Genomic DNA, 109,252 nt, shown 5'->3' with positions numbered 1-109,252 from the left:
GTCGATTTCGAGCGGCGCCTGGCCCTTCATGCCAAGCGAGGTCGTGTTCACCAGGAGGCCCGTGCGCGGCAGGAGATAGCCGATCGCATCCCACGCGCCAGGCACGACGCGCGCGCCGAACTCATCCGCCAGCGCCTGCGCGCGCACCGTGGTGCGGTTGGCGAGATGGATGCGCTTGATGCCACGCTCGAGCAGGCCGAACAGCACGGCGCGCGAGGAGCCGCCGGCGCCAAGCACCAGCGCTTCGTCGCATCTGCTCCAACCATCGGCGCAGGCATCGAGATTGTTGATGAAGCCTTCGACGTCAGTATTGGTCGAGCAGAGTTCGCCGTCGGCAAACCACAGCGTATTGGCCGCGCCGACTGCGCGCGCCCGCGCATCCGGTTTCGACAGCGCCAGCGCCTGCTCTTTGTGCGGAATGGTGACGTTGGCGCCGACGAAGCCGCGCAGCGATAGGCGGAAGATGAAATCCTTGAACTCGTCCGGCGGCACCGCCTCGATGACATAGCCGCCCTCGATGCCGAGCGTGCGCAGCCAGTAGCGATGGATCAACGGCGATCGCGAATGCGCAGCCGGCCATCCAATCAGGCAGGCGGCAGGGGGTTTAGACACAGCGGTTCTCTGCGGCGTGGGACACGAGGCTTTCCAAAATTCTTGGAAGGCGATCCATTTCGTGTCCCGCCCGGCATGTCAAGCGCACGGGTGGCGCTTCCCCTCTCCCCGTCCTTCACGGGGAGAGGGAGCCCGCAACGTCACGCCGCGACGCGATGCGCGGCGATGATCTGGTCGGCGGCGCGGCCGGTGACCTCGGCCATGCGGTCGAAGGTGCGCGTAAAACTGCCGGCGCCGGCGGTGGCCGAGCGCAGTTCCACGATCAGGTCGCCGATCTCCGCCTCCGGCATGGTGGCGCGGACGCAGTCCCAGCCGGTCCAACCCTCGCGGGTGTCGAAGCCGAGGATCTGGCCGCGGCGCGCCGACAGGATGGCGTTGATCTTCGCGGTCGCCTCGGTCGGACAGACGATCTCCACCACATGGATCGGCTCCAGCAGCACCGGCTGGCACTGCGGCAGCCCTTCGCTCATGCCGATCCGCGCCGCGGTGCGGAACGCGAGATCGGAGGAATCGACGCTGTGATAGGAGCCGTCGGTCAGGGTGACGTGAACGTCGATGACGGGGAAGCCGAGCGGGCCTTTCGCAAGGCCGTCGACCACACCCTCCTCCACCGCGCCGATATAGTTGCGCGGCACCGCGCCGCCGACGACCTTTTCGTGGAATTCGAAGCCGGTGCCGCGCGGCACTGGCTTGATCTCCAGCACGACGTCGCCGAACTGGCCGTGGCCGCCGGACTGCTTCTTGTGGCGGCCGCGCTGGGTGATCGATTTGCGGATGGTCTCCTGATAACCGATCGCGGGCGGCTGCGACTTGACATTGACCCCGAACCGGTCGCGCAGGCGTTCGAGCGCGACGCGCAGATGCATCTCGCCCTGCCCCCACAGCACGATGTCGTGGGTGCGCGGATTCTGGATCATGGTCAGCGACGGGTCTTCCTCGTTCAACCGCAGCAGCGCCTGGCCGAGCTTGACGTCGTCCTTGCGGTCATTCGCCGAGAGCGACATCGCGAGCACCGGCGGCACTGGTGCGATCTGCACGAGCGCCGCTGGCGCGGTCTTCCCGCTGGACAGCGTGTCGCCGGTCTTGACCGCGTCAAGCTTGCCGAGCGCGACGGTGTCGCCGGCTTCCGCCGACGGCCGCTTGGTGTCGTGCGCGCCGCTGACGGCGAGAATGCCGGACACGCGTCCGGCCTCACCGGAAGACGATTGCAGCGTCGCGCCGTCATCGAGGTGTCCGGCGAGCAGCCGCACCAGCGACAGCTTGCCGCCGTGCTGCAGATGCAGCGTCTTGAACACGTAGGCGAGTGCATCCTTTTGCGGCGATGCGCCGAGGCGCTTTGCCGTCTCGGCGATCCCGGGCGCTTCATGGCGCAGCGCTTTCATCAGCCGCAGCACGCCATTCTCACGCGCCGCCGCGCCTAATAGCACCGGGCAGATCACGCCTTCGCGCAGTTCACGGGCGAGATCGTCGAACACCGCGTCGCGCGGCGGCGGGATGTCTTCCAGCAGCTGCTCCATCAACGCATCGTCATGGTCGGCAAGCTTCTCCAGCATCGAGAAGCGCGCCTCCTTCTCGCGGTCGAGATTGCCGCCCTCCAATGCGACCACTTCGGACGGCTTGTGCTCGCGGTAGACGAAGGCGCGTTCGAGCGCGAGATCGACAAAACCTTCGATCAACTCGCCGTTCCAGATCGGAATCTGCCGCAGCACCAGCGGCACGCGCGAGGCCGGCTGCAGCATCGCCAGCGTCTCGCGGATGCGCTGGTTGGCGCGATCGATCTTGTTCAAAAACAGAAAACGCGGAATGCCGAGATCCTCCAGCTCGCGCAGGATGATCTGCAGTTGCGGCAGCTTCTTCTCGTCCGCCTCGCAGACCACGACCGCGGCATCGACGGCGGGCAACGCGGCGCGCATGTCGTGCGCGAACTCGACCGAGCCGGGACAATCGATAAAGGTGTAACTGTCGCCCATGAAGGTGGTGGAGGCGGCGGAAAGGCCGACCCCCATCTTGTGGTGGCGCGCCTCGGGGGTGGCATCGCCGACGGAAGTTCCGGCATCGACGCTGCCGGCATTTTTAATGGCGCCCGTTCGCGCCAGTATGGCTTCCAGAAGTGTGGTTTTACCGCTTTGGAAAGGGCCCACCAGCGCGATGCACCGTGGACCACGGGGACTTCTGACGTCTTGTCCCATTGCCGCCTCCTTATCTTTGGAGCTCGGCCCGTGATTGGGTCGGCGACTTCCAATGCTCCGCCCGTCCGGACGATTTGGCAAGCGGGAAAAATTCGCTGCGGTGCATCCAGTCGATATTGGCGTTCACCTCCGGCCAGCCGGCTCCCGGGTCCGCTCACCCTCCCCCAAAATCTGGAACTTGAAGCTAATTCTCATCTAACCGGTAACCGCACCCGATCCTTCCGAAGCCGGATCAAGCATGATCCGCAGTGCGACGGCGAAGCGCTCGATATCGACGTGCTCGTCCCAGGCAATCTGCAGCGAGATACCTTGCAGGACCGCGACCATGACGCGGGCGGCCGATGCCGGATCGAGATGCTTTGGCCAGCGCCCGCCGCGTTGCGCCTGCGCGATCATCGGCGCCAATACGTCGACGGCCTGTGAAACGCCCGCCAGTGCTTCGCGCTTCAGTCGTGGATTGGAAAGGCTCTCCGCCCAAAGCTGCACGGCCAAATGGCGCCATCGCCTTTCCTTAGGGCTGCGCAATTCGAGCACGAACCCTTCGACAAGGCGCCGCAGACTGGTGTCGATGTCAGGCGCGGCCAGCGCGGATTCCATGCGTCGGCGTTCCATCGCGTGGCGTTCGGATGCGATCGCCATCGCGATCTCGGTCTTGCCCTTGAAATAGCCGTAGATCGCGCCGGGACTAAGCCCGGATTCCTCGACGATGTCCTGCACGGTCGCGGCATGAAAGCCTTCGCGCGCAAAGCATGTCAGCGCGGCATCGAGGATGCGCCCGCGCTGCTCGTTGGCGCGCGCCGCCGAAATCCTAGGCATCGCCGACTTCCGCAAGCACCGTGTGATAGAAGCTGTAGCCGTGCATGTGGCAGCCAGCCTGCCCGATCACCCGCTCGCGGTACTGATCGGCGCCGAGATCGCTCACCAGCCTTAGCCCGCGCTCGCGCAGGAACGCGGGCAATTCGCTCGGCAGCAAGCCGAACCGCCAAGGTTCGCCTGATACGCCGACCTTGGCGATGACCTTGTCGGCGCCATCGAACGCGACACTGCCGTCGATCGCGCCCTCATGAACATAGGTGAAGATGAACCGGCTGCCTGGCGCGAGCCGGCCGGCCCAGCGCATCACGCCGCAGACCGCCTCACCGGTCAGATACTGGCTGACGCCTTCCCACACCACGATCGAGCGCCGCGCCGGATCGAAGCCGGCATCGCGCAGACGCTGCTCGAAATCATCGATCTCGAAGTCAACGGCGACGAAGGTCACCCGGTCCAGATCGGCTCCGGCGGCCTGCAATCGCTGCCGTTTCACCTTTGCCGTCGCGGGGTGATCCACTTCAAAGACCTTGACGGTGGCGAGCGCGCCGAGCCGCCAGGCCCGCGTGTCGAAGCCCGCGCCGAGCAACACGATCTGTTCGGCCGGTCCGATCGATTCCGCGATCCAGTCGTCGATCAGGCGCGTGCGGGCGATGCCGGAGGTTCGCGCGCCCGGCCATTGCCGGTCGATGTAGCGCGCAAGCATGCCGCCGACCGGGCGTATCGCGAGCAGCCTGGCCGATAGCCGCAAGTTTCCCGGCAACAAGGCGATGGCCAGCGGGTCGGCAAACACGCGTTGCCCGGCACCCTTCGCATGCTCTGACGCCCGGAACATGGCCATGTATTCGGCAGTCCGGCTCGGCTGATGCTGCAGCACTTTTGCGCCTCCCTCAAAAAGAACGTTTATTCTTTTTAAGACCAAACGAATGGCCGGTCAAGATGGCCCTTGAAGTAAATGAGGTGCGGCTAATTAACGCCCCGGGCGCAATTCCAAGGCTTCCAATCCGGCAGCAATGCTGACGCCAACCTGGCCCTGCAGGCTGAGGGGCTGCAGCGCGATCGAATTGGCGGAGCCGCCGACCAGCACGTTGCCGCCGACACCGACGCCGAGCGTGGCGCTGCCCTGCGCGCCGACATAGTCGCCGGAGAGGCCGCCGGGGCCGAGCTGCGCGACCGGCGCGAACACCGCCCAGGCCAGCGCCGATTCCTGGGTGAGGCCGAGATCGAGCCCGACCTTGCGGATGGTGGCGATGTAGCGGTCCTCCGGCATCCCGTCGGCGCGCAGCACGCAGCCGAGATTGGTAACGGAGCCGACGATGAACCCGACGCTGGCGCCGCCCCGGCACTCCAGCACGCCGACCTGCACGCGCTGCATCTGCTGCGCGCTGACGCTGCCGATGGAGGAAGTCAGCGCGGCGAGCGCAGCAGCAGCAAGAATAAGGGAACGACGCATGAAGTAATCTCCGAAGGAAAGGTGATGCGAGCAGAGAATAAGAACAAGGCCTTGCCCGCGGCGCTCGCGGTTCTATGCCATAACATTGTGGGTCGTACCACAATCGCTGCGACCGTCATTCCGGGGCGCGCAAAAGCGCGAACTATGGTGCGCAATTGCGCATCTGAGAATCTCGATCGAGTAAAATGACCTCTGGTCCTTCGGACCATCCCGGAATGACGGTTGCGACCAACAAAAAGGCCCGCTTGCGCGGGCCTTTTCGGTGAGCGTGTGATCCTCAGCCGCGGCGGTGATGGCGGCGATGGTCGTGGCGGCGCGGGCCGCCATTGCCGTAGAAGGGCTGCAGCTCGAGGCCGGCGATCCCCGCGGTGACGTTGAGACCGGTTTGGCCCTGCAGGCTGATCGGCTGCAGCGCATAGGCATTGGCCGGGCCGCCGACCAGGAAGTTGCCGCCGCCGCCGATGCCGATCGAGGCGTTGGCGCCGACGCCGCCGTAAGAGCCGGCGAGCTCGCCGCGGCCGAGCCGCGTGGTCGGCGCGTTCACCGCCCACTGCAACTGCGTCTGTTCGGTGATGCCGAGATCGAGGCCGATGCGCTGCACCCTGGCGATGTAGGGCTCGGGACGGCGGCCTTCGCTGCGGAACACGCATTCGAGGTTCGCAACCGAGCCGACCACGAAGCCAACATTCTGACCGCCCTGGCATTGCAGGATGCCGGCACGAACCGGCGGCGCCGCATCAGCGCCGGCGATCGGCGCGAGCATCGCAAGCGTGGCGAGTGTCAATGTCAGGAAGCGCATAAGTCCCAGTCTCCGCATGATGATGAACAAATCTGGCGGAGCGGACAGGATGGAAGCGCCGTGTCGAAAACATGGCGCGCCGGCAAAAAAGATGACGCTTTGCAAAGAAGCGATCAAAACATCGCGACGTGCGATGTGATTTGACGCGCCTTCTTCTTTCTGAAGCGTTTTCTTCGCGTAAACAAAAGCCGTCCTGCACAATATGCAGGACGGCCTGGATCGCAAAACGCGGTCTATCGCAAATTGCCGCAGAAGCGCTGGATGCGTTTGCAGGCGTCCTCGAGGTCCGAGGTCTTGGTCGCATAGGAAATCCGGAACGCCGGTCCGAGGCCGAACGCGGAACCCTGCACGACGGCGACACCTTCAGCCTCAAGCAGCTCGGTGACGAAGTCCTCGTCGTTTTCGATCACCTTGCCTGATGGCGCGGTCTTGCCGATGGTGCCGGCGCAGGACGGATAGACGTAGAACGCACCCTCGGGGCGCGGACATTCGATGCCTTTGGCCTGGTTGAGCATGGAGACTACGAGGTCGCGCCGCTCCTTGAAGGTCTTGTTGTGGACGGGGATGAAATCTTGCGGCCCGTTCAGCGCCTCCACCGACGCCCACTGCGCGATCGACGACGGGTTCGAGGTCGACTGCGACTGGATCGTCGCCATCGCCTTGATCAGCTCGGCAGGGCCGCCGGCGTAGCCGATGCGCCAGCCGGTCATGCAATAGGCCTTCGACACGCCGTTCACCGTCAGCGTGCGGTCGTAGAGTTTCGGCTCGACCTGCGCGGGCGTTGCGAACTGGAAGTCATCATAGACGAGGTGCTCGTACATGTCGTCGGTCATCACCCAGACATGCGGATGCTTCACCAGCACATCGGTGATCGCCTTCAGCTCGGCGCGCGTATAGGCGGCGCCGGTCGGGTTCGAGGGCGAGCACAGGATGATCCATTTGGTCTTCGGCGTGATCGCCTTTTCAAGATCGTCGGGGCGCAGCTTGAAGCCGCTGGAGGCCGGGCACACCACTGCGACCGGCTCGCCGCCGGCGAGCGCCACCATCTCCGGATAGCTGACCCAGTACGGCGCGGGAATGATCACCTCGTCGCCCGGATTGAGCGTCGCCATCAGCGCGTTGTACAGCACCTGCTTGCCGCCGGTGCCGACGATGATCTGGTTCGGCTTGTAGGTCAGGCCGTTCTCGCGCTGGAACTTGGCGATGATCGCTTCCTTCAGTTCGGGAATGCCGCCGACATCGGTATACTTGGTCTTGCCGGCCTCGATGGCGCGGATCGCCGCCAGCTTGATGTTGGCGGGCGTGTCGAAATCCGGCTCGCCGGCGCCCAGCCCGATGACGTTGCGGCCCGCCGCTTTCAGCGCGCGCGCTTTATCCGTGACCGCGATCGTCGCGGACGGCTTCACACGGGCGAGCGAGGCAGACAGGAAGGGCATCATCATCTCCTGGCAAACGTCGTGAGCTCTGAAATTCACGACTCTTTTTGATGGGAACGGGGCACCCTACGGCGCTGGGCGCTGCATCGCAAGAAGCTTGGCCAAATATGGGCGAACTTTAGGGAACATTTAAAGCTGGCTCGGTACGGTCAGAGCAATATCGGCGCAATATTCATAAAATTCCGCGGTGAAATGACTCATATCCAGCAAAGCCAGCTTGTCCAGCGATTGGCTCACGGCCACAGACAGGCGCACATGGCCGTGTCGGTCCGCAGGCCCGCGGCATGCCGAGATGACAGTCTGGACGGTTATCGGCCTGTCGGCAGCCGTCATCGCCGACTGCGGTAGCCGCGGAACTGGCGGCCGGCGCGTGGTTCTATCGCTCCGTCCGTGGCGAACAGCGGCTCGGGGCCATTCTTGCGAGCACCGCGCAGATCATCGGCTTCGCCGCGGTCGGGGCCCCCTTGTCCTACATCGCGGCCACAGCCGGCTTTCCGCTACAGGGCGCAACGTTCGATGCGTGGGATCGCTATCTGCATTTCGACTGGGTGCAGATGATGACCTGGGTCTCCTTGCATCCCCGGATGCAATGGATCCTGGAGCTCGCCTATTTCAGTTTCGCCGTGCAAACGGTTACCACCGTGCTCGCACTCGGCATTGCCGGGCAGCTCGACCGATTCAGTACTTTCGTCCTCGCATTCGTTTGCACGACATTGGTCACCATCGCGATATCGGCCATCTGTCCCGCGGCGGGGCCGTGGCTCTTTCTCGATCTCCAGCCATCGATGGCAAACGGTTTCCTGCCTGCCTCGTCGACCAGTTGGCCGGTCTTCCTCGGACTGCGCGATGGCACGCTGCACACCGTCTACGGGTTGAACTCGGAACGCATCATCACGTTTCCGAGCCTGCACGCGGCGCTCGGCATCCTGTTCGCCGTTGCGCTATGGCGGGTCAGCGTGGTGCGATGGATCGCACTCGTCCTGAACGGACTGATGGTGATTGCCACTCCCGCCTATGGGAGCCACGACGTAGTGGACGTGATTGCGGGGATATTGATTGCGGCAGTGTGCTGGGTCACCGCTGTACGCCTCTTCGCCACTGGCCCGGACTCGACGCCGGAGTATCTCGCCACGATTGAAGATCCGCCCCGATCGTACCCGAGGCCGTATCCGAAGCGGCATCGGCTGCGAGTCGCGCAAGCTTGAATCGGTCTGACAGCCTGCTCTCGACCATGTGATCAGTGCCATGGCATGGTATGCTGCGCGTGTGCAGTGCAGTAGAGGATTTCGACTTTTTCCATTCTGCGGGACTTGCGACGCAGTCGCATCGGCATCATTGTCTAGCCGCGTTGCGGTGCGATCCGCCGATAACGCGGGCGCGCAACTGCGGCGTGCGTGCTTCCCAAGGTCCGGGTGAAATCCAGAACGATGTACAAGCTCTATTCGATGCAGCGCTCCGGCAACAGCTACAAGGTCCGCCTTGCGCTGGCGCTGCTCAACGCGCCTTATGAGGCGATCGAGGTCGACATTCTCCGCGGTGAAAGCCGCACGCCGGAGTTTCTGGAAAAGAATCCGTCGGGACAGGTGCCGCTGCTGGAAGTCGCGGAGGGACGCTACCTCGCCGAGTCCAACGCCATCCTCTGGTATGTCTGCGGCGGCACGTCGCTGGCGCCGGAGTCGCGGGTCGAACGCGCCGAAGCGCTGCAATGGATGTTCTTCGAGCAACATGCACTCGAGCCCAATATCGGCGCCGCCTATTTCTGGCTGTCGCTGGTCAAGGGCGGCCGCGACCTGCAGACACATGCGCTGGAGGACTGGATGGAGCGCGGCTATGCGGCGCTGCAGGTGATGGAGAACCATCTGAAGACCCGCGCCTATTTCGCCGCGGGGCAGCTCACGGTCGCCGACATCGCGCTGTACGGCTACACCCATGTCGCCGACCGCTGCGACTACGATCTCGCCACCTTCCCGGCCATCCGCGCCTGGCTGCGGCGCGTGGAGCAGATCCCCGGCTTCGTGACCATGGACTGGCGGCCGGAGATCGTGCCCGACGACGAAGCTGGCATCGCCGCCGGCGCGTAACGCGGCCGCGTCCAGCGGCCGCACCACTCACTTTCCCGCGAGCACGGCGTCGAAAGTTAACATTAGCGGGCATAACATTAACCTTTGCCGTGATTTGGCCATTTTCGACGTCCGACCGCCGCAATATTGCCGGTCGGGATTGCAAAATCTCCTGAGGTTGCGGGTGATTCGACTCGCGCAACAAGGATCTGGACCAATGATACGGTCACCCTGTGCGGCCGGCTTCGAAGGTAGCCGTGCGCCCGTTGCATCTTCGAGATTGCTTGGCGCCATCGCAACTTCGCTTGCGATCGGCACGTTATCGCTTTGCCTGATGGTCACCCTGACGGTGCTGTCGATCCAGGCCACCGTCGCGATGCCCATCCCGTGATATCAACGGCCTTTTGTTTGCATCATTAGCGAACACGCGATGAGAGCATCGCGATGTGGACCAGGATGAAGACACCTGTCGGCCTTGTCACCGTCGCGCTGACGGTAGCGATCCTGCTTGCCCTGTCGTTCCTGATTGCTACCGGCACCCGCGGCGAGCAGCCCGGATTCGACTCCTCGGCCGGCGAGCTCGAGGTGCGCACCATCGCGCGGGGCCTCGTCCATCCCTGGGCGCTCGCTTTCTTGCCTGATGGAACGATGCTGGTGACTGAGCGTCCCGGCCGCATGCGCGTGGTTTCAGTGGAAGGACAGCTCTCGCCGCCCCTCAAGGGCGTGCCCGAGGTCTGGGCGTCAGGCCAGGGCGGCCTGCTCGACGTCGTCACCGACAAATCCTTTGCGCAGAACAGGACCATCTATTTCTGCTACGCCGAGCGGGCCGAGGGCGGCGGACGTACTGCAGTTACGCGGGCCAAACTCAATGACGACAAGGGCCGGCTCGACGAGGTCAAGGTCATCTTCCGCCAGCAGGGGCCGCTGTCGTCGGGCAATCATTACGGCTGCCGCATCGCGCAGGCTGACGACGGCAATCTGTTCGTCACGCTGGGCGAACACTTCGCCTATCGCGATCAGGCGCAAAGCCTCGGCGATCATCTCGGCAAGGTGATCCGGATCGCACCCGACGGTTCGGTGCCATCGGGCAATCCGTTCGCTGGTCGCGCCGACGCCAAGGGCGAGATCTGGAGCTACGGCCATCGCAATCCGCAGTCGCTCGCGATCCATCCCGCCACCGGCGAGCTCTGGGAGATCGAGCACGGCCCGCGCGGCGGCGACGAGGTCAACCTGATCGGCAAGGGCAAGAATTACGGCTGGCCGGTGATCGGCTACGGCATCGACTATTCCGGCGCGAAAATCCACGACGCGACCGCCAAGGACGGCATGGAGCAGCCGCTCAAGTACTGGGTGCCGTCGATCGCACCGTCGGGCATGGCGTTCTATACCGGAAAGCTGTTTCCGAAGTGGAACGGCAGCCTGTTCGTCGGCGCGCTGCGCGGCGCGATGCTGGTGCGGCTGACGCTGAATGGCAATGCGGTGACCGCGGAGGAACGCCTGCTGCAGAATCTGCACGAGCGCATCCGCGACGTCCGGCAGGGACCGGACGGCGCGCTGTGGCTGCTCACGGACAGCTCGAACGGGCGCGTATTACGCGTGGCGCCGGCCGCGAAGTGAAGACGATCTGCAGAAAGACGCACTCACCATCTGTGGAAGATCAGGAAGGCGCCGATCGCGATGAAGAGGAAGCCGAGGGCGTGGTTCCAGCCCAGCGGCTCCTTGAGATAGAGCACCGAGAATCCGGCGAACACCACCAGCGTGATCACCTCCTGCATGGTCTTGAGCTGCGCCGCCGAATACACCGCGCTGCCCCAGCGGTTGGCCGGCACCGCCAGCCAGTATTCGACGAAGGCGATGCCCCAGCTCGCCAGCACAACGGTCGGCAGCGCGCTTTCCTTGAATTTCAGATGGCCGTACCAGGCAAAGGTCATGAAGACGTTGGAGGCAAACAGCATCAGGACTGGCAGCAGCGTAGGCGAAACAGTAGGCATCGATGTCCTCTTTCCAAATTAGTCGCGCGGCCCAATCGGTGGCCGCGGCGAGGCGTTCCGCCACTTCGATATCATTTGATTTCAATTTTGCGAAAGCCCGCTTTATCGGTGCAACGCTCCCTTAAGACTGGCGGCAGAAACGCGTGCACGATTGCAACAATCAGGCATGCTTGGGCCTTACTCTCGGCAAGCGGCGAGAACCGGCATGCAGTTCAACTGGCACGCAATCTCCGGTCCGATCCTCACAGCAGCGACGGCGCTCCTCGCCTTCCTGATCGACCGGCATTTCGTTCCCGTCCCCAATCCTGCGCCGCTGTTCGTCTGCATCGTTGCGCTTTCTGCTGCGAGCAGCGGCATCGCCTCGGGCATGGCGAGCGCCGTCATTGCGGTGGCATCATCCGCGCTGTTCTTCCTCAACCACCGCGCCACGCCCGGCTACGACATGTCGGACCTGTCGCGCATGCTGCTGCTGGCGGCGACCGCCGGCGGCACCGCGCTGATCACTGGCCTGCTGCGGCAGAAATGGATCGATACGCTGGCGTGGCAAGACAAGCATCACGCTACCGCCGATCGGCTGTCGGCCGCGCTCGACCAGGTCGATATCGGCATTGTGCTGCTCGATGCCGACACCCGCGCCGAATTCATCAACCGCGCCTTCCGCGATTATTTCAAGCTGTCCGACGCGCAGGCCGACAGCAAGCCGCCCTTCATCGCACTGATGTATCACAGCCGCGACACCGGCGCCTGGCAAATGCCCGAGGACGAGCTCAGCGCCTTCATCGCCAAGCGCACCGAGATGATCCGGACCGGCGATTCAACGCCGATCAACATCAACCTCGCCGATGGCCAGGTGCTGCGCTTCACCTGCACGGCGCTGCCCGACGGCGGACGCATGCTGAGCTACATGCCGGTCACCGACCTCGTCCGCCACTCCGATGATCCCGGCAGCGCCGACTATTATCGCGCGCTGCGCGGCAGCCGTCGTAGCCTTGCCCACCATCTCGGCGCCGCGGAATAGCGGCCCGGCGTAGACAGAGAGCAGCGGCTCTCTTTTAACCTCTCCCCGCCTGCGGGGAGAGGTCGGGTCGCATCGACAGATGCGATCCGGGTGAGGGGTACAGGTCTCACGAAGTGCACAGCTCGCGGAGAGAGCCCCTCACCCCGCCCCTCTCCCCGTGAAGAACGGGGAGAGGGAGAAGACACTGCCCTATCCGCAAAGTTGATCCGCTGCTGCCGCCTCTGTATCAATAGCCATACACTCCTCTGCCGCGTCTCCGACGCGCTTCCGGACCACAACGGAAAATCGCAATGCCCGCCGACCTCACCATCCGCTTTGTCACGCGTGAAGACTATGCGCAATGGTTGCCGCTATGGGATGGCTACAACGCCTTCTACGGCCGCTCGGGTCCGACCGCGCTGGCTCCCGACATCACCGCGATGACCTGGGCGCGCTTCTTCGACGCCTATGAGCCGGTGCATGCGCTGGTCGCCGAACACGGCGGCGAGCTGCTCGGGCTGACGCATTATCTGTTCCACCGCTCGACCACCATGATCGAGCCGAACTGCTATCTGCAGGACCTCTTTACCAACACAGCGGCGCGCGGCAAGGGCGTCGGCCGGGCGCTGATCAATGGCGTGTACGACCAGGCCAAGCTTGCGGGATGTTCGCGCGTCTACTGGCAAACCCACGAGACCAACCACACCGCGATGCAGCTCTACGATAAGGTAGCGGAGCGCTCGGGCTTCGTCGTCTATCGCAAGATGCTGTAAAGCGCTTGCACCTGCGGCCTCAGACGCCCTGTGGATAAATCCCGCTGTCACGCCGGCGTGACAAAGCGCGGATAGGTTGCAGCTGCGTCTGATCAGGCCCCCCGTCTCAGATCACGCGCCCCAAGCGGTCCCCGTCAGTCGCCGCGTCTGACCGGGGCCGCCTCTTTTTGTGCCGCATGGCTGACAAGCGCGAATGCCGGAACTCCCGCTGCTTGCGGGCCGGCGCCACGCGGGCCAAGATGCCGCCCTCTCCCGCCCTTTCCACAGGATCGATCCAATGCAAATTCGCAACCTCGGCGGCTCCGGCCTGCGTGTTTCCGCCGTCGGCCTCGGCTGCAACAACTTTGGCCAGCGCACCGACCTGGAGACCTCGCGCAAGGTCATCCATAAGGCGATCGACCTCGGCATCACCCTGTTCGACACCGCCGACATCTATGCCGGGATGGGCGGCTCCGAGACCGTGCTCGGGACCGTCCTCGGCGACCGCCGCAAGGACATCGTGCTGGCGACGAAATATGCCAAGCCGATGAGCAATGACGGCACCAAGCAGGGCGCCTCGCGCCGCTACATCATGGAAGCGGTGGAAGCGAGCCTGAAGCGGCTGAAGACCGATTACATCGATCTTTACCAGCAGCATGACTACGATCCCTTGACGCCGATGGAAGAGACGCTGCGCGCGCTCGACGATCTCGTCCGCCAGGGCAAGGTCCGCTACATCGGCAATTCGAACTTTCCGGCCTGGCGCATCACGGAAGCCGAAATGCTGGCGCGGCAGATGAACGTGAACCGCTTCATCTCCTGCCAGGACGAATACAGCCTCGTGGTGCGCGGCATCGAGAAGGAGCTTTTGCCGGCCGCATCGGAATTCAAGCTCGGCCTGTTGCCGTTCTTCCCGCTCGCAAGCGGCCTGCTCACCGGCAAGTACAAGCGCGGCACAGATGCGCCCGCCGACACCCGCTTCGCCAAGGCCCCCGCGCTGAAGGACCGCTACGTCACGGTGCGCAACGAGGACATCGTCGAAAAGCTGCAGGCCTTTGCGCAGGCGCGCGGCCACACCTTGCTCGAACTCGCCTTCTCCTGGCTGGCCCAGCGCCCGCAAGTCGCCAGCGTCATCGCCGGCGCCACCCGCGTCGAACAGGTCGAGCAGAACGTGAAGGCGATCAACTGGACGCTAAGCGCAGAGGAGATGGCGGAAGTGGATCGTATCACGAAGTGACAGGGCACTGCTCGCTCCCTCCCTCTCCCCGTTCTTCACGGGGAGAGGGTCGGGGTGAGGGGCTCTCTCCGCGCGCCGTGAACGCCGTGAGACCTGTACCCCCTCACCCGGATTGCTTCGCAATCCGACCTCTCCCCGCAAGCGGGGCGAGGTTAAGAGCGAGCTCGATCTGAAAGTTCAGCCTGAAGTACGGTGAGGACGCCCTCGATGTTGCCAAGCACATCATTGTTCCAAAAGCGAAGCACCTTGTAATCTTGTTCAACCAAACATCGGTCGCGCAGGGCATCTGCAGTTGATTCGCCATGCTGCCCACCATCAACTTCGACGATGAGCTTCAGCTCACGGCAAACGAAGTCGCAGATGTAACCCGTAATCGGCACTTGCCGCGCAAATTTGTGTCCGTCGATCTGCCGGTTGCGGATGCAATTCCAGAGGACGGTTTCAGCATCCGTTTGATTGACGCGTAGGCGTCTTGCGATTCGGATGGTCTTTTCATTGCGGCCACGCATTGCCTTGCCCCTCACCCGCCGCGCAAGCGCGCGGCGACCTCTCCCCGCAAAAGCGCGGGGAGAGGTTAAGCCACCAATCCCTGCATCGGCTTCACCGCGCCACTGTCCGGGAACACGTTCTCCGCCAGCACCTTGTCGGCCAGCCCGAACTGGTCCTTCAGCACACCCTTCATCACCGCGCGCAAATCGGTGGTCGGGGCGAGGTCGCGGCCCTGGTAGAGACTGGCGGGCTTCAGGCCGGGCCAGTCGGCGACGACGCGGCCGCCCTTCACCGCGCCGCCGGCGAGCAGCGCGATCGTGCCGGTGCCGTGATCGGTGCCCTGCGTGCCGTTGATGCGCGCGGTGCGGCCGAATTCGGTGGCGACCACGATCGCCGTGTCGCGCCAGCGCGGACCCAATCCAGTTTCGAATTCGGCGAGCGCGCCGTCGAGCCCACCGAGCAATTGCGCCAGCCGGCCGACCGGGCCGCCTTCATTGGCGTGCGTGTCCCAGCCGTCGAAGGCGAGCGCGCCGATGCGCGGGCCATCGTCCGCCGCCATCAGCTTGGCCGCGCCACGCGCCACCAGCCGCATCGCGCCGCCGCCACCTGTACCCGGCTTCGGCTTCATGTCGTCGCCTTGCGCAGCCTTGTCGAGCGCGATGCCCTGCTTCAACGCGCGCGCCAACGCAGGATCGCGGTGCTGATAAAGCTCGACCAGCCGCATCGCGGTATCCTCGGCGGCTTGCGGCACCGCGACCGGTGCCCAGCCGACGGTGGGCGCCGCGCCGCGCAGCACCAGCGGCGTGGTCGGGCCGACCGCCAGCGCGCTCGTCACCCGCTCGCCTTTCGGGAGGCCTTCCAGTGCACGGTTGAGCCAGCCGGACTGCACCCGGCCCGGTCCGGCAAAGCCGCTTTCGAGCACATCCTGCCCGTCGAAATGCGAGCGGTCGCGATAGGGCGTCGCCACCGCGTGGATCACCGCGGCCTTCTTCTCGCGGTACATCCGCGCGAATTCCGGCATCGCCGGATGCAGCGCGAAGAACGAATCCAGCGGCAGGGCCGCGTTCGGGCCGCCCGACGTGAGCGCGATCGCGCCGTGCAGTCCGGCATAATCGGGATCGCCGATCGGTGCGATGGTCGCAAGCCCGTCGAGTGCGCCGCGCAGGATGACGACCACCAGCCGAGGATCGCGGCCATCGGCGGCGCGAGCGAATTTCGGCAAGTGAGCCCATGCCGCAACGGAGGCGCCGCCGAGCAGCACGCCACGCCGCGAGATCGCTGACGATCTGATGCCTTCGCAGCAATCCGTTGTGGTTTCCATTGACGTCATCTCCTCTGGAATTCCGGCGACATCAGCAGCAGCGCCAGCGCCTGCTGACGCTGCTCCGCGCGCTCGATGGTCCGCCGCGTCTCGACCGATGCCGCGTCCGCGGCTACGAGTTCGAGCAAGTCGCGCGGATCGACGCCGTCGGCAAGCCGCGAGGCGATCTGCGCGGATATGTCGAGCCGCAGCTTGATGCCCTCCGGCGCCGCCCATGCGGCATTGGTATCGGGAAAACCGTTCGGCCCGGCGGGCGACCATAATGGCTGGCCCAGCGTGTTGAGACCGCCGAGATAGCGGGCCGGATCGTTCGGGATCTGTGCCAATAGCCGGCCGGCCGCGACCAGGAATTCATAGGGCGAGCGCATCTTGGAGAGCGGCGCCGTCCACACCTCATCGGAATCCACGAGCGCCATTGCCAGTGCCTTCAGATCGCCGCCCGTTTTGGTGAAGACATCGGCCAGCCGCTTCACCAATGAAGGCGGCGGATCATCGGCGACGAAGTGTCGAACGAATTTTCCGGCGATGAACTTCGCGGTGGACGGATGACGCGCGATGTCTGAAAGCACCGCCTCGCCCTGCGCCACGCCCGGGGCGTCGTAGATCTTGCCCAACACCCGCTGGGCGCCCGGCTGATGCGCATTGGCATTGAACACGAAGCTGCCGGGCGGCCCCAACTGGCCGAGCCTTCCGGCATAGGTCCAGCCGGTGATGACGTTCGCCAGCGCCGTCACGTCTTCCTGCGAATAGCCGCCGCCGACGCCGAGCGTATGTAATTCGAGGATCTCGCGCGCCAGATTCTCGTTCAGTCCGCGATTGCGGTTTCTTCCGGCGCGGGAGTCCGGCCCGAGCGATTGCTGGTTGTCGAGAAAGAACAGCATCGCGGGGTGCTGCTCGACCGCCTTCAGCATGTCAGCGAAGCGGCCGAGCACATAGGGCCGGATCGCCTCGCGCTCGAACGAACCCGCCCACATCCGCGCCGGCCCGCCCTTGTTCGCAGAAATGCAGAAATGATTCGACCAGAACACCACGAGGCGTTCGACAAATCCGCAATCGGCCATGATGGCGCGCTGCAGCCGGGCGAGCGCCTCGGCGCGAAATGTTTTCTGGATGATGTTGAGCGGTGCCGGCGCTGGCTTCGCTGCATTCGGCCGCATCGGCTCGGCCGGCGCCATGGTCGCATTGGGATTTTCCGGCGGTTTCGCCGGCTGCTCCTTCGACGGTTCTTTTGGTGGTTCTCTTGACGGCTCTCTTGGCGCCATGTCCATGGCGATGCTGTTGAGCGAAAGGTTCCGCCGCTGCGCTTTCGCATCCGGTGGCGATTGACCTTCGGTCACAGGCGCCGCCGACCTGGCCGCCGCGTCTCGCGCCTGCTGAATCTCGAACTGATAGTCGAACACCGCCTTGCCGAGCGCCGGCGTCGACTGCAATCCCGGCACTTCGAGCAGCGCGCCGTTTAAACGAGCGAGATCAGCCTTGACGAAGCCGCGCGGATCGGACGCGGCATTGAGAAAATCGCCGGAGGCCCCGCCGCGTGCGCCGAAGCCGAAGCGATTGAGCGCAACAAGGGCTCCTTGCGAATCGCGAGCCATCGGATTTCCCTTGAAGTATCCACCAGCGTATAGTGCCGCGAGAATATAGCGCGGTTCAACGTGCACCGGGATTAATTCCGCGTCAGGAAATGACCACATCGATGACAAGCCGTCCGGAACATCAGCCCCCGCGCCGCCTCGCCTGCGCCTCTTGCGGCGCCGAGTTCGGCTGCAACCTGTCCGGCCCGTGCTGGTGCAGTGACGAAGCGTTCCGCATGCCGGTGCCGGTGGATGGCGGCGACTGCCTCTGCCCGGACTGCCTGCGCAAACTCGCCAAGCGGCGTGCGGACGCGGGTGCGGCGTGACGGGAAAATGGAACATTCGCGCCGTCCTGCTCGACATGGACGGCACGCTGCTCGATACCGAAAAGATCTATTTCGACAGTCTCGTCGCGGCGCTCGACGCTGCCGGCTATGTCGATGATTCCGTCGCGCTCTGCCACGCCATGGTCGGCCTTCCCGGACCGGCCTGCGAAGCGATGCTGCTCGAGCGCTACGGCAAAGGCTTTCCGCTCGCCGACATCAACCGCGCCTTTCTCCTCAACCGTGACCGCTTGATGGAGGCTGGCCTGCCGCTCAAGTCAGGCACCATCGAACTGCTCGACGCCCTCGCCACCGCCAATTGCCCGACGGCGATCGTGACGTCCTCCTCCCGCCGCAACGCCGAGCGCCATTTGTCGCTCGCCGGAATCCGCGCACGCTTTGGCACTATCCTGACGCTCGACGACGTCACGCACGGCAAGCCGAGCCCCGATCTCTATCTGCTCGCCGCTTCGCGCCTCGGCTTCGCGCCGAAGCTCTGCGTCGCGGTGGAAGATTCCAACCACGGCGTCGCCGCCTCCCACGCCGCCGGCGCGATCACCATCATGGTGCCGGACATGGCGCTACCGACGGAGGAGACTCGGGCGAAATGCGCGGCGGTGCTGCCGGACCTGAATGCGGTAGTGACGATGCTTTATGAGCGCGGGGCGCTGTAGCTACGAAACTAATCATCGTTGCGAGCCAGCGGGGCGCAATGGCCAAAGGGCTACCGCACTCGCCGCGCTGACCGCTTGATCCGCGCGACAACCGCCGCCTCAATCAACGTGTGCGCCGCCTCGCCCGCCGTTTCCATGTAGGAGGGATCGCGGTGCAGCAGCACGACGGCGAAGGAGCCGTCCAGCAGCAGCAGGATTTGCCGCGCGAGCTGCAGCGACTCGGCGATGCCCTCCGCCGCGAAGGTCGCGCGCAGCCATTCCTCGAACTTCTTCTTGTGGGCGGCGCCGATCTTGATCGCGGGATGACCGGGCAGGTTGGCGAGTTCGGCGGAGGTGCGCAGGAAGCCGCAGCCCTTCCACTTCGGATGCCGCGCCGAACGGGCGAGGTTTCGGAAAATGGCTTCGACCCTCAAAGGCAAGCCGCCCTCGGCCTCGGAAAACCATTTGCGGAACAGCGCAAGATTCGGCTGATCGCGGCCGGCGAGATAGGCTGCGACGAGATCGTCCTTGCTCCTGAAGTGATAATATAGCGTCCGCTTGGTGACGCCCGCCTTCTCGGCCACCGCATCGACGCTGACGCCGCGGATGCCGTGATTGTAGAACAGCGTGTTGGCCGCCGAGATGATGCGTTCGCGCGTCGGAATGCCGGATCGAGCCATCGTGCCTATGTATACTAACCAGTGAATATACACAACGCAGCCGAACTTCTAGGCTACTTCGCAATCAAGCCCTTTGCGGAGCGTTCAAATGTCCGACCCCATCCTGCTCGATACAAGCGACGGCATTGCGCTGGTCACGCTGAACCGCCCCGACAAGCTCAATGCGCTGAATTACGCGCTGATCGACCGCCTGATGGCGGTGCTAGACATGATCGAAACCGACGCCGCGGTGCGCGCCGCGATCCTGACCGGGGCGGGCGAGCGCGCCTTTTCCGCCGGCGCTGACATCGACGAATTCTCCGGCAGCGTCCGCCAGGGCCGCGACACGGCGATCCGCGACTTCGTGCGGCGCGGACAGGCGATGACCGCGCGACTCGAAGCGTTTCGGAAGCCGGTGATTGCCGCCGTGAACGGCCTCGCCTTCGGCGGCGGCTGCGAGATCACCGAGGCGGTTCATCTTGCCATTGCCAGCGACCGCGCACGATTTGCCAAACCGGAAATCAATCTCGGTATGCCGCCGACCTTTGGTGGAACGCAGCGGCTGCCGCGGCTCGCCGGCCGCAAGCGCGCGCTCGAATTGCTATTGACCGGCGATCCCTTCTCGCCGGAACGGGCGCTGGAGATCGGGCTGGTCAACCGCGTGGTGCCACATGATGCGCTGTTGTCCGCCGCGCGCGAGCTGGCGCAGCGGATCATCAGGCATTCAGCGCTCGCGGTGGGCGGCATCCTTACCGCAGTGACCCGCGGGCTGAACATGGCGATTGCCGAAGGGCTGCAGGTCGAGAGCGAACAATTCGCGGCGCTGGTGCCGGCCGACGACCTCGCCGAAGGTATCAACGCCTGGATCGAGCGCCGGACGCCGCGCTATCGCGGCTGCTGACACCGGACGCAACGCTGGCGGCAATCACCGCCCGCATGTCGCCGGCCAGTTCCCGGTAATGCAGGCCGAGGCGGAGATACAATTCCCGCTTCGCCGCATCGTCAGTCAATTTGCTGATCAGATCGCACTCGGCGGCGAGAGTCTCAAATCGCTCCAGCTTGGTTTCAAACTCGGTCATGACCCGCCTCCCCTGAACGGCCATTGGAGAGACAGCTTACGCCTTCATTTTACGTCAAAGCTAACATCGTTATCGGATAGAACTAATTTACAGCCTTGACGATTGCGTGCAGAGGCGCGCAATCGTGAACTGCTCGTCCTGGCTGGCAAGGCTCATCATTCCTGCCTACCGCACTACCGCCGCGGTTTGCCCGAACAGAATCTTGCGCTCCTCTTCGGTGCGGTTGACCGGCTGGCCGAAATTCGGATTGACCTCTTTCGCCTTGGCGTAGGCGCGCTCGGTCGCGGGGCGGGCGCGGATAGTCTCCAGCCAGCGCTTGAGGTGCGGGAAGTCGTCGATGTTCTGGCTCTGGTTCTTCCACGGCACGACCCAAGGATAGGAGGCCATGTCGGCGATCGAATAATCGCCGGCGATGAACTCGCGATCGGCGAGGCGCTTGTTGAGCACGCCATAGAGGCGGTTGGTCTCGTTCACATAGCGGTCGATCGCGTATTTGATCTTTTCCTGGGCATAGACATTGAAGTGATGGTTCTGACCCGCCATCGGGCCGAGCCCGCCCATCTGCCAGAACGTCCACTGGATCGCGTCGTAGCGGCCATAGAGATCGGCCGGGAGGAATTTTCCGGTCTTCTCGGCGAGATAAAGCAGCATCGCGCCGGATTCGAAGATCGAGACCGGTTTTCCCCCGCCCTTCGGTTCGTGATCGACCATCGCAGGGATGCGGTTGTTCGGCGCGATCGCCAGAAACTCCGCCTTGAACTGCTCGCCCTTGCCGATGTTGACCGGAATGATCTTGTAGGGCAGCCCGGTCTCCTCCAGGAACATCGTGATCTTGTGGCCGTTCGGCGTGGTCCAGTAGTGAAGGTCGATCATGGGGCGATTCCGCTTTGCGCTGTTGCTTGCTTTCGCAAGAAAGATGCGATTGCATGAATTTGGACGAAGCGCTGACGGAAAGTCAATCGGCGCGCGGCGCGCACGCGCAAATGTGATGGAGCGGGATCAGGCGCGGCGGCCGTGCTCGCGCAGGAATCGGGTGCCGCTTTCCGTTATCGCGACGCGCATGCTGCCCGCCTCCGGCTGTCGCATGACATAGCCACGATCAACGGCATCCTCCCAGATGGTGAGGCGCGGGCATGAGGTGCGCCAGGTCTCGATCACTTCCGAATAAAGCCGCGGCTCGCGGCCGACCCATTCGACGAGGTCGAGCACCAGAGGATCTGTCGCTTCAGTCATCGAACGCCTCCCGTCAAGATCGGACGTCAGAATGCCAGCGCGCTGTTGCGCGTGAAAAATAGCCAGCTTCCATAGAGGATATAGTAGCCCGCGACTGTCGTGATCAGCCGGTTCGCCCAGGTGCGGAACTGCGCATCGCTCATCGCCTCCAGAAGCCGCCGCGCCAGCGTGGTGCCGAGCATCGAAGCGGCGATGGCAACCGCGGCCAGCACTGGGTCGAGCGTCGCGGCCTGGTCGATGATGCCGCCGAAATAGACCAGCTTGGTCAGATGGCTCGCCACCTGGCAGGTCGCCTTCGTCGCCACCACCTCGCGGCGGCCGAAATTGCCGCCGAGGAAGAACGTGTCCATCAAGGGGCCGGAGACGCCGGTCATCAGCATCAGCCCCATGCAGATGAAGCCGTAGAACGAGCCCTGCCAGATACTGTCGGGGTTGGGCTTGAGGTTCTTCGGCATCAGCCGCGCCATGAACGGCGTCACGCCGAGCAGCAACAGGGCGACCGGCTTGTCCGGCACGTAGCGGGTCAGCGACCACAGGCCGAGCGCCAGCGCGCAGCCGATCAGATAGATGAACACCGGCCGCCAGCGAATATGCGCCCGCCACAGAAAAGCACGCCAGCCATTGGAGGCCATCTGCGTGATCGCGTGCAGCACCATCGCTGTTGGAAGCGGCATCAGCACCAGCAGCACGCCGATCAGGATCATGCCGCCGGCCATGCCGAACAGGCCCGACAGAAACGCCGTCGCGACCATCAGGGCGCCGAGCGCTGCGATCATCAGGGGTGTCACGAAAATTCTCCTGTGTAAGCGCTCGTGGGGACGCTCTTCTCCCTCTCTCCGTCGTTTACGGGGAGGGGGTCGGGGTGAGGGGCTGTCTCCGCGAATTCACTAATAGTCGGACTCGTGGAGAAAGCCCCTCACCCGGCGCTTCGCGCCGACCTCTCCCCGCGAAATGGGGGGCGAGGTTGAAGAAGCGCACACCGATTCAAAGGATATCACAGCTATTGTTGTGCCCGGCTTGGACGACGCCTGCAAACTGAGTTATCTTGCTCTGGCATCAGTTTTCCTGAGGGTTACGTGCGGCGGCTGCTCTTTCTCAACGGCATCAAGGCATTCGAAGCGGCGGCGCGGACCGGCAGCTTCGCCGCCGCAGGCGCCGAGCTCAACGTCTCCGCCGCCGCGGTCAGCCGGATGGTGCACCTGTTGGAGGAACGGCTCGGGGTGGCGCTGTTCGAGCGCAAGGCCAACCGCCTCGTCACCACGGTGGCGGGGCGCGCCTATCAAAGCGGGCTGACCCCGATCTTCGATGCGCTGGCGAGCCTGACCGCGCAGGTCACCGCACCATCGAGCGTCCGCGTGCTGACCATCGGCGTCGGGCCAACCTTTGCCATGAAATGGCTGATCCCGCGGCTGGCCGATTTCCGCAAGCAGGAACCAGACATCGACGTCCGCATCACCACCGGCGGCGCAGCGGTGCCGTTCGGCGAGGACTGGAGCTGCGGCATCAAGCTCGGGAGCGGCGAATGGCCCGGCCTGATCGCCGAGCCGCTGTTCGCGGCCGATCTGCTGCCGGTCTGCGCGCCGCGCCTTGCCAACCAGCTCAAGCGCGCCGCCGACCTGAAGGGGCCGACGCTGCTGCGGGTGGCGCACTCGCCGGACGACTGGCCGTCATGGCTGGAGGCCGCCGGCGCGGGGCGCATCACCGCGCGCGGCCTCCAGTTCGACCATTACGGCCAGGCGCTGCAGGCCGCGGTCGATGGGCTTGGCATCGCCATGGGAATCCGCCCTTATATCGACGACGACCTCGCCGCCGGGCGACTGGTCGCACCGTTCGTGTTAAGCGTTCCGAAGGGCATGCGCTGGTACCTGGTCTATCGCGGCTTCAGCACCGCCCAACGCGATTTTACTGCCTTCCGGCGCTGGATTATCCGTGCCGCGGCGGAGCCCGCCCAACGCCGCAAGAGCCAACGCCAAGTCGGATAAGAAATGCCGGATGAAGAGATCGAAACGCTCGTGATCGGCGGCGGCCAGGCCGGCCTCACGATGAGCCACCAGCTCAAGCAGCGCGGCCTGCCGCATCTGGTGCTGGAGCGCCATCGCATCGCCGAACGCTGGCGCAGCGAGCGCTGGGACGGGCTGAAATTCCAGTTTCCGAACTGGTCGGTGCGGCTGCCGGACTTTCCGTTTCCGCACGATGATCCCGACGCGTTTTCCGACACCGGCACCATTATCAGATACATCGAGGCCTATGCCGCATTCGTCGCGCCGCCGATCCGCTGCGGCGTTGCAGTCACAAGGCTCGCACAGCGCGGCGGCGTTTTCATCGCCGAAACCACCGACGGCACGATCGCAGCCAAAAACGTCGTCGTCGCGACCGGACCCTATCAGCGCAGCATCATCCCGGATGTCCTGCGCGATCACCCCATATTCCAGGTCCACGCCAGCGACTACAAAAATCCCGCGCAGGTTCCGCCGGGCGCCGTTCTGGTCGCTGGCGCCGGCGCCTCGGGCGCACAGATCGCCGAGGAATTGCAGCACGCCGGCCGGCGCGTCTATCTCTCCATCGCACGCCATCGCCGCCTGCCGCGCCGTTACCGCGGCCGCGACCTGATCTGGTGGCTGGCCGAAATGCGGCTCGACCAGATGACGCCGGAAGAGCGCGGCTCGGCGCGGTTGGGCCCGGTGATTTCCGGGGCCTATGGCGGCCGCAATATCGACTTCCGCAACTTCGCCGCCGACGGCATGGTTCTCGTCGGACGCATCGAGGCGGCGCAGGACGGCGTCATCGAGATCGCGCCCGGCCTTGCCGAAAGCATGGTCGACGGCGACCTCGTCTACTCCACCTTTCTCGACACCGTGGATGCCTACGTGAAACGGCGCGGCCTCGACCTGCCCGACGACCCCGCCGCCCGCACGATCGTCGCCGACCCGCCCTGCGTCACCGCGCCGCTGACGCGCCTCGACCTCGCCGCGGAGGGCATCTCCTCGGTGATCTGGGCCACCGGTTATGGCGTCGATTTCGGCTGGATCGACGTGCCCGTGCTGGACGAACGCGGCGAGGCGATTCACCACAACGGCATCTCGGAACTGCCGGGCCTGTATTTCCTCGGCCTGCAATGGCTGTCGAAGATGAACTCCTCGTTCCTCTCGGGCGTCGGCGACGACGCTGCCGTTCTCGCGGATCATATTTCAGCGCGGCGCTGAGTCGCGGCCGAGGGCGGAACCCGCAAAAAATCCGCCACATGTGAACCCGTTCACATTTGCCTCGGCTGCGCCGTGCTGATGTCGCTGTACGGGCAATTCCGGGGAATGCGCCATGATTTATGGTGGCTTTGAAATTCAGTCGTTCGAAGCAGGGAGAGGGTTGTGGCACGCGAGGATTCAACGGACCGACCAGGCGCCGGTGGTGATCGATGGCATGGCGTTCCCGACCCTCGAAGTCGGTTTCGCGTGGTCGGATCCGGAAGCGGCGATCGCGGATGCGAAAGCCCATATCGACCGCTTGAGCCCGCGCTTCACCACCCCGTAAGCGCCGCCGTTACCCTGCCCAGCCGCTTCCCGCTGCCGCATCCCGAACAGATCCTGCAGGCGACGCCGGTGCTGGAAAACTGCCCGGACTGCAGCGCCGCGCTCGCGGTGCTGCGCGTCATCCCCGGCCGCGGCGGCGCCGAATACTGGACCATGCGCTGCACGCGCTGCGGCGGGATTCATCTGGACATCGTCAATCCCTGCACGGCCCCGGTGACGGCGTAGCCCCGCCCCCACCAACAAAACATCGAAAACAACCCCATGCACCGTAGCCGTCAAGGCCGCAGCCGCCAGCCGATCGACTGAACCAGGTCTCATCGGGCTGGCGGGCGACGCCATTGCTGCCTGCGCATCGCCGAGAGTCGCCATCGTCATGTCAGTGGTTGGCAGCAGCGCGGATGCCTCCGCGTGACCTTCGGATCGTCGGCAGGCGTTGGCGATTTCGGCCTTTTCAGTCGCCCACTGCAGTCCCATATTGCGGTCATGGCGAAGACCCCCGAAGTTCCCAAAAAGCCAAAGACCCCCAAATCCAAGGCGCACCGCCCCGACGTTCAGCCGATCGGGCCTGCGCTCGCGGAACTGCTCAATCCTGCGCTCAACCGCGGCGATGCCGGCATGGGCTCGGGCACCGGCCTGCAGCCGCCGCCGGACAATTCCTGGGACCGCCGCGCCGGCGGCGAGGCGGCCGCGCATCGCGCGCGCGCTTCGACCAAGGGGATGGGCGACGATGTCGCCAAACGCGACGCCGGACAGGGGCTCGAAGAAGCCCCGCAGGCCAATTACGGCACCTCGGCCACCATCCCGACCCTCGACCCTGAACTGGCGCGCCAGCTCGGCCTGCCGACGGCGGAGGACGACGAGGAGGCCCTCGCCCGCCCGCCGCGCAGCAAGATGGAATCGCTCGGCGTCAAGGCGACCGCGGAGGCCTTGGAAAACCTGATCCGCGACGGCCGTCCCGAATTCCGCAAGGACGACGGCTCGATGAAGGTGTGGACACCGCACCGGCCGCCGCGCCCGGAAAAATCCGAAGGCGGCGTGCGCTTCGAGATCAAATCCGAATACCAGCCGAAGGGCGACCAGCCGCAGGCGATCGCCGAGCTCGTCGAGGGCATCAACCGCAACGACCGCACCCAGGTGCTGCTCGGCGTCACCGGCTCGGGCAAGACCTACACCATGGCCAAGGTGATCGAGGCGACGCAGCGCCCGGCCCTGATTCTGGCGCCGAACAAGACGCTGGCCGCTCAGCTCTATGGCGAGTTCAAGAATTTCTTTCCCGACAACGCGGTGGAGTATTTCGTCTCCTACTACGACTACTATCAGCCGGAAGCCTACGTCCCGCGCACCGACACCTATATCGAGAAAGACTCCTCCATCAACGAGCAGATCGACCGCATGCGCCACGCGGCAACCCGCGCGCTGCTCGAGCGCGACGACGTCATCATCGTAGCCTCCGTGTCGTGCATCTACGGTATCGGCTCGGTCGAGACCTATACCGCGATGACGTTTGCGCTGAAGAAGGGCGAGCGCATCGACCAGCGGCAACTGATCGCCGACCTCGTCGCGCTGCAGTACAAGCGCACCCAGCACGACTTTACCCGCGGCACCTTCCGGGTTCGCGGCGACATCATCGACATCTTCCCGGCGCACTATGAGGACCGTGCCTGGCGCGTGAACCTGTTCGGCGATACCGTGGAAAATATCGAGGAGTTCGATCCGCTCACCGGCCACAAGCAGGACGATCTCGAATTCATCAAGATCTACGCCAACTCGCACTATGTGACGCCGCGCCCGACGCTGGTGCAGGCGATCAAGTCGATCAAATCGGAATTGAAGCAGCGGCTCGACGAGCTCAACAACCACGGCCGCCTGCTGGAAGCGCAGCGGCTGGAGCAGCGCACCACCTTCGATCTCGAGATGATGGAGGCGACGGGAAGCTGCGCCGGCATCGAGAACTATTCGCGCTACCTCACCGGACGGCGTCCCGGCGAGCCGCCGCCGACGCTGTTCGAATACGTCCCCGACAACGCGCTGGTGTTCGCCGACGAAAGCCATGTCAGCATTCCGCAGATCGGCGCCATGTTCCGCGGCGACTTCCGCCGCAAGGCAACGCTCGCCGAATATGGCTTCCGCCTGCCCTCCTGCATGGACAATCGGCCGCTGCGCTTCGAGGAATGGGACATGATGCGCCCGCAGACGGTCGCGGTGTCGGCGACGCCGAGCGGCTGGGAGCTGAACGAAAGCGGCGGCGTGTTCGTCGAGCAGGTCATCCGCCCGACCGGGCTGATCGATCCCCCGGTCGACATCCGTCCCGCGCGCACGCAGGTCGACGATCTCGTCGGCGAGGTCCGCGCCACCGCCGCCGCCGGCTACCGCTCGCTGATCACGGTGCTGACCAAGCGCATGGCGGAGGACCTGACCGAATATCTGCACGAGCAGGGCATCCGCGTCCGCTACATGCACTCCGATATCGACACGATCGAGCGCATCGAGATCATCCGGGATCTTCGCCTCGGCGCGTTCGACGCGCTGGTCGGCATCAACCTGCTGCGCGAAGGCCTCGACATTCCCGAATGCGCGCTGGTCGCGATCCTGGATGCCGACAAGGAAGGCTTTTTGCGCAGCGAGACCTCGCTGATCCAGACCATCGGCCGCGCCGCGCGCAACGTCGACGGCAAGGTGATCCTCTACGCCGATCAAATGACCGGCTCGATGGAGCGGGCGATTGCCGAAACCAACCGCCGCCGCGAGAAGCAGGTCGAATACAACAACGCCAACGGCATCACGCCGGAGAGCGTGAAGAAATCGATCGGCGACATCCTCAACTCCGTCTACGAGCGCGACCACGTGCTGGTCGAGATCGGCGACGGCGGCATGGCGGATGACGTCATCTCGATCGGCCACAATTTCGAAGCTGTGCTCTCCGACCTCGAAACCCGCATGCGCGAAGCCGCCGCCGACCTGAACTTCGAGGAAGCCGCAAGGCTGCGCGACGAAGTCAAACGCCTCCGCGCCACGGAGATGGCCGTCGTCGACGACCCCACCGCCAAGCAGCGCAACGTGCAGAAGCAGGCCGGTGCCTATGCCGGCACCAAGAAGTACGGCGAATCAGCCAATCTCCCGGTCAGCGCGATGAAGAAGAAAGGCGTGCAGGCCGCCCTGAAATCCAGTCGCGGCAGCGCTAGCAGCACCTCCAAAGTCCACAAACCCCATCTCGACGAAATGCACACCCCGGAATCCCTGCCCTACCGCCCCGGCGGCACCAAACCGCGCAAGCCCGAGTTCGGCAGCGGCAGCAAAATCTTCCAGCCGACGGACTCGCGGCAGTCGGGCCCGGAGTTCGGGCCAGCGCCGCGCTCAAGCGGCGGTGCGCCGGGGCATCGGGGTGGGTGGAAGAAGCGGTAGGGCTTCCACAGCCGTCATTGCGAGCGTAGCGAAGCAATCCATAATGCGCGGAGGCATGGATTGCTTCGTCGCTTCGCTCCTCGCAATGACGAATGCCAACTCTCGGGATTCAATCTAGGAGCGACAGGCGCTGGAAGTTCGACGCGATTGCGTTACCCTGCACCTGTGAAACTCGGCTTCGAAGAATCCCAATCCCTTTATACCAGCGGCACCCAGAAGGCGCGCGCATGGACCGAAGCCTGGGTCAGCGCATGGGCATATTGCCCGCACTGCGGCAATGTGAAGATGTCGCAATTCCCGAACAACAGTCCGCTTGCCGACTTCCTTTGCGGATCGTGCAGCGAGGAGTTCGAACTCAAGAGTCAGAAAGGCAAGTTCGGCGCGAAGGTCGCCGCCGGCGCCTACAAGACCAAATGCGAGCGGCTCGCGGCCAGCAATAACCCGAACCTGCTGCTGATGAACTACAACGCCAAATCATTGTCGGTCGTCAATCTCCTGATCGTGCCAAAGCATTTCTTCGTCCGCGAGATCATCGAAGAGCGAAAGCCCCTCGCTGCAACAGCGAGACGCGCTGGCTGGATTGGATCGAACATCGTCCTCTCCCGCATCCCCCAGTCCGGCAAGATTCATATCGTGAAGGGCGGCATCGTGCGCCCGAAGGACATCGTTCTTGAAGAATGGCAAAAGACGCTCTTTCTCCGGAATGAATCGCCGGAGACACGCGGCTGGCTGCTCGACGTCATGAAATGCGTGGATAAGTAATAATTCCGGTTCGACCCGTCATAGGCGCCGGACTTCATGCAGCAGGCTTTGAAACCTGCGTCCGGAGTTGCACGGACACAGATCGTTGCGGCCGAGCTTTTCGGTCAGCTCGACATCGCCATGAACGATGCGCGGTCCACGCTTGACATGGGTTTCGGATGGGAAGGACTTCCGCCGCTTACGCGTGATGCTGAAAGCAGGGGAGGTTTTCGAAATCGCAATGCTTGCGCATGGCACACCTCCATAGGTTCAAGACGCGGCCAGTTGCCGCGCGGCGTAGCTAGCACAGGTTGCGCTCCCTCGCCAGCCCGGCGGGTTGCTGCGAGCCGTATCCTATGACACCATCCGCTGCCGAATTGTCACGCCACCTGGAAGCCTATGCCGCGCCGGAAATATGCTTGGGAGAAGCTGTCGGACGAGCAGTTGCTCCAGCAACGCCTCAGCAGCCTGAAGGTTACGGTCGAAGGCACCTGGCTCGAAGATTGCGTCAGCACGCTCCATGAAGAGCTCGAGGAGCGGGGCATCCGGCTGCGGCCGCACACCTGGATATCGAGCGAATGGTTCAGTCCCGCAGATGTGCCAGGCATTGCCATTCCCTTCTATCTCGCGGATCCCCGCCTGATGAAGCTCGAGAAGAAGATGATGCTCGATGTCGAGGGCGGCACCTGGTCGGAGTGCATGGCCATTCTCCGCCATGAGGCAGGCCATGCCATGCAGCACGGCTACCAGTTGCAACGCCGCCGGCGCTGGCAGCAGCTGTTCGGCCCGTCCTCGAAACGCTACCCGCGCTACTACCGGCCCAATCCGGCCAGCCGGCGTTATGTCCAGCATCTTCGGCTCTGGTATGCGCAGAGCCATCCCGACGAGGATTTCGCCGAAACCTTCGCGGTCTGGTTGCGGCCGCGTTCCAACTGGCGGACGCGCTATGCCGGCTGGCCGGCGCTGAAGAAGCTCGAATATGTCGACGAGCTGATGAGCGAAATCGCCGGGAAGCGGCCACTGGTCACGACGCGGGAGCGCGTCGATCCGCTGCATCAGATCAGCGAGACGCTCGGCGAGCACTACAAGAAAAAGCAGGCGTTCTACGCCTTCACGCCGCCGAAGACCTACGACCGCGACCTCTCCCGGCTGTTTTCCGCCGATCCGCGGCACAGGCGGGGGCAACCGGCTTCGTCCTTCATCCGGCGGCACCGCGCCCAGATCAGGCAACTGGTGGCGCGATGGACGGGCGAGAACCAGCTCACGCTCGACGCCGTGCTTGACGACATGATCTCCCGCTGCCGCGAGCTCGACCTGCGCGCCGTCGGCGCCGAACGGAAGCTTGTGCTCGACTTCACCGTCTTGCTGACCGCCAAGACCATGCACGCACTATTCGGCCCGTCGCGGCGTAAATGGATTGCGCTATGAGACCCCTGCGCGTTCTTGTGCTCATGCATCCGGACTTCGTGCCCCCGGAGTCAACCGACGGCTACACCGCGCGGGAAATCAACGAATGGAAGACGGAATTCGACGTCGTAAGCACCTTGCGCGCATCAGGCCATGACGTCCGTCCGCTCGGCGTGCAGGAGGAAATCAAGCCCGTACGTGACGCGGTCGAAGACTTCAAGCCGCATGTGGTATTCAACCTACTCGAACAGTTTCACCACGAGCCCGTGTATGACCAGCACATCCCGAGCTATCTCGAGCTGACGCAGATCCCCTATACCGGGTGCAACCCGCGCGGCCTGATCCTGGCGCGCGGCAAGGATCTGTCCAAGACCCTGGTGCACTATCGCCGGATCGCGGTGCCGGCATTTGCCGTGTTTCCGATGCGCCGTAAAGTCAAACGGCCGGCGCGTCTTGCGCTGCCGCTGATCGTCAAGAGCCTGAACGAGGATGGATCGTTCGGCATCTCGCAAGCATCCATCGTCGATACCGACGAGAAGTTGGCAGAGCGCGTCGCCTTCGTTCACGAGCGGGTCGGGACAGCCGCCATCGCCGAGCAATATATCGAGGGGCGCGAGCTGTATGTCGGCGTGCTCGGCAACAATCGCCTGCGGGTTCTGCCGGTTTGGGAATTGAAATTCGGCACCATGGGCGGCGCCCGGCACATTGCCACCGAGAAGGTGAAGCACGATACCAGTTACCAGGAGCGGGTTGGAATTGTAGACGGGCCGGCCGACGACCTCGCGCCGGAGGTGCGCGCCCGTATCCAGCGCACGGCGAAACGCATCTACAAAACCCTGGGGCTCGATGGTTACGGGCGCATCGACTTTCGGCTTGCCGCCGACGGCACGCTTTATTTCATCGAAGCGAACCCCAACCCGGAAATCGCGAAGAGCCAGGAGTTCGCGACGGCAGCTCAGCATGACGGGCTTGATTATCCAGCCCTCCTGAACCGCATTCTGGCGCTCGGGATCAGCCGGGCAAAGGCTGGCGTATCCGTAGGCTGAAAGGCGCCCTCACTGCAGTTTCATATTGGCCGCCAGAATCACCCTGCCCCACTTCTTGACCTCGTCCGAGATCAGCTTGCCGAAATCCTCGGGCGAGCCGCCAAGCGGGGTGCCGCCCAGATTCGCAAGCCGGGCCTGGAATTTCGGATCGGCGATGCTGTCATTGACTTCCTTGTTCAGCTTTTCGATGACTGCTTCCGGCGTGCGTTTTGGACCTCCGATGCCATACCATGCACTTGCCTCGTAGCCGGGCAAGGTTTCCCCCAGAGTGGGAATGTCCGGCAATATTGGCGAACGGGCCGCGGTCGTTACCGCCAGGGCGCGGAAACTGCCGGCCCTGACATACCCGATCGATGAGAGTAGCGGGCCGAAATAGAGCTGCGCTTCGCCGGCGAGAAGAGCAGGAAACACCTGTGCGCCCCGATAAGGCACGTGAAAGAGATCGACACCGGCCATCGCTTTGAACATTTCGCCAGCCACGTGGGGCAGAGATCCGACTCCCGCGGACGCCATGTTGACCTTGCCCGGATTGGCCTTCGCGTACGCGATGAACTCTGCGACCGATCTGGCAGCTATCGACGGGTGAACCTCCATGACCAGGGGCACACGAACGATGCCGGCAACCGGCGCGAGGTCTCGGAGGATGTCGAAGCTCAGCTTGAACATTGTCGCATTTATCGCATTCCCCGCGCTGACCAACAGCAGCGTGTATCCGTCCGGAGGCGCCCGCACGACCGCCTCCGTCGCGATGTTGCCAGTGGCGCCGCTGCGATTCTCGATGACAAATGAATTTCCGAGTCGCTCCGACAGCGATTGACCGATCAATCGCGCGACGACGTCGGGCGCTCCGCCGGCGCCAAAGCCTTCGACGAGGTGCACCGGTCGGGTCGGGTAACTCTGCGCGCTGGCGAACCGGGATGATATTGGGAGCGTGGAAGCGGCCATTGACAGCTGCAGAAATTGACGGCGCGGAATTTTCATTGCGGCCTCCCCAAATAAATATCGGGATGCGAAGCCCTGCGGAGCCGCACGGGACCCGCATACACTCAGATGTCAGTTTAATTTTGATGCGCGCCTGCCGACGGCACGAGCGCTGCAAAATGAAAAGGGACTTCGGCACATCCCGCTCGGCAGCTCGCGATCAGGCTACATCAGGTGCGCCACGTGCGGAAGGGTGAAATCAGAGCTGCATACAATCTCATGCAACTATCAGAAGGTACGGCGGCGGCCGTGCCTGTCATGAAGTTGGGTTCCCAATCCGCCACCGTAGCCCAGCGATGAGTTCGGGAGAGCGAGGGCATTCCGACTGAGGCTCGTTTGTATCGCCTGCCTGATCAGCACGGTCGATACATCTCCTGCAGTGATTTGCCGCTCAGAAAGATGGTTCGAGGGGTCAGACCGCCCCTGAGAGCGATCCAGCGGCGGACCGGCCTCGGATAGGTCGAGTACAGCATCAAGGTTGCTTCGGGATCGGCGGAGGCGCGACCATTGGCTCCGTAAGTCCAGGCCGCATGGAAGCCGAGCGTCGCGCGCGAGGTTACACAGATTTTGTCGCGAGGGAGCGCGCTGAGAACCATCGTGCACGCCGAGGCACAGAGACCATCGATGATCACGGATTGGCCCGATGAGGCCAGGCGCTGATATCTGACGATGTAACGCGCAATCAGACCGCCTCGATCGTTGGTGATGCGTACGGCAGAACTTGCCTCTGATACATTCAGGATCAGCAAAACTGCCACGAGGAATCCTGACGCATATTTCATGTCCCACCCCTGGGTTCGAGCAAATCGATTTGGATCGCCTTGCGTGATGCGCGAGCAGCGACAGGCTTGGTCAGGTTCGTGGCATTGTGTGGGCGCAGCGAGCAGAAGTATTCTGGTTCCCTGCCCGCAATGTATGAACTGAGCTGTACCGGAAGGAGGGGAACTGGAATTCTCTCGCCATCCAAGCGGCCATTATCGCTATGCCCTCTGCAGGTCATTGGGTCTCGGGAAGTCAGCGGGCGAGGCGTCCGCATTCACGGCGGGACGAGCGTCGCCGACTGTTTGACATTTGAACCTGGAACGACGCTCGCGCGACGCATCGGCGTGACCTTGGCACATTGTCGCCCTGCCGACACCGCGGCGTTCTCTGCATGCGGCGGCAATGACGGGAGATCCCCCTTGAAAGCAATCGGCGCGGCGATCCTGCTGGCTCTCGGCGGCCCTCCGGCGCGGCCTTCGCGCAAGCCAGGGACAAGGCGCCGAACGTCGACCGTCCCCTGCTCGCGACGTTCTGCGATGCCGCCGACATCAAGGGCTCGGCCTGCACGCGGGCGAAGGGCTATCGCAGTGGCAAGCGCTGCGACGTCAAGCTGCGGCCGGACCGCTATAGCGGCAAATTCCTCGCCGACGGCACGACGCTTCTGGTCGTCAGCTACGAGAGCAATTGCGAGCCCCACGCCACCGATTTCGGCGGCTCCGTCATCTTCGAGCAGAAGGACGGCGCCAGCCTGTTCAATGGCTATCAGCCGGGCTTTCAGGTCAATGATTGCATCACCGTGGCGCGGAACGAGAAGCAGGACCGGCTGATCTGCATCACCGGGCACATCGGACAGGGCCATCTGGAATCCGGTGTCGCGGAAATGGTGTTCACCCGCGACTTCTCAAAGGCGATCGACGTGTCCCTCAACTATTTCGTGACCGGCGAGGATGCGGTCGGCGCCTACGGCGCCAACGTCGTCGAATGCAAGGAGGCCTCGAAATATTTCGGTTTTGCAAAGCTTGGCGCCGGGCCGGCGCGCGATACCGTCACCGTCGAGATCGCCCATGCCGACAAGGAGACGATCGGGACCGCATGCGGCAAAGGCTTTGCCAACCCGAAGCAGACGTTTGGTGAACTCGGTGCCGGCGAGGCCTATGTGCCGCAGGGCTTCGAGAAGAAGGCGCGGTTCGTCGTCGACCTCACCACCAGCAAGGCGGTGCTGGAAGCGGACTTCACGAAGCGATAACCACATGGCCGGCGGCATTGAACCGGTCTGGCGCTGGCGGTGTCAGAGTAGTTTCAGAAAACCTTAAGTCCTTTTGCTGATTGATAGTGCTGCCGTGCCGTTCACAATGGATCAAGTCGCAAGAGCCGATCGAACAAGGGTAGGCGAATGACCGAGGGATCGAACCGCCAGCGCGTGCTGGACTTTCTCAACGTCCTGTACTCCGGCGATATCGAAGCCGCGCTGGAGCGTTGCACCGATGACGTCGAATCCCTCGCCAATGCCCCGATCGACATCCTGCCGCATATGGGCCACCGCCGCGGCAAGGCCGAGCTGCGCGAGATGTGGGAGGCGGTGCGCGCCCGTTATTCCGAGCTGCGCTGCGAGGTGCCGACCCTGGTCACCGAGGGCGACAAGGCCGCCGCCTTCATCCGCGTGTTCTTCCGCAAGAACATCAACCAGCGCATGGTGCAGTTCGACATCGCCGGCTTCTACACGCTGCGTGGCGGCAAGATCAGCCATATCCGGGAGGTCATCGACACGTTCGACCTTGTCCAGCAACTGCTGGAGCGCGACGTTGCCGCGATCCTGACGGGACGAAGGCCGGATCCGATTTAGATCAAGCAGCCCTGGATCAACATGATCAGCCGTGAGAGGCTGTGCACTCCGCCATATCCCCGTCATTGCGAGCGCAGCGAAGCAATCGATCTATCTCCGAACGGAGGCGTGGATTGCTTGCTTCGCTGCGCTCGCAATGACGGAACCGGATACTAGCAATCGTCTCTCAGTCACCCAGTTGCACAACTACGGTGAACGCCGATGCGCTGCTCATTTATCGCGCCTTATTGAACCTGATCGCCCCGCCCGTGACACACCACAAGGCTGTTTGCGGGCAAGATGAACCTATGAAGATCGCGTTGCTGGCTTTGCTGGGGTTGGCGCTCGGGACATTGGGAGGCGCGGCGCTTGGCATCGGGGCTGGCCTCGCCTGGGTGGAAATCTTCAAAACCACGAGTTTTGAAGGCGATAGCGGCATGCTGGTGTTCTTTACCTTCATGCCGACCGGCGCCGCGATCGGCGGTATCGGCGGCGCCCTGCTGTTCGGCATCCTCGCCATTCGCGACGCCGAGATCGCCATCGAGCGCGAGCCGATGCGCCAGCGGGATCGCTGAATCAGCCGCGAATACCGCCGCAACGGCTGCATTTGTGCAATGCAAAAGCGGCCGTTGTGTTTTGGCGGAACCGTTCTATTTCTGACTGCAACAGTGAATGTCGGCAATGATCGCCCGGCGTCGATGAAGACGCCCGGTTTTGGGCGCGTTGCCGTTTTTGAAATCCAGCTCCCCAAGGACCACGTCAAATGACAGAGCATAGTCTCTGGCGTTTTTCGCGCGCGTTGCATCGCGCGATCAACGAACGCCAGCCCGCCGACGTCGAGGCCCTGATCGACGAGGACGTCGACTGGTCGATCTATGGGCCGATCGACCTGTATCCGTTCTTCGGCTCGCGCCGCGGCAAGGCGGCGGTGATGGATGTGATCCGGCAGATCGCGGACAATTTCCGCGTCCACCGCTTCGACCGCGAATCGATCATGCTGGGGGTGGATTCGGCCTCCTCGATGATGCGCTACTCGCTGACTGCGCTGGATTCCAACAAGCCGATCAGCCTGCGCATCGCCCATTTCGCCCAGTTCAGGGCCGGCCGGCTGACCAATCTGCGCGTGCTGGTCGACACGTTCGATCTGGTCGAGCAGACCGTCGGCTATCCGATTCATCTGCCGCGAATTGCGGTCTGACACCTTTTACAGTTCGTCATGTCCGGCGTTAGCCGGGCATCCACGTCCTTTGTCCGCCAGCCCCGACGAGACGTGGGTGGCCAGGACAAGATGCGCGCTTCGCGCTTTTGCCCGGCCATGACGGCCACCTCGAATGAAGACACGGTCACAATTTTGCACTAAAGCGAACGCAATCTGGGCGCGAGCTGGAATGCGGGCGGGGCAATGATTCCGAAAGTGCGACGTGGCTGGGCGCGGCTGCCAATGCTGGTGGCCGGCGTGAGTTTGGCTTCGATGCTGGCAGCAGCGGCACAAACGCCGCCGACGGCCGCCGAGCCTGACTTGCAGGAGCAGGAGACCGAGGAGGTCGAAGCCGCTCCCGCCGAGACGGCTCCCGGCGTCAATGACACCGACATCATGAAAGACATCGACGTCTCCAAGCTCGACTGGAGCATGCTCAATGTCGACGCCTCGACGCTCGCGGACCTCGCCGCCAAGGGCGGCGGCGGGCCGAAAGGCCCGGCCGCCGCGGCAACCGCATGGTCGGCCAATGAAAGGTCGAACGGCACCTCCGCGGTGTCGGTCAAGCAATCGATCTCGCCGTTCTGGGATACGCGCATCGGCGCCGACATGACCGTCGCCCGGCAAGGCGTCGCGACGACCTCCGAGCAGCTCTCGGAAAAGCTCGCCAATGGCGGCAGCCTGCCGCAATCGTCCGGCACCGCCTGGGCGGCGATCACCGCGCCCGGCGTCGCCTCGATCTGGGATAGGACGGCGGTCGAGGCCCGGGTCGACCCTTCCTCCGAGCAGAGCAAGCTCGGCACCTCCTTGAGCAAGTCGCTGCCGATCAGCGAGCATTATTCGGTCACGCTGAAGAACGACTACAATCTGATCCAGCAAGGCATCGTGCCGGTGCCCGGCATCGTCAGCCATCCCTCGCGCAGCCAAGAGACCGACCAGTCGGCGCGGCTCAGCATCACCGATACCGGCACCAGCTTCGTGGCCGGCCAGACGCTGTCGCCGTCCGACGACAAATGGCTGCGCAAGGTCGGTGCCGAGCAGAAGTTGTTCGATGGGGTCACAATCTCCGGCTCGATCGGGGAGACCCCTTCCGGCACCGCCAGCAAGAGCCTCAGCGCAGGCTTCAAACGGAGCTGGTGAGGGCAAAACTGTCTTGATTTGGCACGGGCGCCAAAGTGTCGGCGCCGGAAATGAACGACCATTGCCGCAGATTGGCCCAGATGCGGTCAAAATCGGCAGGACAGATGGGAACGATCCATACGATCCACTTCGTCGTGCGGGGGACGTCCGCGCTCGCCTGAAAGCGAAACAGAGGAAAGCCGATGAACGCCATCAATCGCCCCGAGCAGATTGAATCAAACACCGAGACCGATACCGATCTCGCCGCCGTATCCGAGGTCGAGGCCGGCATCCGCGATTTCGTTCGTAACGACATTGCCTATCTGCGGCGGCCTGCCGTGGCGCCGGACACCGCGCCGCTCGACGCCAACGCGGAAGCGACCGTCAACAACGTCAATTCGCTGATCCAGCGCGTCGCCGGGACTTCGCTGGCGGAAATCGAGAAGCTGATTTCAGAACTCGAGAGCCTCCGCGACCTGCTGCATGCCGAAGGTCAGCGCGTTCAGCGCGAGATCTCCGGCTACGCGCAACTCAGCCAGGCCGCGATGAAGTCGACGCGCATGATCGCCGACAACGTCACGCAGTGGAAGCGCGCTGCCGACGGCCTGCGCAACAGCTAATCGATCGTTGCAAAAATCTGACACTCCGCCGCGTTCCGCATGGAGCGCGGCGGTTTTGTTTGGCTGTGCACGATCTGAATCCTATAAGCAGGGTCATGTCCAAAGACGGATGTCGTCACGCGACGGCGGGCACCTTGTTCAAGGAACACACCGGCGATGCAAAACATTCAGAACGTTCAGTCAGACAATTTGGATTCAATGCCGCTGCGGCAATCGTCGCACAGCGTGGGGACGATCGCGATCCGCTTCGTCGGCCTGTTGACGCTTGCGGTCGTGGCGATGGCCGTGATCTGGAGCCGCTGAATCTTTTCGATCCAGAACCGGCGTTAACCGATCCGAAAGATTACTGACGGACGAACGCGGTTTCTTCGATGGTGTAGACACCATCCGCGTAGGACTTCACCACCATGCCGGCGGTCAGCATCACCGCCAGCGTGACGGTTGCGAAGATAAAGCCGACGAATTTCAGGCTGTTGCGGTCTGCCATTTTCATCCCCTCGGTACTTCCCCTGAGACGCTTATGGCAGGTAGAAAGTTCAAAATGCGTTAGCAAATATTCGGTTTCGCGCCGGCATGGATGACGAAACACTAACGAAACATTTCGCTAACTACGTGGCTTGGACGGGTTGAGGCTGGCGGTGGGCGCGATCCTCAGGCACCCCCGCTCCGCCGCGGCACGAAGGCGGTGGCAAGGAACGAGAACACCACCTCGCCGCGCTGGTTAACACCGGTATTGCGGGCCTGCACAATGCCCCATTGCGGGCGCTTCTCCGACGTCCGCTTGGTTTCGACCCGGTTGGAAAAGCTGACGGTATCGCCGGCCAGCACCGGCTTGATCCAGCGCAGTTGGCGAAAACCCGGCGAGGGCCCCCATACCGCGACCTCCTCGCCGCGCGCCAGGGCCTCGGCCGTCAGGCGCTTGCCGTCGGCGACCAGCAGCTTCATGCAGACCGCGGCGACGTGCCAGCCCGATGCCGCCAATCCCCCGAACAGGGAGTTGCGCCCCTCCTCCTCATCGAGGTGAAAACGCTGCGGATCAAACTGGCTCGCGAAGCGCTTGATGTCGTCGGCAGTGAAGGTGAACGAACCGAACTTGCGCTCGGCGCCGATCTCGATGTCCTCGAAGAAACGCATTGCTAGTCCCTATCAGCTCCTTCGCGACGGCGCACGATGACCGGCGACTCCATCTCGCACAGCACCACGCCAGCCGCGTTGCGAATCGTGCTCTTGAAGGTCACGATGCCTGTTTCGGGACGGCTTTTCGAAACCCTGGCCTCGGCGACATCGACATCCAGCGTCAGGTCGTCTCCCGGGCGCAGCGGCGACAGCCAGCGCATCTCATTGACGCCGGGCGAGCCGAGCGAGGCCGTGCGGCCGATAAAGCCGTCGAACAGCATCCGCATCATCAGCGAGCCGAGGTGCCAGCCCGAACCGGACAGGCCCCTCAGCATCGAAGCGTTGGCAGCGGCCTCGTCGAGATGCATCGGCTGCGGGTCGTATTCGGCGGCGAACGCCAAAATTTCCTCGCGCGTGACGTGGCGCGGTCCGAACGTGCCGAAATGGCCGGGCGTGAAGTCTTCAAAGGTCAGCGTTGTCATGGATTGAATTGAGGATTGCTGTGGGCAAGCCCGAATGTGGCCGTTATTTGCGGCAATCTCAACCCACCCACTCGCATGGCTCGTTTCGCCAGGAGAGTGCCGTCCGCGGTACTCGAGCTTGGCTTGCCCGAAGCAATTTTCGGGGTTAGCCCTGTGTTATCTGGGACTAAAGCGCGATGAGATTTGGATGAATCGTCATCGCGCTTTAGGTCTTTGTTTGAGCATGATCTTTTCGGAAAACCGCTTCACACTTTTCCGGATCATGCTTTAGGTTATTTGACCCGCCGGGGAGGGCCATCGATGTTCGATTTTCAGGATCTGTTTCAGTGGGACCGTTTCATTACCCCCACGATCATCAAGACCTTTTACTGGCTGGTCATCGGCTTGATCGTGCTGTTCGGTCTGTCCGGAATCTTTTCGGCGCTGGCCGCGATGGCCATCAGCCCGTTCGGCGGCTTCATCCTGCTATTATCCTCGATCGCCAGCATCGTGGTCGGCGTGGTGTTTTCGCGCATCGCCGCGGAATTCGTCCTGATCGTCTTCCGCATCAACGAGCATCTCGGCGCAATCCGCGACCAGGGCGGCATGCGGTAGGTGCGTGTCCCGGACGCGGTGCAGCGTTCTTTACGCTGCTCCGCAGAGCCGGGACCTATGCCGGACGTGGGCCCCGGCTCTGCGGCGCATCGCTAACGCGCTGCGCAGCGTCCGGGGCACGCAACGTCCAACTTCTCACGTATTAAACCGGAAATGCATCACGTCGCCGTCGGCGACGACATATTCCTTGCCTTCCAGCCGCAGCTTGCCAGCATCGCGGGCGCCGGCCTCGCCGTTCAGCGCGACATAGTCGGCATAGGCGATGGTCTCGGCCCGGATAAAGCCCTTTTCGAAATCGGTATGGATGACGCCGGCCGCCGCCGGCGCCTTGGTGCCGCGATGGATGGTCCAGGCGCGAGCTTCTTTCGGGCCGACGGTGAAATAGGTGATGAGATCGAGCAGCTGGTAGCCGGCGCGGATCAGGCGGTCGAGACCGGCCTCTTCCAGGCCCAGCGTGTCGAGAAATTCGGTGCGCTCCTCGCGCGACAGGGTCGCGATCTCGGATTCGATCTTGGCCGAGATCACCACCGCGACCGCGCCTTCCTTCTTGGCGTGCTCGAACACCTGCTTCGAAAAGCTGTTGCCGTCCTTGGCCGACCCTTCCTCGACGTTGCAGACATAGAGCACCGGCTTGGAGCTCAGGAGGCCGAGCATGCCGAAGGCGCGCTCTTCCTCGGCCTTGCGCTCCAGCGCCCGCGCCGGCTTGCCTTCGCGCAGCAGCACCAGCGTGCGGTTGACGAGGTCGAGCTGCTCCTTGGCGTCCTTGTCGTTGCCTTTGGCCTTCTTGGTGAGATTGTCGACGCGCTTCTCCAGGCTGTCGAGGTCGGCGAGCATTAGCTCGGTTTCGATGGTCTCGATGTCGGCGAGCGGTGCGATCTTGCCTTCGACATGGGTGATGTCGGAATCCTCAAAACAACGCACGACGTGCGCAACCGCGTCAACTTCGCGGATGGTGGCAAGGAATTGGTTGCCGAGCCCCTCGCCTTTCGACGCGCCGCGCACGAGGCCCGCGATATCGACAAAAGTCAGCCGCGTCGGGATGATCTGTGCCGAGCCCGCAATGGCCGACAGCTTGTCGAGCCGGGGATCGGGCACCGCGACCTCGCCGACATTCGGCTCGATCGTGCAGAACGGATAATTCGCCGCCTGCGCCGCCGCCGTCTCGGTCAGCGCGTTGAACAGCGTCGACTTGCCGACATTGGGCAGGCCGACGATACCGCATTTGAATCCCATAGCGTGTCCTGAAGTCCGTTCGCGATGTCAGCTGCCGCCGTTGGCGTCACCATCGCCCTTGTCGAAAAATCCCTTGGCCTGCAGAACCAGATGAACCTTGTTCTGGAACGTCGAGTCCTTGCCGGTCGCCAGCAGAGCGGCGTTGTCGGCAACTGCCTGGCATAGCGCTTCAACCCACGGCCTGTCGCTCTTCGCAAAGTCCGATAGCACATGGCTATGCACCAGTTCCTTGATGCCGGGATGACCGATCCCCAGCCGCACCCGGCGATAGTCGTTGCCGATGTGCGAGGAGATCGATCGCAAGCCGTTGTGACCGGCAATGCCGCCACCGATCTTGACGCGGACTTTTGCCGGCGGCAGTTCGAGTTCGTCCTGAAACACGGTGACGTCGCCGACGCCGAGCTTGAAGAAGTTCGCCGCTTCCTGAACCGCGCGCCCTGACTCGTTCATGTAGGTGGTCGGCCGCAGCAGGACGACCTTCTCGCGATCGAGCGTGCCTTCGGATGTCTCGCCCTGAAAACGGCGACGCCACGGTGCAAAACCGTGGCGTCGCGCAATCTCATCGACGGCCATGAACCCGATGTTGTGCCGGTTGTTCGCGTATTTCGAACCGGGGTTACCGAGGCCAACAAACAGGCGCATGACGCGGCATCCCGCGTTCGCTTACTTCTTCTTGTCGCCAGCCGGCGCCTTGGCGGCAGCCGCCGGAGCAGCAGCCGCTGGCGCGGCAGCAGCAGCCGGAGCAGCACCCGCGGCCGGAGCCGCAGTGCCCGCAGCCGCCGCAGCAGCGGCAGCCTTCTGCTCTTCGGCGTAGCCGGACGGCGGCACGATGGTCACCAGCGTCGCATCCTCGCGCGACAGCGCCTTCACTCCGGTCGGAAGCTTGATGTCGGACAGATGCAGCGAGTAGCTGATTTCCAATCCGCCAGCATCAGCTTCGAGGTACTGCGGGATGTTGTCGACCGAGCACTCGAGCTCGACGGTATGGGTGACGATGTTGATGGTGCCGCCGCGCTTGACGCCGGGCGAGGTTTCGCCGTTCACGACGTGCAGGGGAACGCTGACGCGGATGGTCGCGCCTTCGCCGAGCCGCAGGAAGTCGACATGGAGCGGAAAATCCTTCACCGGATCGAGCTGGAAGTCGCGCGGGATCACGCGGTGCTTCTTGCCATCGAGCTCGACGTCGAACAGCGTGGTCAGGAAGCGGCCGGCCAGGATGCGCTGGCGCAGTTCCTTGTCGTCGACCGAAATGGTGACGGGGGGCTGGTTGTTGCCGTAGATCACTCCGGGCACTCTCCCGGCGCGACGCTCTGCCCGGGCGGCCCCCTTGCCACCGTTCGGACGCGCGGTCGCCTTCAATTCCTTGACGGTCGCCATCGTGCTAAGTCCTTGTTTTCTAAAAAGTTAAAGGCCGCATCGCGGCCCGTTGGCGTCCCACAGCAAGCCTCCAGGGGTGCGGGGGCTGCGGACGTGGCGGGCTTTTAGCCCCAAAGGGGCGAAATGACAAGGAAATGAAGGGATTTTTCTCAGGTTTGGCAGGGCAGTCCTTGAAGCCGTCATGCCCGGTCTTGGACCGGGCGTCCATGTCCTTGCCGCCGCGACGAAGGACATGGACGGCCGGGGTATTCAGCGAAGACTTAGCTTCGCGCTTTAGCCCGGCCATGACGATGGGTGACCCTAATTGCTAAAGCGCGGCGAGCGCTTTAGGTCTTGTTTGAGCATGATCTCCGCGCAAACGCGTTCCGCGTTTGTCGCGAGGGAAAACAGCTTTTCCGGATCATGCGCTAGCCGTCGGCCCGCGGGCTGCCGGCATCCGGCGCGGCCGGCGAAATGCCGAGTTTGGCCTCCAGAACGGCGATCCGGCCCTTGAGCGCCTCGTTTTCCTCACGGGCCAGCCGGGCCATGTCCTTGACGGCGTCGAACTCCTCGCGCTTGACGACGTCGAGGTCCCGCAGGATGCGTTCGGCCTGGTTGCGCATGACCGTGTCGACCTCGCGCTTGACGCCCTGGGCGGCGCCGGCGGCGTCGTTCATCAAACGGCCGATCTCGTCGAAAAACCGATTGCTGGTCTGGGTCATCTGGAACGCTCCGGTCGCCAATTGTTCGTCACGCCAAGACAATGGCAATCCCGGGAGAAACGTTCAAGTGCGGTTCAAGACCTTCGTAACGGCCCTTTGCCTTGTCATATCAGTCTTTACTTGCAATCGTATCTGAGACCCCCGCCCGCCAAAAGAATCACAAACAATAAGAAGCGCCCATGATCGACCAGCAGATCGATATTCCGACCAAGGACGGCAAGACCACGACCTTCATCACCCATCCCGAGCGCGGTGGCCCCTTCCCGGTCATCGTCTTTTACATGGACGCACCGGCGATCCGCGAGGAACTGCGCGACATGGCGCGGCGGCTCGGCACGTCAGGCTATTACGTGATGCTGCCCAACATGTATTACCGGTCCGGCGTCATGGAGCTCGGGCCGATCCCGCCCGATCCCGAGGCGCCCGAGCGCAAGCGGATGTTCGGCTTCATGAACTCCATCAACATTCCCATGGTGATGGAGGACACCAAGGCGCTGCTCGCCTATGCCGAGACGCAAGAAGCGGCCAGCACGAAGATCGTCGGCACGGTCGGCTATTGCATGAGCGGCCGATATGCGGTGAACGCAGCGACGCATTTTCCGGATCGCGTGAAGGCGGCGGCTTCCATTTACGGCACGCATCTCGCAACCGACCAGCCCGACAGCCCGCATCTCGCTGCAGGCAAGACCAAAGCTGAACTTTATTTCGCCTGCGCCGAGACCGACATCTATGCGCCGCAGGAGATCATCGACAGGGTGATCGCCGGCATGAAGGGAACGAACAACGAAGTCGAGATCTATCCCGGCACCCATCACGGCTTCGCCTTCCCGAAGCGCCCGGTCTACAACCGCGATGCCGCCGAGCGCCACTGGGAACGGCTGTTGGCGCTCTATCGCCGCAACCTCACGTCCTAGCCGCGCAGACGATGTCCTTTCTCACCATCGCCTTTCCCGCCATCGACCCCGTGGCCATCTCGATCGGACCGTTCGCGATCCGCTGGTATGCACTCGCCTATATCGGCGGCATCGTGCTCGGATGGATCTATGCGCGCATGCTGATCCGAAGCGAGAAATTGTGGGGTGGGCCAGCGCCGATTGCCCCCGTGCAACTCGACGATTTCATTCTCTGGGTCACGCTCGGCATCATCCTCGGCGGCCGCACCGGCTATGTGCTGTTCTACAATCCCGGCTTTTTCATCCAGAACCCGATCGCCATTTTCAAGCTGTGGGAAGGTGGCATGTCATTCCACGGCGGCTTTCTCGGCTGCGTCGCCGCGGTGATGCTGTTTGCGCTCAAGAACAACATTTCCATCCTGTCGCTCGGCGACATCACGACCGCCGTCGCGCCGATGGGAATATTCTTCGGACGGCTCGCCAACTTCATCAAGGGCGAGCTGTGGGGGCGCGAGGCGGATGCCAGCGTGCCCTGGAGAATGATCTTTCCCGACGACCCGCTTCAACTTTTCCGGCATCCAAGCCAGCTCTACGAAGCGGCGCTCGAGGGCGTCCTGCTGTTTGCGATCCTGGCCGTCATGGTCCGGATGGGCGCCTTCAAACGGCCGGGCCTGATCTTGGGCAGCTTCATCGCGATCTACGCGCTGGCGCGCATCACCAGCGAGTTTTTCCGCGAGCCGGACCCGCAGCTCGGATTTTTGTGGGGCGGCCTGACCATGGGTATGCTTTTGTCGGTACCGATGATCTTTGCCGGGGCTATCCTTATTGTGATGGCATGGCGCCGCAAGGTGCCCGATCGTATGCAGAAGTCGATTCAAGGCAGGCCGTGACCGAATATTCGCCGCTACTTGCGGAGATCCACAAGCTGATCAAATCGTCAGGACCGATGCCGGTCTGGCGGTACATGGAGCTGTGCCTGATCCATCCCCAGCACGGCTATTACGTGTCGCGCGATCCGCTCGGCCGCGAGGGCGATTTCACCACCGCGCCCGAGGTCAGCCAGATGTTCGGCGAACTGCTCGGCCTGTGGACGGCTTCGGTGTGGAAGTCGATCGGTTCGCCGCCGATGCTCCGGCTGATTGAACTGGGCCCGGGCCGAGGCACCATGATGGCGGACGCCCTTCGCGCGGTCAGGGTGCTGCCGCCGCTTTATCAATCGATCCAGATCCATCTCGTCGAGATCAATCCGGTGCTGCGCGAGAAACAGCAGGCGATGCTGTCCGGAGCCCGCAACATCACCTGGCATGACAGCATCGACGAAGTGCCCGAGGGCCCCGCGGTCATTCTCGCCAATGAATATTTCGACGTGCTGCCGGTCCATCAGGTGGTCAAGCGCGAGACCGGCTGGCACGAGCGCGTCGTCAAGCTCGACACCGAGGGCAAGCTGGTATTCGCCGCCGCCGACGATCCGATGCCGCGCTTCGAAGTCCTGCTGCCGCCGCTGGTGCGCGCCGCCCCCGTCGGCGCCGTGTTCGAATGGCGGCCGGACAACGAGATGATGAAGATCGCTGCGCGGGTGCGCGACCAGGACGGCGCGGCACTGGTCATCGATTACGGCCATCTGCGCAGCGATGCCGGCGACACCTTCCAGGCGATCGCCCGCCACAGCTTTGCCGATCCCCTGAAAAATCCCGGACAGGCCGACGTCACCGCCCATGTCGATTTCCAGGCGCTGGCGCGCGCGGCGGAAGACGTCGGCGCGCGCGTTCACGGCCCGGTGACGCAGGGCGAATTCCTCAGGCGGCTCGGCATCGAGACGCGGGCCATCACGCTGATGGGAAAAGCCACGCCGGAAGTGTCCGCCGATATTTCGGCGGCGCTGAAACGCCTGACCGATAGCGGCCGCGGCGGCATGGGATCGATGTTCAAGGTGCTTGCGGTCACCAAACCGGATCTTGCGATGGTTGCAGGGCTCAGCGACGCACCGCCGGAAGCGGAAGAGGAAACAGCATGACGTTCGGATCCTCGCTGCTCGCAGCCATTCCCGGGCTGCGCCACGCCTTCTTCACCCGCGAGGGCGGTGTGTCGGGCGGAATTTACGAAGGCCTCAATGGCGGGCTCGGATCGAAGGACGATCCGGCCCATGTCGCGGAAAACCGCCGCCGGATGGCCGAGCAGATGGGCGTCGCGCCCGAGCATCTTCTCAGCGTGCACCAGATCCATTCGCCCGACGCCGTGGTGGTGACCGGGCCGTGGGACGGCGACAAACCGCGCGCCGACGCACTCGTGACCCGCACCGAGGGGATCGCGATCGGCGTCACCGCCGCCGATTGCGGCCCTGTTCTGTTTGCCGACCCCGCCACGCGCGTGATCGGCGCCGCCCATGCCGGCTGGAAGGGCGCGCTGACGGGTGTGCTTGAATCCACCATCGAGGCGATGGAAAAACTCGGCGCCGAGCGCAGCGGCATCGTCGCCGCGATCGGCCCCTTGATCCGCCAGCACTCCTATGAAGTGAGCAACGAGTTCGTTGAGCGGTTCATGGATGCCGACTCCGAGAATGGCGTGTTCTTCATTCCGTCGGAGCGCGCGGGTCATGCGATGTTCGACCTCCCCGGCTTCATCCGGATGCGGCTGGAGAACGCCGGCATCCTGATGATCGACGACATCGGTATCGACACCTATTCCGACGAGCGCTTCTACAGCTACCGCCGCTCGGTGCACCGCAAGGAGCCCGACTACGGCCGCCACGTCCATGCAATCGCGCTGGAGCGCGAGTAGACGTCTTACCTCACCTTCAGCACCATCTTGCCGCACGCCCTTCCCGTTTTCGAGGCGGCCGAGCGTCGCCGGCAAGTGCTCGAAGGGGCGGGGTTGCAGAATTCTGGCAACAACAAGGTGAAGCGGGGCGAGCGCCACGCAATCTTTTTGGTGAGCAGTTTGGCCCGCTGCCCTAGACCTTAACACATTTTAACGATATCGCAGGGAACCATGACGAACACCCTGATCGCTTCGCGCCCGAGAGCGCCTCGCGCCATGATTGCGGCCGCTTTGCTTGTTGTGGCCTCGGCGCTTGGCGGCTGCGCCGGCGGCGGCGCGACGGGCAGCAACTCATACGCCATGGCGCCGAGCGGCGGCGGTGGCTCGACCGTGACGTTCGAATCCATCGACGGCCCGCCGCCCCAGGTGTTCGACCGCATGGTCAGCGTGCTCGACAGCGAATCCAAGCTGCGCAACCTGTCGATCGTCTCGCGCGAGGGCGGCGCTTCCTACCGCGTGCGCAGCTATCTCTCGGCGCAGGTCGTGCGCGGCAAGACCGTGATCGCCTGGGTCTGGGACGTCTACGACAACAACCAGCAGCGCGCGCTGCGGCTTTCCGGCGAAGAGCCCGCCGGCAAGGCCGGACGCGACGCGTGGACGGCGGCCGACGACCTCGTATTGCGGAAAATCGCTCAGGCCGGCCTCAGCGGTCTTTCCAGTATGATTAACGGCGGCACACCGGATGCGGCGCCGGCGCCGGCCCCCGAGCGCCGCGGCCCCGCAGTGGCGAGTGTGGAAACCGCGCCACCCGCGCAAGATGCGGCTGGCGTCACCGCGCTGGGTTTCAGCGCCCAATAAAGGGCCCGGGAAAGTCCCGTATTGGCCGATTTTTGACCGGGAAAACGACGCAGGCGGGTTGCCAGCCGAGCCACCCGCCTGATATTCCCTCGCTCATCGAAAAGCGCCGGTTCCCGAGGATTTCTCGACATGCTGAACGTCGTATCCAGCAAGGCGCGAGGAGAAGAATTGATGGCGGCCAAGAACGGCTCAATCAAGCTGGTCGCCGGCAATTCCAACCCCGCGCTGGCCCAGGAAATCGCCAACCGGCTGCATCTGCAATTGACCAAGGCCAGCGTCCGCCGATTCGCCGACAACGAGATCTTCGTCGAGGTTCTCGAGAACGTGCGCGGCTCGGATGTCTACATCATCCAGTCGACCTCGTATCCCGCCAACGACCATCTGATGGAACTGCTTATCATCACCGATGCGCTGCGCCGCTCGTCCGCGCGCCGCATCACCGCGGTGGTTCCCTATTTCGGTTACGCCCGCCAAGACCGCAAGGTCGGCTCGCGCGCGCCGATCTCCGCCAAGCTGGTTGCCAATCTGATCACCCATGCTGGCGTCGATCGCGTCATGACGCTCGACCTGCACGCCGGCCAGATCCAGGGCTTCTTCGACATTCCGACCGACAATCTCTACGCCTCGCCGGTGATGGTGCGCGACATCAAGGATCGCTTCGACCTCGCCAACGTCATGGTGGTGTCGCCCGACGTCGGCGGCGTGATCCGCGCGCGCGGGCTGGCCAAGCGCATCAACACCTCGCTCGCCATCATCGACAAGCGGCGCGAGCGCCCCGGCGAATCCGAGGTGATGAACGTGATCGGCGACGTCGCCGGCTTCACCTGCATCCTGATCGACGACATCGTCGATTCCGGCGGCACGCTGGTGAACGCGGCCGACGCCTTGATCGCCAACGGCGCGAAGGAAGTCTACGCCTACATTACCCACGGCGTGCTCTCGGGCGGCGCCGCCACGCGCATCGCTTCGTCGAAGCTGAAAGAACTCGTCATCACGGACTCGATCCTGCCGACGGACGCGGTCAACAAGGCCCCCAACATCCGCACGCTGTCGATCGCGCCCTTGATCGCGGAAGCGATCAGCCGCACCGCGGCGGAAGAATCGGTGTCGAGTCTGTTCGACTGAAAGGCACTGTAGAGCCGGCAAAGCCTACGCCGCATCTCATTCAAATCCCGGCCGCGGCACCAGGTTCATCAGCATATTGGCGTAGCCGCCGTCGACCATGACCTCCTCGCCATTGATGTAGGACGCGCGGTCGCTGGCGAGGAACAGGATCGCATCGGCCATATCCTGGGGCATGCCGACCCGCCGCAGCGGCACCACGGCGGAGCGCCGCTCGGTCACCCCCGGCGTATCGTAGAAGGCCTGGCTCATCGGCGTGATCACCATGCCCGGGCTGACGACATTGCTGCGAATGCCGTGCGGCCCCCACTCGTTGGCAAGCTGCCGCGACAGCATGATCACGCCGGCCTTGCTGACGCTGTAGGCGCCACTCTGTCCCTGCGCGTTGCTGCCGGCGATCGAGGCCACGTGGATCAGGCTGCCGCGGCCGAGCTTGCGCATCTGCTGGCCGAACGCCTGCGCGCAAAGGAAATAGCCGGTCAGGTTGACGGCAAGAACCGCGTTCCATTCGGCAAGCGTCAGGGTGTCGAGCGCGCCGGGACGCAGGATGGCCGCGGTGTTGACCAGCACCCCGCATGCTCCCAGCGATTTCTCGATGGTTTCGGCCGCGGTGGTGACGCTTGCAACATCGGTCGTATCGCAGCGTGCGACGACATGGCCGGCGCCGAGCTTGGAGAGTTCGGCGCGCGTAGCCTCGAGGCCACGTTCATCGAGATCGATAGCGGCGACGCGGGCGCCGGCTTGGGCAAGACTGAGGGCGGTTGATCGGCCGATGCCGCCGCCCCCACCCGTCACGACGCAAACGCGGCCCGACAGGCCGAGCCAATCGGAAGAGTCTTGTTCGGTTTTGGCCATTGCTGACTCCCTCCCTGCATCCGTCATGGCGAGGAGCCAACGGGTCGCGCGAATGCGCGCCCGATGACAGGCTCCGCGACGAAGCAATCCACACTTCTCTTGGTCGCGAGATGGATTGCTTCGCTTCGCTCGCAATGACGGGATCCGCTATCCCTTATCTACCCCACGATCCCCGCCGCCACCTGTCCGCGAAGCCGTTCCAGGCTGTGCAGCGTATTGGCGCAGGCTTCCGCCACCTCGATTCCCTTGATGACGAAATGCTTGCGGAAGAAATCGTGGTGCACGGCGCTGTCATGGAATTGCTGCGGCGTCAGCACGGCAGAAAATACCGGCACCTCCGTTCGCAATTGCACGTCCATCAACGCCTTGATCACGGTGTCGGCGACGAATTCGTGGCGGTAGATGCCGCCATCGACCACGAGGCCAGCGGCCACGATCGCGGTATAGCGCCTTGTCTTGGCGAGCAGCTGCGCATGCAGGGGGATCTCGAACGAGCCCGGCACCTCGAACAGATCGACCTGCGCCCGCGTGATGTGGCGCGCCTCGATCTCCTCGAGGAAGGCGATGCGGCATTCCTCGACCACATCACGGTGCCAGGACGACTGCACGAAGGCGATGCGCTGCGGCTTGACGAAGCGCGGATGAACCGGCGCCGGCGGACGCTCGGGCACGTCAGGGGCGCCACTGGTTTCGGCCGTCTGGGGCTGGGATTGGACTTCAGGTTCTAGCAACGTCTGATTCATGGCTTTCCTCTTTCAGGACCAGAATCAGGGCATACGGAACGACGTCGGCCCGCGCACAAACGTGCGAAGACCACCGCAAACCGTTCTCTTTCATCCGGACTGTGACCGTCGGCTTCGGATTCACACCGAATCTGCTGACCCTTCTGCTCGGGAGAGAAGAAGGCGCTCGCGGGCTTGGGCTACGTCGCCCTTACCGCCGGTGGGGATTTTCACCCCGCCCTGAGAACATCGGCCGCCCGGAATGGACGACCTGCCCAAGAATATGACCAAGGCCGTGGCGGCAGCAAGCGCCTTTGACATGGAGAATCGGCATGTCCCCATGCTGCCGGAACAGGGCGCAACCGATGTCGCCGCAGATGCGGTTTACGCGGGCACCTTCAGTTGGGATAAGTTTGCCGAAACAGGGGGACGCTCAGCATGAACCTTCTTCGCCGTCATTTTCTCAGGCTAACCGGCGCGCTCATCGCTGCCCCGATGATGCCACGCCTGGCGGCCGCGCTTGATTATCCGACACGGCCGACGAAGATCGTGGCCGGCTTTGCCGCCGGCGGCGGCGTCGACATCACGGCACGGCTGATCGGCCAATGGCTGGCCGACCATCTCGGGGAGCCCTTTGTGGTCGAGAACCGGACCGGCGCCGGCGGCAATATCGGCACCGAGGCCGTCGTCAACGCGGCGCCTGACGGCTACACGCTTCTGCTGGCGACGGTGCCGAATGCGGTCAATGCCTCGCTCTACGAAAAGCTCAGCTTCAACTTCGTCCGCGATATCGCACCGGTCGCCGGCGTCATTCGCGTGCCGATGGTGGTGCTGGTCCACCCTTCCGTACCGGCACAGACGCTCGCCGAATTCATCGCCTACGCCAAGGCCAACCCCGGCAAGGTGAACATGGCTTCGGCCGGCAGCGGCAGCGCGCCGCACATGGCGGGCGAGCTGTTCAAGATGATGACCGGCGTCGACATGGTGCACGTCCCCTATCGCGGCCAGGGACCGGCAATGACCGACCTGATCGGCGGCCAGGTGCAAATCCTGTTTGCCGCCGCGCCCGGCACTACCGACCACATCAAGACCGGCAAGCTGCGCGCGCTCGCGGTGACGACGGCGACGCGCATGGCTGAAATGCCTGATGTTCCGACCGTCGGCGAGGTCGTGACCGGCTATGAGGCCAGCCAGTGGTACGGCTTCGCCGCGCCGAAGAACACGCCAGCGGAAATCATTGGCAAGCTCAACCAGGAGATCAACGCGGCCATCGCCGATGCCGGCATGAAGGCGCGGCTAGCCGCGATCGGCGGCGATCCGATGCCGGGCACGCCGGCCGATTTCGGCAAGCTGATCACCGAGGAAACCGAGAAGTGGAGCAAGGTGGTCCGCGCCGGCGGCCTCAGGCCGGAGTAACGTCGCGGCGCTATGAGCAAGGCCTTGCGCTGCGGCAGGGACAGCCGCCTCACATGCCGTTCGATGCCGGCCTGAAACGTTCACCAATCCTTAAAGCCGGCGGCCTAGAGGTGGCTGTTGCCCAGTTCGGATCGCCCGGGCGACGCATAGGGAGCCAGCGTGACACAGGCCGCTGACGTTGCCGGCACGGATACGGGAAGGCTTGGGAATCGAACCTGGCCAACGCCCCTGCTTCGCACCAGCGTTCTGGTGCCGATCGCCATTGCACTCGGCTCGCTGCTGGCCGGCGCGGTCTATACCTGGTTCGCCGGCGAGGACGTCAACTGGGATTGGCAGAACTACCACGAGTACAATGTCTGGGCCGTCATCACCGGCCGCTATGGCATCGACACCCTGCCCGCCGGCTTCCAGACCTATTTCAATCCGACGGTCTATTTTCCGATCTACTACCTGCGCCACCTGCTGCCGATGCCCTACGGGCTGATGATCATCGGCGCGGTGCACGGGCTCAACCTGCTGCTGATCTATTTCCTGATCCGCGTGCTGCTGCGCCAAGCGGCGACGGCGACCGCGATCGGCGCATCGATTCTGATCGCCGCGGTCGGGCCGATGACGCTGTCGGAAGTCGGCACCAGCTTCTCCGATATCCTCACCGCGCTGCCGATCGTTGCAGGCTGCATCCTGATCGTGTCGGCGGATGAAAAGCATCACGGACGTTATGTGCTTGCCGGGCTTTTGATCGGCGCCGCCGTCGGGCTGAAGCTGACCAATGTGGTCTACGCGCTCGGCGCCGCCGCCGCCGTGCTCGCCGCCAGCCGGCCGTTGCTGGCAATGCTATGTCTTGGCCTCGGCGGCGCGGCCGGCGCTGTCGTGACCGGCGGCGCGTGGAGCGTGATGCTCTGGCGCGAGATGGGCAATCCGATCTTTCCGCTGTTCAACGCGGTGTTCCAGTCGCCCGAACTGGTCCCGATCAACATCATGGACTGGCAGTTCATGCCGAGAGGGTTCCTCGATGCGCTCGCCTATCCTTTCTATTGGCTGGTCGGCGACAACAGGAGCTCAGAATATCCATTCCGTGATGCACGGTTTGCGGTCGCTACCCTGCTGCTGCTGTTCGGTGCCGGCAGGTCTCTGCTCCTCCGCGTGAAGATCTTCACGCAACGCGATATCCAGTTCCTGCTGTTCTGCGTCGTGTCCTATGCCGCATGGCTCGCGGTGTTTTCGATTCAGCGCTACGCGATCGTGCTCGAGCTATTGTGCGCGCCGCTGATCGTGCTGTTGATCGCCCGCTACCTGGCAGGGTGGCCGGCATCGGGCGCATCGTCGCTGCGCGTGAATGGCGTCATGGCGGCGACGGCGGTGCTGATCGCATTGTGGTCGCAGCCGGGAGACTGGTTCCGCCGTCCCTGGTCCAATCCGTTCAACCCGGCCATTGCCGAACAGCTTCGCCGGCCGGCAGACTATTTCATCGTCGACAAGCCGATCGCCTATATCGCCCCACTGCTGCCGCCACAGTCGCGCTTCCATCAGATCGCCGACATTGCGCTGCCGATCAGGCCTGACGGCACGTTCGATCGCCGGATCCGTGCCGCCCTGAAATCGCCACTGCCGGGTGGCACATGGGAACTGCACATGCGGGGCAAGCCGGTTCGCGAGCAACTACTCGAGCGATATGGCCTGCGCGTCGATGCATCCAGACCATGCGTCGAAATCGAAGGCGCGCAGCTTGAAACGGCGATCGAGGCGTGCCCGCTGGCGGCGCGCGGGAATCGGGATTCGTCGGCTCGGGAACCCAAAGACGGTGCTTCCCTGAGAAATTAACGATCCATTAACTAACCATCCATTAACCTTTGTGGCGAAGCAGCCCAAGTTACGGGCGTGCCGGCCGCCGCAACGCTCGAATCCGATTCCGGTTTGTTCTCCAATTAGTAACGGTGGCGGCGATCTGCTGTGGACGACGCCGCTTTGGCCTGTGGACGGACTCAGGGGTGAGTTGCGCGGATTCCGCAAATCACATCACTTGAGCGTCGGCAGGCCTCGAGAACGAGCAGCGCTCGGGGGACTGCAGTCGGCGGCGCACCCTGAGTTCGACGCGTGCCGTGCTCCGCGTGCGTATCAACAGAATTCAAAGAACAAGGTCGAGACGGCATGTCCCTCCTCGAAGGCATTTTCGATTCCCACAACAACCCGCTCGCGGCGGTCGAAGACATAGCCGCCGAGAACAACTGGCCGTTCGAGCGCTCCGGCGAGGACGAGGTCACCATTGTCTCCAAGGGCAACTGGACCGACTACCAGCTCTCCTTCACCTGGATGCCGGGAATCGAGGCGCTGCACCTCGCCTCCGCCTTTGACATGAAGATTCCGCCGGCGCGCCGCGCTGAAGTGCAGCGGCTGATCGCCGCCATCAACGAGCAGCTATGGGTCGGCCATTTCGACATCTGGACCCATACCGGCATGATCATGTACCGGCAGGCGCTGGTGCTGCCGGGCGGACTGACCGCCTCGACTTCGCAATGCGAGGTCATGCTGGCCGGCGCCATCCATGCCTGCGAGCGCTACTACCCCGCGTTCCAATTCGTGGTCTGGGCCGGCAAGAGCGCAAGCGAGGCGATGGCCGCGGCGATGTTCGATACCGAGGGCGAGGCGTAGGCCCCGTCGTCCCGGCCAAGCGAAGCGCGAGCCGGGACCCATACGCCGCGACGGCTATTGTGTTGCGCGGTGCTTGTTGCAGATAGCTCGATCCATTAGAACCGCCTGTGGTTATGGGTCCCCGCGTTCGCGGGGACGACGTCTGTTCTTGTGGTAACACCTATGGCTCCCACCGACGCACTTCAGAACCTTCACGGCACCATTGCGCTGGCCGGCGCCGGCAAGATGGGCGGTGCCATGCTGACGGGATGGCTGGCTGGCGGCCTTGATGCAAGCCGTGTGATCGTCATCGAGCCGCAGCCGTCCGCCGAGATCACCGCGCTCGCCGCCAAAGGCATTCGTCTCAATCCCAGCGACGCGGTTACGGCGGATACGCTGGTGGTGGCGGTGAAGCCGCAGACGTTCCGCGAGGTGGGCCCGGCGCTGAAGCATCTCGTCGGACCCTCGACGCTCGTCGTTTCGATCATGGCGGGCACGCCGATCGCAGCGCTCGAAGAAATCTGCGGCGGCATGGTGGTTCGCGCCATGCCGAATACGCCGGCCGCGATCGGCCGCGGCATCACGGTGGCGGTGCCCGCAAGGAACGTCAGCGCGGCGCAACACGCCACGGCCGACGCGCTGCTGCGTGCCACCGGCCCGGTCGAATGGGTCGAGGACGAAGCATTGATGGATGCGGTAACCGCCGTGTCCGGCTCAGGCCCGGCCTATGTCTTCCTGCTCGCCGAAGAGCTCGCGCGCGCCGGCGTCGAGGCCGGCCTGCCGGCGGAACTGGCGACGAAGCTCGCGCGCGAAACCGTCGCCGGCTCCGGCGAATTGCTGCATCGCTCCGAACTTGCTGCGGCGACGCTGCGCCAGAACGTCACCTCGCCCGGCGGCACCACCGCGGCGGCGCTGGAGGTGCTGATGGCGAAAGACGGCCTGCAGCCGCTGATGATCCGCGCCATCGCCGCGGCGACGAAGCGCTCGAAGGAACTGGCGAAGTAAAACAAATCGCAGGAGGCACCGGGCAAGCCGCTACTTCCCCGCAAGCCGCTTGGTAAAACTCTCGGCATTGACGAGGCCGCGGGCATGGCGGCCATCGCCGATCTTGCGCTCACCGTCGAAGGCCTCGACCTCGAAACGGATCACGCGGCGCTCGACGGCGATCACCGTTCCCGTGACACGCACCGTCGCGCCGACCAGCGACGCGCCGAGATGGCGGATATCGACCTCGGTGCCGACCGTGATCCAGCCCGGCTGAAGATAGGGCCTGATGGCATCGCTCGAGGCCATCTCCATTTCCAGGATCATCATCGGCGTCGCATAGACCATCGGCATGCCCTGCACGAAATGCCCGACCGTGCGCTCCGCCGGTACGACCAGCGTCCGCTCGGCACTCATGCCGATCTTGATGAAATCGCGTGCGTCCATGGACTGAATCCGCAAACTCGATGTCGTCCCGGCCTCGAGCCGGGACCCATAACCACAAATCCCCGATGCTGCAGCTGCAGTTCGGCTCACCAACTAACGTTGGTGGCTCTGGGTCCCCGCCTTCGCGGGGACGACGGCAGAGAGAGGCCGCGTTATTTCTGCATCGCCTTGCGCTCGACGAAGGTCTTGCCGCCCTTCATCTTGTGGGTGAGCGGCGCCTCGTTGATCTGGATGACAACGGCTTCCGCATCGACGCCGAGATTCTTCACCAGCGCCTGGGTGATGTCGCGCATCATGCCGACTTTCTGTTCCTCGGTGCGGCCGGCGGCCATGCTGATGGTGATCTCGGGCATTCTCGTTCTCCCTTTTTGCTTTTCGTCGTGGCCAGACTTGCTCCAGCCATCTACGACCTCTTCCATCAAACAAGACGTGGATGCCCGGCACAAGGCCGGGCACGACGCCTGGAGCGAATGGCTATTCCCACTTCACGTCATGGCGCGCCAGCACCTCGCGCACCTTGGCGACGATCTCGCTCTCCGCGCAGGAGAACTGCGCCGGACGGGTTTCGCGCCATTCCTGGTTCGAGGCGATGGCGGCGGCGGCTTTCGCGCCCTCGATCAGGTCCTTGATCTGAATCTCGCCGCGCGCCTTTTCATCCGAGCCCTGGATGATCACGCACGGCGAATTGCGGCGATCGGCATATTTGAGCTGGTTGCCCATGTTCTTGGGATTGCCGAGATAGAGCTCGGCGCGGATGCTCGCGTTGCGAAGCTCTGCGACCATCTTCTGGTAGTCGGCGACACGGTCGCGGTCGAACACGGTGACCACGACGGGGCCGAAATCGGGGCGGGTGTCGAGCTTGCCGATCATGGTCAGCGCAGCCTGCAGGCGCGACACGCCGATCGAAAATCCCGTTGCCGGCACCGGCTCGCCGCGGAAGCGCGAGACGAGGCCGTCGTAACGACCACCGCCGCCGACCGAGCCGAAGCGCACGGGGCGGCCCTTTTCATCCTTGGTCTCGAGCAGGAGTTCGACCTCGTAGACCGGACCGGTGTAATATTCGAGGCCGCGCACGACGGATGGGTCGATGACAATTCGATCCGATCCGTAGCCCGATGTGGTTACCAACTTGCTGATCGCATCGAGCTCGTCACGGCCTTCCTGTCCGATCTTGCTGTCGCGCAGCCGCGCATCGAGCTGCGCGCCCTGTTCGATCGCACTCAAGACCAACGCGATGTCATCTGGCTTGAGGCCGGCGCCTTTGGTGAAGTCACCCGACTCGTCCCTGCGGCCGTCGCCGAGCAGTTGCTGCACGCCGGAAATGCCGAGCCGATCGAGCTTGTCGATCGCGCGCATCACCGTCAGCCATTGCCCGTCATCGGCAATGCCGAGCGCATCGCGCACCCCATCCAGCACCTTGCGGTTATTCACCTTCACCACATAGGCGCCGCGGGGAATGCCGAGCGCTTCCATCGTGTCTGCCGCCATCATGCACATCTCGGCGTCGGCAGCCGGCGAGGCCGAGCCCACCGTATCCGCATCGAACTGCATGAACTGGCGGAAGCGGCCGGGCCCTGGCTTCTCGTTGCGGAACACGTAGCCGAAGCGGTAGCTGCGATAGGGCTTTGGCAGGGCGTCGAAATTTTCCGCGACATAGCGCGCCAGTGGCGCGGTCAGGTCGTAGCGCAGCGAAATCCACTGCTCGTCGTCGTCCTGGAACGAGAACACGCCCTCGTTCGGCCGGTCCTGGTCGGGCAGGAATTTGCCGAGCGCGTCGGTGAACTCCATCGCGGGGGTTTCCACCGGCTCGAAGCCGTAGCGCTCATAGACCTCGCGGATTTTTTCGACCATCTGGCGCGTGGCCGCGATCGCGGCAGGCCCGCGATCTTCCAGCCCGCGCGGCAGCCGCGCCTTCAGCTTCTGGGGTTTTTTGGGTTTCTCGGCCATGATCGGCTAGGTACCAGCCGGGGCGCGGCAGGGCAACCGTGTCACGCAACGAGTTCGTCATGGCCAGGCTTGGCCCGGCCATCCACAACTCTTCTTTGCCGCCAAGACGTGGATGCCCGGGACAAGCCTGGGCATGACGAAGAAACGGCGATTATCCCTGCCTCGGCCTTACGCCGCCGCAGCTGTATCCTTCGGCTGCACTTCAGCCGTGTAGTCGGCCATCAGCTGCTCGGAGATTTTGCCAGGCGTGAACTTCCATTGCGCGATCTCGGCGACCGGGGTCACTTCGGCAGCGGTGCCGGTGATGAAGCATTCGGTGAAGCCGGCAAGCTCCTCCGGCATGATGCGGCGCTCGATCACCTCGATGCCACGACGCTGCGCGAGGTCGATCACCGTGGCGCGGGTGATGCCGGCGAGAAAGCAGTCGGCGATCGGGGTGTGGATTGTGCCGTCCTTGACGAAGAAGATGTTGGCGCCGGTGCATTCGGCAACGCGGCCCTGCCAGTCCAGCATCATCGCATCTGCATAGCCCTGACGCTCCGCCTTGTGCTTGCTGATCGTGCAGATCATGTAGAGGCCGGACGCCTTCGCCAGCGCGGGAATCGTCGCCGGATCGGGCCGCCGGTATTCGGCCATGCCCATGCGGATGCCCTTGAGCTTCTCGGCCGGGTCGAAATAGCTCGGCCAGTTCCAGGCGGCTATGGCGAGATGGATGGTGTTGGATGGCGCCGAGACGCCCATCATCTCCGAACCGCGCCAGGCGATCGGGCGCAGATAGGCGTCGGGCAGATTGTTCTTGTCGATTACGAGCTGTTTGGCCGCGTCGATCTCGGCGACCGACCAGGGAATCTCGAAATCGAGGATGTTGGCCGAAGCCTTCAGCCGCTCGGAATGTGCGGTGCTCTTGAACACCCTGCCGCCATAGGCGCGCTCGCCCTCGAACACGCAGCTCGCATAATGCAGCCCGTGGGTCAGGATGTGGACATTGGCGTCGGCCCATGGCACCAGCCTGCCGTCATACCAGATGACGCCATCGATCTTGTCGAACGAAACTCCCATGGCTTCTCTCCCGACTTGGTTGCATTGAGCCGCGCGTCAGCCTCGCGCGACTCGACGAGACGCGCGCTACCGAGCGCCTAAAGTGATCCATTGCCTGAGCGGCGGAATGAACCCGCCGGTCACATGACCTTGCGAATCCAGTCGTGCGGATCTTCCGCGCGGCCGTACTGAATGTCGACCAGCTTCTTGCGCAGCCCCATGGCGACAGGCCCGGCGACGCCGCCGCTGATCTGGAAATCGCCACTCGCCGAGCACACCTTGCCGATCGGCGAGATCACGGCCGCCGTGCCGCAGGCGAACGCCTCTTTCAGCTTTCCGCTGGCGGCATCCTTGCGCCACTGCTCGATCGTATAGGGCTCCTCGCGCACGACAGTGCCGGCATCCCTGGCCAGCGCGATGATCGAATCGCGGGTGATGCCCGGCAGGATCGTGCCGAGCGGCGGCGTCGAGAGCGAGCCATCGTCGAACACGAAGAACACGTTCATGCCGCCGAGCTCTTCGATATAGCGGCGCTCGATCGCATCGAGGAAGACGACCTGATCGCAGCCGCGCTCGATGGCCTCGGCCTGGGCGCGCAGGCTGGCGGCGTAATTGCCGCCGCATTTCACCGCGCCGGTGCCGCCGATCGCAGCGCGCGTGTAATTCTCCGATACCCAGATCGATACCGGCGCCGGTCCGCCCTTGAAATAGGAGCCGACGGGTGAAGCGATCACCGCGAAGATGTATTCGGCCGACGGTTTGACGCCGAGAAACACCTCGTTCGCGATCATGAAGGGCCGCAGGTAAAGACTGCCCTCGCCGCCCGGGATCCAGGCGCTGTCGATGCGCACCACCTGCTCGACCGCTTCGATGAACAAGGCCTCGGGCAGCGGCGCCATCGCCATGCGCTCGGCCGAATCCTTGAAGCGCCGGGCATTGGCGTCGGGCCGGAACAGATTCACGCCATTGTCGCGCTTGTAGGCCTTCAGGCCTTCGAAAATCTCCTGGGCGTAGTGCAGCACGGCGGTAGCCGGATCGAGCGCGAAATTGGCGCGGGCTTCGATACGCGCGTCATGCCAGCCTTTGCCTTGGCTATAACGGATGATGGCCATGTGATCGGTGAAGACCCGGCCGAAGCCCGGATCGGCGAGCTTTGCCGCGCGCTCCTTCTCCGGGGTCGGGTTGGCCGCAGGGCGGATTTCGAAATTCAAGCTCATTTTCTTGTTTCCCGCTGCCGAACCCGGCGCAATTTCTGGCCCCGGCAAGCCGCACCGGGCCTATTTGGCCTTCACAGGTCTGGACTTCGCCACCACCGGCCTTGCCGGCGGCTTCCCGCGCCGTCATGGCCGTCAGGACATGCTTTTGCGCGATGCTGAAGTCCAGTATGTTTGTCGAAATGCCGCTCGACAATCGCACGGTAGTTCAATTTGCCGCCGTTGCCGCCATCGTTGGCTTTTCCGGATGCCTGACACGTCACCAAGTTCGAAACGACTTAAAGTTTCGTCGTGGCTGGCAGTTTTGTAACATTGAACCCAAGATATGTCAACATGACTGACATAAATTTCTCAAGGGGCCCCACCAGCCCCGATTCGCAAGGCGGCGCAGGCACATCCCCGCGCCTGGCCGAAATGCGCTGGGACATTATCGAGCTCCTGTTTTTCGCCTATCGCGACTTTGTCGGTGACGCCGACCACGAGCTCGAAGGTTTCGGGTTCGGCCGCGCCCATCACCGGGTGATGCATTTCGTCTACCGCTATCCGGGCCTCAAGGTCGCCGATCTCCTGGACGTGCTGCGGATTACCAAGCAGTCGCTCGGGCGGGTGCTCAAGCAGCTGCTCGACGAGGGCTACATCATCCAGAAGACCGGCAATAACGACCGCCGGCAGCGCCTTCTTTATGCCACCCAGAAGGGCGAAGCGTTGGTGGCAAAGCTCGCAGGGTTGCAGACCGACCGCATCACCCGCGCGCTGCGGGACATCAACCCCGAAGGCGCCGCGGCGATTAGCCAGTTCCTGCGCGCGATGATTGATCGCGACGATCCTGACAAAGTGCTAGAGGCGATCTTCGGGACCGGCAGCAAGAAGCCAAGGGAGTAATCGTGGCGCAAGCAGCAACCATCGCGACGGCCGCGGCACGCGCGCCGCGGCAACTGGCCGACGACGCCCCGCATCTGCTCCTGGTCGACGACGACCGCCGCATCCGCGATCTGCTGTCGCGGTTTCTGTCCGGCGAAGGCTACCGCGTCACCACCGCCTCGAGCGCCAGCGACGCGCGGGCCAAGCTGCTTGGCCTGCACTTCGATCTTTTGATCCTCGACGTCATGATGCCCGGCGAGACCGGCTTCGATCTGGCGCGGTTCATCCGCACCTCCTCCTCGGTGCCGATCATCATGCTGACGGCACGCCACGAGGCCGAGGCGCGGATCGAGGGCCTGCAGATCGGCGCCGACGACTACGTCGCAAAACCGTTCGAGCCGCGCGAGCTGGTCCTGCGGATCGGCAACATCCTCAAGCGCTCGGCGCCGCCGCCGGTGGAGGCGCTGGAGCAGATCGCGTTCGGCCCCTACGTCTTTCATCTCGACCGCGGCGAGCTGCGCCAGGGCGAGGAGATCATCCACCTTACCGACCGCGAGCGCGAGATGCTGCGCATTCTCGCCGCCAGTCCCGGCGAAACCGTGCCGCGCGCGGCGCTGACCAGCGGCGGCACGGTGAACGAGCGTGCCGTCGACGTGCAGATCAACCGCCTGCGCCGCAAGATCGAGCAGGACCCCGCCAATCCGCTATTCCTGCAGGCGGTGCGCGGCATCGGCTACCGCCTGGTCGCGTCGCCCTGAGCCATTTTTCATCTTGACGCGTTTTCTTCACGCGAACCGGTGCCACTTCGCTCGAAAACGCTATAGGCAACCATGAGCACGCTCGATACCGGCCTGACATTTATCCGCAATGCCTCGCAGCGCGTCTCCAAGGCCAATGGCTGGATCGGCAACGCGTTCAAGGGCTGGATGCCGACCGGCCTCTACGCCCGTGCGCTGCTGATCATGATCGTGCCGATGGTGATGCTGCAGACGGTGGTCGCCTTCGTGTTCATGGAGCGGCACTGGAACACGGTGACAAGGCATTTGTCGGCCGCCGTGGTGCAGGATATCGCAGGCCTGATCGACATCTATAAGACTTATCCGCAGGACAAAGATCGCACGCAGCTTAAGCGCATCGCGCAGCAGCGGCTCGGGCTCGTGGTCGATTTCCTCCCGCCGGGCGACATGCCCACGCCGGGGCCAAAGCCTTTCTTCTCGCTGCTCGACCAGTCGCTCGCGGGGCAGATCAGCCGCCAGATCAGCCGTCCGTTCTGGGTCGATACCGTCGGCATGTCCAACCTAGTCGAGATCCGCATCCAGCTCGACGACGCCGTGATGCGGGTGTTCGCGCAGCGAAGCAGGGCCTACGCCTCCAATTCGGAGATATTCATCTTCTGGATGCTCGGCACGTCCTCGATCCTGCTGATCGTCGCGGTATTGTTCCTGCGCAACCAGATCAAGCCGATCCTCCGGCTGGCGGAGGCCGCCGAGAGCTTCGGCAAGGGCCGCGAGGTGCCGAATTTCCGCGCGCGCGGTGCGCGCGAGGTGCGGCAGGCGGCGCAGGCCTTCCTGGAGATGAAAGCGCGCGTCGAGCGTTCGATCGATCAGCGCACCGCGATGCTGGCCGGCGTCAGCCATGATCTACGCACCATCCTGACCCGCTTTAAGCTCGAACTCGAGTTGATCGGCGACAGCCCCGAAGTCGACGGCATGCGCAAGGATGTCGACGAGATGTCGGGCATGCTGGAGGCCTATCTCGCCTTCGCGCGCGGCGACAGCGGCGAGGTGGCGCAGCCGACCGACATGGCGATGGCGCTGGAAGAGCTGCGCAGCGACGCCGAGCGCCACGGCCATACCGCGACGGTGACGTTCCACGGCCTGCCTGTCGTGACGGTGAAGCCGGCCTCATTCAAGCGCTGCATCGCCAACCTCGTCTCCAACGCGGCGCGCTACGCCAAGACGGTCGCCATCACCGGGCATCGCGATCACCGCTATTTGACGGTGACGGTCGACGACGACGGACCGGGCATTCCCGTCAACATGCGCGAGGAAGTGTTCAAGCCGTTCCTGCGGCTCGACGACGCCCGGAATCAGGACGAGGGCGGCACCGGCCTCGGGCTCGCCATCGCCCGTGACATCGCCCGTTCGCATGGCGGCGACATCACGCTCAGCGACAGCCCGATGGGCGGATTGCGGGCGGCAGTCAGGGTGCCGGTTTAGGCACACCGCGCAGCTTGGATCTCAAGCTACTTCTTCGGGATCAGCGCCTTCAGCTTTTCCATGTCCTTGATGTTCATCTTCATGCCGCCGGGCATCATGATGTCGCCGGCTTTCTGGTCGGCCTTGCAGGCGCCAAGCCACTTGGCCTCGATCGTGGAGGTGGAATCGTGCGCGCCGACCCGGCCGCCCTCGCTATGCGAGGTCGATTTCACGGTGTAGGCGGAATTGAAGTCGCCGGTGATCTCGGCGTGCGACTTCACCGTCACCCCGGCAATGCCGCAAACGGAATCGGTGACATAGCCGGTCGCGGTCTTCTGGATGTCCTGCTTGGAACAGATGTCCTTGGCCACCGGCGACATGGCGGTGCTCATGTCCTTGTCGGTGGTCTCGTCGGTGCACTGCTGCATGGTCATCTCCGGCACCGATCCACCGCTCAGCACCTTCATTTCCCACAGGCCGGCTTTGCGTACCGGCAGCTCCACGGCAACGGCGCTCATTGGCGCCAGGGCAAGCAAAATGGCGGCCGAACCAGCCGCAACCAGGAATCGTCTCATGCGTGTGTTCCCCTGAATTCTTCAACGCTGTCGTGCGCGCGGAAGTGAACACACGCTTTGCGTGGCGAAAACATGTCCGGCCGGGGAAGGCTGGCGAAGTGCGCGTTAGTAGAGCGTGCGCAGCGGCCGCTCGGCGGCGCCATAGGGCACCCAGCGGCAGGCAAAGGAAACGTAGCCGCCGTAATTGGGCTGCACGCCGAGGAATTTCACCACCTTGCCGTAGCGGGCGCAGTGATCGACGGCGAGCTGGCGGGCATCGGCCTGCGTCGCGAGCGAATAGGCGATGATGCCGCCGGTGTCGTTGCCCTTCATCGGCGGCACCGTGTCGATATCGATCCACTGCGCCTGCGCCGGCGCGCTGGCCAGCATTCCGCCCAAGACTCCACCCATGGCAATCAGGCTCGCGGCCAGAATTCTTCGCATCGCAGACTCCATTTCGCTCGAAGCCCACCATAGTGTGCGCCGATGGCCGTGAAAAGAATGGGTTGGAGCACGGGGCAGACTTGGCCGTCAGGTGTTGCCTTGCTGCACTTGACCTTGTCAGGCCTTCGCGGCACCGTCCCGTGCGTTGGCTTTACCGGCGGATTCCCATGCGCAACCTGTTCACATCCTTGCGAGCTCTCGGCCCGATCGCGACGGCGCTCGGCCTCTTCGTCTCCGGCCATGCCGCGCAGGCCGCTAATCCGCTCGAGCTGAACTTCGGCCTATTCGGGCCGGGCTATGAGGGCCGCGTCGCCGAATGCGAGCGCGCATTGCCGACGATCGCCACCCAATTCCAGGAGAAGGAAGGCAAGTTCTGGAATTCGGCACTGGTGATCACCGGCTTCGGCCGAATCCACGAGACCGCGTTCCGGCCCTGGCAGTCCGACAACGTCCCGCGCCGTTATTGCAGCGGCGACGTGATGCTGAGCGACGGCAAGATGCGCACCGTACACTACTCGATCATCGAGGACGGTGGCTTTGCCGGCTATGGCCAGGGCGTCGAATGGTGCGTGACCGGTCTCGACCGCAACTGGGCTTACGGCCCCGGCTGCCGCGCCGCCCGGCCCTGATTTAGTTCGATTCGCCAAGGTTGAATGGCTCCCCTTTGGAGCCAGCGAGGAAATCCTAAAATTTGTTCTTGAAATGTTCCGGTTCCCTGCTAGGCTCCCGGTAGTCGAGTAGAGGGGCGCCCGATGCACCGATCCGGTATCATTTCACGGCTTCTGATTTCACTGGCGCTTGTCGTCGTCTCCATCGGGATGGCGGCCGCCCAGGACCGCCGGCAGAACACCCCGGGTGAGTTCGATTTCTATGTCCTGGCCCTATCCTGGTCGCCCTCATTCTGCGAGGCGGCGGCCGAGCGCGGCAATAGCGGGCGCTCACAGGTCCAGTGCAGCCGCCCCTATTCCTTCGTGGTCCACGGCCTCTGGCCGCAATATGAGCGCGGCTTTCCCGAATATTGCCAGCGGCCCGCGCCGCGGCTCGACCGCAATATCATGACCTCTATGCTGGACCTGATGCCGGCACCCGGCCTGATCTTCAACGAGTGGGACAAGCACGGCACCTGTTCTGGCCTTGGCGCACGCGGCTATTTCGAGAACATCCGCAAAGCGCGCGCGGCGGTAAAAATTCCCGAGGAATTCCTGCAACTATCCGAAGAGAAGACCATCGCCCCCGACGATCTCGAAGCGGCCTTCATCAAGATCAATCCGGGCCTCAGCGGTTCGGCGATTTCGGTGACGTGCTCGAGCCGCCGCCTCAGCGAGGTGCGGATCTGCCTGAGCAAGGACATGCAATTCCGCGCCTGCGATGAAATCGACCGCCGCGCCTGCCGGCGCGACGAGGTCGTGATGCCGCCGGTGCGCGGCGGTTAGCAGTCCGTTCCGCCACAGTATGGCGGCTTCCTTGCGCAGACAGCTCGTCTGCGTTCCCGGCCATCCACGCCTTTATCGTCATCTGCAAGACACGTGGATGGCCGGGATCCTCCCGATAATTCCGGCGACGCCGTTTCGGGTGGGAGCCGTCATCCTGTCCTGGCGCCGCCTCGAGGAGACGGGTTACTTTCCTCGCGCCGATGTCGTAACCCCTCCGTTATGAATTATCGACACGCCTTTCACGCCGGCGGCTTTGCCGATGTCATCAAGCACATCGTGCTGGTGCGCGTGCTTATTTACTTGCAGGACAAGCCGGCCGCATTTCGCGTCGTCGATACCCATGCCGGCGCCGGACGCTACGATCTCACCGGCGAGGAGGCGCGCCGCGGCGGCGAATGGCTGACCGGCATTGCGCGGCTGATGCAGGCGCGGTTTTCGGAAAGCGTGCTGCCGCTGGTCGGCCCCTATCTCGATATCGTCAGGGCCTTCAACGCACCGGGCAAGCTCGAGGCCTATCCCGGCTCGCCCCTGATCGCCCGGGCGCTGCTGCGGCCGCAGGACCGTCTCACCGCCTGCGAAATCGAGCCGGGCGCGCGCAAGCAACTGATCGATACACTGCGCCGCGATAGCCAGGCACGGGTGGTCGATCTCGACGGCTGGACGGCATTGCCCGCCTTCGTGCCGCCCAAGGAGCGGCGCGGCCTGGTGGTGATCGATCCCGCCTTCGAGCAAAAGGACGAATTCGAACGGCTGGAAGGCGCATTTGCCGAAGCGTATGCGAAATGGCCGACCGGCAGTTACCTGATCTGGTATCCAGTGAAGAGCCGGCGCGCCACCGACACCTTGGCCCGCGTCGTCGCGGGTGCTGCGGCGGCCAGCAGGCCAGCCGGAAAATGCCTGCGGCTCGAATTCAGCGTCGCGCCGCAGCAGGTGGGCGGCCCGCTCGCCTCTACCGGCCTCCTGATCGTCAATCCGCCGTGGACGCTGGCGGGTGAATTGAAGACAATTCTACCCGAACTCGAAAAACCGCTCGGCCAGGGCGGCGCCGGCCGGTTCAGGCTGGAGATGCCCAAGCCCTGAAGGGGCCCCCGGGGCATCGGGAAAAATACGGATGGCCGTAGGCAACTGGAACAAAACCGTATTATGCTCAGGCTATTGGGACTGGCTTTACGTTCCGCTTCCGCGAATGGTTGCGGCGGAGTGATCAAGGCCGAATAAAAATCCAGGCCGGTTGGCAGCGTCGCCGATCGGCTGAGGTGGCCAAGCTTCCGGCAGCGAATGTCCGGTCAGCCGATACGCGGAGTGCGCGTAGCGGCGGAGCAATACGGGGGAGGAGTTTCCCGATGGCCATGACTGGAACAGTCAAGTTCTTCAACGGAGAACGCGGCTACGGCTTCATCAAGCCAGATGATGGCGGCCGCGATGTGTTCGTGCACATCACCGCAGTCGAGCGGGCCGGATTGAAGGATCTGACAGAAGGACAGCGCATTACATTCGAGGTTGAACCGGACAAGAAGGGCAAGGGGCCCAAAGCGGTCAACCTCGTGATTTCGTCGTGAGTTGATGCTCGCGTTGGACGCCGACTGAGTTCTTGCTGCGAAAGACTGCGTCGGGCGCGGTATCGCCCCGAGCGTCGAAGGCACGCGGCGTTCGCCTGCCCGTTTAGCGAAGAGGCAAAAAAATCCCGGCGGCTTGCGGCCGCCGGGAGATGCTAACCGACAGTTTCTTTGTTCTCAGAAGCGATAGTTGATGCCGGCCCTTATCAAACCGAACCGGTAACCGTTCGACGCACCTGTAATGACGAAGTTGCTGTTGGCGAGATCGACATAGAGGTATTCGATCTTGGCGCTCCAATTACGGTCAAGGCCCATCTCGGCGCCGGCGCCGAGCGTCCAGCCCGCATTGGTATGGGATTCGGTCAGGCCGAATGTCGTGGCGCGCAGCTCGCCGAACGCGAGACCACCCGTACCGAAGAACATGACGTTGTTGAATGCGAAGCCGGCGCGGCCGCGGACCGTGCCGAACCAGGGATTGGAGAATTTCCACGGCGCGAAGGTTTCCTCCGCGGCGGTCGCCTGAATGTCACCTTCCAGGCCGAACACGAACGATCCGCTCTGCCAATTGTAGCCGGCCTGGACGCCGCCGACGAAGCCGGACGGCTTGGTCGGATTGTTGGCGACCGAGCCCCAGGCATAGCCGAGGCTGACGCCAAGATAGGGACGGGCCCAGCTATCGGAGCGGTACAGCGTGTCGTTGACGGTTAGGGGTGGGCCTGAGCCGTAGAAGTCGGCCGCCCGGGCCGGCGTGGTCAAGCCTGCAGCGCTCAGCGCCAGCGCGGCCACGGCGAACCTGCTCATCACGCAACTCCACGCAACTGCCGCAACCGCCGGGCAACAGGCCGGCCCGGTTACGGAACTCCACTCTATTTCGATAAGATTTATCGAGAGTTTTAAGTTAAAGGGTTGTTAAGCCGGGTTACCTGCCGGCTCATCATTCTTAACAACGGGTTAGCAGGCTTCCTTCATCCAGCGTAGGGTACGCTCCAGGCGCTGGCGATGCAGCCTTGCACCGCATAATTTAGGCCCATGGATCACGATTCCTCCGACCACCCAAAACCCCCGCGGAAAGAGCGGAAGGGTTCCCAACCGGACATGCCGCCACAGGACCTGACCGCCGCCGACGTCGATCCCGCGACGTCAGCCGCCGAGGAGGATGAGGAGGCGCGCCTGCCGGAAGCCGCCGAGGAGCCCGTTGAGGCGATTGCGGAGGGCCCGCTGGCGGTCGGTCACGCGGCCATCGAAAACGCGATGCGGCTGGCCCCGACCTCGCCCGGCGTCTACCGCATGCTCAATGCTGCGGGCGATGTGCTCTATGTCGGCAAGGCGAAAAGCGTCCGCAAGCGGCTCTCCTCCTACGCCCGCGCCAACGCGCCGCTGCCCGCGCGCATCCTGCGGATGATCGCCGCCACTGTGACCGTCGAGATCGTCTCCACCACGACCGAGACCGAGGCGCTGCTGCTCGAAGCCAACCTGATCAAGCAGCTCAGGCCGCGGTTTAACGTGCAACTGCGCGACGACAAGTCGTTTCCCTACATCCTGCTCACCGGCGATCACTGGGCGCCACAAATCCTCAAGCATCGCGGCGCGCAGAGCCGGCCCGGACGATATTTCGGACCGTTCGCATCCGCCGGCGCGGTCAACCGCACGATCACGGCGCTGCAGCGCGCCTTCCTGATCCGCTCCTGCACCGACGGCTTTTTCGAAAGCCGCACGCGGCCGTGCCTGCTCTATCAAATCCGCCGCTGCTCGGGCCCCTGCACCCGCGAGATCGACTTTCCCGGCTATACCGAGCTGGTGCGCGAGGCGACCGATTTTCTTTCCGGCCGCAGCCATGCCGTAAAGGAGCTGCTCGCCGCCGAGATGGAGAAGGCTTCGAACGACCTCGAATTCGAGACTGCCGCGCTGTACCGCGACCGCCTCGCCGCGCTGTCGGCGATCCAGTCGCAGCAGGGCATCAACCCGCGCACCGTCGAAGAGGCCGACATATTCGCCATCCATCAGGAAGGCGGTTACTCCTGCGTGGAAGTATTCTTCTTCCGCACCGGCCAGAACTGGGGCAACCGCGCCTACTTCCCGCGCGCGGAGAAGTCGTTTACGCCGGAGGAAGTGCTGGCCTCGTTCCTGGCGCAATTCTACGACGACAAGCCGCCGCCGAAACTGATCCTGCTGTCGCATGAGATCGAGGAAAGCGCGCTGCTGGCCGACGCGCTGTGCGTCAAGGCCGGCTACAAGGTCGAAATCTCGGTGCCGAAGCGCGGCGAGAAAAAGGAATTGGTTGCGCACGCGCTGACCAATGCGCGCGAGGCGCTCGGCCGCAAGCTCGCCGACACCGCAACGCAGAGCCGGCTGCTGGAATCGATGGCCGCTACGCTTACCCTGCCGCAGGTGCCGAAGCGGATCGAGGTCTACGACAACAGCCATATCCAGGGCACCAACGCAGTCGGTGCCATGATCGTGGCGGGACCAGATGGCTTCATCAAGAACCAGTACCGCAAGTTCAACATCAAGTCCGAGGGACTGACACCCGGCGACGATTACGCAATGATGCGCGAAGTGCTGGAGCGGCGCTTCAAGCGTCTGTTGAAGCCGCCGGAGGGCGATGCCGCCAAGGCGAAGGCAGACGATGATTCGTTTCCGCAATGGCCGGACCTCGTCATCATCGACGGCGGCCGCGGCCAGCTCAACGCTGTCAGGGAGATTTTCGCCAGCCTCGGCCTTACCCAGGTCTCGCTGATGGCCGTGGCGAAAGGCCCGGACCGCGATGCCGGACGGGAAACCCTGTTCATGCCGGACCGTGAAGCCATCAAGCTCGAGCCGCGCGATCCCGTGCTGTATTTCATCCAGCGGCTGCGCGACGAGGCGCATCGCTTCGTGATCGGCTCGCACCGCAAATTGCGGAAAAAGGACCTAAGGGAGGCCGGCCTGCAGGAAATCCCTGGGATCGGCCCGTCACGCAAACGTGCCTTGCTGCACCACTTCGGAACGCTGAAGGAGATCGAGCGGGCCTCGATCGCGGACCTCGGCAAGGTTCCGGGCGTTAGCGCCGAAAGCGCCCGCAAGATCTTCGAGTTTTTCCATGCGCAGCCGGGTTAACAGGACTTGTTAACGGGACTTATTAACGGGACTTAGAGCTTCAGGGGACTCGGAGCCGGAAAGCATGTCATTGGGGCGTCGCCTGCGACAGATGATCTAGGTCCGCAAGGTTGACCTTCACGTTCCAGCGGTATTGGTAAGACGGATGAACATCGCAACGACAAGGGGACAGGGCAAAACCCTGTCCATACCGAATATCCTGACTTACGCCCGCATTGCCGCCATCCCGGTGGTAGTCGGCTGCGTCTTTGCCCAATCCATCCTGGACGGTCCGCTGTGGCTGCGCTGGGTGGCCTTGGCCGTCTTCATTGCGGCCGGCGTCACCGATTACCTCGATGGCTATTACGCCCGGATCTGGGACCAGCAATCGGCCTTCGGACGGATGCTCGACCCGATCGCCGACAAGCTCCTGGTGGCATCATGCCTGCTGATGCTGGCGGCCGACAACTCGATCCACGGCTGGACCCTGTGGGCAGCCATTGTGATCCTGTGCCGCGAGATCCTGGTCTCGGGCCTGCGGGAATATCTGGCGGCGCTGCGGGTCAGCGTGCCCGTGACCAAGCTGGCGAAATGGAAGACCACAATTCAGCTGGTCGCGATCGGCTTTTTGATCGCCGGCGAAGCCGGCGAGCAGATCCTGCCGGCCACCACGCTGATCGGCATCATCCTGCTGTGGATGTCGGCGATCTTCACGATCTACACCGGATGGGACTATTTCCGCGCCGGCATCCATCACCTCATCAAGGAGGACGAGGGATGAAGGTCAAATATTTCGCCTGGGTACGTGAGCGGATTGGCCTGGCGGAAGAGACCGTCGAGCCGCCGGCGGACGTGCGCACGGTGAACGATTTGATCGATTGGCTCTCGCGGCGCGGCGAGGCTTACGCCTACGCCTTCGAGAAACCGAAGATCATCCGCGCCGCGATCGACCACGCCCATGTTAAGCCGGACGCCGTGATATCGGGCGCGCGCGAGATTGCGTTCTTCCCGCCGATGACCGGCGGTTGACCTCCGCCATGCCGGTCACCGCGACCATTCGCATCCAGCAGGCCGACTTCGAGCCGGCGCAGGAGATAGCAGCGCTCACCAATGGCCGCACCGATATCGGCGCGGTCGTCACGTTCAGCGGCGTCTGCCGCGGCAGCGAGAACGGCGCGCCGATCGCGGCGCTGACGCTCGAACATTATCCCGGCATGGCGGAAGCCGAGATCGGCCGTCACGCCGACGAGGCGCTGGCGCGCTGGCCGTTGCAGGGCCTCACCGTCATTCACCGGTTCGGCCGTATTGCACCGGGCGAGAACATCGTGCTGGTCGTGACCGCATCGGCACATCGGCAGGCGGCCTTCGAGGCCGCGGAATTTCTGATGGACTATTTGAAAACCAGCGCGCCGTTCTGGAAGCGCGAGGAAGGCGAAAACGGCGCGGCCTGGGTCGAGGCGCGCGACCACGACGACGCGGCCGCCGCGCGCTGGGCCAAATCCTGATGGCCAAAGCCAGGAAAGCGGTGGCGCGGCGCGGCGCCGGCCAAACCAGATTGCCCAAGGTCGGCTCGGGCGAATTGCTGACGCTGCTCGACTTCCTCCGCTACGCCGTCAGCCGCTTCACCGAGGCCAAGCTGGTGTTCGCGCACGGCACCACCGATCCGGTGGCTGAGGCCGCATTCATCGTCTGCGCGGCGCTGCACCTGCACCCCGACCAGTTCGAGACGTTTGCGACCGCGCGCGTCACCACCATCGAGGGCCGCAAGATACTCGATCTGATCGCGCGCCGCGTCACGACGCGAAAGCCCGCCGCCTACCTCGTCAACAAGATCTACCTGCGCGGCCTGCCCTTCTATGTCGACGAACGCACCATCGTGCCGCGCTCCTTCATTGGCGAATTGCTCGACGATCACTTTGCCGGCGATGGCGACGACGAAGCCGGTTCGCTGATCTCGGATCCGCTTGCGGTGGAAAGCGTGCTCGACCTCTGCACCGGTTCGGGCTGCCTTGCCATCCTGGCCAGCCGGAATTTTCCGAACGCCGAAATCGACGCTGTCGATATTTCAAAGGATGCGCTCGAAGTCGCCGCACGCAATGTCGGGGATTACGGGCTGCAGGACCGTCTCACGCTGTATCGCGGCGACCTGTTCAAGCCGCTTGGCGGCAAACGGTACGACCTGATCATCTCCAATCCGCCCTATGTCGACGCCGAAGGCATGGCCGGTCTGCCGCGCGAATGCCGCGCCGAGCCGAAGCTTGCCTTCGACGGCGGCGCCGACGGGATCGATGTCGTCCGCCGCATCCTCGACGAGGCCGCCGCGCATCTGACGCCGCAGGGCGGGCTACTATGCGAGGTCGGCCGCTGCCGCCCGCAGCTCGAGGCCGCCTATCCGCACCTGCCGCTGCTCTGGCTCGACACTGAGGATTCCGAGGGCGAAGTGTTCTGGATCGCCGCCTCCGATCTCTAGAGCCCCTTTTCGGGGCTCCATTCTGATTTGACGCGTTTTCTTCACGCGAACCGGGACACTTCGCTCGAAAACGCTATGGCTGTCGTTGCGCGGAAATATCACGGCGCGCCGACGTTCCCGTTGAACGGGGAAAATGATAGTTTGGCACGAGCCCAACGTTCCAAACGTCAAAGAGGCCGCCCCATGCTGGACAAGAGCCCCCGCCCGACCCCTGTCAATGTTCCGAACGATCTCGCCGCGCACTGGATGCCGTTCACCGCGAACCGGGCGTTCAAGAAGAACCCGCGGCTGCTCGCCGGCGCCAAGGACATGCATTACTTCACCGCCGACGGCCGCAAGCTGATCGATGCCGCCGCCGGGATGTGGTGCACCAATGCCGGCCATGGCCGCACGCAAATTTCGGAAGCCATCGCCAAAATGGCCGCGACGCTGGACTATGCGCCGCCGTTCCAGTTCGGCATTCCGCAGGCCTTCGAGCTTGCCAGCCGCATCGCCGAGCTAGCGCCTGATGGCCTCGACCATGTCTTCTTCTGCAACTCGGGCTCCGAGGCGGCCGATACCGCGCTGAAGATTGCGCTCGCCTATCACCAGGTCAGCGGCCAAGGCGGCCGTTCGCGCCTGATCGGCCGGGTGCGCGGCTATCACGGCGTCGGCTTCGGCGGCACCGCCGTTGGCGGCATCGTCGGCAACCGCAAGATCTTTGGCTCGCTGTTGTCGGGCGTCGACCATCTACCGGCGACCTATGACCGCGAGAAGCAGGCCTTCACCAAGGGAGAGCCGGAGTACGGCGTGCATTTCGCCGATGCGCTGGAGGATCTCGTCAACCTGCATGGCGCCAACACCATCGCCGCCGTGATCGTCGAGCCGATGGCCGGGTCGACCGGCGTGCTGGCAGCGCCCAAGGGCTATCTCAAGCGGCTGCGCGAGATCACCCATAAGCACGGCATTCTCCTGATCTTCGACGAGGTGATCACCGGCTTCGGCCGGCTCGGCTTTGCCTTTGCCGCCGAGCGCTACGGCGTGCTGCCTGACATGATCACGTTTGCCAAGGGCGTCACCAATGGCGCCGCCCCGATGGGCGGCGTGCTGGTGCGCGACACCATCCATGACGCCTTCATGACCGGCCCCGAGCACGTCGCCGAGCTGACCCATGGCTACACCTATTCGGCGCATCCGCTGGCCTGCGCAGCGGCGCTTGCCACACTCGACATCTACCGCGACGAGAAGCTGTTCGAGCGTGCCAACCAGCTCGAGCCGAAGTTCGCTGACGCCGTGATGTCGTTGAAGGACCTGCCCAACGTGGTCGACATCCGCACCGTGGGCATGACGGCCGGCATCGACCTTGCGCCGTCGGCGGACGGGGTCGGCAAGCGCGGCTTTGCCGGACTCAACAGCGCCTTCCACGACAATGACATCATGCTCCGCGCCGTCGGCGACACGCTGGCGCTGACCCCGCCTTTGATCGTCACCGAGGACCAGATCGGCGAGATCGTGGACAAGGTCGGCAAGGTGATCCGGGCGGTCGCGTAGACGCCGCTCTCGCGCCCCGGCCTTGAGCCGGGGCCCATCTCGCCGCGATCCCGACCGTCGACATGTGTCCCGGCTCAAGGCCGGGACACGCGACGTAAACACGTTGGAAAGCATTACAAGTTCCGACCGTGTCCAAAGAACACTAGCTTTGCGAATCAACATTGATGCTAAGGTTGCTGCGCTTGGGAGCGCAGACGGACCGTGCCTGCAACTTCCGTGTTTTCCCGGGTGAAGACCGTTCGGACCTGAGGGCGTAGCGCGCGACATGATTCGCATTTCGACGATTTTCATCGCCATCTGCATGGTGCTGGTTGCAGCCTCCCTCGGCCTCGCCCTGCATGCGCTGGCCGGCTTCACCGGCACAGAGTCTGCCATCGTGGCGCTCACCGCGCTGACCTTCCTGATCCTCTACAACGCCGTGTCGATGCGGCTGCGCGACCGTTCCGACGTCGGCGGCCAGATCGCCGATCTTTCCCGCGGCACCGCCGACCTTGCCCGGCAGGTCGCCGAGTTCGGCCGCCGGCTCGCCGCCGTCGAGGGACGGATCGTGTCGGCCAATTCTGCCAGTTCCGATCGCATCCAGGCCGTTGTCGGCGAAATCAGCGAACTCGGCGTGCTGGTCAAGCAACTGGCGGTCTCGGTGGCGAGCCACGAGGATCTCATCGCCGCCAGCGCGGCGGCTGCGGCGGCAGCCCCTGCGGCCAACCCTGATCCGGAGCCGCAGTACGAGCCTGCCCCCGCGCTGGTGCAGTCTGCGCCTGCCGTCATCAGGCCCGCACCGGCGGCCATGGCTCCGAGACCGGCGGCAGCTGCTCCGGAAGCGGCTTCTCGCCACCAATCCCAACTGCTCGCCGCCGTGAAGAACGCCCTCGAGGAAAGCAGGCTCGACATCTACCTGCAGCCGATGGTGACGCTGCCGCAGCGCAAGGTGCGCTTCTACGAGGCGGTGACGCGGCTGCGCGACGAACGGGACCAGATCATCGCCGCCGATGATTTCATCGCCGCCGCCGAAGCCGGCGGGCTGATCGGCAAGATCGACCACATGGTGATGCTGCGCTGTGTGCAGGTGCTGCGCCGCCTGATGGTGCGCAACAAGGACGTCGGTGTGTTCTGCAATGTCTCGGCGGCGACGCTCGGCAATCCCGCCAATTTCGCCCAATGCCTCGACTTCCTCGAAGCCAATCGGGCGCTCGCGCCGTCCTTCGTGCTCGAATTCAAGCAGGCGATGTTCCGCCGGCTCGGTCCGATCGAGGTCGAGCACCTTGCCGCGTTGTCGCAGCGCGGCTACCGCTTCTCGATCGACCATGTCACCGACCTCAGGATTGAGCCGCGCGAGCTGGCCGACCGCGGCGTCCGCTTCATCAAGGTGCCGGCGGCCTTGCTGCTCGACCCCAAGCAGAGCTCGGCCTCGGACATTCACCCCTCAGACCTTTCCGATCTGCTCGGCCGCTTCGGCATCGACCTGATCGCCGAAAAGATCGAGGGCGAGCGCGCGGTGGTGGACCTGCTCGACTACGATGTGCGCTTCGGCCAGGGTTTCCTGTTTGCGCCACCGCGGCCGTTGCGGCCCGAGGGCGCATCTGCTACCGGCGGGGCCACGACGAACAAGGAATCCGGCACTCCCAATGGCTCCAGCATCCCCGTTCCCGTGGCAAGCCAGCCCGCCCAGCCTTCGGTACGGGCGACCGGCAATGCCGCCCTGGCTCGCCGTGCCGCGGGACCGGCCTAGCAGGTTTTCGAAATCATGACCTCCTTGCGGTTCGTCGAGCGGCTGCGCGACGTCGTGGACGGCGTCGAGGTCATCCTCTCCGACATCTGGGGCGTGGTGCATAACGGGCTGGAATCCTTTCCCGAAGCCTGCGAGGCGCTGCACACCTGCCGCCAGCGCGGCGCCACCGTCATCCTGATCACCAATGCGCCGCGGCCGGCCGATTCCGTGCAGCGCCAGTTGCGCAAGCTCGGCGTCGCCGATGAAACCTACGACGCCATCGTCAGTTCAGGCGACCTGACGCGGAATTTCGTCGCCGACCACCCCGGCAAAAAGATGTTCTGGCTCGGCCCGGAGCGGGATTCCTCGATCTATCGCGGGCTCGACGCCGTGACGGCGCCGCTGCAAGAGGCCGACTACATCGTCTGCACCGGCCTGTTCGACGACGAAACCGAATCGGCGGAAGACTATCGCGCGATGATGCTACAGGCACGCGAGCACAAGCTGCCGCTGATCTGCGCCAACCCCGACATCGTCGTCGAACGCGGCGACCGGCTGATCTATTGCGCCGGCGCGATCGCCGAGCTCTATCGCGAGCTCGGCGGCGAGGCGATCTTCTACGGCAAGCCGCACCGGCCGATCTATGAACGCGCCATGGCGCTCGCCGCCGAGCGCCGCGGCCGGCCCACTGCGCTCGACCGGGTGCTGGCGATCGGGGATTCGGTGCGGACCGACCTCACCGGCGCGCATGGCTTCGGGATCGACTGTCTTTTCCTGACCCGCGGCATCCATTCCGAGGAATTCGAGGGCATCGACCAGCTCGATCCGGCCTCGGTGAAGGAGCTGTTCGGCCACCCGCCCCGCGCGCTGATGCGCGAGCTGCGGTGGTAGACGCGCGTTCCCCGGACGCAGCGCAGCACCGTAAGCGCGTTCACGCGCGTCTTCGACGCGCTATGCTGGTGCGCTGCTGATCCGGGGTCCATTGTGGTAGAAGCAATAGTCCCGGCTCTGCGGCGCATCGCCAAAGAGGCGCTGCACCGCTTCCGGGACACGAAACCTTACGCCGTCGCCATATCAGGGAAGACCGCTTCGATCTTGGTCTTCAGCGTCGCCGCGTTGAACGGCTTGACGATGTAATTGTTCACGCCGGCCTTCTTGGCGGCGATCACGTTCTCGGTCTTTGATTCGGCGGTGATCATGATGAAGGGCGTGGTGGCCAGGTTGGGGTCGGCGCGGACTTCCTTGAGCAGGTCGTAGCCGGTCATCGGCTCCATGTTCCAGTCCGAGATCACGAGCCCGTATTTCTTGCTGCGCATCTTGTTCAGCGCGGCCGAGCCGTCGCTGGCATCGTCGATGTTGTCGAAGCCGAGCTGCTTCAAAAGATTTCGGATGATGCGGATCATGGTGCTGTAGTCATCAACCACCAGAACCGGCATGGACAAATCAACCGCCATCTTTTCCCCCACTCAACGCTGACGCCACAAACTATCGACAGGCCCTGCGCGACCCGCAGACCTCCCCCCAACCTCTAGCATCAGCCCTTAAACAGCCCGTAAACGGCCCGAGACGGATTGCATCCGTTTGGGGTTCGCCCCTCCCCGCTTGACTTCGATGGGGGCCCCGCGTCACGGTCCGGCCCCGTTCACCCCAGCCGAAATTGCCAAGAATCCCTGAAATGACCGGTTTCACCGTTATCCGAGACACCACCCCCGCTGCCGACATCCCCCGCGGGGCGGTGGTTGCGATGGGCAATTTCGACGGCGTCCATCTCGGCCACCGGGCCGTGATCGAGGCCGCCCTGCAGATGGGCCGGGCCCACGGCAAACCGGCATTCGCCCTCACTTTCGAGCCGCACCCCCGCACCTTTTTCAGCCCGAACAGCCCCCAGTTTCGCCTCTCCGACGAGACCAATAAGCTACGGCTGCTGGCTGGCACAGGACTCGCCGGTGCTGTCGTGATGACCTTCGACAGGGCGCGGGCCGGAACCTCGGCGCAAGATTTCATTCACCATGATCTGATCGGGCGCCTCGGCGTCAGCGGGATTGCGGTCGGCTACGACTTTCATTTCGGCAAGGGGCGCGCCGGCTCGCCGAGCCTTCTGGTCAGCGAGGGGCCGCGGCTCGGCATCGAGATCGACGTCCAGGCCCATGTCGACATCGAGGAACGGCCGGTGTCCTCCAGCGCGATCCGCATGGCGCTGGCGGAGGGCCAGATCGACGAAGCCGCTGCCATGCTGGGCGGGCCGTGGTTCGTCAGCGGCGAGGTGATCCACGGCGAGAAGCGCGGCCGCGATCTCGGCTACCCCACCGCCAACATCCGCCTCGACAAGAATTGCAGCCTCAAGCACGGCATCTATGCGGTGCGGGTCGGCCGCGGGGCCGAACGGTTCGATGCGGTCGCCAGCTTCGGCCGCCGCCCGACCTTCGACAATGGCGCGCCGCTGCTCGAGGTATTCCTGTTCGACTTCGAGGGCGACCTCTATGGCAGCGTGCTCGACGTCGCCTTCATCGGTTTCATCCGAGATGAACTTAAATTCGACTCGATCGACGCGCTGATCAGGCAAATGGACGACGATACCGCCAGGGCCCGCGAACGGCTGGCCGCCGCGCCCGACGCGTTTCCGAAGCTTGGAGAAATCGGTTGAGCAAGACCGAGAAGCAAAAAATGCTGGCGGGCGAACTCTATCGGCCCGGCGATAGCGAACTGCAGGCGGATGCTGCCGCCAACAAGGCCTGGCTGGCGCGCTATAACGCGGCGCTTGCGGCGCCCGTGGCCGAGCGTCACGCGCTGCTGTCGGCGCATTTCGGCCATGTCGGCCGAGCCGCCGTGATCCGTCCGCCGTTCTTTTGCGACTATGGCTACAACATCCGCCTCGGCGACGAGGTGTTTCTAAACTTCAACTGTGTCATCCTCGACGTGGTGGAAGTGACGATCGGCGACCGCACCCAGATCGGACCGGCAACCCAGATCTATGCCGCCGACCACCCGCGCGATGCAGAAACCCGGCGAACCGGCCTCGAATTTGGCCGCCCGGTGCGGATCGGCAGCGATGTCTGGATCGGCGGCGGCGCCATTATCCTGCCCGGCGTCACGATCGGCGACGGCGCCGTGATCGGCGCGGGCAGCGTGGTCACACGGGACGTCGCTCCCGGCGTCACGGTAGCTGGAAATCCGGCCCGGCCGCGTCGGACTTGAATTCCGCAGCCTTTGCGATTTTCCCGGCCCCCTGCTATGGAAAGCCCCATGTTTGCGCGGCGCACCATGAGCATTAGGGGCCCGGCTTCCGCCTGAGCGTCCGCTCGGCGCAAGACCGGGATCTTCGCCTTTCAGCCGCTCCTTCCCAGCGTTTCCGCGCCGTCTCCGAGCCAAACCAGAGCATTCATGTCCCAAGAGCCGCAAAAGTCCGACGGAACTGACTATTCGAAAACCCTGTTCCTGCCGCAGACGGAATTTCCGATGCGCGCCGGCCTGCCGCAGCGCGAGCCGGAAATCCTCAAATACTGGAACGAGATCGACCTCTACGGAAAGCTGCGCGACGATGCGCGCGGCCGCGCCAAGTTCGTGCTGCATGACGGGCCGCCCTACGCCAACGGCAACATCCATATCGGGCACGCGCTGAACAAGATCCTCAAGGACGTGGTGACCAAGAGCCAGCAGATGCTCGGCTTCGACTCCAACTACGTCCCGGGCTGGGACTGTCACGGCCTGCCGATCGAATGGAAGATCGAGGAAGAGAACTACCGCTCCAAGGGCAAGCCGAAGCCGGATTTTCGCGCCTCCACCGCGATGGTGGAATTCCGCAAGGAGTGCCGCGCCTATGCGACGCACTGGCTCAACGTGCAGCGCGAGGAATTCAAGCGGCTCGGCATCATCGGCGACTGGGATCATCCCTACGCCACCATGAGCTATCCGGCAGAAGCGCAGATCGCGCGCGAACTGATGAAGTTCGCCGCCAACGGCACGCTATATCGCGGCTCCAAGCCGGTGATGTGGAGCGTGGTCGAGAAGACCGCACTCGCCGAAGCCGAGGTCGAATACGAGGACTACACCTCCGACATGGTGTGGGTGAAGTTTCCGGTCACTTCGCCGGCGCATGGCGTGCTCGCCGAGGCATCGATCGTGATCTGGACCACGACACCGTGGACGCTGCCAGGCAACCGCGCCATCTCGTTCTCGCCGAAGATCGCCTATGGCCTCTACAAGGTCACCGACGCGCCGGCGGACAATTGGGCGAAGACCGGTGACCTGCTCATCCTCGCCGACGCGCTTGCGGCAGACGTCTTCAAACAGGCACGCGTCACCGGCTATGAGAAGGTGCGCGATCTGCCGGGCGATACGCTCGATGCGGTGGAATGCGCCCATCCTTTGAAAGGCTTTGGCGGCGGGTATGAATTCACGGTGCCGCTATTGCCCGGCGACCATGTCACCGATGACACCGGCACCGGCTTCGTCCATACCGCGCCCGGCCACGGCCGCGAAGACTTCGACGTCTGGACGGCGAACACGCGTGACCTCGACGCGCGCGGCATCAATACCGCGATCCCCTATACCGTCGACGAGAACGGCGCCTACACCGACCACGCCCCCGGCTTCATCGGAAAGCGCGTAATCAACGACAAGGGCGAAAAGGGCGACGCCAACGACGCCGTGATCAAGGCGCTGGTCGAGGCCGGCAAGCTTTTGGCGCGCGGACGGCTCAAGCACCAATATCCGCATTCCTGGCGCTCCAAGAAGCCGGTGATCTTCCGCAACACACCGCAATGGTTCATCGCGATGGACAAGGACATTGCGGCCGACGGCAAGACCAGGCACGGCGACACGCTGCGCGCCCGCGCGCTGCACGCGATCTCGGTGACGCAGTGGGTGCCCCCGTCCGGGCAGAACCGCATCAACGGCATGATCGCCGGCCGCCCGGACTGGGTCATCTCGCGCCAGCGCGCCTGGGGCGTGCCGATCGCGGTGTTCGTGCGCGAGAACGGCGACGGCTCGGCCGAGATCCTGCAGGACGAAATCGTCAACCAGCGCATCGTCGAAGCCTTCATGGAAGAGGGCGCCGACGCCTGGTACACGGACGGCGCGCGCGAGCGCTTTCTCGGGGATCGTTCAGCTGAAGACTGGAAGAAGGTCGACGATATCTGCGACGTCTGGTTCGATTCCGGCTCGACCCACGCCTTCGTGCTGGAAGACCGCCAGAACTTCCCCAATCTCGGCAACATCGTTCGCAAGATCGATGGCGGCGAGGATACCGTGATGTATCTCGAAGGCTCTGACCAGCATCGCGGCTGGTTCCATTCCTCGCTGCTGGAAAGCGCCGGCACCCGCGGCCGCGCGCCGTATGACGTCGTGCTGACCCACGGCTTCACGCTGGACGAGAACGGCCGCAAGATGTCGAAATCGCTCGGCAACACCGTCGAGCCGCAGAAGGTGATGAAGGATTCCGGCGCCGATATCCTCCGCCTCTGGGTCTGCGCCACCGATTACGCCGACGATCAGCGCATCGGTCCCGAGATCCTCAAGAACACCATCGAGACCTATCGCAAGCTGCGCAATTCGATCCGCTGGATGCTCGGCACGCTGCATCATTTCCGCCCCTCCGAGGCCATCGACCATGCCGAGATGCCCGAGCTGGAGCGGCTGATGCTGCACGAGCTGGCGAAGCGCGCTACGATCGTGCGGAGCGCCTATGCCGAGTTCGACTACAAGACGGTGGTCGCGACCCTCGCCGCGTTCATGAACACCGAATTGTCAGCGTTCTATTTCGACATCCGCAAGGACACGCTGTACTGCGATCCGCCGTCGTCGACGGCGCGCAAGGCGGCGCTGACCGCGATCGACATCATCTGCGATGCGATCCTGCGCTGGCTGGCGCCGGTGCTCAGCTTCACGACCGAAGAGGCGTGGCGGATGTACAAGCCGAATGCGGAAGCCTCGGTCCACCTGACGCTGTTCCCGGAAGGCTTCGATCAGTTCCGCGACGATGCACTCGCCGCCAAATGGGAAACCATTCGCGACGTCCGCCGTGTCGTTACCGGTGCGCTCGAACTGGAGCGTGCGGCCAAGAACATCGGCTCCTCGCTGGAGGCCTCGCCGCTGGTCTATGTGTCCGACAAGAACGTCTTCACGACGCTGTTCGATGTCGACATGGCGGAAGTCTGCATCACCTCGAATGCAATGGTCACCAATGACGACGCGCCGGCTGGCGCGTTCACCCTCGCCGATGTGCCAGGTGTTGCCGTCGTCGTTGAAAAGGCCGTGGGCACCAAATGCGCAAGGTCGTGGAAGATCCTCCCCACGGTCGGCGAAGACGCCGAATATCCCGACGTCTCCCCGCGCGACGCGCAGGCCTTGCGGGAGTGGAAGGCACTCGCCGCAGGTGAGAAGCCGGTGGACGCCGTCCAAGAGACCGCCAAGCCTGTTGCATTGGTCGAGACGCCGGCCGTCGAACAAATGCAGCAGCCAGAGGAAGCGTCCGAGCCAGCCGATTCGGAAAGCGTGATGGTTGCCAAGCCGGAGAAGAAGGTCAGGGCCAAGAAGCCTCCGGCAAGCGTGGCGGCTGAGGAACCGAGCCAACCGGTCAAGACCAAGAAGGTTGCAGCGGCCAAGAGGGCTGTCGAAGCCGACAAGGCCGAACAGACCAAACAACCCAAAGCCTCGAAGGCCAGCGCCAAGAAGGCGAAGAAAGCCAAGGCCACGAAGGCAGCCAAATCCAAAAGGACTTCCCCGGCAAAGAAAGGGGCCAAAAAGGCAGCGACTAAGACTGCGGCCAAGAAGGCAAAAAAGAAAACGGCCAAAAAGGCCGCGAAGAAGCCGTCGGCGGCCAAGAACAAGAGCAAGGCCAAGAAGAAAAAAAAGGCCAGATAAGTGTCTGGCCGCGAGCACGCGCGTACCCCTCACCTTCGCGCCGGCGCCATTGCGGCGGTGGCGACGCTGGTGATCGACCAGGCCTCGAAGCTATGGCTCCTCTACGCGTTCGATCTCGCCAATCGCGGCGCGGTCCGCGTTACGCCGTTCTTCGACCTCGTGCTCGCGTGGAATGTCGGGATCAGTTTTGGCTGGTTCCAGAGCGATAACCAGCTCGCCCAGCTCGCGCTGATGGCGATCAAGGCGATCGCCGTGATCGTGCTGGGGATCTGGATGGCGCGCTCCAGCACGCTGCTGGCGACGCTGGCGCTGGGCCTGATCATCGGCGGCGCGGTGGGCAATGGCATCGACCGCTTCCTGCACGGCGCGGTGGTGGACTTCGCCCTGTTCCATATCGAGATCGGGGGAAAAACCTTCAATTGGTATGTGTTTAATCTGGCCGATGTGGCCATTGTTGCCGGGGTAGCGGGCCTATTGTATGACTCGTTCCTCGGGGTACCCGCCGCAAAAGCGCCCTGATCCCGGCCGATACGGACCCTTGCGGCAAGGGGTTGTTACATCCGTCAGACCGGCCCCTGCCAGTCGCAGAAATTGTGAATGGGAACAGCGCGATGCGCGAGACCGATGCCCGCTTCTGGATGCTGCAGACCAGCTCGCTGAGCCGAGTGTTGCGGTTCGCTGCGATTGCCCTCGGCATCGGCCTGGTGATGGCCGCCGGCCCGGTGCGCGCCGACGACGATGAAGACGAGGACGACAAGACCTTCGAAGAGAAGATCATCGAAGGCATCATGCGCGGCATCGGCGGCACCAACATGGAAAACCGCGGCATCGAATACCGCGAGCGCTCCCCGCTGGTGGTGCCCCCCAAGCTCGATTTGCCGCCGCCATCCGCGACTGCGGCAGAAGCAAAGGTGCCGAACTGGCCGAAGGATCACGACGAGCAGCGCCGCAAGGCAGCGGCCGCCGCGCGCAAAAAGGAGAACAAGGACCCGCGCGAAGCGTCCCGCATCCTGACGCCGGCCGAACTCGCGGTAGGTAAGACCGCCGCACCCTCGCGCAACAACAATGATCCGATTCAGCCCGGCGTCACGAACACCAATCCGATTCTCAGCCCGTCGCAGCTCGGCTATAGCGGCGGCTTCAGCGGCCTGTTCGGCGGCAACAAGACCGAGACAGCGCCGTTCAAGGGCGAGCCGACGCGGGAGTCGCTGACCCAGCCGCCGCCCGGCTATCAGACACCGTCGTCGAACTTCGCCTACGGCACCGGGCCGAAGGAATCGCTGAACAAGGAATACAATCCGGCCGCCGGCAAGTATGGCGAATAGTTAAGTATGGCGAATAGTTAAGCCGATCTCTCGCCTTCGTGACGATGGACGATACCGGCGCGGTGTACGATGCCGCGGTTTGATCCCGATTGGATTGGTCGGGTTATTTTCTAACATTTGCGCGAATTCCTGTCGCAGGACCGGTATTCGGTTTTGCGGGATAAGCGCCAGATAGGTCATGATGTCCTCACACCGCTTTGCCGCCTCGCTCGTTGCCGCCTTCATCTCAACGTTCGCTTTCTCCGCCGGCAGCGCAGTCGCCCAGACCACGGTCACGTCGGAACGTCCCGCCAACTTCACCCTCGACAACGGCCTGCAAGTCCTGGTGATCCCGGATCACCGCACGCCCGTCGTGACGCAGATGATCTGGTACAAGGTCGGCTCCGCCGACGAGACGCCGGGCAAATCGGGCCTCGCGCATTTCCTCGAACATTTGATGTTCAAGGGCACCGCCAAGCATCCCGCCGGTGAGTTCTCCCAGACCGTGCTGCGGATCGGCGGCAACGAGAACGCCTTCACATCGCTCGACTACACCGGTTATTTCCAGCGCGTGCCGCGCGAGCATCTAGCAAAGATGATGGAGTTCGAGGCCGATCGCATGACCGGCCTGATCCTCAAGGACGAGAACGTGCTGCCCGAGCGCGACGTCGTGCTCGAGGAATTCAACATGCGGGTCGCCAATAATCCGGATGCGCGGCTGAGCGAGCAGATCATGGCGGCGCTCTATCTCAACCATCCCTATGGCCGGCCGGTCATCGGCTGGCGCCAGGAGATCGAGAAGCTGGACCGCGAGGATGCGCTGGCGTTCTACAAGCGCTTCTACGCGCCGAACAACGCTATCCTGGTGATTGCGGGCGACGTCGACGCTAAGGAAATCCGCCCGATGGTGGAAAAGGCCTATGGCGGCATTCCCGCCCAGCCGGCGATATCAGCGCACCGCCTTCGTCCGCAGGAGCCGGTGCCCGCGGCGCCGCGCACGGTGACGCTGGCCGATCCGCGCGTCGAGCAGCCCAGCCTGCGGCGCTCTTATCTCGTGCCCTCCTCCACGACCGCGGCGGCCGGCGAAGGCCCGGCGCTCGACGTGCTCGCGCAGCTGATGGGCGGCGGCTCCAACTCCTATCTCTATCGCGCGCTGGTGATCGACCGTCAGCTCGCGACCAGCGCCAGCGCCGGCTATCAGGGCACGGCGCTCGATCCGACGCAGTTCTCGATTTCGGTCACACCAAAGCCCGGCGTTGAGTTTCCGCAGATCGAGCAGGCCATCGACGCCGTCATCGCGGAAGTGATCCAGAATCCTGCCCGCGCCGAGGACCTCGAGCGGGTCAAGACCCAGTTGATCGCGGAAGCGATCTACGCCCAGGACAACCAGGCCACGCTGGCGCGCTGGTATGGCGGTGCGCTGACGACAGGACTTTCCATCGACGACATCAGGAGCTGGCCGGACCGGATTCGCGCCGTCACCGCCGAGCGGGTGCGCGACGCCGCGCAGAAGTGGCTCGACAAGAAACGCTCGGTGACCGGCTATCTGATCAAGGATACCGCGCAAAAACGCGAGGAGAAGCGCTCGTGATCGGTTTTTCGTTTGGCGCGCAGCGCCTCGCATCCGGCCTGATCGCCGGCGCAGTGGTGCTGATGCTGGCGGTGAGCCCGTCGCACGCCGCGGCCAAGATCCAGCGGCTGGTCTCTCCCGGCGGAATCGAAGCGTGGTTCGTGCAGGACGCCACCGTCCCGCTGATCGCGATGGAATATGCCTTCGCCGGCGGCGCCGCCCAGGACGCCCAAGGCAAGCCCGGCATCGGCAACATGGTCGCCGGCCTGCTCGATGAGGGCTCCGGCGATCTCGATTCCAAGACCTTCCACGAACGCCTCGAGCGTCGCGCGATCGAACTCAGCTTTTCATCGACCCGGGACTATTTCCGCGGTTCGCTGCGCATGCTCAAGGACAACAAGGATGAGGCCTTCGGCCTGCTCCATCTGGCGCTGACCTCGCCGCATTTCGATGCCGCCGATGTCGAGCGCATTCGGGCGCAGGTGCTCTCCGGGCTGCGCCGCGACACCACCAATCCGACCTCGCTGGCGAGCCGCAAGTTCCTCGAAGTTGCGTTTGGCGATCACCCCTATGGCCGGCCGGGCAACGGCACGCTCGAGAGCGTGCCGAAGATCGACGTATCAGACATGAAGGATTACGTCCGCCGCGTCATCGCCAAGGATACGCTTCGCATCGCCGTGGTCGGCGATGTGGACGCCGACACGCTCGGCAAGCTCCTGGACAAGACGTTCGGCACCTTGCCGGCCAAGGCCAACCTCACGGCCTTGCCCGAGGTGGAGGCCACCAGGCCGCCACAGCGCGCCTTCGTGCCGCTGGACGTGCCGCAGACCGTGGTGACGTTCGGCGGCCCCGGCTTCCGCCGCCACGATCCGGATTTCATGGCCGCCTATGTCGTGAATCACATCCTCGGCGGCGGCGGATTGTCGTCCCGGCTTTACAAGGAGGTCCGCGAAAAGCGCGGCCTTGCCTACTCCGTCTATGAATCCCTGCTTTGGATGGATCGCTCGGCCCTGTTCATCGGCAACACCGGCACCCGCGCCGACCGCGCCGGCGAGACCGTCGACGCGATCGAGAAGGAGATCCGCCGCATGGCCGAGGAAGGCCCGACCCAGAAGGAGCTCGACGAAGCCAAGTCGTACCTGAAGGGCTCGCAGATGCTGGCCCTCGACACCTCCTCGAAACTTGCCCAGGCACTGCTGCAGTACCAGCTCGACAAGCTGCCCATCGACTACATCGAAAAGCGCAATGCGATTGTCGACGCCGTGACTCTCGAGGACGCCAGGAAGGCCGCAAAGAAGCTGTGGGGCCAGGGCCTGCTCACCGTCATTGTCGGCCGCGCCCCGCAGGCCGCCGCCCAGCCCGCCGCAGCGGCGCCGAAGGCGAACTAGGCGCCCCCCTTTCCCCGTCATGGCCGGGCTTGTCCCGGCCATCCACGTTTTCTATACGCTGATAAGACGTGGATGCCCGGGAATCGGGGGCGAAGACGCGCTTCGCGCTATTGCCCGGGCATGACGACTTTTGGTGCAGTCATGCTGCGGGTTTCCCGCGACCTCACGATTGACGAAAACGATATCGAGATCGGCTTCGTCCGCGCCTCCGGGCCGGGCGGGCAGAACGTCAACAAGCTCGCGACCGCGGCGCAGCTTCGCTTCGACACGCGCAAGGTCGCGTTGCCGGAGGATGCGGCCGCGCGGCTCGTGCGTCTCGCCGGCCAGCGCATGACCAAGGAAGGCGTAATCGTGATCCACGCCCAGCGCTTCCGCACCCAGGAACGCAACCGGGCCGATGCGATCGACCGCCTGCTCGAATTGCTCCGTGAGGCCTTGATCCGCCCGACGCCGCGGCGGCCAACCAAACCGACCTTCGGCTCGAAGCAGCGGCGGCTGGAAGGCAAGAAGCGCCGCAGCGACGTCAAGGCCAAGCGCAACATCCGCTTCGACGATTAAGCGCCGCCGGAGACAAATCAGAACATGAGGCGCATAGAGCCGTCCAGGCGGGCGTTGGGTTCGCGGGTCGGAGCCCAAGGCACAAAAAACTCCGGCCGCGCCGATGGCAGCCGGAGTTCGCTTGCAGACAACCCGGCGGAGGAGACGGGCTTCTCCCGACGTCTATCGGCTGCTCGCAGGAGGCGTAGCCGCGCCGCCCGTGGTCTTGGGCGCGGCATGCGGCGCGCCGCTGCCGGCTCCGACGGTGCCCTTCATTCCGGTCTTCGCGCCGGCACGTTGCCCGGCAGCGCCGCCGGGCGTATCTTCGTCCATGCTGCCCGACGCTCCACCTTGCATTTGGGTCGTGCCCTTGGCACCGCCGCGGATCTGCGTGTCGGATGAGGCGCCTTGCGCCAATACCGGACCAGCAAGCAGGGCCGACATTGCAACCGCGATCGCCGAGGTCTTCACTAGCTTCATCCATTACTCCCAGGTTTGGTTGGCGAAGAACCGTTCGGTGATCCAGGCGCCGTTCGTGCCCCGAACATGTTCCGTCGCCGGATCGGTCGTGTGATGAACGGCGCGCACGCATGCAAGCCGCGCGATGTGGTGATCGTGCAGGGATTTCGAGGTCATTTTGCGAATCCTTGGCCACACGCGAACCGCATATTCGGCGCCTCTGCAGCACCCGAAAAGTTCCGTAAAAATATGTTGACCCACATGCATTTGACGAGCTGGCCGCGTAAAGTCGTGATCAGCCGTCGAATCGAAACCTTTGATTACATGCCCGTCCGCCAGCTTCCCGAACAGGTCGTCAACCGCATCGCCGCCGGCGAGGTGGTGGAACGGCCCGCAAGCGTGGTGAAGGAGCTCGTCGAAAACGCCATCGACGCCGGCGCGAGCCGAATCGACATCTTCACCGATGGCGGCGGCCGGCGGCGGATCGGCATCACCGACGATGGCAGCGGCATGACCCACGCCGACCTCGCGCTCGCGGTCGACCGCCATGCCACCTCCAAGCTCGATGACGAGGATCTGCTGCGCATTCGTACGCTCGGTTTTCGCGGCGAGGCGCTGCCCTCGATCGGCGCGGTGGCGAGGCTCGGCATCACCACGCGCCATGCCAGCGAGCCGCATGCCTGGTCGCTGTCGGTCGAAGGCGGGGTGAAATCAGAGATCATGCCGGCGGCGCTATCCCAGGGTACCCGGGTCGAGGTCAACGATCTCTTTTTCGCAACGCCAGCGCGGCTGAAATTCCTCAAGACCGATCGCACCGAGGCGGAAGCGATCCGCGAGGTGGTGCGGCGGCTCGCGATGGCGCGGCCCGACATCGCCTTCACGCTCGCCGGCGAGGAGCGCGCGCCGGTCACATGGGCGGCGGCGCTGCCCGGCGCGCCCGGCCGGCTGACCCGGCTCGGCGATATCCTAGGAAGCGATTTTCGCGCCTGCGCCATCGACGTGCATGCCGAACGCGAGGGCGTCGTGGTCGAGGGCTTTGCCGCCGCGCCGTCGCTGACCCGCGCCAATGCGCTGGGACAATATCTCTTCGTCAACGGCCGGCCCGTGCGCGACAAGCTGATCCTCGGCGCGGTGCGCGCCGCCTATTCGGATTATCTGCCGCGCGACCGTCATCCCGTGGTGGCGCTGTTCGTGACGCTGCCACCCGAGGGCGTCGACGCCAATGTGCATCCGGCCAAGACCGAGGTGCGCTTCCGCAATGCCGGCCTGGTGCGTGCGCTGATCGTGCATGCGCTGAAGGAGGGCCTTGCTCGCGAAGGACGGCGCACCGCCGCCAATACCGATGGCGCGGCGCTATCGGCTTTTCGTCCCTCCTTCGCGCCGCGCCCGACCAACTGGGACTGGCGCAGCTCGCCGGCCTATCCGGTCAGGCCTGTGTCTTCGTTCGAAGGCGCGGCGGTAACGGCGTTCGCCGAAGCCGGGCAAGCCGCCTTCGATGTCGGCGCGCCGACCGCCGATGTGCGCTTCGAGGCGCAGCCCGCGCCTGATATGCTCGACCGGCCGCTCGGCGCGGCGCGCACGCAGATCCACGAGACCTATATCGTGTCGCAGACCCGCGACGGGCTCATCGTGGTGGACCAGCACGCCGCGCATGAGCGCATCGTCTATGAGAGGCTGAAGGCGTCGCTGGCGAAGAACGGCGTGCAGCGGCAAATCCTGCTGATCCCGGAAATTGTCGAGCTCGACGAAGCCACCGTCGAAAAGCTGCTCGATCGTTCCGAAGAGCTGGCTTCCTTCGGCCTCGCCATTGATTCCTTCGGCCCAGGCGCCGTGGCGGTGCGCGAGACGCCATCGCTGCTCGGCAAGGCGAATGCCGCCGGCCTATTGCGCGACCTCGCCGAGCACATGGCCGAATGGGACGAGGCGCTGCCGCTGGAGCGCCGCCTGATGCACGTCGCCGCCACCATGGCCTGCCACGGCTCGGTCCGCGCCGGCCGCCGCCTCAAGCCGGAAGAGATGAACGCGCTGCTCCGCGAGATGGAAGACACGCCGAATTCCGGCCAGTGCAACCACGGCCGCCCGACCTATGTCGAACTCAAGCTCGCGGATATCGAGAAGCTGTTCGGGAGGCGGTAGTTGCTTCCGCGGACTCAACTGTCGTCACCCGCGCAGGCGGGTGACCCAGTATTCCGGAGACGTTCGAGTTTGAACCGATAGGCCGCGGCGTACTGGATCGCCCGGTCGAGCCGGGCGACGACAGTGGTGGTTGGGGAAGCAGCGGGAGTCATCGACCTCGCAAAAACACGAACTCTGTATCGTCGTACGCCCGCCGCTCCAGCTCCTCGAATCCATCGGGAGCCGCGAACGCCGCCGCCTTCGCCTCCTCGACCACGACCAGTGCCCCCGGCGTCAGCCAGCCGCCGTCGCGCAGCGAGTCGAGCGCCTTCTCGGCAAGTCCTTTGCCGTAGGGTGGATCGAGAAACACCAGCGAGAACGGTTCGACCGGATGCGCCGGGCCGAGATTGGTGGCGTCGCGGCGATAGACTTTTGTGACGCCGCCGAGGCCGAGCGCCTCGACATTATTCCGCAACAAGGCGCGCGCTTCCGCGCCATTGTCGACGAACAGCGTGAAGCTGGCTCCGCGCGAGACCGCCTCGATGCCGAGCGCGCCAGTGCCGGCGAACAGGTCGAGCGCGCGCGCCCCCTCGATCGGGTTGTCATAGGCGTGGATCAGGATGTTGAACACGGACTCGCGCAGCCGGTCCGCCGTCGGGCGGATCGCCTGCGTCGAGGGCGAGGCCAGATTGCGGCCCTTCAGTCTTCCGCCGACGACGCGCATCGCCAGCCTACTCGTCCCGCGGCTTCAGATCGCGCTTGCCGTGATAACCGCGCTTCGGGCGGCGCGGCGGGCCGTAGCCGTTGGCCTCGTCCTCGTTGCGCGCGCGGGCCTCCTCGCTGCCGGTACGTTGCACCAGCACCCGGCGGCCCTTGCGGTCGGCGATCAGCGCGCTCTTGCCGGCCGGCTTGAACGGTTTTTTGCTGCGCGGCGCGTCGTCGTCACCCTCGGATTTGTCGTCCTGCGCCGGACGGTTGAAATCGGCGCCGGCAAGCGCGGCGATCTTCTCGCCGAGCTGCTCGCGCAGCACCCGCGTCTTGACCTCCTCCACCTGGCCCTCGGCCAGCTCGCCGAGCTGGAACGGCCCATAGGAGACGCGGATCAGGCGGTTCACCTCGAGGCCGAGATGCGCCATCACGTTGCGCACCTCGCGGTTCTTGCCCTCGCGGATCGCGAACACCACCCAAACATTGGCGCCTTGGTCGCGCTCGAGCTGAGCATCGATCGGACCGTATTTGACGCCGTCGACCTCGACGCCCTTCTTCAACTCGTCGAGTTGCGCCTGGGTGACCTCGCCATGGGCGCGGACGCGGTAACGCCGCAGCCAGCCGGTATCCGGCAGTTCGAGCGCGCGGGCGAGCCCGCCGTCATTGGTCAGGAGCAGCAGCCCCTCGGTGTTGAAATCGAGCCGACCGATCGAGATCAGCCTCGGCAGGCCTTCGGGGAGGTTGTCGAACACGGTCGGCCGCCCCTCGGGATCGTCATGCGTCGTCATCAGCCCGCGCGGCTTGTGATACATGAACAGCCGCGTCCGCTCGCGCGGCGGCAGCACCTTGCCGTCCACCGCAATCACGTCATTGGCGGTGACGTCGAGCGCCGGCGAGTTGATGACGCGGCCGTTGACCGTGACGCGGCCCGCCGTGATCAGCTCCTCGGCGTCACGGCGCGAGGCAAGGCCTGCACGGGCCACCACCTTGGCGATGCGCTCACCGGCCTTTTTGGGCTTTGACTCGGGGCGCGGGGCGCGCTTGTCAAAATCCGGCGTACGCTCGCGATAGGCGCCGCGGCCGCCAAAGGCGGGACGCTTCGCAAAAATCCGACTGTCGTCCTCATTGTCACGGCGCGGACGATTGTTGAAGCGCCCTTCGCTGCGCGGATGCTCCTGCCACTCAGTGCGGCCTGCCGGCCGGCCGCGATCTCCATCACGGTCACGGCGCTCGCGGGGACGATCGAATTTCGGACGATCCTCGCGTGAGCGCGAAAATCGCGGACGATCGTCGCCGCCGCGATCGTCGCGCGAGCGGTCGAAGCGCGGCCGATCGAAGCTGCCTCTATCGCGCCCGCCCCGATCATCGCGCTTCTGCCACGGCTTTTCCTCACCCCGCTCGGGGCGGTCGCCAAAATCCTTGCGCGGCCCGCGAGAGAACCGCTTTTCGCCATCGCGCGGCGGGCGATCGCCATAGGGCCGATCGCCGCGCGGCGCGTAGGGGCGTTTGTCGCCGAACTTCTTTTCGGAGAACCGCCCGGCCGGGCGCGCGTCGTCGCGATTGCGACGCGGCGGCCGATCGTCACGATCGCGATCGAAGTTCGGCCGGTCGCCGCGCGGCTTGAACGAACGCTTCTCGCCATCACGATCCTCACGCGGGCGGAAATCCTTGCGCGGACCGCGGTCCGGACCATCATCCCGGTTGAAGCGCTGCGGCCGATCGCCAAAGTCCCGGCGCGGTGGACGGTCATCGCCGTCGCGCCTGCCGGCGTAGGGCTTCTTGCCAAACGACTTCGCGCCCTCGGATTTTCCGGCATAGGGCCGCCGCTCGCCGTCATCCCGGGCGCCAAAGCCGCGCTTGGCGAATTTCTTTTCTGGCCCCCTCGCCGCCCCCGAGCGGCCCTTCCCTCCGCCGGCGCGGCCCTTGCCGCCGCCGGGACGGTCACGCCGGCCGCGGGAGTCGTTGTTTTTGTCGTTATCGCGGGGCATGAATATTCTCTTGGGTCCGAATAAAATGGCCATCAGGCGGATCGGGATGGGCTGTCAAAGCGACAACGCGCGCGCACGTCGCGCAGGGCGCATTCTCACGCAAAACCGGCATCCACGTTTGCTGAAGGCGGCCCTCATAGCAGGTTTATTCCGATGATACGAGGCATGACTGCCCCTTCTTTCATGGATTTGGCGCTGAAAACGGCCGAAAACGCCAGAAAAGCCGGCGAAGTTCCGATCGGCTGCGTCATCGTCAGGGATTACGAGGTGATCGCCACCGCCGGCAACCGGACCCTGACCGACCGCGACCCGACCGCGCATGCCGAAATTCTGGCGATCCGGCAGGCGGCCGAGGCCATCGGGACCGAGCGGCTGGTCGATTGCGACCTCTATGTCACCCTGGAGCCCTGCACCATGTGCGCCGGCGCGATCTCGTTCGCCCGGATCCGGCGGCTCTATTACGGCGCCGCCGACCCCAAGGGCGGCGCGGTGGATTCCGGCGTGCGGTTCTTCGCGCAGCCGACCTGCCACCATGTGCCGGAGGTCTATTCGGCGGTCGGCGAGGTCAAGGCGGCGACGCTATTGCGGGAATTTTTCAGGGAGCGGCGGTAGGCACGATGCCGCCTTTCACCACCACTGTCATCATCCGCGAAGGCGGATGATCCAGTATTCCAGAGACCCTGGTGATTGACCGAGAAGCCGCGGCGCACTGGATCCCCGCCTGCGCGGGATGACGACTGAGTATGCGGCGAATTTGGTCTCACGCCGCCAGAAAAAACTCCCTCAGCAGCTTAGCCGTCACCTCCGGGTTCTCCTCCGGCAAAAAGTGCCCGGAATCCACCGGCGCGCCTGAAACGTACGTCGCCCATTTCTTCCAGGTATCGAGCGGCGTGGTCGCCGCAGATGCGACGCCGGCATCGCCCCACAGCGCCAGCATTGGGGTCGTGATCTTCTTGCCGGCTGCGAAATCGGCCTTGTCGATCTCGTAATCGGCGTAAGCGCCGGCGCGGTAGTCCTCGCACATCGCGTGAATGCGGGCGGGATCGCGGAACGGCGCGAGATAGTGCTCGAGCGCGCGCGGGTCGATGGCATCCAGCGTCTTCGACTTGGTCTGGCTCGCCATCTTGTAGCGCAGGAAAAATTCACCGTTGCCCGCGATCAGCGTTTCCGGCAGCGGATTCGGCTGCGCCAGGAATGACCAGTGATAGATCTTCAGCGCGGAGAGCCGGTTCAGCTTCTCCCAGTAATCATAGGTCGGCGCGATATCGAGCACGGCGAGCTTTGACAGCCGCCCGGGATGATCGAGCGCCAGCCGATAGGACACGCGCCCGCCGCGGTCGTGGCCGGCGAGTGCGAAATGCACATGGCCGAGCTGCTCCATTGCTTCCACCATCGCTTTCGCCATCGCACGCTTGGTGTAGGGCGTGTGGTTGTCGTCGGTGCGGGGCATGTCCGACCAGCCGTAGCCCGGCAGATCGGCGATGACCAGCGTGAAACTGTCGGCGAGTTTCGGCGCGACCGGGTGCCACATCACATGCGTCGAGGAAAACCCGTGCAGCAAGAGCAACGGCGGTCCCTTGCCACCGACGCGCGCGAAGATGCGTCCTGACGACGTATTGATCCATTCCGACGCATATCCGGGAAACAGATCGGCAAGATCGGCCATGTTCACACTCTCCCGTCATCATCCGCCACCGGGCCGGCCAAATGGCCGCCCGATGACAGGCTCCAGCGGATAATCCAGTAAACACCAGTGCCGCGGTGAACAACAGGCGCTGCGGCGGCCCTGGCATCGCGAGCGGGAATAGCGGCGCGTGCGTGCGCCTAACCCCTCTCCGCCTCCACCGCCTGCCACGCGATGTCACGCCGGCAAAAACCATCCGCCCATTTGATGCGATCGACGGCCTGGTACGCACGCTCCCTCGCCTCCGTCACCGTCTTGCCCATCGCGCACACATTCAGCACGCGGCCGCCATTGGCGACGATGCCGCCATCCTTTGCCGCCGTGCCGGCATGGAAGATTTCGACACCCTCGATCCTGGCGGCATCATCGAGGCCTTCGATGGGCGTGCCCTTCTTGTAGTCGCCGGGATAGCCCTTCGCCGCCATCACCACTGTCAGCGCCGGATCGGGGAACCAACGCAGATCAAAATGCTTCAATTGCCCGTCGCACGACGCCAGAAGCGCCGGCACGATGTCGGACATCATCCGCAGCATGTGCACCTGGCACTCGGGATCGCCGAAGCGGACGTTGTATTCGAACAGTTTTGGTCCCTGCTCGGTCAGCATCACGCCGGCATAGAGCACGCCTTTGAACGGCGTGCCGCGCTGCTTCATGCCGGCGATCGTCGGCAGGATGATCCGCGACATGATCTGATCATGAATTTCAGCCGTCACGAACGGCGTCGGCGAATAGGCGCCCATGCCGCCGGTGTTCGGCCCCTCGTCATGATCGAACACGCGCTTATGGTCCTGCGCCGAGGCGAGCGGGATAGCGGTTTCGCCGTCGCACAGCGCGAAGAAACTGATCTCGCGGCCGAGGAGGCATTCCTCGATCACGACCTCGGCGCCGGCGCCGCCGAACTTGCCGTCGAACATCATGGCAACAGCAGCTTCGGCTTCAGCCAGCGTCTTCGCCACCACGACGCCCTTGCCCGCCGCTAGCCCGTCGGCCTTGACCACGATCGGCGCCCCCTGGGCGCGTACGTAAGCCAGCGCGTCGCCGGCATTATCAAAGCGCCGGTAGGTCCCCGTCGGAATATTGAACTCGCTACAGAGATCCTTGGTAAATCCCTTCGAGCCCTCGAGTTGAGCGGCCAATTTGCTCGGCCCGAACGCCTTGATCCCGGCCGCGGCGAGATCGTCGACAATGCCCGCGACCAGCGGCGTTTCCGGGCCGACCACGACGAGATCAACGGCGTTGTGCTTGCAGAACTCAATCACCGCGGGATGATTGGCGGCATCGAGCGCCACGCATTCGGCCTCGCGGGCCATGCCGGCATTGCCGGGAGCGCACCACAATTTGGTGAGCAGCGGGGAAGCGGCGATCTTCCATGCGAGAGCGTGTTCGCGGCCGCCGGAACCGAGCAGGAGAATGTTCATGACTGGAGCCAGATGCGGGGATGAGATGCCGGTTTCGGTCGCACAAAACGCCCCCTCGCCGCAAGGGGATATCAACAGCCGCCATTCCGGGGGCGCGAAGCGCCGAGCCCGGAATCTCGCGGTTGTTTTGCGTTAGCGTAAATAAGCTCGAGATTCCGGGTTCGATGTTCCGCATCGCCCCGGAATGACAGCGACTATTTCGCACCGGAAGCGGCGATGATCTCTTGCAGCGTCGCGACGTGGCGCGCGAAAGCGGCCCGACCGGCGGCGGTCGCAGTTACCGTGGTCTGCGGCTTCTTGCCGACAAAGGCCTTTTCCACGGTAACATAGCCCGCCTTCGACAGGGTCTCGATATGGGCACCGAGATTGCCGTCGGTGGCGCCGGTCAGCTTCTTCAGCCGCACGAATTCGAGCCCGACCGGGCCCGGCAAGGCGTTCAGCGCTGCCATGATCTTCAGCCGCAAGGGCTGATGAATGATGTCGTCGAGTTCTGCCATCTCTTCAGATCCGACGCATCCAGAGGCCGCCGGCAATCAACCCCCCGCCATGCGCCACCGCCATCCACAATAAATAGGCGGCACCGGCATAGTAGTAGCCGAGCAGCGCCAGGGCACTCGTGCAGATCGCAATCACGACGAAGGCGTAGCCGAACCACAGGCCTGCAATCGCATAGAACAACATTCCGTAGAGCGCCCAGAACACGGTCATCTGGCGCGGGCCGAAATGACCGAGCACGACCGAGCAGAAGACGCCAAATGCGACGATCAGCAGGAACGTAGTCAATCCTCGGATCGGGAAGCGAGGGGTGCCAGAGCGGCGATTGATGAAGACGCCCATCGTGGTGGTGATCACGACGCCGAGGAGATTGAAGACTGTCCAGATCATATAGCCCTGACGCGGCCAGGTGTAGACGGCGATGTAGGCCGCAAACAGCACCACGCCCCAAACGATGATAATGAGACTGGCGATCTGATAGATTCGCGATTGGCGGACCCGCTTCACCACATCGTTGATATCGTCCAGCGCTGCGCTGGCCTGCTGGCTGTCGATCATGATCGCGCTCCGCTTTGTCCGGCCAGCTCAGTGGAAACCGTTGGCACTTCCGGTAGCGGACGATACTTCGCGATCAGGATATACGCGATCGTCATCGTCACGACCGACACGGCCAGCGCCATCAATCCGATCTGCTCCCGCGTCGTCAGCGGCAACAGCCGCGCCACGATGTTGATTGCCAACGCAGACATCGGTGACACATAGGACCAGGCGATGAAGTAGTAGTGGGTCGTTCGCCAATTTGGCGGCCGCGGCGTCCGCAACAGCGGAACGATCGCCAGTACAATTAAGGTGAAGTTCACGATCGCGGCGACATGGAACGGGTTGAAGTGGCCGGTGAATCGGTAGACCAGCAACGTTGTGCCGTCGGATACCAGCATGGCGTAAACGTAGAAATAGCCGCGCGCCCGATGGCCCGCACCGCGCTTGGGACGCAGGAACTGGATGAAACCGGCAGCGATGCACAGCAGCGCCAATACCGCGTGGATTGCGCCCGGAAGCGTTAAATGCGCGATCATGATCCACTCCCCGTCGCGCCGCGCGTGGCGACATCATCGGCAATCACCGAGATTGCCTTCGGTGCCGACACAATGGCCATGTGGTTGATGCCGTCGATCACCTTGACGTCGACCGAGGGCGCCACCGCATGCACGGTTTCGGCATATTTGCCCGCGAGCATCAATTCGTCATCGGCGCCGGCGAAGATCGTGACCGGCCGCGTCGCAGCGATAAGGTCGGTGCGATAGCCGCGCGTCGTGAAATTGCGCATCAGGCGGAACGAATAGGTCGTCGCCACGAATCGCTCGGAATTCGGCGGTACGGCGAAGGCCAGCACCGGCAGGGCCTCGCAGCAATCGACTCCAAGCCGTCGCAGCGCCGCGAGTGCGATAAGACGCGGAATGTCGGCATTGACCCAGCCGCCGGCCTTCGGACGATTGACCGGCGCGTCATAGCCGAGATAGGGCGCGATCAGCACGGTGCGCGCGAACAGATTCTGCATCGGCGCGCCAGCCGCGCGCAGCGCGAAGGCGCCCCCGGAGGAATGGCCGAGCAGGGTCACCGGCTCTGATGGAGCGGTCTTGCGGACTAGCGCCACAAGGTCGGCGAGATCGTCGTCGAGTTGACCGAAATAGCCGATATCGCCGCGCGTGCCGGAGCCGCCGTGGCCGCGGATATCGGGCACCCAAGTGGCCACCCCGCGCGCGGCGAGCCCATCAGCCAGCGCATGTACCGCGACGCTCGAACCGGACGAGCCGTGGACGAGAATCGCGATTCGGCCGCTGCTCGGTCCACGCGCCGGATAGTGGCGATAGGCGAGCTCGGTTCCGTCGCGAGCGGAGAAACGCTGCAGGCCCGGCATGGAGCTGCGGTCGATCCTCCGCACCGTCTCCGAGATCGACTGCAGCTCCGGCGGTCGCTGGAGCGGCCACGCCAGCATCGCCAGCACGACCAGCGCCAACGAGCCTACCGCGCACAGCGCCCACCTCAGGACGATCAGGCCGCCCCGCACCAGCCGATCCAACACGAACTAAACCCTCATCTCTCATTTCAGATAGAGAACTCTATATTACAGAGTTCTCGGCAAGGCAAGCCGGCTGGCGCGGGCGGCTGAAATCCTTAATTTGCGAACAAAGCTCAAACACCCGAATCGATTTGTGATGCCCGCCGAACCGCTTGCCAACGCGCCCGAATTCACCGTCTCCGAGCTCTCCTCCGCCCTCAAGCGGACGGTGGAGGACCGCTTTGGCCATGTCCGCGTCCGCGGCGAGATCTCCGGCTTCCGGGGGCCGCACTCCTCGGGTCACTGCTATTTCGCGCTCAAGGACGAGAGCGCCAAGATCGAGGCCGTGATCTGGAAATTCGTTCACGCCCGGATGCGCTTCAAGCCGCAGGAGGGGCTTGAGGTCATCGCCACCGGCAAGCTCACGACCTATCCGAACTCTTCGAAGTACCAGATCGTCATCGACCAGCTCGAACCCGCCGGCATCGGCGCGCTGATGGCGCTGATGGAGGAGCGCAAGAAGAAGCTTGCCGCCGAAGGCCTGTTCGACGAAGCACGCAAGCAGCTGCTGCCGTGGCTGCCGGAAGTGATCGGCGTCGTCACCTCGCCGACCGGCGCCGTGATCCGCGACATCCTGCACCGCCTGCAGGACCGATTTCCCCGCCGCGTGCTGGTGTGGCCGGTGAAGGTGCAGGGCGAAGGTTCGGCCGACCAGGTCGCCGCCGCCATCCGCGGCTTCAATGCGCTGCCCGAAAGCGGCCGCATCCCGCGCCCCGATCTGTTGATCGTCGCGCGCGGCGGGGGCTCGCTGGAGGATCTGTGGTCGTTCAACGAGGAGATCGTGGTTCGCGCTGCCGCCGACAGCATGATCCCGCTGATATCAGCCGTCGGCCACGAGACCGATATCACGCTGATCGATTTCGCCGCCGACAAACGCGCGCCGACGCCGACGGCAGCGGCCGAAATGGCGGTTCCGGTGCGCAGCGAATTGTTCGCCGAGGTCGAGAGCCTCGCACGACGCACGATGCTGTGCTGGCAACGCGGCCAGGAGAGCCGCCGCAACGAACTGCGCGCCGCGGCCCGCGCGCTGCCGAGCCTGAGCGAACTGCTGGCGATCCCGCGGCAACGGCTGGATCATCTCGGCGCCGCCCTGCCCCGCGGCTTGAAAGCCAATACCCACGCCCATCACCGCCGGTTCTCGCAATTGAGCGCCGGGCTGACGCTCAAGGTGCTGCACGGGCAGGTCGCGCAGGCCAATCATCGCCTCACCGTGTCGGGCGAACGCATCCGCCTCTCCGCCCGTGCGCTGCTGCGCCACCGGCGCGAGCGCTTCATGGGGCTCGAGGTCAGGCTCAAGGCTTCAAAGCTTTCCAACGCGCAGGCGCAGCGCAACGCCATTGCGCGCGAGCGCGAACGCGTGCTGCGGCTGGCCGAACGCGCCCGCCGCGCGCTGGTGACCACCCTGCAGCGAAGCGACGCCCGCGTCGCCCATAGCGGTCAGTTGTTGTCGGCGCTGTCCTATCGCGGCGTGCTCGCCCGTGGCTTTGCGCTGGTGCGCGACGAGCATGGCCACGCCGTTCATGCGGCGAGCGCGGTCGGACCGAGCGCGCGTCTGTCGATCGAATTCGCAGACGGCAATGTCGGCGCTACCGCCGATGCGGACCGCCCGGCCGCAACCGCGAGCCCTGCCAAACCGGCCTCGCGCGACGCCAAGCCGGCCGCAGCGCCGAAGCGCGCCGCCAAGCCGGTCGATCAGGGAAGCCTGTTCTAGGACGCGGACTTCACTCTTCGTTACGCGAGCGGCGGGTTTGGCCCGGTACCGGTCATCAACTGCGTACGCTCGGTGCAGAGAGAAGCATCGTCAGTCGATAGTCGGGCCAGCCCGCGAGTGACAGCGACACCTGCTGATAGTGCAGCAGTCCCATGGTCGGATGATTGAACGCGCGTTCGCCGCCTTCGCGTGCCAAAACCCCCTGTGTCTCCCAGCAGCGCTCGAAGTGAGGGCTTCCAATTCTCAATTCGTCGACGAGCCGGCGAATATCCGGATCGTCGGAGTAGCCTGTCGCCGCAGCGCGGAACTCCGCGACGACGCGGTGCGCACGGGAGGTCCAGTCAAGGATCAGCGTTCGAGCCTCGGGCCTGAGGAAGATGTAGCGCAGCAGGTTTTTTTCGCCGTCGGCATCGAGCCATCCTGCGAACAGTCGGGACGCTTTCGCGTTCCAACGACGCGCGCCCCATGTGCGATCGAGTATGTAAGCGGGACCATCGATCGCATCGACGCAGGCCAACACGCCCTCAGGTGGATCATCCCTGTTGCCCGGCCGCTCGGGATCGCGCTTGCGCGCAACTTCAAACAGATAGCTGCGCTCGGCGCGCGACAGGCGCAATCCGTGTGCGAGGCGCGCAAGGGCCGAAGCAGAGACAGACACATCGCGGCCCTGCTCGATCCACGTGTACCAGGTGACGCTCAATCCGCAGAGCTGGGCGACCTCCTCACGGCGGAGGCCGGGCGTGCGCCGTCGTGGTCCGGCAGCGAGGCCGAATTCTGCCGGAGACTGGCGCTCCCGGAGCGCGCGCAGGAACGCGCTGAGCGAGAGGGCCGGAGCGAGCGGGTCTTGTCCCATCATGGTGATCTTTATACCAGTATAAAGTGTATTCTTAAACCGGTACCTACGCTCGGCTAGTTCTATCTCGACTTCGTCGCTGCAAAAAGGATGGATGGGGATGGGCAAGCAATTCGCGAGGATCGAACCGGAGCACCGGGCTTTCATCGAGCGGCAGCAGATATTCTTCGTCGCCAGCGCCCCGCCGAAGGGACGCATCAACGTCTCTCCCAAGGGCCTGTCGTCATTCCGGGTGCTCGGAGAGACTGACGTCGCCTACCTCGATTGCACTGGCAGCGGCAGCGAGACCCGTGCGCATCTGATCGCCTCTGACGACAAGCGGTTGACCATCATGTTTTGCGCCTTCGATGGCGCTCCGATGATCCTGCGGCTCTATGGCCAGGGCCGATCGCTCATGCGCGGCACGCCGGAGTACGCCGATCTCATTCCAAGGTTCGAGGAAGTTGCCGGGGCGCGCCAGATCGTACGGCTCTCGATTGACCTCGTGCAGACGTCATGCGGCATGGGCGTGCCGCTGTTCGCCTACAAGCAGGAGCGTGGCAGCCTCGTGCGCTACTGGACGGCGCAGGGCGTCGACAATCTGCGAAAATACTGGCGTCTGAAGAACATGAAGAGCATCGATGGCCTGCCGACCGACTTTGCTCCTGACAGCATGGCTCCGCCACGCTGACAGGCCAAGCTAGCGCGCCAGCCACTCGGTGACGCGTTCCTGCGCATCCTTGCGCGCATCCGCATCGGTGCCGATGTGACCGCGTTCAGGCAGGCTGGCGTCTGCGCCGGCGATCGCCCGCAGCGGAAGGTTGGCGCGATCAAAGTCGTGGGCTGCGCCGGGATAGACGATGATCCGCGCCAGCGCGCTGCGGCCTCGCGCGCCATCCACCACCTGGCGGCAGGCCGACGGCGAGCTGACGTCGTCCTTGGCGCCGATCAACAACAGCGTCGGCACGCGCGTGCTCCAGCCGAGGCCGGACGAGATGCGGCAATCGGGGTAGAATGCGATAGCCGAGCGGAAGTCCGGTTCGGTGCTGCGCGATAGCGATTGCGGCCGCACCGCCCAGAGCAGCGCGCTGGCGCCGTTGGCCCATCCGATCAGGCTGATGCGGTCCCGCGCGACCCAGGGCTGCTGCAGCAGCCATTGCCGCGACGCATTGACATCGGCCACCCGCTCGCGGCGGGCTAGCACGCGGCGCTCCTTCGTGTTGACGCGGCATTGCGGCCCGAGTTCACGCGAACCATAGCTGTCCGGCAGTAGCACCGCGTGGCCGGATTTCAACAGCTGTTCCGCCCAGTCACGATAACGCAGCAGCACCGGCTCTGATTGCCCACCCAATCCACCGCAGCCGTGAAGGGCAATGACGGTGGGAAACGGACCCAGACCTTCGGGCTTGTAGAGCTGCGCATGCAAGGTCAGGCTGACCTCTGGAATATCGACCTGCAGGGGCGCCGACAACGGCGCAGCACCCGCCGCGCAGGGCACCGCGAGGAGCGTCAGGGATAGCGCTACCGACAAGAAACGCATGTTTGGGCCAGATTGTTGTGGCACCGCGGGCACAGTGAATTTAAGGCTATCATGCGACCTGGCACAAAATCATCACAAGTCGGTGGTTTCGGGGCGGACAGTACGACCTATTTATGATAGATCGAATTTTTGAAAATACACCTTAAGGCCAAGTTCGCGCAGGACGGCCGATCGGAGAATTTGACGGTGCTCAACAAGTTCGGTCCCTCGGGCCATGGCGAAGCGCAGGTGCAGTATCTCGATGGCGATTTCCGCGTGATCTCGCCGGGAACCTATGTGCGCTGCGCCATCACCGACGTGCGGATTCCGCTCGACGAATTGAAGTATTGGAGCGTCGATTTGCAGGAGGCCTATTCGGTCCCGAGCGCGGTGCTGCAGCGGCATTTTCCCGGCGCGCTGAAGTCGTAGGATTAGCTCCATTCCGTAAGCCCGGATGAGCGAAGCGACGTCCGGGAATGAAGGTGACAGCGGCCTCGGGTGTCGCTCCCGCTCAACCGGGCTACGATCATTTCCTCTCGCGCGCCTTGAATAAGCGGTCGGCGACGAACTTGCGCAGCAGCGCCGGCTCATCGAACTCCAGCGTCACCGCAAATGGCACGATTTGCTGCGCCCCGTCACGCAGCCGCGCCAGATCCTTTTCCGTCGCGACTAGAGTCAGCCCGTCGCGTTTGGCTTCGGTAACCAGGCCTTCGATCTCGGCCTGCGAATACGGATGATGATCGGCGAACGCCTGCTCCTTGGCGACTTCGATCCCGCTGATACGCAGCGTGTTAAAGAAACGCACGGGGTCGCCGATGCCGGCGAAGGCCAGCACGCGCTGGCCGCGCAGTGCAGCGACCTGCGCTTCATCGGGCTTCAGACGTGCGCGCAACACGGGCTTGCCGTGAGCTGCAATCTCGGCCGCCACCGCCGCCGCAGCGGTGCCGTCGCCGACGACGATCAGCGCATCGGTGCGCGCCAGTTGCGGCCGCAGCGGCGCGCGCAACGGGCCCGCCGGTAATACCAGCCCATTGCCAATCCCGCGCTCGCTGTCGATCACGATCAGGGACGCATCCTTGACGATCGCAGGACTTTGGAAGCCGTCGTCCATCAGGATCGCGGTCGCGCCCTGCGATCGCGCCAGCGGCACGCCTTCGGCGCGCTTGCGCGAGACGACCACCGGCAAATGGGCCGCCAGCATCAAGGGTTCGTCGCCGACATCGGAAGCCCTGTGCCTGCCGGGATCGACCCTGACCGGCCCGCGCAATGCGCCGCCATAGCCGCGGCTGAGCACGACCGGCGTCTCGCCAAGCTCGCGCAGCAGTTTTGCCAGCGCCAGCACGGTCGGCGTCTTGCCGGCGCCGCCGACGTGATAATTGCCGACGCAGATAACGGGAATGCCGGCGTTCAATCCCCTGCGCTGCAAGCGCCTGGCGGCGATGGCGCCATAGAGCGCGCCGAGCGGTTTCAATAGATGCGAGTTGAGCGAAGCGGGGCCGTGCCAGAAGCCCGGCTCACGCATTGGCGGCTCCCATCTCGATCCGCAATTGCAACAGATAGGGCTCGAGCGCGGAGAGCGTCCGCTCCAGCGCGCCGCCGAGTTGTCCGACCACGCGTTCGGAGGCGGTGAACACGGCCTCGCGCGCCCTGGGATCGGCGAGCATCTGACCGAACTGTTTTACCAGCGCTTCCTGCGTCGCGGCCCGCCGCGCGCCGCCGGCCGAATCGAGCGCCTCATAGACGTCTGTGAAGTTGAAGACGTGCGGCCCGTGAACGACTGACGCGCCGAGCTTGATTGCCTCGATCGGGTTTTGCCCGCCATGTTCGACCAGCGAACCGCCCATGAACACGATCGGCGCAAGGCGGTAGAACAGCCCGAGTTCGCCCATGGTGTCCGCGACGTAGATGTCGGTCGTGGCGGTCGGCAATTCCTCGCGCGAGCGCAGGCTGGGATTGAGACCGGCGGCGGCGATCATGTGGGCGATGGCCTCGCCGCGGTCGGGATGCCGCGGCACGATCACGGTCAGAAGCCCCGGAAAGAATCCGGAGAGCGTCCGGTGGGTCTCGGTCAGGATCTCTTCTTCGCCGGGATGCGTCGAGGCCGCGACCACGACCGGGCGGCCGCGCGTCATCGACATCAGCATATCGAGCTTGTTGCCGTCGGCCGGCGGCGCGGGAACGTCGAGCTTGAGGTTTCCCGTGACCACCACATTGGGGCAGCCGAGCGCCCTGAACCGCTCCGCGTCGGTCTTCGACTGGGCCAGGCAAACGTCGAATTTGTCGAGCAGCGCCGCGATGGTCCCCTGGACCCGCTGCCAGCGCGGGAACGAGCGCTGCGACATTCGTCCGTTGATCAGCACCATTGGCAGCCGCCGCGCGGCGCTCGACAGGATCAGGTTCGGCCACAGGTCCGATTCGATGAACAGCGCGAGCGAGGGCCGCCAGTGATCTAGGAAACGCGCGACGTAACGCGGCGAGTCGTAAGGCACATATTGGTGGATGACATCAGGCGGGAACCGCTTGGCGACGATCGCAGCCGACGTCACCGTGCCCGAGGTCAGAAGGATGCGCAGATTGAGCGCCCGCAGCCGTTCGATCAGCGCCGCCGCCGCCAGCACTTCGCCGACGCTGGCGCCGTGAATCCACACCAGGGGACCCGCAGGACGCACGTCGGCGCTGAGGCCGCGGCGCTCGCCGATCCTTGCGGGATCTTCCTTGCCGAGTTTCAGCCGCCGACTGATCACCGCAGGCGACAACGGCACCATCGCGGACGACAGTTTCCGGTAGACGCGCAACGTCATGGGCAGCGAATTAGCCAAGAGCGGCCTCCGGACGCCCGACCGCCGCATAGGCGCGGCGAGTCGCTTCGTTCAGTAATGCTTCTACCTTAAGCCGCAGCTTTTCCATAGTTTCGGCGTCGGCGTCGGGCGGTACGAATATATGTTCAATGCCGACCAGCGCACCGCGCCCAAATGGCAAATTGATGGTGGTAGAGTCCCAGTTCTTCAACCGGATGAATCTGGAGGTCACCATCGCAAACGGCATGATCGGTCGCCCCGACTCGCGCGCCAGCATGATGACGCCGAGACCTGTGACCCGCGCGCGCTTCGGCACGTCGGCCGTCGTTGCGACGTTCCAGCCGTCCTCAAGCGCCTGCAGCATCTCGCGAAAGGCGCCGACGCCGCCCTTGCGGTGAAACGCCCCGCCATGATCGCCGGAGCCGCGGATGGTTCCAATGCCGAGCCGCTCGGCGGCAATCGCATTGAATTCGCCGTCGCGGTGCCGCGAGATCAGCACCTTGGCGCGGTGGCTCTCCTTCGTCTTGATGAACGGCGTCATGAAATGCTGGCCGTGCCAGAACGCGAAGATCGCCGGCATTTCCGGCTCGACCTGCGCATAGACATCGGGTGGCTCATAGCTGAAGCGATTGGTCAGCCAGACCAGCCGCAGATACTCGGCCGCAAGCACACCCAGCGCGCGCTGAACGAAGGTGCTGCGCAGCAAATCGCGAAGGAGACGTTTCAACTGGATTACTTCGTGTCTTGGCCCGGGTCGAGCAACCGGTGGAGGTGAACCACGAAGTAGCGCATGTGGGCGTTGTCGACGGTCTGCTGCGCCTTCGCCTTCCAGGCCGCGAGCGCAGATGCGTAGTTGGGATAGACGCCGACGATGTCGACCTGGTCGAGGTCCTTGAACGTGACGTGCTCGAGATCGGTCAGCTCGCCGCCGATGACGAGATGCAGCAATTGCTGCGGGGCATTATCTGGCATGATGGTCTTTCCTAACGAAATGCCCGGCAAGCAAGAGCGATACGATCAATCGCGGGATGAACGGGATGATTTGTGACACGGATTTCGACCTAATCAGGGCAACCGATGATCCCGGAAATGCTCGACAATGCGCGCATGCCGATCCTGCCCCGCTGCCACCAACACCCCGTGCACTACCTCCCGGCGATTGTACTCAATCGCATCCCCCGAGAGCGCGGTCATTCTACCATTCGCTTCCTGCACGATCAAATTCGCTGCGGCAAGATCCCAGTCGCGGCTCTGGCCGCCTGCAAAAGCGGCATCGAGGCTGCCATCCGCGACCCGGCAGAGCCGGAGCGCCAGCGATCCGATTCGCGGATGCAGCGTGATGTCGCCTGGCGAGGTGCTCAGCCGCTGCACCAGCGGTTTCGGGCCGGCCATGCGGGAAAAATCGAGCTCCGTGCCCGCGGTGGCACGCACCGGCTTTTCGTTATGGGTGGTACCCTTGCCGCGTATTGCGAAGAAGAATTCGTCGCTGACCGGGGCAAACACCGCTGCCAGCACCGGCGTCGACCCCGCAACCAGCGCCACGCTCACGCACCAGTCCTCGCGGTGGCCCAGATAGGCCCGGGTGCCGTCGATCGGATCGACGATCCAGCATAGCTTCTTGCCGAGACGGGAATCGTCGTCGACGCTCTCCTCCGACAGCCAGCCATATTCCGGCGTCGCCCCCCGCAGCCGCCGCTCGACGAGGTCGTTGACCGCAATGTCGGCCTCGGAGACGGGCGACGAAGCGCCCTTGGTCCAGTTCTTTAGGTCGGTGCGAAACAGCGACAGCGCCAGCGCGCCGGCCTCGTGCACGGTATCGCGCAGCAGCGCCGCGTCGCGCGTCCAGATCTTTTCGGCGGTATCAGCGTCCGCCAAGCGTCAGGCCCTCGATGCGCAGCGTCGGCGCGTTGACGCCGTAGCGGAACTCCAGGTTGTTGGCTGGAACCAGCGATTTGAACATCGCCAGCAAATGCCCTGCGATCGTCACTTCGCTAACGGGATAGGTGATCTCGCCGTTCTCAATCCAGAACCCGGAAGCGCCGCGGCTGTAATCGCCGGTGACGCTATTGACGCCGGAGCCGATCAAGTCGGTGACGTAAAAGCCCTGCTTGATGTCGGAGATCAGTTCCTTCGGCGTCATCGCGCCGGGCTCCAGATGCAGATTATATGATCCCGGCGACGGCGAGGACGAGACGCCGCGATGGGCATGCCCGGTAGTGACAAGTCCGAGCTCGCGCGCGGTGGCGCAGTCAAGCAGCCACGTGGTCAACACGCCTTCATCGATCAGCGCAAGCTTCTTTACCTTGACGCCCTCGGCATCGAAGGTCTGCGAGCGCAGGCCGCGCACGCGAAGCGGATCGTCGATGATGCGGATGTCGTTGGCGAATAGCTGCTCGCCCATTCGGTCTTTCAGAAAGCTGGTCTTGCGCGCGATCGAGGCGCCGTTGATGGCACTGACGAGATGGCCGACCAGCGAACCGGCAACACGGGGATCGTACACCACCGGCACCTTGCAGGTTTCGACCTTGCGCGGATTGGCGCGCGCCACGGTGCGCTCCCCTGCCCGGCGGCCGACGCTTTCCGCCGAATCGAGGTCGGAGGCGTGCGGCGCGGAGGTGAAATCGTAATCGCGCTCCATGCCGGTGCCTTCGCCCGAGATCGCGGTCATCGAGATGCCGTGGCTGGAGCGCAGATAGGAACCGTGGAAGCCGGTCGAAGTCACCAGCACCATGCCGCCGATGCCGCTCGAGGCGGATGCGCCACCCGATTTTGTCACGCCCTTGACCGCAAGGCCCGCGGCTTCCGCCTCGCAGGCGCGGCGTTCCAGTTCGGCTGTATCAGGCACGGTGCGGTCGAGCACGTCGAGATCGGCGAACTCGCGCGCCAGTAGCGAGGGATCGGCGAGGCCGACATATTTATCGTCAGGCGCGACGCGGGCCATCGCGACCGCCCGCTCGGCGAGCTTGGCGATGCCGTCGCCGGAGATGTCGTTGGTCGAGACCACCGCCTGGCGCTGGCCGACCAGCACCCGCAGGCCGACATCGTCGCCTTCCGACCGCTCGGATTCCTCGACCCGGCCGTCGCGCACCTCGACTGCTTGCGAGACGCCGCGCACCGCAACCGCATCGGCCGCATCAGCGCCGGCACGCCTCGCGGCCTCGACCAGGCGCTGCGCCAGCGTCGACAGCGCCGATTGATCGAACAGGTCGGAAGTGTCGGGGGCCTTTGACGGCGATGACGTCGT

At 64.2% G+C, this 109,252-nt stretch carries 122 protein-coding genes, 1 pseudogene and 1 riboswitch (2 of these 124 running past the window's edge); of the genes and pseudogenes, 65 read left to right on the top strand and 58 right to left on the bottom strand.

Annotated elements, in window-relative coordinates:
• From RX331_RS06730 to RX331_RS06695, 8 genes are all read right to left on the bottom strand, one after another.
• On the bottom strand, positions 1-612 hold the 5' portion of the coding sequence (locus RX331_RS06730; protein WP_317255829.1) for a shikimate dehydrogenase. 222 nt of this gene lie to the left of the window's left edge; 612 of the gene's 834 nt are visible here — the first part of the coding sequence; its start codon is at positions 610-612; its stop codon lies beyond the left edge, outside the window.
• Positions 613-752: 140 nt separating this feature from the next.
• Complete coding sequence (locus RX331_RS06725) at positions 753-2,801, bottom strand: elongation factor G (protein WP_317255828.1); 2,049 nt, start codon at positions 2,799-2,801, stop codon at positions 753-755.
• A 195-nt stretch (positions 2,802-2,996) separates the two neighbouring features.
• The gene (locus RX331_RS06720) at positions 2,997-3,617 is read right to left on the bottom strand and encodes a TetR/AcrR family transcriptional regulator (RefSeq protein WP_317255827.1); all 621 of its coding nucleotides are present in this window, start codon (positions 3,615-3,617) and stop codon (positions 2,997-2,999) included.
• On the bottom strand, positions 3,610-4,488 hold the full coding sequence (locus RX331_RS06715) for an SAM-dependent methyltransferase (RefSeq protein ID WP_317255826.1): 879 nt from the start codon (positions 4,486-4,488) through the stop codon (positions 3,610-3,612). The genes RX331_RS06720 and RX331_RS06715 overlap by 8 nt, the downstream gene beginning before the upstream one ends.
• A gap of 93 nt (positions 4,489-4,581) precedes the next feature.
• On the bottom strand, positions 4,582-5,064 hold the full coding sequence (locus RX331_RS06710) for a DUF992 domain-containing protein (RefSeq protein ID WP_410708139.1): 483 nt from the start codon (positions 5,062-5,064) through the stop codon (positions 4,582-4,584).
• 277 nt (positions 5,065-5,341) lie between these two features.
• Positions 5,342-5,863, bottom strand: coding sequence for a DUF992 domain-containing protein (locus RX331_RS06705; protein WP_317255825.1), 522 nt, complete (start codon positions 5,861-5,863; stop codon positions 5,342-5,344).
• 233 nt (positions 5,864-6,096) lie between these two features.
• Positions 6,097-7,299, bottom strand: coding sequence for a pyridoxal phosphate-dependent aminotransferase (locus tag RX331_RS06700; RefSeq protein ID WP_317255824.1), 1,203 nt, complete (start codon positions 7,297-7,299; stop codon positions 6,097-6,099).
• Between the two features lie 129 nt (positions 7,300-7,428).
• Complete coding sequence (locus tag RX331_RS06695; protein WP_317255823.1) at positions 7,429-7,632, bottom strand: hypothetical protein; 204 nt, start codon at positions 7,630-7,632, stop codon at positions 7,429-7,431.
• A 131-nt stretch (positions 7,633-7,763) separates the two neighbouring features.
• On the opposite strand from RX331_RS06695, the gene RX331_RS06690 reads away from it, so the two are divergent.
• From RX331_RS06690 to RX331_RS06675, 4 genes are all read left to right on the top strand, one after another.
• Positions 7,764-8,504: a phosphatase PAP2 family protein gene (locus RX331_RS06690; protein ID WP_317255822.1), complete on the top strand. Its 741-nt coding sequence runs from the start codon at positions 7,764-7,766 to the stop codon at positions 8,502-8,504.
• 222 nt (positions 8,505-8,726) lie between these two features.
• Complete coding sequence (locus RX331_RS06685) at positions 8,727-9,380, top strand: glutathione S-transferase family protein (RefSeq protein ID WP_317258045.1); 654 nt, start codon at positions 8,727-8,729, stop codon at positions 9,378-9,380.
• Positions 9,381-9,576: 196 nt separating this feature from the next.
• Positions 9,577-9,750: a hypothetical protein gene (locus RX331_RS06680; protein ID WP_317255821.1), complete on the top strand. Its 174-nt coding sequence runs from the start codon at positions 9,577-9,579 to the stop codon at positions 9,748-9,750.
• Positions 9,751-9,815: 65 nt separating this feature from the next.
• The gene (locus RX331_RS06675) at positions 9,816-10,976 is read left to right on the top strand and encodes a PQQ-dependent sugar dehydrogenase (RefSeq protein WP_317258044.1); all 1,161 of its coding nucleotides are present in this window, start codon (positions 9,816-9,818) and stop codon (positions 10,974-10,976) included.
• Between the two features lie 23 nt (positions 10,977-10,999).
• Here RX331_RS06675 and RX331_RS06670 read toward each other — a convergent pair whose 3' ends face one another.
• Positions 11,000-11,350 carry a DMT family protein gene (locus tag RX331_RS06670; protein ID WP_317255820.1) on the bottom strand — a complete coding sequence of 117 codons (351 nt, stop codon included), beginning with the start codon at positions 11,348-11,350 and terminating at the stop codon, positions 11,000-11,002.
• A gap of 205 nt (positions 11,351-11,555) precedes the next feature.
• Between RX331_RS06670 and RX331_RS06665 the strand changes: the two genes are divergently transcribed.
• The 3 genes from RX331_RS06665 to RX331_RS06655 all read left to right on the top strand — a co-directional run bounded on the left by RX331_RS06665 (position 11,556) and on the right by RX331_RS06655 (position 14,336).
• Entirely contained in the window at positions 11,556-12,368 is an 813-nt protein-coding gene (locus tag RX331_RS06665; RefSeq protein ID WP_317255819.1) for a PAS-domain containing protein, read from the top strand.
• Between the two features lie 290 nt (positions 12,369-12,658).
• The gene (locus RX331_RS06660) at positions 12,659-13,120 is read left to right on the top strand and encodes a GNAT family N-acetyltransferase (protein ID WP_317255818.1); all 462 of its coding nucleotides are present in this window, start codon (positions 12,659-12,661) and stop codon (positions 13,118-13,120) included.
• Positions 13,121-13,397: 277 nt separating this feature from the next.
• Positions 13,398-14,336, top strand: a complete 939-nt coding sequence (locus RX331_RS06655) for an aldo/keto reductase (RefSeq protein ID WP_317255817.1) — start codon at positions 13,398-13,400, stop codon at positions 14,334-14,336.
• A gap of 152 nt (positions 14,337-14,488) precedes the next feature.
• Here the strand turns inward: RX331_RS06655 and RX331_RS06650 are convergent, their stop codons facing one another.
• The 3 genes from RX331_RS06650 to RX331_RS06640 form a co-directional block, all read right to left on the bottom strand.
• Positions 14,489-14,845 carry an endonuclease domain-containing protein gene (locus RX331_RS06650; protein ID WP_317255816.1) on the bottom strand — a complete coding sequence of 119 codons (357 nt, stop codon included), beginning with the start codon at positions 14,843-14,845 and terminating at the stop codon, positions 14,489-14,491.
• A 65-nt stretch (positions 14,846-14,910) separates the two neighbouring features.
• The gene (locus RX331_RS06645) at positions 14,911-16,146 is read right to left on the bottom strand and encodes a DUF1501 domain-containing protein (protein ID WP_410708138.1); all 1,236 of its coding nucleotides are present in this window, start codon (positions 16,144-16,146) and stop codon (positions 14,911-14,913) included.
• A 5-nt stretch (positions 16,147-16,151) separates the two neighbouring features.
• The gene (locus RX331_RS06640; RefSeq protein ID WP_317255814.1) at positions 16,152-17,738 is read right to left on the bottom strand and encodes a DUF1800 domain-containing protein; all 1,587 of its coding nucleotides are present in this window, start codon (positions 17,736-17,738) and stop codon (positions 16,152-16,154) included.
• A 101-nt stretch (positions 17,739-17,839) separates the two neighbouring features.
• Between RX331_RS06640 and RX331_RS06635 the strand changes: the two genes are divergently transcribed.
• Both RX331_RS06635 and RX331_RS06630 read left to right on the top strand, forming a co-directional pair.
• Positions 17,840-18,043, top strand: a complete 204-nt coding sequence (locus tag RX331_RS06635; protein ID WP_317255813.1) for a cysteine-rich CWC family protein — start codon at positions 17,840-17,842, stop codon at positions 18,041-18,043.
• A gap of 35 nt (positions 18,044-18,078) precedes the next feature.
• Positions 18,079-18,714 carry an HAD family hydrolase gene (locus tag RX331_RS06630; RefSeq protein WP_410708255.1) on the top strand — a complete coding sequence of 212 codons (636 nt, stop codon included), beginning with the start codon at positions 18,079-18,081 and terminating at the stop codon, positions 18,712-18,714.
• A 50-nt stretch (positions 18,715-18,764) separates the two neighbouring features.
• Here RX331_RS06630 and RX331_RS06625 read toward each other — a convergent pair whose 3' ends face one another.
• Positions 18,765-19,373, bottom strand: coding sequence for a TetR/AcrR family transcriptional regulator (locus RX331_RS06625; protein WP_317255811.1), 609 nt, complete (start codon positions 19,371-19,373; stop codon positions 18,765-18,767).
• A gap of 88 nt (positions 19,374-19,461) precedes the next feature.
• Here RX331_RS06625 and RX331_RS06620 point away from each other — a divergent pair, with 88 nt between their 5' ends.
• Positions 19,462-20,253, top strand: coding sequence for a crotonase/enoyl-CoA hydratase family protein (locus tag RX331_RS06620; RefSeq protein ID WP_317255810.1), 792 nt, complete (start codon positions 19,462-19,464; stop codon positions 20,251-20,253).
• Here the strand turns inward: RX331_RS06620 and RX331_RS06615 are convergent.
• The 4 genes from RX331_RS06615 to RX331_RS06600 all read right to left on the bottom strand — a co-directional run bounded on the left by RX331_RS06615 (position 20,207) and on the right by RX331_RS06600 (position 22,452).
• Entirely contained in the window at positions 20,207-20,431 is a 225-nt protein-coding gene (locus tag RX331_RS06615) for a hypothetical protein (protein ID WP_317255809.1), read from the bottom strand. The two genes, RX331_RS06620 and RX331_RS06615, sit on opposite strands and share 47 nt — an antisense overlap.
• A 165-nt stretch (positions 20,432-20,596) precedes the next feature.
• On the bottom strand, positions 20,597-21,304 hold the full coding sequence (locus tag RX331_RS06610; protein ID WP_317255808.1) for a glutathione binding-like protein: 708 nt from the start codon (positions 21,302-21,304) through the stop codon (positions 20,597-20,599).
• Between the two features lie 126 nt (positions 21,305-21,430).
• Positions 21,431-21,664 (bottom strand): hypothetical protein, encoded by a 234-nt coding sequence (locus tag RX331_RS06605; protein WP_317255807.1) that lies wholly within the window; start codon positions 21,662-21,664, stop codon positions 21,431-21,433.
• Positions 21,665-21,690: 26 nt separating this feature from the next.
• Positions 21,691-22,452, bottom strand: a complete 762-nt coding sequence (locus RX331_RS06600; RefSeq protein WP_317255806.1) for a sulfite exporter TauE/SafE family protein — start codon at positions 22,450-22,452, stop codon at positions 21,691-21,693.
• A 288-nt stretch (positions 22,453-22,740) separates the two neighbouring features.
• Here RX331_RS06600 and RX331_RS06595 point away from each other — a divergent pair, with 288 nt between their 5' ends.
• From RX331_RS06595 to RX331_RS06570, 6 genes are all read left to right on the top strand, one after another.
• Positions 22,741-23,646 carry a LysR substrate-binding domain-containing protein gene (locus RX331_RS06595; protein WP_317255805.1) on the top strand — a complete coding sequence of 302 codons (906 nt, stop codon included), beginning with the start codon at positions 22,741-22,743 and terminating at the stop codon, positions 23,644-23,646.
• A 3-nt stretch (positions 23,647-23,649) separates the two neighbouring features.
• The gene (locus tag RX331_RS06590; protein WP_317255804.1) at positions 23,650-24,867 is read left to right on the top strand and encodes an NAD(P)-binding domain-containing protein; all 1,218 of its coding nucleotides are present in this window, start codon (positions 23,650-23,652) and stop codon (positions 24,865-24,867) included.
• 112 nt (positions 24,868-24,979) lie between these two features.
• Positions 24,980-25,192, top strand: a complete 213-nt coding sequence (locus RX331_RS06585) for a hypothetical protein (RefSeq protein WP_317255803.1) — start codon at positions 24,980-24,982, stop codon at positions 25,190-25,192.
• A 68-nt stretch (positions 25,193-25,260) separates the two neighbouring features.
• Positions 25,261-25,416: a hypothetical protein gene (locus tag RX331_RS06580; RefSeq protein ID WP_410708137.1), complete on the top strand. Its 156-nt coding sequence runs from the start codon at positions 25,261-25,263 to the stop codon at positions 25,414-25,416.
• A gap of 258 nt (positions 25,417-25,674) precedes the next feature.
• A complete protein-coding gene (gene uvrB / locus RX331_RS06575; RefSeq protein WP_317255802.1) occupies positions 25,675-28,593 on the top strand; it encodes an excinuclease ABC subunit UvrB in 2,919 nt (972 codons plus the stop codon).
• A gap of 147 nt (positions 28,594-28,740) precedes the next feature.
• Complete coding sequence (locus RX331_RS06570) at positions 28,741-29,355, top strand: DpnI domain-containing protein (RefSeq protein WP_317255801.1); 615 nt, start codon at positions 28,741-28,743, stop codon at positions 29,353-29,355.
• Positions 29,356-29,373: 18 nt separating this feature from the next.
• Here the strand turns inward: RX331_RS06570 and RX331_RS06565 are convergent, their stop codons facing one another.
• Positions 29,374-29,592, bottom strand: a complete 219-nt coding sequence (locus tag RX331_RS06565; protein WP_317255800.1) for an SEC-C metal-binding domain-containing protein — start codon at positions 29,590-29,592, stop codon at positions 29,374-29,376.
• Between the two features lie 141 nt (positions 29,593-29,733).
• Between RX331_RS06565 and RX331_RS06560 the strand changes: the two genes are divergently transcribed.
• On the top strand, positions 29,734-30,762 hold the full coding sequence (locus RX331_RS06560; protein ID WP_317255799.1) for a putative zinc-binding metallopeptidase: 1,029 nt from the start codon (positions 29,734-29,736) through the stop codon (positions 30,760-30,762).
• A complete protein-coding gene (locus RX331_RS06555) occupies positions 30,759-31,787 on the top strand; it encodes an ATP-grasp domain-containing protein (RefSeq protein ID WP_317255798.1) in 1,029 nt (342 codons plus the stop codon). The genes RX331_RS06560 and RX331_RS06555 overlap by 4 nt, the downstream gene beginning before the upstream one ends.
• A 9-nt stretch (positions 31,788-31,796) precedes the next feature.
• On the opposite strand, the gene RX331_RS06550 is transcribed toward RX331_RS06555, so the two are convergent.
• The 3 genes from RX331_RS06550 to RX331_RS06540 all read right to left on the bottom strand — a co-directional run bounded on the left by RX331_RS06550 (position 31,797) and on the right by RX331_RS06540 (position 34,389).
• Positions 31,797-32,768 carry a tripartite tricarboxylate transporter substrate binding protein gene (locus RX331_RS06550; RefSeq protein WP_317255797.1) on the bottom strand — a complete coding sequence of 324 codons (972 nt, stop codon included), beginning with the start codon at positions 32,766-32,768 and terminating at the stop codon, positions 31,797-31,799.
• Between the two features lie 353 nt (positions 32,769-33,121).
• Entirely contained in the window at positions 33,122-33,550 is a 429-nt protein-coding gene (locus tag RX331_RS06545) for a hypothetical protein (RefSeq protein WP_317255796.1), read from the bottom strand.
• Between the two features lie 254 nt (positions 33,551-33,804).
• Positions 33,805-34,389: a hypothetical protein gene (locus tag RX331_RS06540; RefSeq protein WP_317255795.1), complete on the bottom strand. Its 585-nt coding sequence runs from the start codon at positions 34,387-34,389 to the stop codon at positions 33,805-33,807.
• Between the two features lie 21 nt (positions 34,390-34,410).
• Here RX331_RS06540 and RX331_RS06535 point away from each other — a divergent pair, with 21 nt between their 5' ends.
• The 5 genes from RX331_RS06535 (at position 34,411) to RX331_RS06515 (ending at position 37,690) form a co-directional block, all read left to right on the top strand.
• Complete coding sequence (locus tag RX331_RS06535; RefSeq protein WP_317255794.1) at positions 34,411-34,776, top strand: hypothetical protein; 366 nt, start codon at positions 34,411-34,413, stop codon at positions 34,774-34,776.
• Positions 34,777-34,923: 147 nt separating this feature from the next.
• Positions 34,924-35,373, top strand: a complete 450-nt coding sequence (locus tag RX331_RS06530; protein ID WP_317255793.1) for a nuclear transport factor 2 family protein — start codon at positions 34,924-34,926, stop codon at positions 35,371-35,373.
• A 191-nt stretch (positions 35,374-35,564) separates the two neighbouring features.
• Entirely contained in the window at positions 35,565-35,927 is a 363-nt protein-coding gene (locus RX331_RS06525; RefSeq protein WP_410708136.1) for a hypothetical protein, read from the top strand.
• 188 nt (positions 35,928-36,115) lie between these two features.
• Positions 36,116-36,550 carry a nuclear transport factor 2 family protein gene (locus tag RX331_RS06520; protein WP_317255792.1) on the top strand — a complete coding sequence of 145 codons (435 nt, stop codon included), beginning with the start codon at positions 36,116-36,118 and terminating at the stop codon, positions 36,548-36,550.
• Positions 36,551-36,754: 204 nt separating this feature from the next.
• Positions 36,755-37,690, top strand: a complete 936-nt coding sequence (locus RX331_RS06515; RefSeq protein WP_317255791.1) for a hypothetical protein — start codon at positions 36,755-36,757, stop codon at positions 37,688-37,690.
• Here RX331_RS06515 and RX331_RS06510 read toward each other — a convergent pair.
• Positions 37,674-37,883 carry a hypothetical protein gene (locus tag RX331_RS06510; RefSeq protein WP_317255790.1) on the bottom strand — a complete coding sequence of 70 codons (210 nt, stop codon included), beginning with the start codon at positions 37,881-37,883 and terminating at the stop codon, positions 37,674-37,676. The genes RX331_RS06515 and RX331_RS06510 overlap by 17 nt on opposite strands.
• Between RX331_RS06510 and RX331_RS06505 the strand changes: the two genes are divergently transcribed.
• Positions 37,873-38,289, top strand: coding sequence for a hypothetical protein (locus RX331_RS06505; RefSeq protein WP_317255789.1), 417 nt, complete (start codon positions 37,873-37,875; stop codon positions 38,287-38,289). The genes RX331_RS06510 and RX331_RS06505 overlap by 11 nt on opposite strands.
• 95 nt (positions 38,290-38,384) lie before the next feature.
• Complete coding sequence (locus tag RX331_RS06500) at positions 38,385-38,639, top strand: hypothetical protein (RefSeq protein ID WP_317255788.1); 255 nt, start codon at positions 38,385-38,387, stop codon at positions 38,637-38,639.
• On the opposite strand, the gene RX331_RS06495 is transcribed toward RX331_RS06500, so the two are convergent.
• From RX331_RS06495 to RX331_RS06485, 3 genes are all read right to left on the bottom strand, one after another.
• A complete protein-coding gene (locus RX331_RS06495) occupies positions 38,633-38,776 on the bottom strand; it encodes a hypothetical protein (RefSeq protein WP_317255787.1) in 144 nt (47 codons plus the stop codon). The genes RX331_RS06500 and RX331_RS06495 overlap by 7 nt on opposite strands.
• Before the next feature lie 164 nt (positions 38,777-38,940).
• The gene (locus RX331_RS06490; RefSeq protein ID WP_317255786.1) at positions 38,941-39,423 is read right to left on the bottom strand and encodes a MaoC family dehydratase; all 483 of its coding nucleotides are present in this window, start codon (positions 39,421-39,423) and stop codon (positions 38,941-38,943) included.
• Positions 39,424-39,425: 2 nt separating this feature from the next.
• The gene (locus RX331_RS06485) at positions 39,426-39,887 is read right to left on the bottom strand and encodes a MaoC family dehydratase (RefSeq protein ID WP_317255785.1); all 462 of its coding nucleotides are present in this window, start codon (positions 39,885-39,887) and stop codon (positions 39,426-39,428) included.
• Positions 39,888-40,187: 300 nt separating this feature from the next.
• Here RX331_RS06485 and RX331_RS06480 point away from each other — a divergent pair, with 300 nt between their 5' ends.
• Positions 40,188-40,481, top strand: a complete 294-nt coding sequence (locus tag RX331_RS06480) for a DUF4282 domain-containing protein (RefSeq protein ID WP_283032344.1) — start codon at positions 40,188-40,190, stop codon at positions 40,479-40,481.
• A 135-nt stretch (positions 40,482-40,616) separates the two neighbouring features.
• Here the strand turns inward: RX331_RS06480 and ychF are convergent, their stop codons facing one another.
• The 4 genes from ychF to RX331_RS06460 form a co-directional block, all read right to left on the bottom strand.
• A complete protein-coding gene (gene ychF, locus RX331_RS06475) occupies positions 40,617-41,714 on the bottom strand; it encodes a redox-regulated ATPase YchF (protein ID WP_317255784.1) in 1,098 nt (365 codons plus the stop codon).
• A 27-nt stretch (positions 41,715-41,741) separates the two neighbouring features.
• A complete protein-coding gene (pth, locus tag RX331_RS06470; RefSeq protein ID WP_317255783.1) occupies positions 41,742-42,356 on the bottom strand; it encodes an aminoacyl-tRNA hydrolase in 615 nt (204 codons plus the stop codon).
• Positions 42,357-42,377: 21 nt separating this feature from the next.
• Complete coding sequence (locus RX331_RS06465) at positions 42,378-43,091, bottom strand: 50S ribosomal protein L25/general stress protein Ctc (protein WP_317255782.1); 714 nt, start codon at positions 43,089-43,091, stop codon at positions 42,378-42,380.
• A gap of 407 nt (positions 43,092-43,498) precedes the next feature.
• Entirely contained in the window at positions 43,499-43,792 is a 294-nt protein-coding gene (locus RX331_RS06460) for an accessory factor UbiK family protein (protein ID WP_317255781.1), read from the bottom strand.
• A 179-nt stretch (positions 43,793-43,971) separates the two neighbouring features.
• Here RX331_RS06460 and RX331_RS06455 point away from each other — a divergent pair, with 179 nt between their 5' ends.
• From RX331_RS06455 to RX331_RS06430, 6 genes are all read left to right on the top strand, one after another.
• Entirely contained in the window at positions 43,972-44,706 is a 735-nt protein-coding gene (locus RX331_RS06455; protein ID WP_317255780.1) for a dienelactone hydrolase family protein, read from the top strand.
• Positions 44,707-44,717: 11 nt separating this feature from the next.
• A complete protein-coding gene (gene lgt / locus RX331_RS06450) occupies positions 44,718-45,575 on the top strand; it encodes a prolipoprotein diacylglyceryl transferase (RefSeq protein WP_317255779.1) in 858 nt (285 codons plus the stop codon).
• The gene (locus RX331_RS06445; RefSeq protein ID WP_317255778.1) at positions 45,572-46,699 is read left to right on the top strand and encodes a class I SAM-dependent methyltransferase; all 1,128 of its coding nucleotides are present in this window, start codon (positions 45,572-45,574) and stop codon (positions 46,697-46,699) included. The genes lgt and RX331_RS06445 overlap by 4 nt, the downstream gene beginning before the upstream one ends.
• The gene (pgeF, locus tag RX331_RS06440) at positions 46,696-47,463 is read left to right on the top strand and encodes a peptidoglycan editing factor PgeF (protein WP_317255777.1); all 768 of its coding nucleotides are present in this window, start codon (positions 46,696-46,698) and stop codon (positions 47,461-47,463) included. The genes RX331_RS06445 and pgeF overlap by 4 nt, the downstream gene beginning before the upstream one ends.
• 255 nt (positions 47,464-47,718) lie before the next feature.
• On the top strand, positions 47,719-48,300 hold the full coding sequence (locus RX331_RS06435; protein ID WP_317255776.1) for a hypothetical protein: 582 nt from the start codon (positions 47,719-47,721) through the stop codon (positions 48,298-48,300).
• A gap of 171 nt (positions 48,301-48,471) precedes the next feature.
• The gene (locus RX331_RS06430; RefSeq protein ID WP_317258040.1) at positions 48,472-49,425 is read left to right on the top strand and encodes a ribose-phosphate pyrophosphokinase; all 954 of its coding nucleotides are present in this window, start codon (positions 48,472-48,474) and stop codon (positions 49,423-49,425) included.
• A 36-nt stretch (positions 49,426-49,461) separates the two neighbouring features.
• Here the strand turns inward: RX331_RS06430 and RX331_RS06425 are convergent, their stop codons facing one another.
• Both RX331_RS06425 and RX331_RS06420 read right to left on the bottom strand, forming a co-directional pair.
• A complete protein-coding gene (locus tag RX331_RS06425) occupies positions 49,462-50,277 on the bottom strand; it encodes an SDR family oxidoreductase (RefSeq protein WP_317255775.1) in 816 nt (271 codons plus the stop codon).
• A 158-nt stretch (positions 50,278-50,435) separates the two neighbouring features.
• Positions 50,436-51,020 (bottom strand): 6,7-dimethyl-8-ribityllumazine synthase, encoded by a 585-nt coding sequence (locus tag RX331_RS06420; RefSeq protein ID WP_317255774.1) that lies wholly within the window; start codon positions 51,018-51,020, stop codon positions 50,436-50,438.
• Positions 51,021-51,098: 78 nt separating this feature from the next.
• A riboswitch (FMN riboswitch) is annotated at positions 51,099-51,251 on the bottom strand.
• 10 nt (positions 51,252-51,261) lie between these two features.
• Here RX331_RS06420 and RX331_RS06415 point away from each other — a divergent pair.
• From RX331_RS06415 to proC, 5 genes are all read left to right on the top strand, one after another.
• Positions 51,262-51,441, top strand: coding sequence for a hypothetical protein (locus tag RX331_RS06415; protein WP_317255773.1), 180 nt, complete (start codon positions 51,262-51,264; stop codon positions 51,439-51,441).
• Positions 51,438-52,415, top strand: coding sequence for a tripartite tricarboxylate transporter substrate binding protein (locus RX331_RS06410; RefSeq protein WP_317255772.1), 978 nt, complete (start codon positions 51,438-51,440; stop codon positions 52,413-52,415). Before RX331_RS06415 ends, RX331_RS06410 begins: the two co-directional genes overlap by 4 nt.
• Before the next feature lie 159 nt (positions 52,416-52,574).
• Positions 52,575-54,236 carry a glycosyltransferase family 87 protein gene (locus RX331_RS06405; protein WP_317255771.1) on the top strand — a complete coding sequence of 554 codons (1,662 nt, stop codon included), beginning with the start codon at positions 52,575-52,577 and terminating at the stop codon, positions 54,234-54,236.
• Between the two features lie 327 nt (positions 54,237-54,563).
• Positions 54,564-55,064, top strand: a complete 501-nt coding sequence (locus tag RX331_RS06400; protein ID WP_283032329.1) for a YbjN domain-containing protein — start codon at positions 54,564-54,566, stop codon at positions 55,062-55,064.
• Between the two features lie 162 nt (positions 55,065-55,226).
• On the top strand, positions 55,227-56,048 hold the full coding sequence (gene proC, locus RX331_RS06395) for a pyrroline-5-carboxylate reductase (protein WP_317255770.1): 822 nt from the start codon (positions 55,227-55,229) through the stop codon (positions 56,046-56,048).
• A 30-nt stretch (positions 56,049-56,078) separates the two neighbouring features.
• Here the strand turns inward: proC and RX331_RS06390 are convergent, their stop codons facing one another.
• The 5 genes from RX331_RS06390 to RX331_RS06370 form a co-directional block, all read right to left on the bottom strand.
• Positions 56,079-56,474 (bottom strand): thioesterase family protein, encoded by a 396-nt coding sequence (locus tag RX331_RS06390; RefSeq protein ID WP_317255769.1) that lies wholly within the window; start codon positions 56,472-56,474, stop codon positions 56,079-56,081.
• Between the two features lie 152 nt (positions 56,475-56,626).
• A complete protein-coding gene (locus tag RX331_RS06385; RefSeq protein ID WP_057842245.1) occupies positions 56,627-56,827 on the bottom strand; it encodes a tautomerase family protein in 201 nt (66 codons plus the stop codon).
• A 121-nt stretch (positions 56,828-56,948) separates the two neighbouring features.
• Entirely contained in the window at positions 56,949-58,421 is a 1,473-nt protein-coding gene (gene hisS / locus RX331_RS06380; protein WP_317255768.1) for a histidine--tRNA ligase, read from the bottom strand.
• Between the two features lie 168 nt (positions 58,422-58,589).
• Complete coding sequence (locus RX331_RS06375; protein ID WP_317255767.1) at positions 58,590-59,480, bottom strand: branched-chain amino acid aminotransferase; 891 nt, start codon at positions 59,478-59,480, stop codon at positions 58,590-58,592.
• A 119-nt stretch (positions 59,481-59,599) separates the two neighbouring features.
• A complete protein-coding gene (locus RX331_RS06370; RefSeq protein ID WP_317255766.1) occupies positions 59,600-60,676 on the bottom strand; it encodes a branched-chain amino acid aminotransferase in 1,077 nt (358 codons plus the stop codon).
• Positions 60,677-61,006: 330 nt separating this feature from the next.
• On the opposite strand from RX331_RS06370, the gene RX331_RS06365 reads away from it, so the two are divergent.
• The 3 genes from RX331_RS06365 (at position 61,007) to RX331_RS06355 (ending at position 63,753) form a co-directional block, all read left to right on the top strand.
• Positions 61,007-61,555: a MarR family winged helix-turn-helix transcriptional regulator gene (locus RX331_RS06365; RefSeq protein WP_410708135.1), complete on the top strand. Its 549-nt coding sequence runs from the start codon at positions 61,007-61,009 to the stop codon at positions 61,553-61,555.
• A 2-nt stretch (positions 61,556-61,557) separates the two neighbouring features.
• Entirely contained in the window at positions 61,558-62,292 is a 735-nt protein-coding gene (locus RX331_RS06360; protein ID WP_317255765.1) for a response regulator transcription factor, read from the top strand.
• A gap of 72 nt (positions 62,293-62,364) precedes the next feature.
• Positions 62,365-63,753: an ATP-binding protein gene (locus RX331_RS06355; RefSeq protein ID WP_317255764.1), complete on the top strand. Its 1,389-nt coding sequence runs from the start codon at positions 62,365-62,367 to the stop codon at positions 63,751-63,753.
• 26 nt (positions 63,754-63,779) lie between these two features.
• On the opposite strand, the gene RX331_RS06350 is transcribed toward RX331_RS06355, so the two are convergent.
• Both RX331_RS06350 and RX331_RS06345 read right to left on the bottom strand, forming a co-directional pair.
• Positions 63,780-64,307 carry a DUF3617 domain-containing protein gene (locus RX331_RS06350; RefSeq protein WP_317255763.1) on the bottom strand — a complete coding sequence of 176 codons (528 nt, stop codon included), beginning with the start codon at positions 64,305-64,307 and terminating at the stop codon, positions 63,780-63,782.
• A gap of 105 nt (positions 64,308-64,412) precedes the next feature.
• A complete protein-coding gene (locus tag RX331_RS06345; protein ID WP_317255762.1) occupies positions 64,413-64,730 on the bottom strand; it encodes a hypothetical protein in 318 nt (105 codons plus the stop codon).
• Positions 64,731-64,897: 167 nt separating this feature from the next.
• On the opposite strand from RX331_RS06345, the gene RX331_RS06340 reads away from it, so the two are divergent.
• The 4 genes from RX331_RS06340 (at position 64,898) to RX331_RS06325 (ending at position 67,722) form a co-directional block, all read left to right on the top strand.
• Positions 64,898-65,359 (top strand): hypothetical protein, encoded by a 462-nt coding sequence (locus RX331_RS06340; protein ID WP_317255761.1) that lies wholly within the window; start codon positions 64,898-64,900, stop codon positions 65,357-65,359.
• Between the two features lie 123 nt (positions 65,360-65,482).
• Positions 65,483-66,163: a ribonuclease T2 gene (locus RX331_RS06335; protein ID WP_317255760.1), complete on the top strand. Its 681-nt coding sequence runs from the start codon at positions 65,483-65,485 to the stop codon at positions 66,161-66,163.
• A gap of 219 nt (positions 66,164-66,382) precedes the next feature.
• Positions 66,383-67,243, top strand: a complete 861-nt coding sequence (locus RX331_RS06330; RefSeq protein WP_317255759.1) for a 23S rRNA (adenine(2030)-N(6))-methyltransferase RlmJ — start codon at positions 66,383-66,385, stop codon at positions 67,241-67,243.
• 263 nt (positions 67,244-67,506) lie between these two features.
• On the top strand, positions 67,507-67,722 hold the full coding sequence (locus tag RX331_RS06325) for a cold-shock protein (protein ID WP_028350729.1): 216 nt from the start codon (positions 67,507-67,509) through the stop codon (positions 67,720-67,722).
• Positions 67,723-67,896: 174 nt separating this feature from the next.
• On the opposite strand, the gene RX331_RS06320 is transcribed toward RX331_RS06325, so the two are convergent.
• Positions 67,897-68,520, bottom strand: a complete 624-nt coding sequence (locus RX331_RS06320; protein WP_317255758.1) for a porin family protein — start codon at positions 68,518-68,520, stop codon at positions 67,897-67,899.
• A 228-nt stretch (positions 68,521-68,748) separates the two neighbouring features.
• Between RX331_RS06320 and uvrC the strand changes: the two genes are divergently transcribed.
• The 8 genes from uvrC to RX331_RS06280 all read left to right on the top strand — a co-directional run bounded on the left by uvrC (position 68,749) and on the right by RX331_RS06280 (position 77,393).
• Entirely contained in the window at positions 68,749-70,815 is a 2,067-nt protein-coding gene (gene uvrC / locus RX331_RS06315; RefSeq protein ID WP_317255757.1) for an excinuclease ABC subunit UvrC, read from the top strand.
• 145 nt (positions 70,816-70,960) lie between these two features.
• On the top strand, positions 70,961-71,575 hold the full coding sequence (gene pgsA, locus RX331_RS06310; RefSeq protein ID WP_317255756.1) for a CDP-diacylglycerol--glycerol-3-phosphate 3-phosphatidyltransferase: 615 nt from the start codon (positions 70,961-70,963) through the stop codon (positions 71,573-71,575).
• On the top strand, positions 71,572-71,823 hold the full coding sequence (moaD, locus tag RX331_RS06305) for a molybdopterin converting factor subunit 1 (protein WP_317255755.1): 252 nt from the start codon (positions 71,572-71,574) through the stop codon (positions 71,821-71,823). The genes pgsA and moaD overlap by 4 nt, the downstream gene beginning before the upstream one ends.
• Before the next feature lie 8 nt (positions 71,824-71,831).
• A complete protein-coding gene (locus RX331_RS06300) occupies positions 71,832-72,299 on the top strand; it encodes a molybdenum cofactor biosynthesis protein MoaE (protein WP_317258038.1) in 468 nt (155 codons plus the stop codon).
• Positions 72,299-73,264, top strand: coding sequence for a 50S ribosomal protein L3 N(5)-glutamine methyltransferase (gene prmB / locus RX331_RS06295; RefSeq protein WP_317255754.1), 966 nt, complete (start codon positions 72,299-72,301; stop codon positions 73,262-73,264). The genes RX331_RS06300 and prmB overlap by 1 nt, the downstream gene beginning before the upstream one ends.
• Positions 73,265-73,447: 183 nt before the next feature.
• Positions 73,448-74,794 carry an aspartate aminotransferase family protein gene (locus tag RX331_RS06290; protein WP_317255753.1) on the top strand — a complete coding sequence of 449 codons (1,347 nt, stop codon included), beginning with the start codon at positions 73,448-73,450 and terminating at the stop codon, positions 74,792-74,794.
• A gap of 265 nt (positions 74,795-75,059) precedes the next feature.
• The gene (locus RX331_RS06285; RefSeq protein ID WP_317255752.1) at positions 75,060-76,523 is read left to right on the top strand and encodes an EAL domain-containing protein; all 1,464 of its coding nucleotides are present in this window, start codon (positions 75,060-75,062) and stop codon (positions 76,521-76,523) included.
• A 15-nt stretch (positions 76,524-76,538) separates the two neighbouring features.
• Entirely contained in the window at positions 76,539-77,393 is an 855-nt protein-coding gene (locus tag RX331_RS06280) for a TIGR01459 family HAD-type hydrolase (RefSeq protein WP_317255751.1), read from the top strand.
• A 167-nt stretch (positions 77,394-77,560) separates the two neighbouring features.
• Here the strand turns inward: RX331_RS06280 and RX331_RS06275 are convergent, their stop codons facing one another.
• Positions 77,561-77,956: a response regulator gene (locus RX331_RS06275; RefSeq protein ID WP_028350718.1), complete on the bottom strand. Its 396-nt coding sequence runs from the start codon at positions 77,954-77,956 to the stop codon at positions 77,561-77,563.
• 221 nt (positions 77,957-78,177) lie between these two features.
• Between RX331_RS06275 and RX331_RS06270 the strand changes: the two genes are divergently transcribed.
• The 8 genes and pseudogenes from RX331_RS06270 (at position 78,178) to arfB (ending at position 88,183) form a co-directional block, all read left to right on the top strand.
• A complete protein-coding gene (locus RX331_RS06270; protein WP_317255750.1) occupies positions 78,178-79,146 on the top strand; it encodes a bifunctional riboflavin kinase/FAD synthetase in 969 nt (322 codons plus the stop codon).
• Positions 79,143-79,697 carry a sugar O-acetyltransferase gene (locus tag RX331_RS06265; protein ID WP_317255749.1) on the top strand — a complete coding sequence of 185 codons (555 nt, stop codon included), beginning with the start codon at positions 79,143-79,145 and terminating at the stop codon, positions 79,695-79,697. Before RX331_RS06270 ends, RX331_RS06265 begins: the two co-directional genes overlap by 4 nt.
• A gap of 186 nt (positions 79,698-79,883) precedes the next feature.
• Positions 79,884-82,868 (top strand): annotated as a pseudogene (gene ileS / locus RX331_RS06260) (isoleucine--tRNA ligase); the annotation flags it as partial.
• A 495-nt stretch (positions 82,869-83,363) separates the two neighbouring features.
• Positions 83,364-83,882 (top strand): signal peptidase II, encoded by a 519-nt coding sequence (gene lspA / locus RX331_RS06255; protein WP_317255748.1) that lies wholly within the window; start codon positions 83,364-83,366, stop codon positions 83,880-83,882.
• A gap of 92 nt (positions 83,883-83,974) precedes the next feature.
• Positions 83,975-84,688, top strand: coding sequence for a hypothetical protein (locus RX331_RS06250; protein ID WP_317255747.1), 714 nt, complete (start codon positions 83,975-83,977; stop codon positions 84,686-84,688).
• 178 nt (positions 84,689-84,866) lie between these two features.
• A complete protein-coding gene (locus RX331_RS06245; RefSeq protein WP_410708134.1) occupies positions 84,867-86,258 on the top strand; it encodes a M16 family metallopeptidase in 1,392 nt (463 codons plus the stop codon).
• A gap of 62 nt (positions 86,259-86,320) precedes the next feature.
• Positions 86,321-87,625 (top strand): pitrilysin family protein, encoded by a 1,305-nt coding sequence (locus RX331_RS06240; RefSeq protein ID WP_317258036.1) that lies wholly within the window; start codon positions 86,321-86,323, stop codon positions 87,623-87,625.
• 141 nt (positions 87,626-87,766) lie between these two features.
• Entirely contained in the window at positions 87,767-88,183 is a 417-nt protein-coding gene (arfB, locus tag RX331_RS06235) for an alternative ribosome rescue aminoacyl-tRNA hydrolase ArfB (protein ID WP_317255746.1), read from the top strand.
• Positions 88,184-88,345: 162 nt separating this feature from the next.
• Here arfB and RX331_RS06230 read toward each other — a convergent pair whose 3' ends face one another.
• Both RX331_RS06230 and RX331_RS06225 read right to left on the bottom strand, forming a co-directional pair.
• Positions 88,346-88,642 (bottom strand): hypothetical protein, encoded by a 297-nt coding sequence (locus RX331_RS06230; RefSeq protein ID WP_283032300.1) that lies wholly within the window; start codon positions 88,640-88,642, stop codon positions 88,346-88,348.
• Between the two features lie 3 nt (positions 88,643-88,645).
• Positions 88,646-88,798 (bottom strand): hypothetical protein, encoded by a 153-nt coding sequence (locus RX331_RS06225; RefSeq protein ID WP_317255745.1) that lies wholly within the window; start codon positions 88,796-88,798, stop codon positions 88,646-88,648.
• 147 nt (positions 88,799-88,945) lie between these two features.
• Between RX331_RS06225 and mutL the strand changes: the two genes are divergently transcribed.
• Positions 88,946-90,757, top strand: a complete 1,812-nt coding sequence (gene mutL / locus RX331_RS06220; RefSeq protein WP_317258035.1) for a DNA mismatch repair endonuclease MutL — start codon at positions 88,946-88,948, stop codon at positions 90,755-90,757.
• 148 nt (positions 90,758-90,905) lie between these two features.
• Here mutL and rsmD read toward each other — a convergent pair whose 3' ends face one another.
• Together rsmD and RX331_RS06210 are read right to left on the bottom strand one after the other, a co-directional pair.
• Positions 90,906-91,460 (bottom strand): 16S rRNA (guanine(966)-N(2))-methyltransferase RsmD, encoded by a 555-nt coding sequence (gene rsmD, locus RX331_RS06215; protein ID WP_317255744.1) that lies wholly within the window; start codon positions 91,458-91,460, stop codon positions 90,906-90,908.
• Positions 91,461-91,467: 7 nt separating this feature from the next.
• Positions 91,468-93,432: a pseudouridine synthase gene (locus RX331_RS06210; RefSeq protein ID WP_317255743.1), complete on the bottom strand. Its 1,965-nt coding sequence runs from the start codon at positions 93,430-93,432 to the stop codon at positions 91,468-91,470.
• A 165-nt stretch (positions 93,433-93,597) separates the two neighbouring features.
• Between RX331_RS06210 and RX331_RS06205 the strand changes: the two genes are divergently transcribed.
• Positions 93,598-94,044 carry a nucleoside deaminase gene (locus RX331_RS06205; RefSeq protein WP_317255742.1) on the top strand — a complete coding sequence of 149 codons (447 nt, stop codon included), beginning with the start codon at positions 93,598-93,600 and terminating at the stop codon, positions 94,042-94,044.
• A 148-nt stretch (positions 94,045-94,192) separates the two neighbouring features.
• Here RX331_RS06205 and RX331_RS06200 read toward each other — a convergent pair whose 3' ends face one another.
• The 6 genes from RX331_RS06200 to RX331_RS06175 all read right to left on the bottom strand — a co-directional run bounded on the left by RX331_RS06200 (position 94,193) and on the right by RX331_RS06175 (position 99,112).
• On the bottom strand, positions 94,193-95,098 hold the full coding sequence (locus RX331_RS06200) for an alpha/beta hydrolase (protein ID WP_317255741.1): 906 nt from the start codon (positions 95,096-95,098) through the stop codon (positions 94,193-94,195).
• Positions 95,099-95,256: 158 nt separating this feature from the next.
• Positions 95,257-96,534, bottom strand: coding sequence for a phosphoribosylamine--glycine ligase (gene purD, locus RX331_RS06195; RefSeq protein WP_317255740.1), 1,278 nt, complete (start codon positions 96,532-96,534; stop codon positions 95,257-95,259).
• A gap of 194 nt (positions 96,535-96,728) precedes the next feature.
• On the bottom strand, positions 96,729-97,031 hold the full coding sequence (locus tag RX331_RS06190) for a transcriptional regulator (RefSeq protein ID WP_317255739.1): 303 nt from the start codon (positions 97,029-97,031) through the stop codon (positions 96,729-96,731).
• Positions 97,032-97,035: 4 nt separating this feature from the next.
• A complete protein-coding gene (locus tag RX331_RS06185; protein ID WP_317255738.1) occupies positions 97,036-97,587 on the bottom strand; it encodes a hypothetical protein in 552 nt (183 codons plus the stop codon).
• Positions 97,584-98,105 carry a DUF2306 domain-containing protein gene (locus tag RX331_RS06180; RefSeq protein WP_317255737.1) on the bottom strand — a complete coding sequence of 174 codons (522 nt, stop codon included), beginning with the start codon at positions 98,103-98,105 and terminating at the stop codon, positions 97,584-97,586. Before RX331_RS06180 ends, RX331_RS06185 begins: the two co-directional genes overlap by 4 nt.
• Positions 98,102-99,112, bottom strand: coding sequence for an alpha/beta hydrolase (locus tag RX331_RS06175; protein WP_317255736.1), 1,011 nt, complete (start codon positions 99,110-99,112; stop codon positions 98,102-98,104). The genes RX331_RS06180 and RX331_RS06175 overlap by 4 nt, the downstream gene beginning before the upstream one ends.
• A gap of 133 nt (positions 99,113-99,245) precedes the next feature.
• On the opposite strand from RX331_RS06175, the gene xseA reads away from it, so the two are divergent.
• Positions 99,246-100,859 (top strand): exodeoxyribonuclease VII large subunit, encoded by a 1,614-nt coding sequence (gene xseA, locus RX331_RS06170; RefSeq protein ID WP_317255735.1) that lies wholly within the window; start codon positions 99,246-99,248, stop codon positions 100,857-100,859.
• Between the two features lie 55 nt (positions 100,860-100,914).
• Here the strand turns inward: xseA and RX331_RS06165 are convergent, their stop codons facing one another.
• Entirely contained in the window at positions 100,915-101,715 is an 801-nt protein-coding gene (locus RX331_RS06165) for a helix-turn-helix transcriptional regulator (RefSeq protein ID WP_317255734.1), read from the bottom strand.
• A 97-nt stretch (positions 101,716-101,812) separates the two neighbouring features.
• Between RX331_RS06165 and RX331_RS06160 the strand changes: the two genes are divergently transcribed.
• The gene (locus RX331_RS06160) at positions 101,813-102,382 is read left to right on the top strand and encodes a pyridoxamine 5'-phosphate oxidase family protein (RefSeq protein ID WP_317255733.1); all 570 of its coding nucleotides are present in this window, start codon (positions 101,813-101,815) and stop codon (positions 102,380-102,382) included.
• A gap of 9 nt (positions 102,383-102,391) precedes the next feature.
• Here the strand turns inward: RX331_RS06160 and RX331_RS06155 are convergent, their stop codons facing one another.
• Positions 102,392-103,231 (bottom strand): dienelactone hydrolase family protein, encoded by an 840-nt coding sequence (locus tag RX331_RS06155; RefSeq protein WP_317255732.1) that lies wholly within the window; start codon positions 103,229-103,231, stop codon positions 102,392-102,394.
• 186 nt (positions 103,232-103,417) lie between these two features.
• On the opposite strand from RX331_RS06155, the gene RX331_RS06150 reads away from it, so the two are divergent.
• Positions 103,418-103,639, top strand: coding sequence for a DUF2093 domain-containing protein (locus RX331_RS06150; RefSeq protein ID WP_317258034.1), 222 nt, complete (start codon positions 103,418-103,420; stop codon positions 103,637-103,639).
• A 97-nt stretch (positions 103,640-103,736) separates the two neighbouring features.
• Here RX331_RS06150 and lpxK read toward each other — a convergent pair whose 3' ends face one another.
• The 6 genes from lpxK to RX331_RS06120 form a co-directional block, all read right to left on the bottom strand.
• Complete coding sequence (gene lpxK / locus RX331_RS06145) at positions 103,737-104,732, bottom strand: tetraacyldisaccharide 4'-kinase (RefSeq protein ID WP_317255731.1); 996 nt, start codon at positions 104,730-104,732, stop codon at positions 103,737-103,739.
• The gene (locus RX331_RS06140; RefSeq protein ID WP_317255730.1) at positions 104,725-106,059 is read right to left on the bottom strand and encodes a 3-deoxy-D-manno-octulosonic acid transferase; all 1,335 of its coding nucleotides are present in this window, start codon (positions 106,057-106,059) and stop codon (positions 104,725-104,727) included. The genes lpxK and RX331_RS06140 overlap by 8 nt, the downstream gene beginning before the upstream one ends.
• Complete coding sequence (locus RX331_RS06135; protein ID WP_317255729.1) at positions 106,022-106,735, bottom strand: lysophospholipid acyltransferase family protein; 714 nt, start codon at positions 106,733-106,735, stop codon at positions 106,022-106,024. Before RX331_RS06135 ends, RX331_RS06140 begins: the two co-directional genes overlap by 38 nt.
• A gap of 5 nt (positions 106,736-106,740) precedes the next feature.
• Positions 106,741-106,980, bottom strand: coding sequence for a DUF4170 domain-containing protein (locus RX331_RS06130; protein WP_317255728.1), 240 nt, complete (start codon positions 106,978-106,980; stop codon positions 106,741-106,743).
• Between the two features lie 93 nt (positions 106,981-107,073).
• Positions 107,074-107,883, bottom strand: a complete 810-nt coding sequence (locus RX331_RS06125; RefSeq protein ID WP_317255727.1) for a 3'(2'),5'-bisphosphate nucleotidase CysQ — start codon at positions 107,881-107,883, stop codon at positions 107,074-107,076.
• A protein-coding gene (locus RX331_RS06120) for a TldD/PmbA family protein (RefSeq protein ID WP_317255726.1) crosses the window boundary here: on the bottom strand, positions 107,870-109,252 show its 3' portion. Its footprint extends 18 nt past the window's final position; 1,383 of the gene's 1,401 nt are visible here — the last part of the coding sequence; its start codon lies off the right edge, out of view; it ends in the stop codon at positions 107,870-107,872. The genes RX331_RS06125 and RX331_RS06120 overlap by 14 nt, the downstream gene beginning before the upstream one ends.

The organism is Bradyrhizobium sp. BWA-3-5, assembly GCF_032917985.1.
Classification (GTDB): domain Bacteria; phylum Pseudomonadota; class Alphaproteobacteria; order Rhizobiales; family Xanthobacteraceae; genus Bradyrhizobium.
This window is presented reverse-complemented; position numbering and strand designations above follow the sequence as displayed.

What these genes read in the sequence shown, in the direction of transcription:
- RX331_RS06725 (WP_317255828.1), bottom strand. Translation starts at nt 2,801, where the DNA reads ATGGGACAAGACGTCAGAAGTCCCCGTGGTCCACGGTGCATCGCGCTG.
- RX331_RS06720 (WP_317255827.1), bottom strand. Translation starts at nt 3,617, where the DNA reads ATGCCTAGGATTTCGGCGGCGCGCGCCAACGAGCAGCGCGGGCGCATC.
- RX331_RS06710 (WP_410708139.1), bottom strand. Translation starts at nt 5,064, where the DNA reads ATGCGTCGTTCCCTTATTCTTGCTGCTGCTGCGCTCGCCGCGCTGACT.
- RX331_RS06705 (WP_317255825.1), bottom strand. Translation starts at nt 5,863, where the DNA reads ATGCGCTTCCTGACATTGACACTCGCCACGCTTGCGATGCTCGCGCCG.
- RX331_RS06700 (WP_317255824.1), bottom strand. Translation starts at nt 7,299, where the DNA reads ATGCCCTTCCTGTCTGCCTCGCTCGCCCGTGTGAAGCCGTCCGCGACG.
- RX331_RS06695 (WP_317255823.1), bottom strand. Translation starts at nt 7,632, where the DNA reads ATGACGGCTGCCGACAGGCCGATAACCGTCCAGACTGTCATCTCGGCA.
- RX331_RS06685 (WP_317258045.1), top strand. Translation starts at nt 8,727, where the DNA reads ATGTACAAGCTCTATTCGATGCAGCGCTCCGGCAACAGCTACAAGGTC.
- RX331_RS06680 (WP_317255821.1), top strand. Translation starts at nt 9,577, where the DNA reads ATGATACGGTCACCCTGTGCGGCCGGCTTCGAAGGTAGCCGTGCGCCC.
- RX331_RS06675 (WP_317258044.1), top strand. Translation starts at nt 9,816, where the DNA reads ATGAAGACACCTGTCGGCCTTGTCACCGTCGCGCTGACGGTAGCGATC.
- RX331_RS06670 (WP_317255820.1), bottom strand. Translation starts at nt 11,350, where the DNA reads ATGCCTACTGTTTCGCCTACGCTGCTGCCAGTCCTGATGCTGTTTGCC.
- RX331_RS06665 (WP_317255819.1), top strand. Translation starts at nt 11,556, where the DNA reads ATGCAGTTCAACTGGCACGCAATCTCCGGTCCGATCCTCACAGCAGCG.
- RX331_RS06660 (WP_317255818.1), top strand. Translation starts at nt 12,659, where the DNA reads ATGCCCGCCGACCTCACCATCCGCTTTGTCACGCGTGAAGACTATGCG.
- RX331_RS06655 (WP_317255817.1), top strand. Translation starts at nt 13,398, where the DNA reads ATGCAAATTCGCAACCTCGGCGGCTCCGGCCTGCGTGTTTCCGCCGTC.
- RX331_RS06650 (WP_317255816.1), bottom strand. Translation starts at nt 14,845, where the DNA reads ATGCGTGGCCGCAATGAAAAGACCATCCGAATCGCAAGACGCCTACGC.
- RX331_RS06645 (WP_410708138.1), bottom strand. Translation starts at nt 16,146, where the DNA reads ATGGAAACCACAACGGATTGCTGCGAAGGCATCAGATCGTCAGCGATC.
- RX331_RS06640 (WP_317255814.1), bottom strand. Translation starts at nt 17,738, where the DNA reads ATGGCTCGCGATTCGCAAGGAGCCCTTGTTGCGCTCAATCGCTTCGGC.
- RX331_RS06635 (WP_317255813.1), top strand. Translation starts at nt 17,840, where the DNA reads ATGACAAGCCGTCCGGAACATCAGCCCCCGCGCCGCCTCGCCTGCGCC.
- RX331_RS06630 (WP_410708255.1), top strand. Translation starts at nt 18,079, where the DNA reads ATGGACGGCACGCTGCTCGATACCGAAAAGATCTATTTCGACAGTCTC.
- RX331_RS06625 (WP_317255811.1), bottom strand. Translation starts at nt 19,373, where the DNA reads ATGGCTCGATCCGGCATTCCGACGCGCGAACGCATCATCTCGGCGGCC.
- RX331_RS06620 (WP_317255810.1), top strand. Translation starts at nt 19,462, where the DNA reads ATGTCCGACCCCATCCTGCTCGATACAAGCGACGGCATTGCGCTGGTC.
- RX331_RS06615 (WP_317255809.1), bottom strand. Translation starts at nt 20,431, where the DNA reads ATGACCGAGTTTGAAACCAAGCTGGAGCGATTTGAGACTCTCGCCGCC.
- RX331_RS06610 (WP_317255808.1), bottom strand. Translation starts at nt 21,304, where the DNA reads ATGATCGACCTTCACTACTGGACCACGCCGAACGGCCACAAGATCACG.
- RX331_RS06605 (WP_317255807.1), bottom strand. Translation starts at nt 21,664, where the DNA reads ATGACTGAAGCGACAGATCCTCTGGTGCTCGACCTCGTCGAATGGGTC.
- RX331_RS06590 (WP_317255804.1), top strand. Translation starts at nt 23,650, where the DNA reads ATGCCGGATGAAGAGATCGAAACGCTCGTGATCGGCGGCGGCCAGGCC.
- RX331_RS06585 (WP_317255803.1), top strand. Translation starts at nt 24,980, where the DNA reads ATGATTTATGGTGGCTTTGAAATTCAGTCGTTCGAAGCAGGGAGAGGG.
- uvrB (WP_317255802.1), top strand. Translation starts at nt 25,675, where the DNA reads ATGGCGAAGACCCCCGAAGTTCCCAAAAAGCCAAAGACCCCCAAATCC.
- RX331_RS06560 (WP_317255799.1), top strand. Translation starts at nt 29,734, where the DNA reads ATGCCGCGCCGGAAATATGCTTGGGAGAAGCTGTCGGACGAGCAGTTG.
- RX331_RS06555 (WP_317255798.1), top strand. Translation starts at nt 30,759, where the DNA reads ATGAGACCCCTGCGCGTTCTTGTGCTCATGCATCCGGACTTCGTGCCC.
- RX331_RS06550 (WP_317255797.1), bottom strand. Translation starts at nt 32,768, where the DNA reads ATGAAAATTCCGCGCCGTCAATTTCTGCAGCTGTCAATGGCCGCTTCC.
- RX331_RS06545 (WP_317255796.1), bottom strand. Translation starts at nt 33,550, where the DNA reads ATGAAATATGCGTCAGGATTCCTCGTGGCAGTTTTGCTGATCCTGAAT.
- RX331_RS06540 (WP_317255795.1), bottom strand. Translation starts at nt 34,389, where the DNA reads ATGGCCCTGTCCGATGTGCCCGGTGATGCAGATCAGCCGGTCCTGCTT.
- RX331_RS06535 (WP_317255794.1), top strand. Translation starts at nt 34,411, where the DNA reads ATGGTGTTCACCCGCGACTTCTCAAAGGCGATCGACGTGTCCCTCAAC.
- RX331_RS06530 (WP_317255793.1), top strand. Translation starts at nt 34,924, where the DNA reads ATGACCGAGGGATCGAACCGCCAGCGCGTGCTGGACTTTCTCAACGTC.
- RX331_RS06520 (WP_317255792.1), top strand. Translation starts at nt 36,116, where the DNA reads ATGACAGAGCATAGTCTCTGGCGTTTTTCGCGCGCGTTGCATCGCGCG.
- RX331_RS06515 (WP_317255791.1), top strand. Translation starts at nt 36,755, where the DNA reads ATGATTCCGAAAGTGCGACGTGGCTGGGCGCGGCTGCCAATGCTGGTG.
- RX331_RS06505 (WP_317255789.1), top strand. Translation starts at nt 37,873, where the DNA reads ATGAACGCCATCAATCGCCCCGAGCAGATTGAATCAAACACCGAGACC.
- RX331_RS06510 (WP_317255790.1), bottom strand. Translation starts at nt 37,883, where the DNA reads ATGGCGTTCATCGGCTTTCCTCTGTTTCGCTTTCAGGCGAGCGCGGAC.
- RX331_RS06500 (WP_317255788.1), top strand. Translation starts at nt 38,385, where the DNA reads ATGTCCAAAGACGGATGTCGTCACGCGACGGCGGGCACCTTGTTCAAG.
- RX331_RS06495 (WP_317255787.1), bottom strand. Translation starts at nt 38,776, where the DNA reads ATGGCAGACCGCAACAGCCTGAAATTCGTCGGCTTTATCTTCGCAACC.
- RX331_RS06490 (WP_317255786.1), bottom strand. Translation starts at nt 39,423, where the DNA reads ATGCGTTTCTTCGAGGACATCGAGATCGGCGCCGAGCGCAAGTTCGGT.
- RX331_RS06485 (WP_317255785.1), bottom strand. Translation starts at nt 39,887, where the DNA reads ATGACAACGCTGACCTTTGAAGACTTCACGCCCGGCCATTTCGGCACG.
- RX331_RS06480 (WP_283032344.1), top strand. Translation starts at nt 40,188, where the DNA reads ATGTTCGATTTTCAGGATCTGTTTCAGTGGGACCGTTTCATTACCCCC.
- ychF (WP_317255784.1), bottom strand. Translation starts at nt 41,714, where the DNA reads ATGGGATTCAAATGCGGTATCGTCGGCCTGCCCAATGTCGGCAAGTCG.
- pth (WP_317255783.1), bottom strand. Translation starts at nt 42,356, where the DNA reads ATGCGCCTGTTTGTTGGCCTCGGTAACCCCGGTTCGAAATACGCGAAC.
- RX331_RS06465 (WP_317255782.1), bottom strand. Translation starts at nt 43,091, where the DNA reads ATGGCGACCGTCAAGGAATTGAAGGCGACCGCGCGTCCGAACGGTGGC.
- RX331_RS06460 (WP_317255781.1), bottom strand. Translation starts at nt 43,792, where the DNA reads ATGACCCAGACCAGCAATCGGTTTTTCGACGAGATCGGCCGTTTGATG.
- RX331_RS06455 (WP_317255780.1), top strand. Translation starts at nt 43,972, where the DNA reads ATGATCGACCAGCAGATCGATATTCCGACCAAGGACGGCAAGACCACG.
- lgt (WP_317255779.1), top strand. Translation starts at nt 44,718, where the DNA reads ATGTCCTTTCTCACCATCGCCTTTCCCGCCATCGACCCCGTGGCCATC.
- pgeF (WP_317255777.1), top strand. Translation starts at nt 46,696, where the DNA reads ATGACGTTCGGATCCTCGCTGCTCGCAGCCATTCCCGGGCTGCGCCAC.
- RX331_RS06435 (WP_317255776.1), top strand. Translation starts at nt 47,719, where the DNA reads ATGATTGCGGCCGCTTTGCTTGTTGTGGCCTCGGCGCTTGGCGGCTGC.
- RX331_RS06430 (WP_317258040.1), top strand. Translation starts at nt 48,472, where the DNA reads ATGGCGGCCAAGAACGGCTCAATCAAGCTGGTCGCCGGCAATTCCAAC.
- RX331_RS06425 (WP_317255775.1), bottom strand. Translation starts at nt 50,277, where the DNA reads ATGGCCAAAACCGAACAAGACTCTTCCGATTGGCTCGGCCTGTCGGGC.
- RX331_RS06420 (WP_317255774.1), bottom strand. Translation starts at nt 51,020, where the DNA reads ATGAATCAGACGTTGCTAGAACCTGAAGTCCAATCCCAGCCCCAGACG.
- RX331_RS06415 (WP_317255773.1), top strand. Translation starts at nt 51,262, where the DNA reads ATGGACGACCTGCCCAAGAATATGACCAAGGCCGTGGCGGCAGCAAGC.
- RX331_RS06410 (WP_317255772.1), top strand. Translation starts at nt 51,438, where the DNA reads ATGAACCTTCTTCGCCGTCATTTTCTCAGGCTAACCGGCGCGCTCATC.
- RX331_RS06400 (WP_283032329.1), top strand. Translation starts at nt 54,564, where the DNA reads ATGTCCCTCCTCGAAGGCATTTTCGATTCCCACAACAACCCGCTCGCG.
- proC (WP_317255770.1), top strand. Translation starts at nt 55,227, where the DNA reads ATGGCTCCCACCGACGCACTTCAGAACCTTCACGGCACCATTGCGCTG.
- RX331_RS06390 (WP_317255769.1), bottom strand. Translation starts at nt 56,474, where the DNA reads ATGGACGCACGCGATTTCATCAAGATCGGCATGAGTGCCGAGCGGACG.
- RX331_RS06385 (WP_057842245.1), bottom strand. Translation starts at nt 56,827, where the DNA reads ATGCCCGAGATCACCATCAGCATGGCCGCCGGCCGCACCGAGGAACAG.
- hisS (WP_317255768.1), bottom strand. Translation starts at nt 58,421, where the DNA reads ATGGCCGAGAAACCCAAAAAACCCCAGAAGCTGAAGGCGCGGCTGCCG.
- RX331_RS06375 (WP_317255767.1), bottom strand. Translation starts at nt 59,480, where the DNA reads ATGGGAGTTTCGTTCGACAAGATCGATGGCGTCATCTGGTATGACGGC.
- RX331_RS06370 (WP_317255766.1), bottom strand. Translation starts at nt 60,676, where the DNA reads ATGAGCTTGAATTTCGAAATCCGCCCTGCGGCCAACCCGACCCCGGAG.
- RX331_RS06365 (WP_410708135.1), top strand. Translation starts at nt 61,007, where the DNA reads ATGACTGACATAAATTTCTCAAGGGGCCCCACCAGCCCCGATTCGCAA.
- RX331_RS06355 (WP_317255764.1), top strand. Translation starts at nt 62,365, where the DNA reads ATGAGCACGCTCGATACCGGCCTGACATTTATCCGCAATGCCTCGCAG.
- RX331_RS06350 (WP_317255763.1), bottom strand. Translation starts at nt 64,307, where the DNA reads ATGAGACGATTCCTGGTTGCGGCTGGTTCGGCCGCCATTTTGCTTGCC.
- RX331_RS06345 (WP_317255762.1), bottom strand. Translation starts at nt 64,730, where the DNA reads ATGCGAAGAATTCTGGCCGCGAGCCTGATTGCCATGGGTGGAGTCTTG.
- RX331_RS06340 (WP_317255761.1), top strand. Translation starts at nt 64,898, where the DNA reads ATGCGCAACCTGTTCACATCCTTGCGAGCTCTCGGCCCGATCGCGACG.
- RX331_RS06335 (WP_317255760.1), top strand. Translation starts at nt 65,483, where the DNA reads ATGCACCGATCCGGTATCATTTCACGGCTTCTGATTTCACTGGCGCTT.
- RX331_RS06330 (WP_317255759.1), top strand. Translation starts at nt 66,383, where the DNA reads ATGAATTATCGACACGCCTTTCACGCCGGCGGCTTTGCCGATGTCATC.
- RX331_RS06325 (WP_028350729.1), top strand. Translation starts at nt 67,507, where the DNA reads ATGGCCATGACTGGAACAGTCAAGTTCTTCAACGGAGAACGCGGCTAC.
- RX331_RS06320 (WP_317255758.1), bottom strand. Translation starts at nt 68,520, where the DNA reads ATGAGCAGGTTCGCCGTGGCCGCGCTGGCGCTGAGCGCTGCAGGCTTG.
- uvrC (WP_317255757.1), top strand. Translation starts at nt 68,749, where the DNA reads ATGGATCACGATTCCTCCGACCACCCAAAACCCCCGCGGAAAGAGCGG.
- pgsA (WP_317255756.1), top strand. Translation starts at nt 70,961, where the DNA reads ATGAACATCGCAACGACAAGGGGACAGGGCAAAACCCTGTCCATACCG.
- moaD (WP_317255755.1), top strand. Translation starts at nt 71,572, where the DNA reads ATGAAGGTCAAATATTTCGCCTGGGTACGTGAGCGGATTGGCCTGGCG.
- RX331_RS06300 (WP_317258038.1), top strand. Translation starts at nt 71,832, where the DNA reads ATGCCGGTCACCGCGACCATTCGCATCCAGCAGGCCGACTTCGAGCCG.
- prmB (WP_317255754.1), top strand. Translation starts at nt 72,299, where the DNA reads ATGGCCAAAGCCAGGAAAGCGGTGGCGCGGCGCGGCGCCGGCCAAACC.
- RX331_RS06290 (WP_317255753.1), top strand. Translation starts at nt 73,448, where the DNA reads ATGCTGGACAAGAGCCCCCGCCCGACCCCTGTCAATGTTCCGAACGAT.
- RX331_RS06285 (WP_317255752.1), top strand. Translation starts at nt 75,060, where the DNA reads ATGATTCGCATTTCGACGATTTTCATCGCCATCTGCATGGTGCTGGTT.
- RX331_RS06280 (WP_317255751.1), top strand. Translation starts at nt 76,539, where the DNA reads ATGACCTCCTTGCGGTTCGTCGAGCGGCTGCGCGACGTCGTGGACGGC.
- RX331_RS06275 (WP_028350718.1), bottom strand. Translation starts at nt 77,956, where the DNA reads ATGGCGGTTGATTTGTCCATGCCGGTTCTGGTGGTTGATGACTACAGC.
- RX331_RS06270 (WP_317255750.1), top strand. Translation starts at nt 78,178, where the DNA reads ATGACCGGTTTCACCGTTATCCGAGACACCACCCCCGCTGCCGACATC.
- RX331_RS06250 (WP_317255747.1), top strand. Translation starts at nt 83,975, where the DNA reads ATGCGCGAGACCGATGCCCGCTTCTGGATGCTGCAGACCAGCTCGCTG.
- RX331_RS06245 (WP_410708134.1), top strand. Translation starts at nt 84,867, where the DNA reads ATGATGTCCTCACACCGCTTTGCCGCCTCGCTCGTTGCCGCCTTCATC.
- RX331_RS06240 (WP_317258036.1), top strand. Translation starts at nt 86,321, where the DNA reads ATGCTGGCGGTGAGCCCGTCGCACGCCGCGGCCAAGATCCAGCGGCTG.
- arfB (WP_317255746.1), top strand. Translation starts at nt 87,767, where the DNA reads ATGCTGCGGGTTTCCCGCGACCTCACGATTGACGAAAACGATATCGAG.
- RX331_RS06230 (WP_283032300.1), bottom strand. Translation starts at nt 88,642, where the DNA reads ATGAAGCTAGTGAAGACCTCGGCGATCGCGGTTGCAATGTCGGCCCTG.
- RX331_RS06225 (WP_317255745.1), bottom strand. Translation starts at nt 88,798, where the DNA reads ATGACCTCGAAATCCCTGCACGATCACCACATCGCGCGGCTTGCATGC.
- mutL (WP_317258035.1), top strand. Translation starts at nt 88,946, where the DNA reads ATGCCCGTCCGCCAGCTTCCCGAACAGGTCGTCAACCGCATCGCCGCC.
- rsmD (WP_317255744.1), bottom strand. Translation starts at nt 91,460, where the DNA reads ATGCGCGTCGTCGGCGGAAGACTGAAGGGCCGCAATCTGGCCTCGCCC.
- RX331_RS06210 (WP_317255743.1), bottom strand. Translation starts at nt 93,432, where the DNA reads ATGCCCCGCGATAACGACAAAAACAACGACTCCCGCGGCCGGCGTGAC.
- RX331_RS06205 (WP_317255742.1), top strand. Translation starts at nt 93,598, where the DNA reads ATGACTGCCCCTTCTTTCATGGATTTGGCGCTGAAAACGGCCGAAAAC.
- RX331_RS06200 (WP_317255741.1), bottom strand. Translation starts at nt 95,098, where the DNA reads ATGGCCGATCTTGCCGATCTGTTTCCCGGATATGCGTCGGAATGGATC.
- purD (WP_317255740.1), bottom strand. Translation starts at nt 96,534, where the DNA reads ATGAACATTCTCCTGCTCGGTTCCGGCGGCCGCGAACACGCTCTCGCA.
- RX331_RS06190 (WP_317255739.1), bottom strand. Translation starts at nt 97,031, where the DNA reads ATGGCAGAACTCGACGACATCATTCATCAGCCCTTGCGGCTGAAGATC.
- RX331_RS06185 (WP_317255738.1), bottom strand. Translation starts at nt 97,587, where the DNA reads ATGATCGACAGCCAGCAGGCCAGCGCAGCGCTGGACGATATCAACGAT.
- RX331_RS06180 (WP_317255737.1), bottom strand. Translation starts at nt 98,105, where the DNA reads ATGATCGCGCATTTAACGCTTCCGGGCGCAATCCACGCGGTATTGGCG.
- xseA (WP_317255735.1), top strand. Translation starts at nt 99,246, where the DNA reads ATGCCCGCCGAACCGCTTGCCAACGCGCCCGAATTCACCGTCTCCGAG.
- RX331_RS06165 (WP_317255734.1), bottom strand. Translation starts at nt 101,715, where the DNA reads ATGATGGGACAAGACCCGCTCGCTCCGGCCCTCTCGCTCAGCGCGTTC.
- RX331_RS06160 (WP_317255733.1), top strand. Translation starts at nt 101,813, where the DNA reads ATGGGCAAGCAATTCGCGAGGATCGAACCGGAGCACCGGGCTTTCATC.
- RX331_RS06155 (WP_317255732.1), bottom strand. Translation starts at nt 103,231, where the DNA reads ATGCGTTTCTTGTCGGTAGCGCTATCCCTGACGCTCCTCGCGGTGCCC.
- lpxK (WP_317255731.1), bottom strand. Translation starts at nt 104,732, where the DNA reads ATGCGTGAGCCGGGCTTCTGGCACGGCCCCGCTTCGCTCAACTCGCAT.
- RX331_RS06140 (WP_317255730.1), bottom strand. Translation starts at nt 106,059, where the DNA reads ATGCGGCGGTCGGGCGTCCGGAGGCCGCTCTTGGCTAATTCGCTGCCC.
- RX331_RS06130 (WP_317255728.1), bottom strand. Translation starts at nt 106,980, where the DNA reads ATGCCAGATAATGCCCCGCAGCAATTGCTGCATCTCGTCATCGGCGGC.